We start from the raw sequence: 108,864 nt of genomic DNA on the forward strand, positions 1-108,864 counted from the left end.
CACCGCCATCCGTACCCCGTCGGGGTCGGCGAACCGGGCCGCCGCCACGGTGCCGAGACGTCGAGCGGGGTGCCGAGACGTCGAGCGGGGTGCCGGTGAACCACCGGCACCCCGCTCGACCTCGGGACGTCACGCCCGGGACTTGTCCTGCTTCCAGGAAAGTCGACCCGGCAGGTCGACCCGGTGTGCCTTGGCTCGGGAGTTCCAGGACCAGCGGCCGATCTTGATGCTCCAGGAAGAGAAACCGTTCTCGGTGAAGTTCAGGATGATCGGACCGTACTTCTTACGCCTGCGATACATGAGGCCCATCGTGGGCTCCCTTCATCACCGTTTCCTGCCGTGTCGACCGCGAACATGCCCGGACCGTCAATTCGCGAAACCTTGCCCAGGTCCGGGCTGGACCGTCCCACTGTCAGCGGGACTCCCAGGCGTCAGGAAGGGCGGTCAGCTTCCGCACGTGCGCGGGCAACCGGCCGGCGATGATCTCCGCGAGGCTGACCTCGTCGACCACCCGGCGCACCGCCGCGCGTACCGCCACCCACAGGCCGGGCAGGTTCTCGGCGGCACCGACGTACCGGGTCTCCTCGGGGCGCAGCCCGCGCACCCCCGCGAGTGGACCCTCCACCGCGCGCAGCACCGACCCGACGGTCACCTCCCGGGGCGGCCGGGCCAGGGCATAGCCGCCCTCGGCGCCCCGCTGGGCCCGGACGATGCCGGCCCGGCGCAGATCGGCGAGGATCGCCTCCAGGAACTTGCGCGGCATGTCCTGCTCCGCCGCGATGACCTGGGTGGACAGCAGGGCGGGGTACGCGACGGCCAGGCTCAGCGCCGCTCGTACCGCGTAGTCGCCGCGCGCGGAGATCTGCACCCCGTCATCATGCCCGGTCGACGTCGATCGGCCGCACGGCCGAGCGGGGCCGCACCACCGGGGCGGGTGCCGGCCGGTCCCGGGCGGCGCGGAAGGCCCCCGGGCTCACGCCGACCTCGCGGCTGAAGAACCGCCCGAAGTTGGTCGGCTCGGTGAAGCCGAGCTGGCGGCCGATCTGGGCGATCGGTTCGTCGGTCGCCGCGAGCAGCCGCCCCGCCTGCAACGCGACCCGCTCGTCGACGACCTGCTTCGCACTGCGCCCGGTCATCGCCAGGCAGGCCCGGGTGAGGGTACGCACCGAACAGCCCAGCCGGTCGGCGTAGTCCTCGACCCGGCGGGTGTGCCGGTAGGCGCGTTCCACCTCGCGGCACAGCCGGCGGAAGGTCTCCGCCTCGGGCCGGGCCGGCCCCGTCCGGTCGGTCGGCAGCAGCGCCAGGCGCAGCAGCAGCACCGCGAGCTGGTGCCGCAGCAGGCCCCGCGCGGCCGGGGTGCCCCGGTGCCGGTGCGCGTCCACGGACAGCTGGCTGACCTCGCTGATCACCGCGTCCTCGTCCTCCCCGGCGAGCTGCATCCAGGTGGGGACCGCGTCGAGGTCGACGTCGAGCCCGCCCAGCGCGGACGTGGTCCAGCGCACCACGGTCGCGTCGAACTGCGGGCCGGCGCACCGCAGCACCTGCCCCGACCGGACCCGCAGCAGCGTGCCCGGTCGGCAGCGCAGCACGCGGAAGTCGACCTCGGCGGTGCCGTGTCCGCCTGTGGTCAGCACCAGCATGTCCCGGTCCAGCAGGACCGGTCGGCGCCACCCGGGGACGGACGCCAGTTCACCGAGCGTGACCGTGTCGATCTCGGGTGGCACCGGGTCGATCTCGGGCGGCTCTGGGGCGGCGGATCCGGGTGGGGCCGGGGCAAGCTGACCGGAAGAGACCATCATCTTCGACCGTAGCCCGTGACCAGCCCGTCCGCATCCCGGCCATGCCCGTCCGCATCCCCGGTGCCGCCGGCGACCTGCGCCGGTACGGGGTGGCGGGCTTGTCGGGGTGCGGGCCGGCGGTTACGTTACCGATCGGTAGCGCCGTCCGGTCACGGCACGACCGCGGCCACCCGCCGCGCTTGCGGCCACCGTGACCGGTCGCGGCGGCACGCGACTGGCGATGGGATGGACATGACGGATCTGTTCTCGGTGCAAGGCAAGACGGTCCTGGTCACCGGAGGGTCCCGGGGTATCGGGCTGATGATCGCCCAGGGCTTCGTCCGGGCCGGCGCGCATGTGATCATCTCGTCCCGGAAGGCCGACGTGTGTGAACGGGTGGCCGGGGAACTGTCCGCCGAGGGGCGCTGCGAGGCGATCCCCGCCGACCTCGGCCACGACGCCGGCGCCGAAGGGCTCGCCGCCGCCGTCCGCGAGCGCGTCGAGAAACTGGACGTCCTGGTCAACAACGCCGGTGCCACGTGGGGCGCGCCGCTGGAGGAATACCCGGAGGCGGCGTTCGACAAGTTGTGGGCGGTCAACGTCAAGGCGGTGTTCCGGCTCACCACCGCACTGCTGCCCGCCCTGCGCGCCGCCGCCGGCCCCGAAGACCCCGCCCGTGTGATCAACATCGGCTCGATCGACGGGCTGCGGGTGCCCTTCATGGAGGTCTACGCGTACTCGGCGACGAAGGCGGCCGTGCACATGCTGACCCGCAGCCTCGCCCACCAGCTCGCCGGCGACCAGATCACCGTCAACGCGATCGCCCCGGGGCCGTTCGAGAGCAAGATGATGGCGTTCGCGCTCAACGACCCGGCCTCCCGGGCCGCCATCGAGGGGCAGGTGCCGCTGGGGCGCATCGGTCGGCCCGAGGACATGGCGGGCACCGCGATCTTCCTGTCGTCGCGCGCCGGGTCGTACCTGACCGGTGCGGTGATCCCGGTCGACGGGGGTATCACCACGCACGGCTGAGCACCGCCCTGCCGGTGAGGGCTGCCCGCGTACCCCCTGGTGCGTCGGAGCCGCGCGGACTCGGCAGATCCGCGCGGCCCCGGCGTTGCCGGACTCCGGTCTGTTCAGCGACCGGCCAACAACCGGTTCACCGCGGTGTCGACGTCCAGATGCTCGGCCTCGCGGCCACGCGGGACGACGACGTAGGTGCGGCGCAGGAAGCGCACCAGGACGCTGCGCGGCACCTCGAACAGGGCGTTGCCGTCGGGCGACGACAGCGCCAGGGCGACGAAGTCGCCACGCGGGGTGGCCCAGGGCCAGACCCGGACGTCCCCGATGCCGGCCGGCTCGTCGAGACCGGTGACCAGCAACTCCCGGGCGAAGGACCAGCTGACGGCCTCGCCCCCGGCGGATTCGGCGTGGAACAGGACATGGACCGCATACGGGTCAGCAGGGTCGTAGCGCAGACTGGCACGCACCGGCAAGGCGGTGGCGTCAGGTGCGACGAGCCTTAGCGACGTCTCGACCTCTACGGTCGTCGGTCGGATGACACTCATGGACGTTCTCCCCCCGGCACCGCTGCGGAACGCGCGTGTCCCGCTTTTCCCATACTCAGGTGCTACCTCTGGCTACGCTCCGCCATACGCTGACTTCACCCAGTGGAGGGAAGGGATTCGGAACTACCGCATGAATGTGAGAATTCATGTAGGATTTCCGGTTTTGCCCAGTGCCTCGGTGCCGCCCGGCATCGGGTGTGCTTCAGTCGTCGACTTACTCCGGTAACGTCCAGTCGGCCGTTGCAGTGACGGGCCGGGGAGACACTGGGGGGTGAAATGGTCACGAAGCGATCCTCATTGGATCCCAAGGCGAGGCCACGCCGGTCGAACGTCGCGGCACAAACGGCCGAAAAGCGGGGGTACGGGGTGCCGAACGAGCAACGCGGCGAACGTGGTCGAACCGGACGGCCGACCGGCCGACGGGGGAGTGGCCCGACAGTGAACGGCCCGACGGCCACCGAGGCCGAGCCGGGCAGTCTCGCCGTCGCCGACCGCCGTGAGCCGTCCCGTTGGCGGCAGCGCATCTCCACCACTCTCGCCCTGATCCGGGCCAACCCCACGGGGCGGGTCGCGTTGAAGGTCGTCGTCGCGGTCGTCGGCGCTCTCGTCGTGACCGTCGGCGTCGCCCTCATTCCGTTGCCCGGCCCCGGCTGGCTGCTCGTCATCGCCGGCCTCGGCGTGTGGGCCGTCGAGTTCCACTGGGCCAGGCGCCTGCTCGCCTTCACCCGTCGACACGTCCAGAGTTGGACGCAGTGGGTGAAGGAGCGGTCGCTTTCCGTGCGGTTAGTGCTCGGTGCGGTCGGCATGGTGTTCGTCAGCGTGGTGGTGTGGCTCTCGCTGAAGTACAGCCTCGGCATCGACCTGGTCGCACAGTTCCTGCGCTACCTGGCGACGACGTGATGCCGCCGGACTGATCGCCGGCCGGGGTGTGTCAGCCGTCGGGTCGCGGCCGGCCCGTTGTCCGATGGTCGACGCTCCGCTGTCGGCGGCACGCGGACCCGGATTTTTGGTCCGGTGCCGCGATCGGGTAGAGTCAGCGGCGCTGAGGGCGATTAGCTCAGCGGGAGAGCGCTTCGTTCACACCGAAGAGGTCACTGGTTCGATCCCAGTATCGCCCACGTAAAGAAACAGCAGTTGAAAGGCCGGTTGGGGGAGTCCCCGACCGGCCTTTCCACTAACCGCCGACGGAGATCATGAGTCGCCGGTGAGTCGCCGCGCACGGGCCGGTCCCAACGGCGTCACCCCGACATCCGCCAGCCGCGCCTGATAGCCGATCTCGAACCCCTGCTCGATACCGTCCTCCCGTGCCCTGCGCACCGCGGCGACGGCTGGGTCGGTCGCCGCGTCCACAGTGGTCGCCAGGATGCCCACCGTCGCACCCTGACTCGATGCCGACGCGTACATGTGGCCGGTCGCCCGGTGCGGTGGGGAGTAGGTGCGCGACGCCGAGCGGACGTGCGACTCCAGGAAGCTGGTCAGCTCCGCCAGCCTCCGGTTCGTCGCCGCCAGGTCCTCGCGCACCTGGTGCACCGTCACGCCCAAGTCCCGGTGCACACGCGCCTCGGCGCGGTCGGCTACGTGGCAGGTCGTCCAGCCGCAGCCGCCGATGCCGAGCGCTGCACCGAGGATGGCGTACAGGCCGTGGGGCAGGTCGATGTGGGTCGTGGAGTCGAACAGGCAGGCCACGCCCGCTCCGGTTGCGGCGATCGTGCCGATGATGATGAATACGGTCTGTGCGGCGCCGTTGCTGCCGGCCGGTTCTCTGTCCTCTTCGATGTCGCTGGTGGTCCCCCTGTGAACTGTCATCGTGGAAGTTTCACGGATGGGACGCGACGTGAGGCAATGGTGACTCGCCGCTATGCGCAGATAGTGAAACTTGAGTGAGCAACGGTTAACATGCCGTTCACCTTCCGGGCCTCCGAGCTGCCCGAACGGCCCATCAGGGTAGACGGAATGTCATGCGGTAGCGGTGCGCCGGATACAGGTCCATGAGCCCGTCCGGATGGATGACCACCAGCAGCGGCACACCCTCCGGCACCGCGTACACCCGACGCTCCTCCGGTGTCGGCTGCCGGGCCGACACCCACTCGCCCGGCTCCACCCACACCGTCTCCGGCTCCACCGGCACCCGCACCACCACACCCCGGCCCCGGACCGCCTCGGCCAGGCCCTCGCTGCGCAGCAGCTGCACCGCCGCGCGAGCGGTGACCAGGCTGACGCCGTACTCCTGGGACAGCTGCCGCTCCGACGGTAGCCGGTCGCCGGGCTTGAGCTGCTCAGACGTAATCCGGGCACGCAGGATCGCGGCCAGCTCGTTGCGGCCGACAGGGTCCTGCCCCGGGTACACCACGGGCGGAGGGTAGACAGCAATCTCGACCTGTCCGGACAGGTACCCGAGTACCTGTATCCGATGCTTTTCGTTGACCCTTGCGTTACCGTCCGAAGTGGCGGCCCGCCGGGGTAGAGGCCGGCAGGGCCGCCGCCCAGCCCTCTACCTGGGAGACGTCATGGAGCCGACCATCGGCGAGCACCTCGCCCGCATCCGCCGCCAGTCCACCCTCACGCAGGAGCAACTCGCCGACCGTGCTGGTGTGTCCGTGGAGACCGTCCGCAAGCTGGAGCAGGGGGAGCGCACGTCCGCCCGCATGTCCACGCTCAAGTCCCTTGCCGGCGCGCTCGGCGTGCCCACCACCGCGCTGATGGGCAACGCCGCCCAGGCCGTCGACCGGCGCGAGCCCGACGCCGCACCGATCGGCCTCGTCGGCGTCCGGCGTGCCCTCACTCCCGTCGCTGGTCTCGACGGACAGCCGGTCGCCGCCACCACCGCAGCCGAGCCGCCCACCGTCAACCGGGTGCGCCGCTCCGTGCTCGCCGCGAACACCATCTACCACGCCAACGACTACGCCGCCGCCATCACCCTCGTCCCCAGCCTGCTCGCCGACGCCCGCGCCCTCGTCGACGCCACCGACGGCGACGCGCAGCTGGCCGCATACGCCCTGGCCTCGCAGGCCCACCAGCTCGTCGGGCGGCTGCTGATCCAGCTGCGGCAGGTCGACCTCGCGCACGTCGCCATCACCCAGGCGCTCGATCACGCGCGCCGCAGCGGCGACCAGGTGGTGGGCGCTGCGGCCGTCGCACCGATGTGCTGGCTGCTGCTGCGTCAGGCCCGCTTCGCTGAGGCCGAGGCCCTGGCGGTGCGGACCGCCGAGCAGGTGGAGCCGCGGCTGTCCGCGGCGTCGCCGGCCGAGCTGGCCTCGTGGGGGTTCCTACTCATGAAGGCGGCCTCGGCGGCGGTGCGCGACGCCCGGCACGACGACGCCCGCGACATGCTGGACCTGGCGGCGGCCGGCGCGCACCGGCTCGGCGGCCGACCGAACCCCAACGCCGACGTCATGGGCAACGACTTCTCGACCGAGGGCGTGCACCTCATGCGGGTCGAGGCGGCGGTGATCGCCGGCCAGCCCGACCAGGCGCTCGCCCTGGCGCAGGAGGTGCACCGCTCGCCGCAGGTCACCCCGTCGTCGCGGCAGCGGCACCGCCTGGACGTGGCGTGGTCGCACGTAGAGCTGGGCCAGTACGCGGACGCGACCGGCGTGCTGCTGGAGTTGCGGGACCGGGCTCCGGCGTGGCTGCGGCAGCAGCGGTACGCACGGGAGATCGTGCGGTCCATCGCGGACGGCCGCCGGCGGGCGATGTCGTCGGAGCTGGCGGAGCTGGCCGCACTGGTGGGGTGCACCCCCTGACTGGTACGTAACGTACGACAGTCGCGACCGTCTGGTGATGGTGGTACGTGAGGTACCTGGGTACCTGACTTCACTCCCGCGACTCTGAGGTCAGGGCGTCGTCACTCGCCGCACACGGCGTGCGGCCGGGACGCCCCCCTTGGAGGGAGGCGACACCACCATGCGCACCATCCGTGCCGCGCTGCGCTGGCTCACCCGCCGGCCCGCGCCGCCTGTCCCGCCGGGCACCGCGCAGCGGATCCAGGACCGGGAGGCGACAGCCGCCAAGGCCCTGATACTCGCCCACGCCCGTGCCGCTGAGCACCGCTACGGCGGGACCGCGCGGTGAGCATCGACATCACGCCCGGCACCCGGGTGTCCGTGCGCCCTCACGAGTGGCAGCCCACCCCCGGCATAGAGGGGCAGACGTGCCACGACCTCAAGGTCGTGTCCGTGCACGACAACCCCGACGACTCCCGGTTCGCGTGGGTGCGCGCCCACGGCATCGACTGCTCGTGGCCCACCGCCGACTGCACCGCGCCGTGGTGCTGGGAAGTGCTGGTGTCCGTCGACGTCCTCGCCGCCGTCGCGGCCGGCACCCGATGATCCTGGCGCCCACCCCCGCCGAGACGCACGCCTGGTGGCGGACCCTGCGGGAGCACCGTCCCCGGGCCAGCCGGTCATGTCCACACTGCGGCACCCGACGCTGCCGGCCGTGGGTGGAGGCGTTCACCGAGCTGATCGCCCACGACCTGTACCACCTCGGACCACCCCCCACCGATGACCGGCCGCAACCCGTGGTCGGCGCACGAGAGGAGCAACCTGATGGAGCAGCGGACCTGGAAGCGGCCGATGCGGTGCGACAACTCCAGCCCCAACTGCGTGGAGGTGTCCGCCACGCCCGCCGGTGACCGCCTGGTGCGCGACAGCAAGAACCCGTCCGGGCCGGTGCTCGAGTTCACCGCAGACGAGTGGTCGGCGTTCGAGGGCTCGATCCGTGCGGGCCAGACGTTCTGACCCGTCGCCGCAGCACGTACCGAGGCCGGCTCCCAGGGTGGGGCCGGCCTCGGCCGCGAAGGCGTCGAAGTGCCTGGGCTGCGCGGACAACATCCTCGATCTGCCGCACCAGTGCGGTGGGGACCGGATCCCGGTGGAGGAGCTGGGCTGGTACTGCGACTGCCCGCAGCCGTTGTGCCGGCGTGCGCAGGCCGGCGAGTACCCGCCTGAGCGGACGGCGTACGCACGGAAGGGCAGGGTTGGCGGTAGCACATCTGCGGGTTGATCGGGTGGCTGTCCACAGGGGCGGGGTTGTCCACAGGGCCAGGTTCGGCGGGTTGCCGGGCCTGGCCTTCGTCGTGCACGGTGGACGGGTCGGCGCGGCCACTCTCCGGGCTGCCGGCCACACCCGCGCGGTGGTGGGGCGGCCCCGGTCAGCAGGCCACCGACGGTCCGGGCCCGGACCCCCCGATCTTGACTTGCGCCGCCCGCATTAGTGTCGTACGTTTACCCCCGTGAGCGAGGAAAGACGCCGACCGGGACGACCGGCCACCGGCCTCACCCCGCAGCTCAACGTCAGGGTGCTGAAGACCGTGCAGGATGCGGCCCGCGCCAAGGCAGAGCAGCGCGGCGAGAAGTTCGCCGACGTCGTCACCAGGCTGCTGAGGCAGTACACCGAGCAGCCGGACTGATTACCCACAACAGAAGACGGGCCCGGCAGGTGCGCCAACACCTGTGCTCCGGGCCCTTGATCAGGAAGTGAGTCCTGACCCGTGCACATCATCGCGCACGTGTGCCCTCGCACGCACACCACCCCGCACCGACGCCTCATCGCCGGCTACGTCGGCCCCGCCTCCGGCCTCCGCACCGCCATCCTCACCGGCACCGCCCTCGGCTCGGCCGCCGGCGCCCCGCTGATCACTGCCGGTGGTGCCCGATGAGCGACTTCTACCGCGAGCAGTACAACCTCTGGGCCGAGCTGGCCACCAACGCGGCCGGTGCCCGAGGCGGCATCGGGGCAGTCCTCGGAATGCTCGACAAGGGCCAGATCACGCCGGAGCAGGCCGTGGAACTCATCCGGGGCTCGATCGCCCAGTGGGAGACGGCCGACAAGGCGACCCAGGACAGCCACGCCGGTGGTGCCCGATGAGCCAGGCAGTCAAGGCCGCCATGCTGGCCACCCGGGGCCTCGGCAAGAACGAACGCGCCGTCGCCATCGCCATCGCCGCCCACACCAACACCGCCGGCGACGCCTGGCCGTCCGTGGCCACCATCGCCGAGTACGCCGACTGCTCCGAGCGCACCGCCCAGCGGGCCATCGCGAAGCTCATCACCCTCGGCCGGCTCGCCTGGCGGAAGGTCGCCGGCATCGCGACCCGCGTCTACCGGCTGATCGTCCCCACCGAGGGGGTGCCATCCACGGGCCCGGGGGTGACAAACGGAGGCACCGGGGTGTCAGAACCGGCCGCCGGGGGTGACAGCCAGGGTGACACCCGAAGTGGTGAAGAGGGTTTGAAGGGGAAGCGCGCTGGCGCGCGGGACTGGCGTCGCTGGATCCCGAAGAGCAAGCCCGGCACCGCCTGGGGCGAGCGCCGCGGTGCGGCCCTGCCTCCGCCGGCCGGCGGGGACCGGTGCACCCGACCCGGCCACGTCGGCCAGCCCGCCCACCGGTGCATCCCCTGCCGGGCCGAGGCGATCGGGGCCGTGCGATGAACCTGCTGCGCCGCCGGCCCACCGCCGAGGAGATCACCGCCGCCGCCCGCGCCGAGGACGAGCGCCGCCGCCTCGCCGTGGCGTTCGCCCGGGACCAGGCCGCCGCCGACCAGGCCGAGCAGCGCCGCGCCGAGAAACGCCGCCGCAAGGCCGCCGCGAAGGCCCGCGCCCGCCGCATCGCACGGCTGCGCCGCTGGGCCGAGGCCGCCCGCACCGTCGGGCCGCTGCTGCTCGTCAACACCGCCGCCGTCGGAGGGCAGACCGCCTACGCCTTCACCCGCACTCCCGAGAGCCTGCCGGCCCCCATCCGGCTCACCGTCGCGCTGATCTACGCCGCCACCGTCGAGTCGATCAGCCTCTACGTCAACTGGCACGCCCACGACGCCTTGATGAACGGCGCGACCGGCACGGCCGCCGAGATGCGCCGCCGCTCCTACGGCATCGCCGCCATCGTCGCCGCGATGAACTACAGCCACTTCGACGGCGAGAACTGGGAGCCCACCCCGTTCGCTGTCGGCTCCGGCATGGCGTCGCTGCTGTCCCCGTGGCTGTGGGGCCTACACACCCGCCGGCAGCAGCACGTGCAGCTACTGCGCAAGGATCTGGTCGACGAGACCGGCGCGGTGTTCGACCGGAAGCGGCGCAAGGCGTTCCCGATCCGGACGTGGAAGGCGGCGCGTTGGTCGATCGAGCACAACGAGCGTGATCCGCGCCGGGCGTGGGACGGCTACCACGCCGAGCGTGAGGCGCGTCGGGCCGGCTCAGCGCCGGCCGGTCGGCTCCGCGCCGCGTGGGCCGCTCTGCGCGGGCGCACCGCCGAGCCGGCCGCCGCTGAGCCGGCCCCGGTTGAGCCGGCGCACCGTGAGCCTGAGCCGCTGAGCCTCGACGACCCCGAGGTGCTCGCCGCCGCGAAGGCCCGCCTCGACGCTCGCGCCGCCCGCGAGCGGATCACGGCCGGCGCGGCCCGGTTCCGGATCGCCCACACCGATCCGGCCCGGCTGGTCGACCTTGAGGCGGGCGGGCTGTGGGACGTGGTCGACGCCACCGATGAGCCGGCTCACGTGCGCCGCGCCGTCGCCGCCCAGCAGGCCCGCCCGGTGACGGTCACCGCCGTGGTGCCGGACCCGGCCCCGGACGCGCCGGCTCAGCCGCCGGCCAGCCCGGAGCCGACCACCGTGAGCCGACCCGCGCCGCGCCGTGAGCCGGCCGACGACGCCCGGATCCGCGAGGCGTACGAGCGGCTCACCCGCGATCTGGGCCGTGAGCCGAAAGGCCCGGAGCTCGGCGCAGCAGCCGGAGTCAGCAAGGCCACCGCGAACCGCTGGAAGAAGAACCGGCGCACCGCGACTCAGTAAGTAGCCCCCGGGGCGCGGCTCACGCCTGGACAGCACGCCGCGCCCCGGGCCCCCACCTCAGAAAGGCAGGACCACCATGATGACGCACGACCCCGCGAGCCCCACCGGCCCGCGCCGATACTGGCTCAGGATCTACGACGGCCGGTACGAGGTACTGCACCACCGCCAACACCTCGTCACCCTCGACCTCGACGCGCCCGGCATCGACGGCATCCTCGACCAGCACCTCCAGCAGCTCACCCGCGCGGCCCTCGCCGACAACGAACCGATGGACGCCCCGCGTCTTGAGGTGTGCGACGTCGCCACCGGCGCGGTGGTCATCGACCGGGCGGGGATGTGACCATGCTGCTCGCACCCTCACCCTCACCCACGCCCTCACCCACGCCCGACCCGCACACCCCGGCGGCCGTCGAGTACCTCATGTCCCCGACGGCGGTGTGCATCGTGCTGCTCCTCGCCCTGGTCGTCGATTACATGAGCATCGGCCCGAACAGCATCCGCGACCGGATCGCGTTCCTGCTCGCCGTGTCGGCGGTCCGCGAGGGCTTCAACGAGTCGCCGCTCGACGAGTGGACGGTGGAGCGGCTGCGCGACATCATCCAGACACTGCTCGACGCCACCGGCGGAGCCCGCATCGCCGGCGCCAGCATCAACCTGCTCATCGGCGCGATGGTCGGTTTGCTGTGGATCTACGTGATCGGCTGCATGCTGCCGGTCAAGCTCGGCAAGCGGCTGGGCCGCTTCGCGACGATCCAGTTCCGGGCGTCGCCGCTGTACCGGCTCAACCTGCCGCTGTGGATCGCGGCGATCCTGCTCGGCCTGATGTCGGACCTGCCCGGCGGGGTCGTCGGCGACATCACCCGCACCCTCCTCGACATCGTGACCGCTCTGGTCGCGCCCCTGCCCGCCTGGCTGTTCGGAGACGCCTGATGACCACGACCATGAGCATGACCGTCGCTGCCGCCGAGACGTCCCGAGGGTGGGGTGGCCCTCTCGCCATCCTCGCCGCGCTCGTGGTGTTCGGGCTGATCGTCGGCACCGTCGAGTGGAGGAACAGCGGCCGGGACGCCCCCTCCCCCACGGGTAGTGGTGTGGCCGGTGTCGGTGTCAACCCGCAGGTCAGCGGCGGTGTCGACACCGATGACACCGACGCTGACACCGGCTGGTGGGGCAGCATCCGCACCGTCGGCGGCCGGCGGGTCCGCGTGGTCGACCACGACGTCGACGACGACCAGGACGACGACGACGACCAGGACGACGACGACGACCAGGACGACGACGAGGAGCAGCCCACGATGGAGGACGTCGTCGACCAGATGGAGGCCGCCGGCAAGAGCTACATGCAGGTGGTCCGGCACCTCCAGGACGAGTTTGGGGTGTCCGACTCGACCGCCAGGCGCGCGATCCGGAACGCCCGGGCGGCCCGGGAGGAGTAGCCCAGACACGCAGAAGCGCCCCCGCCCGGCCGTGAGGCCAGAGCGGGGGCGCTGTGTTGTCTGGTCGGTGCCGCCCGGGACGTCACCGGGAGCACCGCGCGAACGATCTTACCGGGCCGGTACGGCAGGCGAACGCGAGCCGACACCGTTGCCGGACACCGCCGGGGCCACCGCCACACCGGCCGCCGTCAGCCCGGCCAGCACCAGCACGATCCACTCCCCGGCGTCCAAGCCGCCCAGCACCGTGGTCGCCAGCGCCTGGAGCACCGCCAGGACCACCGCCACCGCCGTCTTGCCCCACCGGTACTGCGGCGCCAGCGGCACCAGGTACACGCCGATCGCCGTCGCCGCGGCGATGGCCACCTGCACCGTTTCCTCCGCGTCGACACGGTTGTCGCCGCCGAGCGCGGCGTACAGGGCCACGAGCACCGCACCAGCGATGGCGGCCAGCGCCTTGCCGTACTTCTCCATCAGGTCTCCTAGGGTTGAGTCATGGCTGGTCAGCCGCAGATGCGGGAAGCGGGGTGGCTGTACGGGGACGACCCGTACGTCCCGCTAGCTCATGTGCGGCTGGAAGAACGCATGGACGGCAGCGGGTGGGACATCTACCTCGCCGACCCGGCGTCCGGGCCCAGCCAGCACGTCCGCTACCCCGACGAGGCGGGGGCCCGCGCCGAGCTGGAGCGGCTATACGCCGCCGGCCGTGAGTACGGCACGTGGAAGATCGTCGGCCCGGAGGCCGGCTGACCGCTACGGGCGGCCGGCGGGCTCCCGGTCGTCGTGCTGGGCCCGGTGCAGCAGCACCGACCGCCACACCACCTGGCCGACCAGCAGCCCGAACACCAGCAGCGTGACCTGGTCGCGGCCCGGGTAGTCCGGCCACAGTCGCGCCGCCACGATCAGCCCGAGCAGCACCCCGAGGGTGCCGGTGAACTCCATCAGGTGCCGGCCGCCCGGGTTGTGTCGCCAGTCGCCGCCAGTGAGCCACTGGTATGCGGCCACGAAGTACAGGCAGGCCGCGAGGCCCAGGACGGCCAGCGCGGTGCCGACGTGACGGATCATCTCGACCCCCGCAGTGCTCGGTTGATCATCGGGCCGAAGTGGTTGCGGCGACGCAGCGCGTCGACGCGCTCGGTGACCTTGTCGACCGCTGCGTCGTCGGCGCGGGCGGCAGCCAGGGACCGGCGTGCCTGCTCCAGCTTGCCGCGCGCGTCGATGGTCTCCGGCGACGGCCGCCGACTGCGTCTACTCCACCACCGCATCGCCGCCCGCCTCCCTCGCCAGGGACTGGAGCACCTGCACCGACATGTCGCCCTGGCCGAGCAGCCGGCTGACCTGATCACCACGTACCCGAAGTTCGGCGTCACGAGTCTCCAGCGCAGCCTCCAGGAAGGCAATCCGCTCCGTCTTGTCCCGGATGCGGTCCTCCAGCACCGACCGGGGGATGAGCCGGCCGAGGAGGATCAGCACGACGACGAGGCTGAGCAGTCCGACGGGTCCACCCTGGGCGACGAGCGCGGCGAGGGGGGCATCCAGCACCGCCGCCTACACCTGGTGCGGGACGGCGGCGATGACCTCGCCGGTGATGGCGATCCGGGTCGGGGTCGCACCGGGCGGCCCGGCGGGCCCGGGCTCACCCTGCGGACCAGCCGGTCCGGCTGGACCCGCAGGCCCGGCCGGTCCAGCCGGGCCCTGCGGGCCGGGCTGACCGGAGGCGTGCCGCTTGGCCAGCAGCACCTGCAGCGTCACGTACGCCGCAGGGGTGTAGCTGTCGCCGGAGGTCACCTGGTTGCCGGCGGCGGCACGGGCCGCCGACAGCGCCGCCGCCGTCTGGTCTCCGTAGTGGCTGTCGATCGGGCCGGGCGAGTGGCCCAGCTCGGCGAGGAGTCGCTGGAGCGCCTCGACGGCTGGCCCTCGGTCGCCCTTCTTGCAGAACATGTCGTACCCCCCAGTGTCGGTGCCCGCGATCAGGGCGGCCACACGCGTGCGGAACGCGTCCATGTCCACCCCGTGCGGATCTGACTTGGTGCTGGTCTCGCCGGCGGGTGCCGGCCACGGCTGGTGCTCGCGGTGCGCGGCGACCCGGGACGCCGCCCAGCCCATGCGCCGGCAGATCGCCGCGACACCACGCTGGTAGGAGTCGAGCTGCACCCGGCTCCACGGCTCGCCGCGGTTGTCGTTGGCGGCCTCGACGCCGATCAAGTTGGTGTTGCCCAGGCCGCGCAGCGGGCCGGCCCAGCCGACCTTGGCGTGGTTGCAGCGGCCAGCCGCGATCACGTGCCACACTCCGGACCGGGACAGGTACAGCTGCGCGATCGGCGGCGGCGCGGACGTCGACCCGGTCAGCAGAACCCGGATCTCCCCAGCGTCGGTGCTGCTGCGGCTGCCGGCGGTGGCGTGGCAGATCAGACCCCTCGGCTCGAAGGTGGCCGAGCCGAGGGCACGCCAGCCGGCCACCTCGGCCACGGCCAGGCCGTCAGCGCGGAGCACATCGGCCAGCCATGTCAGTCGAGCCATGCTCATACCTCCGGTCGGGATCACGACTGGCCACGGACTTGACGGGCATCGACCCTCTACTGTCGACCCGAAATCCCCGTGACCTGGAAGGACACTCATGAAACGCGGCAGCATCGCGGCCCTCGTGGCCGGCCTGGCCGTCACCGCCGTCGCCGGCGGATTCGTCGGGGCGCGGCTGGCCGCTCCGGAGCCGGACCGGGGTGAGGTGGTGGTGCGTACCGTGTCCGACGAGGGCGTCGAGCAGACGGCCCCGGCCGAGCCGACGGTCACCGCGACGAGCATCCCGTTGCCCACCCGCACGCCGGCCGCCAAGCCCACCAGCGGGAGGACCACCGTGACCGAGCAGGACACCACCAGCAGCAGTGACGAGACTGAGCCGGTACCCACGCCGACGCGGCGGACCACGGGCACCGGCACCGCCGACATTCAGCCCGACCCGCTGCCTACGCCGTTCCCGCAGCTACGCCGCTGCTACGACGGCCAGGGTGCCGAGATTCCCTGCACCCGCTAGACCGCAAGCGCCGACTCCACGCCGACGACCGTCAGCACCCGGACCCCGATGCTGCCGCTGCCGGCAGTCCGGCGAGCTTGCATGGCCAGGGTGCGCAGCGACCCGAACGGGTAGATGCCCGGCGTCGGGGCTGGACCGATGGTGGCGTAGGTGTACTGCCCTGCCGTCACCGACAGCACATCGCCCACCTGCACGCCGTCCAGCGTCAGCCGTACCTCACCGGTGGTGGAGCCGTCATCGGCGCGCACCAGCAGGTAGGCGTGCAGTGCCGGATGCTGCACCGGCCACAGGCCCGATGCCAGGTCCACGAACGTCGACGAGGTGGTGGTGGCGGTGGGTACCGCCACTTCCCCCATCGGCACCGGGATGTACGGCCTGGCCAAGCCTCGTCCGGAGGCAACATCGTCGGTGACGATGTACTGACCGGCCAGGTCGTACAGAGCCACGAAGCCGGTATCGCCGCCCTCGCCAGTGCCATACGCCGCGAACGCCAAGGCCCCACCAGCCCGCCGCAGGACAACGCCCCGCTGGCCCGTGTCCGCGTTCAGCCCGAACCAGGCGATCGACCGGCCATCCTCATCGACCACCCGCAGGGCCCCGCCATCTTTGATGACGAGGCCGCCGCGCCCGATCGATGCGGATTCCAGTCGGCGGGCTGCGTTGAGCTGTTCGACCTGCTTTTCCAGCTCACGGAGCCGCCGCATGATGTCGCCGGACGAGACCGCGTTGTCGCCGATCACACCCACCGCTCAGCTCCCTCCTGGTGACCACAGGACCGGCCGCACCCGCCCGGCTTGCATGTCCAGCTCCCAGCCGATGACGCGCCCGGATCCGGTGGTGCCGTCGGGGTGGCGGTGGCCGCGCAGCTCCCAACCCACGTCGTCACCCAGCCGCCAGTCCACACCGAGGCGCGGGTAGGCGTCCCAGCGGGCATCGATCTGCCAGGTGAGCGCCCCATCCCGCCGTAGCGCCAGCTCAGCCACGGCGTGCGCGTCGAGGGTGTCGGTGTCGGTGATCGACGTGGAGGGGGTGTACCGGTACTCGTAGCGTGGCCAGCCGGCCAAGATGTCCACGGCCGGCGTCGACTCGGGCCGAGCATCACCCTCGCCGCTGCTGGTGGCGATGACGTGGTTGGCGCCGCGCCGATCCGAGTAGTCCTCGACCAGGGTGTAGCGGGCATCCGATGCGCCCTGCGACGACCAGCCGGACGTCCAGACCGGCGGCTTCGACGCCTCCGCGCCGATGCGGGTTCTCAGCCGCAGGATCTTGGATACGGCGGTGCGGGTGGAGTCGACCCAGTCGAGGTCAATCGTCCACTCCGGTCCACCCTCCACCGCCATCAACTCCCGCAACCGCGAGTACACGGTCGCATCAGCGTCGGACGTGTACGTGCGGTCCCGCAACACCCCGGTCAGCGGTGCGTCCACGGCCAGGCCGATGCCGTCGACCTGCGCGTCGGCGATGAGGCCGGCGGCGATGACCGCCTCATCCTCCTGGATCCACTCGTGCGCGCCCACGTACCGGCGGTCCAGGTACGCCTCAAGGGTGGCGCACGACAGGTCCAGCCGCCCATCGGTGCCGCCCCGCCGGCTGATTACCGCGCCGGCCCACTCGGGGACGTCGTTGACCACCGCGACGACCATCGTGACGCCCGGCTGGGTGGCCTCGACCGCGACCGCACCGATCGCGGCCGGGCCGCCGACCGGGATGGGGATGGACAGGGACGTGGTCGTGTAGGCGCCGAGGACGCGGGAGACGCGGCCGGTGACGTCGGGCAGCTCGGCGATGACCTGACCGGTGACGAGGTCGCAGCCCAGCCACCGCACCTGGTCGGCGATCGACGACGGGGTCTGCGGTGGGACCGGCTCCCCACCCGGGTCCGGTGGTGGCTCCGGCTCCGACCCGGTGAGGACGGTGAAGGTGTGCGCCCGCCAGCGCACCGAGTTGATGTAGCCGGCGCACGTCACATCGATCTGCGACCCGATGTCGGCGATCGTCACGAGGCCGTACTGACCGCGCGTCGCCGAGTAGCCGAGGTCGTAGAACTGGGACAAGTTCGACGGCGACGGGGTGGCGTCGACCGGCGCGACGAGGAACATGGGGAAGCCGCCCCACAGGTTCGACGCGCCGGTGTCGATGCCCATCGCGTGGGTGTCCGCGCCCAGCATCAGCATCCGGTCCAGCCACCCGTAGTCGCCGAACATCTCGACGAGTTCGGCCCGCTCGGTCGAGTAGCCGCCCCACGACTGCACGCCCTCGGCGGGGTGCTGCGCCCACCGGATCTGGTGCAGCACCACGAGCAGCTCGGCGTCAGAGTCGGCGAGCTGTCCGGCCAGCCAGTCCTTCTGCGCCTGGCCGAGCATCGTCTTGGAGGAGGTGTCGGGGTCACTGGCCGGGGAGCGGTAGTAGCGGGAGTCCGTGGCCACGAACAGCACCCGGCCGACCTGGAACGAGTGGTAGATCGCGCCGGACTCGGGCAGGTCGTAGTGCGGCACCCGCTCCCGATACACCTGCGCCGCGTTGCTCTTGTTGGCGTGGGTGGTGTCCCAGTCAGCGGGCCCACCGTCGTGGTCATCCCAGATGTAGACGAGCTGCCGGTTGCGGTACAACGACGCCTGGTTGGGTTGCAGCAGCACGTCGTCGTAGCCGCGCCGGTAGTTGGCGAGGCTCGCCCCGCCGGTGATGCCGTGGTTGCCGCTGCCCAAGTCGTAGTAGTGCATGTCGCCCAGGTGCGCGGTGAACAGCGGATCGTGGCCGTCCACGTTGGCGAACGCCGGGTGGTTGGACTGCTTGTTGCTGTTGAGGACCGCACCGACACCCGGACTCGCCGGACTCAGGCCCGCGTCACCGATCGCCGCGAACGTGATCGTTGCCGGCTCACCCAACGGCGGGTGGGTACGAACCCTGCCCGTCGGCGCGTCCGGCGCTCCGTCCAGTTCCAGCTGCCACCAATACTGCGTGCTGGCGGCCAGTCCCGTGGCGGCGATCGACACGACACCCTCAGCGGTGGGGACCGCCGGCCCGTAGTAGGCCGGCGACCCGAAACCTGCGTTGTCGGCGACGATCAGCCGCACCGACGACACACCCGACACCCGAGCCCGCACCCACGCCGACGAGGGGGTGACCGCACCCACCCAGGCGTTGATGACCGGCATGTCAGGCGATCCAGCGCGTGATGCTGACCCTGCGGTTGGACACGGTGCCCGTGCCGGCAGTCACCCTGTGCAACAGCTGCACGTTGTAGGCGGCGCCGGCCGTCAGCCCGGTCACGCGGGTGTGGTAGTCGCCCTGCGTCTCGCCGATACTGGTCGACGAGGTGGTGGGCTTGCGGTAGCGCACCGTCTCCGCGTCGGAGGCCGTTACGATCGGGTTGCCGGAGCCGACAACGTTACCGTCCCGCACCTGCATCCCCAGGAAGATCGTTTCATCGCCCGTGGCGGAGATGCGGACCAGCCCACCCCAGGTGATCAGCACCGCCCCCGACGCCGGGGCCACGAAAGACGTGCCGAATGACGTGCCGGTCTCAAAGCTGGTCGACGTGATCCCGGTAACGTTGCTGCCGGACCCGGCGTAGCCGAGCGCGTACGGCTCGAACGCTGCGGCGTACGCGGCAGCCGACGCCACCGCCACCCAAGCCGACCCGGACCAGCGGTACAGGGTGTCGTTGTCCCACCGGTCCGCGTACGCACCCTCATGCAGGCCGGTGGTGGGCAGGTCGCCGGACACCCGCACCGGCAGAATCCCACCCGTCGCCACGACGAACGGGGCGCTGTAGGTGAGCACCGGGTCACCGCCGCCGGTCGCCGGCACGTCGATGGTGCCCAGCCGGAACGTGCCGGCGGGGACGGACGGTTCCACCGGTGATCCGGCGGCCGTACCCGTCAGGTACACGGTGTCGGCGTCCCGCTCACCGGAACCGTCCTCGTCGTTGTCGCGCACCCGCAGCACCACGATGTCCTTGCGGGGCTGCGCGCTGGCGGCCGGCACCGTGTGCGTGTGCGACGGCAGCTGCACCAGGTACGGGCCCTGCGTCGTGGACGACGCCGGGTACGCGACCGCCTGGAGGTGCTGCACCGTCAGCGTCGTCCCCGACAGGGACAGGGCGTCCGCGCCCGCCGGATGCACACCGGAGCGGGCCCCGAACCGGTCGGACGTGCCAGCATGCGACAGGACCACGCCCTGGGCGCGACGCAGCTCCGCCGCGGTGTACGACGGTGAGCCCCCACTTTCGTTGATCCACAGCGGATCGGCTGCCATCACCACCACCCATCCCGCCACAGCACGGTGACCGTGCCGTCGCCCTCTTCCGCCGCGGCGAACCGCAGCGAGCTTGTCCCTGGTTGCAGCAGCGGGAAATCACCCACCGCCTGGCCGCGCCTACTGGCGGCCAGGTCGCCATTCAGCAGGACTGTGCGGGCCTGCGTGTCGATGTCCAGCCACTGCCCGTCCGGCACCGTCAGATCGATCCGCAGCGACGTGGTCACGTCGTCCGGGTCGGTGATGCTGATACGCGGCTGCACGACCGGCCCGTCGACCCGCAGCCTCAGCCCCACCTCGGCGGTGCCCGCGTTGGTCAGCTCGTCGATCCCGCCGGTCTGCGTCGCGCCGATGGTGAACGGCGCGGTGAACGGCAGGGTCAGCCCGCCCGTCCACGTCGGCAGCCCGACTGGCCCCACCTCGTGCTCGACCGAGCTGTAGATCATCGGGTCCAGGGCGACGAACGCGCACCGCACGAAGGCCCGGCCGAGGCCGAGCAGGTCGGTGCGCGGCTCGGCCATCCTCGGCCGCCCCCACAGCAGGTACTCCCGGCCGCCCAGGCGGAACGTCAGCGGCAAGTCGGTGTGCGACGCCCGAAACGCTGCCGCCAACTGGTGGCGGGCGTCGATCACCGCACCGACGTCGTTCGCGCCGACGTCGATCAGGACGGTCATCGGCACCACCCGTTCGGCCTGCCATTCCACCCCGGACCAGCCGCCGTGCGCCCACGCCCGCGCGCCGCCCTGGTCGGCGCGCACCGTGGTCGCGAACGGGTTGGTGTCGTCCATGACCCGGTAGACCGTGCCCGGCCCGAGGACCAGGTCCCGGAGCTGCCACTGCCTCTCGTCGAGCGCCATCACACCGCCCCATGCATGGCCAGCTCCTGCTCCACCTGCCGCAGGCTGAACCGGTCCGTCCACGCCTGCACCGTCATCGACTCGACGGTGACGCCGCCCCGGCCGCCGCCGGCACCGCCCGCCGCCGCCGAGGACCCGACCACCGCCAGGCGGGCGCCGGCGTTCGCTGCCTCCAGGGCGGCCCGGTTGCGGCGGGTTGCCTCCACCGTCGACACCCATTCGCCCCGGGTGCCCCAGAGCGGCACCGCGTCGTACCCGTGAGGGCCCACGATCTCCCCGCCGCCGGCGTACCGGTTACCGACCGGCCCGCCGAGAGCGTTGAACTCGCGCCGGCCACCCCTGGCGGTCTGCTGTTCAGTGATCAGCCGGGTCCGCACCTCGCGGGGGATCTGCCGCAGCCAGTCCACGTACGTGCGGATCTGCGACGTCGCCCCCGACAGGCCAGGCGTCTTGATGTGCGTCGCCGCCTGGGACGGGACGTCGTCATACGCCTTGGCGTAGTCGCGGACCTCGGACTTGGTCAGCCCGGCCTGCGTGGCCTGGCGGACGAACTGGTCACGCAGCTGCTTCGTCTTGGTGGCCAGCTCGTCTGTGGTCGCGCCGGTCTTGGCGTACTCGACGATCTGCTCCGTGTGCGCCTTGATCAGGCTCCGCACGTTGTCCCGGTTGGTCAGCGCCGCCTCGCTGTTGCCCTTGAGGCTGCCGCCGTTCTCCTTCGCCGCCTCGGTCATGCGCCTCATCGCCCGCACAGCCGCGTCCTCGGCCTCCTCCAAGCCGAACATGGTGTCGAGGGCCGCCTTGAGGGCCTTGTCCAGCTCGTCGACACCGGCCGTCAGATCCTCCGCCGCACCGGCGGTCAACCCGAGGCTGGTCGCCAGCTGCCGCGTTGCCGGGTCCAGATCATCGACGGTCTTGACCTGACCCTGCATCGACTCGGCCAGCTGGTCGTGCAGCTCGCGGGCATTGTCCAGGTCGCCGCCAAGCTCCCGCATCGCCTCCCGCACCGACGTGGCCGACTTCGTCTGGTCGTTCATCAGGTCCGACACCAGCGACCCGGTCACCTTGTGCTCGTCCAGCTTCGCGTTGACCCGGGCCACCGCGTCGGCCTCACCGAGGACCGCCTGCGTCAGATCCGCCGCCGAGATGCCCAGCTCTCGCGCCTGGTCGATCACGCCGCGCTTGGTCAGCTCGTTGGCCACCCACAGCGCCGTGTCGCGTGTGACCGCCCCCGACTGCTCGTCGAGGGTGTCGGTCAGCTCCCGTGCCCGCCCCCGCGCCTCCGCCTGCGTGAGCGCGAAGCTCGTCAGCAGCACGATCGCCCCACCGATCGCCAGCCCCCACGGCCCGGCGAGGAACGACCCGACCCGGCCCAGCGCGCTGTTCGCCGCCACGGCGGTCGCGGCCAGCCGGCCTTGCGACGCGGCGAGAGTGTCGATCGCGCCCTTGTACGCGGCGATCTGCGGTACCGCCAGCAGAGCCGCACCGCCCACCAGCAGCAGCGTCGCCGCGGTGGCCGCCAGGATGGCCAGGACCGCCTGGACCGGGCCGGGCAGGTCCGCCAGCAGCCCACCCAGGTTCCCGACCAGGTCAGCGGCCTCACCGACGGCCGGTAGGAAAACGTTGCCGATGTCGATCGCGAAGTCGTTGAGCTGGTTACGGGCGATCTGCATCCGCGACTCGACCGTCGCGTACCGCCGCTCCGCCTCCTCCAGCAAGGCGGTGTTCTCGTCCCAGCCCCGGTTGGCGATGCTCAGCGAGCGGGTCACCAGGTCCCCGGCGCCGGCGAGACGCAGCAGCGCATCACGGAGCAGGATCTCCGACATGCCCAGGTCGGCGAGCGTCTTGAACACGTCGCCGCCGGCGGCCTGCATCCTGCCCAGGCCCTGAATGAAGGCGGCGGTGGCGCCGGCCGCGTCTTCCCGGTACGCCTGCGCGTACTGCTCCGCCGACATGCCGGCCAGCTGCGCGAACGTCTCCAGCCGGTCACCGCCGGACCGGACGGACTCCTCGATGATGATGAACGCCCGGGAGATCGCGCTACCGCCCGCCTCGGCCATCACACCCACCGACGACAGGGCCGCGGCGTAGCCGAGCACGTCCGCCTCGGACATCCGCACGGTCTTGCCGGCGCCGGCGATCCGCAGCGACATGTCGACGATCTCTTGCTCGGTCGTCGCGCTGTTGTTGCCCAGCTCGACGATCGTGGCGCCCAGGCGGTCGACGTCGTCGGGCGCCGTCTGCATGATGTTCATCAGCCGGGCCAGCGCGAACGCTGCCTCTTCGCTGGTCAGGTTGGTGGCCACCCCCAGGTCGACCATGACCCGGGTGAAGTCGACGATGTCCTGACGGGCGATACCCAGCTGCCCGGCCGCCGCGGCGACACCCGCGATCTCCTCGTGGGTCTGCGGCAGGGTGCGGGCCAGCTGCCGCAGCTCGCCCTCCAGCTCGGCAAGCTGCTCTGGGCTGCCGTCGATGACCTTCGCAACGCCGGTCCACGCCGACTCCCAGCTGATGGCGGCCCGGGTGGCGATCACGAGCCCGGCCCCGATGGCGGCACCGGCCGCGAGGAACGTGGTGCCGACCTCGTCCATCGCGGCCTCGACGCGGGCCTGCTCCGCCTCCAGCCTGACCAGCTCCCGCTCCAACGCCCTCGCGCTGGCCTCCGCCGACTTGAAACCCTTCTCGAACTGGCGCGGGTCGGCGCTGAGCCTGTAGCTGAGATCCTTGTCCACGCAGCGGCCCCCCTCGGTCAGTCGCGGCGCTCCAGGCGCACGTACGTGCCGCCACCGAGCGGCTTGTCCTTGATCCGGTCCCGCTCGGCCTCCAGGACCTCGCAGCCCCGACAGCGGGCAACCGCCGCGGTGTACGCGTGCTGGTGGCCGCCGTGCTCCGCCGACCACTCGTCGGGCCTGGTGCCGCACGACCGGCACCGCGTCCGGTCCCGCACGTACTGCCAGATCGCCTTGTCCCGGTCGTCCTTCGACCAGGCCAGGAACGTCGAGTGCGGGATCTGGTAGGCGCGGCAGACGTCCAGCTCCAGCGCTAGCTGCGGGTCGTCGTCCAACCTTTTGGGAGCACCACCGGCTCCGCCGCGCGGCCGGTCAGGTTGATCGCCATGCACGCCGCCCACAGGCCGCGCACCTCGCCGGCCGACATCCGGGTGCCGAGCATGCTCGCCCAGTCGTCCGGCGACATGCCGGCGTCCGGAGCGGAGGCGGCCAGCAGCGCCGGCTGGAACGTCTCGACGTTCCAGGCTGGCCACGGCGGCACCGGATCACCCGCCGCCCGGGCCTTCTCCCGGGCCACCTTCGCCTCCGCCATCTGCGCCTCGGTCGGCGGATGCTCGGCGGTCAGCGTCTCCACCGTCACCGTGCCGGACAGCGGCAGCGCCCGCAGCACGATCGTCTCGTAGCAGCCGTCCAGCTCCGCCTGTGCGGCGTCGACCTCGGCCAGGGCCTCGTCGAGGCCCCGCTCGGCGAGCCGCGCCTGCCGGGCCGCCGCCGCCGCCCGCTCCAGCCGCTGGCGGGCCTGCTCGGCCCCGTCGACGTCGACGAGCAGCCGGTACGGCAACGTGGGGCGGGAGCGGCCCATCAGCCGCTCCCGCTGCCTGCTCTTGCCCACGATCAGGACGCCGGGCCCGGCACGACGACGTCCTCGGCCCAGTCGTTGATCGCGAAGTCCACCATGACGCGGGCGCCCTCGCTGCCGGCGACGTCCACTGACGGGGTCACCGCGCTGACCTCGACGGCGAACACCCGCATCGACTGGCCGGCGACGTCGCCGCCGTCGAGGATCACGATGTGCGTGCGGTCGCCGCGCTGGATGACCGTCCGCACGTCCTCGGTGTCCTGCGAGGCGTAGAAGCTGATCTGCGCGTCGCCGGGGTTGATGCGGCCGGAGATCCTGCCCGTCTTGCGGGTGCCCAGGTCCGGCACGGCAACCCGGTCGGTGGACACCTCCCACCCGGTCAGCGCGGCGATCTCCGGCGTCAGGTCCACCGACGTCTCGTGGTCGAGCTCGTCGCGCTCGGGCGCGGCCAGGTCGACGATGTCCGGCACCAGGTAGACGGCGGTGACCTCGGGACTGATGTAGCGCTGCGTCGTCGGCAGAGGCTGCGGGGCCATGTTCTCTCCTCAGTTGAATCCGTGGCGTCGGGCCGCAGCCTCGACCACCTTGACGATCTCCTCGCGGACCGCTGCCCGCTTGGCCTGGGCGGCCGGCTCCAGGAACGGCCTGGTCCGCTGCGCATACCAGCGGTCCCGGTTGCCGAAAAACGGGTGCCGGAAGACGTTGCTGCCGGTGATGCCCTCGTACGGGCGGGCGTGCGGCGCCTTCTTCCGGTTGACGGTGATGACCACGCCCTGGGCGCCGCGCCCGTACAGCACCTTGACCTTGATGGCGCGGGGGATCCGCGACGACCAGGAGGCGCGCCCGCGGGCATCCTGGGCGACCCGCTCACCGACCGCCTTGAGGGCCGGCCGCAGGTCACGGCGGACATCACGGGGGATCTGCCGCAGGTCGACCACCACCCGGCCGAACGCATCTCGACCAACAGCAGGCACGATCAGTCACCTCCTGGCGTCAGGTTGCTACCGTCCAGCGGATGACCGAGCCGACCGGACGCCGGATTCCCAACGCGCCGCTGGCCGCCGCCTGCCTGCTGTCCGGGCTGGCCGCTTTCCTGTCCTTCGTCTGCGGGGCAGAGGTGCTCGGCTGGATCCTCACCGTCGTCTGCGTCGCGACGGCGATCTGGTGGCTCAGCCCCGGTGACGCCAGGCGAGGGTGAACCTCACCTCACACACCCGACCCTCACCGGCCTGACGCACGTCGGCGGTCTGCGACACCGCCGACCGGACGATCCGCGCCGGCAGGCCCGGCTCGATCGCGCCACCGAAACGACGGTCGGACCGGACCAACTCCTGAATCGCGTCGATCAGGGCGTACGCCCCCCGGCGGGCGTCGGCAGTGGCTGTGCTGCCGCCGCAGCGGACCACGACGATGCACGGCACCTCGACGTCTTCGTACTCCTGCCGGGACAGCTCCGCGTACGAGACGACCACGCTGGTGTCCTCGTCCTCGGGCAGCACGCCGATCGCGATCATCCGGTCGGAGCGCTGAGTGGGCCAGCCGTCGGACACGGCCACGCTGGCCTCGCGGACCGGCTCCAGCAGGGGGATCTCCCGGGCGAGGTAGTCCAGGGCGGCCGGAATGCTGCTGCCCATCAGAGCACCACCGGCCCGCGCTGGTCCGGCTGGAGGCGCTGAATCACGGTGTTCGGTACGAAGAACCCCAGCCGCAGGTTGCCCTGGAGACTCGCCTCCAGGCCGCCGTTGCCGAAGTCGTCCCCGCCGCCACCGTCGAACGCCGAGTAGTTGCCGCCGGCCTGAGGACGCCAGTTGATCCGGATCAGCTCCAGCGTCGCGTCCACGATGTTGTGCGGCACCACCGACTTGCCCGCCACATACATGACCTCGACGTTGCGCAGCCCACACGGCCACACACCGGACCGGCGGGCCAGCAGACCCGACGGCGACCACGTGTAGTCCCCGGCGTCGACCGCCTGCCCGTCGACGAGCACCTCCGCCACCTCGAGAACGGGAGGCCGCTCCAGGATGATGTGCCGGCCGCCACCCGACGCCGTCTCCGTGACGGTGCGGCGGGCCACGATCCCGACCACGTCCTCCACCACCGCGCTGGCCGAGAGGATGAAGCCCCGCAGCTCCTCGTCATCGGTGGTGTCGGTCGCCGGGATGTTCAGGTGCCGCTTCGCGTCGGCCAGGCCCACGATCGCCGTCCACTCCGAGTCGACCACGTTGACCACGTCGGCGTACGCGGTGGCCGGGTCGGTCGTCGTCCACGACACGACATGCCGGCCCGGCGCGGTGGTGACGAAGTCGTGCTCCAGCAGCCCGGAGTCGTCCGACGGCAGCGTCACCCCCGGCGTGACCACCGTGCCGTCGGGCAGCTGGATCCGCAGCGTCGCCGTCGCCGGGTCGGCCGGGTCGCCGGCCGCGTCGCGGACGAGGTGCCGCAGCCGGACCGTCCCTCCCACGTCGACCATCAGCTCTGCCTCCTCAGCTCCCGGACCTGCCGGGCGTCCGCCCGCAGCCCGCCGCGCCGCCACCGCTGGTAGGCCCGGCGGTCCCGGTCGTACTGGGCGCGGCCGTTGACGCGCCGGTACTGCTCGTCGTCGACGCCTTTGCCGGCCACCGGATGCATGTGCTCGACGACGACGTCCGGCAGGTACCGGATGCAGCCGGCGGCGCGGCCCAGTTCCAGCACCGCGTTGTCGCAGTAGAGGTGCTCCACCGGTGCCGGCACCATGCGGCCCAGCGCCTGGACGATGTCGGCGGTCATCGCCCACTGCGTCGGTAGCCGTTCGCCCTGGTAGCCGTCGTCGCCGTAGACGATGCCGGTGCCCATCTGCCGCAGCTCGTCGACGTACCGCTTGGCCCAACCGGGAGTGCGCGGCAGGTGGTCGTCGCCGGCGAATCCCAGGGCGAGGTAGTCCGTTGCCAAGCCGACCGCTACCCGGTCAAGCTTGTGGACCATCGGCAGCCAGCGAACGATCGTCAGCATCAACGACTGGGCCGATGCCTGCCTCTCGTACGCCGCATGGTGGGGGTCGTCGCCGTCGATAGCGAACGCCAGCCGTGCGTGGGCGTACGCGTCGGTGGCCTCCCACGTCTCCACCAGCCGGGCAACCGACTCCGGGCGGCCACGCGACGGCACGATCACCAGCAGGTCAGCCACCAGACACCACCTCGTCAGGGTCGATACCGACATCCACCGCCAGCCGGCGGGCCGCATCCGCCAGGGCCGGCCGATGCACCGCCCACACCGGCTCGTGACGGACCCCCACCACCTGCCGCATCTCCTCGTGCCGGTTCAGCCGCTGCGGCACCGACCGGACCGCCTCACGGGCCGGACGACTACGGGCACCCGCCCACCGCAGCAGCCGGTACGCCTGCCGGGCGTCGAGGTCCTCGATGCGGACCACCCGCGCGGCGCGGGGCAGCGCCGCCCGGGTGAGGTGCAGCCACATCGACAGCGCCCGGTCCGCCGGCGTCGCCTCCTCGTACACCTGCGGCGCCCACTGGCGTAGCGGCCGGTGCGTCGGGTTGTCGACGTCGACTGTGAAGAACCCGATCTCCACCCACGACCGGACCACCGCCAGGGGATGCCGCACCAGCAGCACCACCGGGAGCGGCAGCGGAAGGTGCGGCACCGCCATCCACGACGAGTCCGCCCTGAGGCCGGCTGGCCAGATCGGTGGGCCGTCGGCGTTGTAGACCTGCTCGTGACCACACCGCACCCCGGCGGCCGTGAGCAGCGTCGCCAGGTACTTGGTGCCGCAGCGACCCGACCCGGTGACCACGAACCTCACGACGACGACTCCGGATGCCACGCGAAGTGCGGATGGTCGACGACCGGCCGGGAACCGACCGACTGGAGCCGCTCCGGGTGCTGCCACGCCGACCCGGCCGGCGAGTACAGGTAGTGGTAGAGCACCCGGGGGATGTACTCCTCGGTGCGTAGGTGCCGGCGTACCTGCGCCACCCACACCCGGTCCTCCGCCCAGCCCTTTCGCGTCTTGCGGAAGTCGCCCCGCAGGGCCAGGTCCCGGCGGATCGGATCCAGGTGCGTGACGTCGCGCAGCAGGCCCCGGACGCGGTCGCGGTGCCAGCGGCGGTGCCGCAGGCTGTGGTCGCACACCTCACGCAGCTCGCCGTCGACGTGGTAGGCCACGCGGAACCCGACGTGATGCGGCCGGCTGGCCAGCGCCGCCACGATCGCGTCGACGAAGTCCTCGACGACCAGGTCGTCGTCATCGACGAAGCTGACGTAGTCGGTGCCGGCGTCCAGCATCAGCGTCTGCCGGATGTCGGTCAGGCGGGGTGTGCCGTTGTTCCACCAGGCCAGCACCCGCACCCGACCCTCGTGCGGGTCGAGCTGCGGCAGCAGCACGTCCAGCAGCCGGCGGAACAGGTCGCCGCGTTGGCCGATGGTCGGGATCAGGATCGACCAGGTCGGCCCGTTGGTCACTCGTTGTCGCCAGCCGGCTCGACGCCCTGCTCCCGCAGCGTGGCGATGATCGCGTCACGGCCGAGGGCAGACCACGATTCCAGAGGAGACCTGGTCACCTCGGCCGCGTACTTCCGCCACGCATCCGCGCCTGACCCGGGCCCCGACATCGGCGGCCGCCCGCTGCCCTCCGGCGTCGGGATGGGAGCGCCGCGCAGCTCGCCCGGTGCCGCCGTGGCCTGCTCGATGCCGCTGCCGCCGGGTGCCCCGCCGCCAGCGCTGTCGAGGTCGTAGTGCACCCGCAGCGGCTGCCACATGCGCGGATTCCTCCCCACCAGCGGATGCCCAGCGCGGGCGATCGTCACCCCACGACGGATCGTGTGCCGCCGCCCCTCGTACATGATCACGCCCGACGTACGGGCCACCACCAGGTCGCTCACCGCGAACCCCCTCCAGGTAGACCCGGCCGGCACTCTCGGGGAGCGCCGGCCGGGAGCAGATCAGGATCAGGAACCGGCGACCGCGACCCGGAACGCATCCGGGACCAGGATCTTCGTGGTGTTGCGCCAGCGGGCGTAGATGCCCCGCTGACCCGTCGGCATCCGCCGCGACGCACCGAACACGTGCGGCACCAGCTCGACGTTCATGCCGACCCGGTCGACGATCAGGAACTCCTGGAAGTCGCCGAACACCAGGTACCGGCCCGTCGGGGTGGTCGACATCCGCGACGCCTCGTGCGTCGGGTAGCCGATCAGCTCCGACGGCTGGCCGGCCGCCAGGCGCACCCACAGGTCCGCGCCGTCGGTGTCACCGAACTGGCGGACCAGGTTGTAGATCGCCTTGTTGGCCAGCCAGCGGGCGTTGGCCCGCCAGCCCGGGTCGAGGCCGTCCTCGCCGGCCTCCATGTCGTACAGCGTGTCCGAGCTGAACGAACCGCCGTCGTCGACCTCGGAGCCGGCCGGCAGGCCCGCCACGATGCCCTCCGGGTTGTGCCCGCCGCCGGAGATCAGCTCGCCGTCGCCGTTGATGAAGCTGTCGGCCTCTTCGTTGTCCTTCGCCCGCTGGAACATCCTGGCCAGCTCCGTGCGCAGCCGCGGCCAGTCCTGGTCCAGGTCCATCGAGAACGGCACGAAGACGTGCACCGCCGACGGCCGCACGACCGGCTGGTCGAAGTCGGGGGCGTCGTCGGTGGCCTCCTGGACCTCCGGCGTACGAGTGGCCACGACACCGTCGGAGGTGAGGCCCTGCCACTCCTTGCCGACGATCCGCTCCACCCGCGAGATCTGCCGCAGCGGGTTGCTGCTGCCGCCGTCGGTCAGGATCACCGTCGGGTCCAGCTGGTACGGCACCGCGTACCCGCCGTCCGCGTCCGACCCGAGGGACAGGGCCCGCTGCTCCTCGCCGGTCAGGCCGTTCGTGTTCCGGGCGATCACCGCCTTACCGAACGCCCGCTCGTACACGGGCGACCCGGTGGCGATGATGCGGCGGGCCAGGGTGCCGCGCGAGTCGTCGACCGTGTCGAGCAGCTCCGTCGCCCGCTCCTGGCACCGGTCGCGCCGCTGGCCGGGGAACGCGCTGCGCTCGATGACGCGGCGGGCGTTGTCGTGCAGCCGGTCCCGGTACTCCTCGTCGGAGCGGGACGAGAACCTCGCCGCGGTCAGGTCGAAGATCTCGTCGTCGCCGCGCCGGCGGATGAAGTCCGGCGTGTCGACGACCGTGCGTTCCACACCGCGCTCGGCGGCAGCCAGCCGGCCCAGACGCTCCCGGCGGGCCCGCAGCTCGCGCACGGTCTCCGCGTGCTCGTCGCGCTCGGCGTTCAGGTCGTTCCACTCCTGCCGGGTGCTCTCCGGCATGAGGACGTTCGCGTACTCCTCGTCGATCTCCGCCAGGCGCTGGTCGATCTCCTTGATGCGCGCCTCGCGGTCCTCGATGCTGCGGATCTCCTCCGCCATCGTCATCTCCTGTCAGTGTCGGGGCGCGAGATACCAGCTGGCCTCTCGCAGTGGTCGGCCCGAGTGGCGCGCTACCGGCTCGGTGGAACGCTGCCGAGTGGCCGGAGCCGGCTCGACAGTGGTCTTGCTCTGCGGAGTGGCCTCGACGGCCGGCTCCGCAGTGGTCTCGGTGCCGCCCTCGGCGGGCGGCGGGGTGGCGGTGCGGGCGGCCAGCACCTCCAGCAGCTCCGGGAAGGTCCCGGCGATCTCCTCGGCCAGGGCGCGGCGGGCATCGGCGTCGAACACGCCCAGATGCCGCTTGATGCACCGGGCGTCGAGGCCGAACTGGGCGATCACGCCGCGCAGGGCCACCTGGTTGCGGTCGAACGGCGAGCCGGCCGGGGCCGACCGGACACCGACGCTGGTCTGCTCGTAGGCAGGGAACACGACCGGGCCCAGCTCGAACAGCTGCACCTCGGTGATCTCCCGGCGGATGGGGCCACGCTCGCCCGGATCCTCCAGCAGCGCCGACAGCTCGTCGTCGCGGATCTTCTTGCCGTCCCGGTCGACCCAGCGGTCCTGCATCACCCGGAACTTGAAGCTCATGCCGCGGATCGCGCCGACCGCGATGGCCTGCCGGATGTCCTCGACCCGCTCGGTGTCGAGCAGCCGGCCCCGCACGAACAGGCCCTCGTCGTCCTCGTACAGCTCGTCGATGGAGCCGATGGGCGCCGACCCGACGCGCTTGTCGTTGCCGTGGTCGAACTGCATGACCGGCTTGCGCTCCCGCAGCGTCTTGCGGAACGCGCCGCGCGCCACGGTCTCCTCGAAGGTGCCGGCGTAGGACTCGATGACGGTCGGCTGGTCGAACACCGCCGCGTAGCCCTCCAGCGTCCGCCCGTCCGAGGGCCCGCCGCCGTCGGGCTCGGCCGCCCGGAACTCAAAGAAGTGCGCCCGCACCTGCGAGCGCATCACCTGACGCGGATCCATCTCGGCCACCGTGGTCATGTCGCGCTACCTCCTTGCGGCGCCTCCCCGGCGCTGCCGTCACTGCCGGATGACCCGCCGTCGCCACCTTCGCCGGGGGTTTGGAGCTGGACGGAGACCCGGCCGGTGTGCACGAGCCGCGACCAGTCCGAGGTCTGCACCGCGGCGATCGCGCTCTGCGCCGTGAAGCCGTCGCGGACCAGCGCGGTGATGGTCAGCGCCTCGGTGCTCTGCACCTTGGCTGCGTCCTGGGCGTCCATGTGCAAGAACGGGATGCCCTTCGTGGCCACCCACAGGCTCGCGCCGTCATCCGGACGGTCGAGCAGCACCTCCAACGACGCCGCAGCCGACCCCCAGAGATGCTGGAGCGTGCCGTCGGACAGCCGCCGGCGGGCCGCCGTGAAGTTGCCGGCGTTGAGCGCGGAACCCTGGAGGCCCTCGGAGAAGCCGACCCAGCTCGGCGGCACGCCGGCGGCCGACGCGAGCCGGCTCTCCGCCTTGCCCTGGACCACCGCGAAGTCGAGCTGCTTCATGTCCGCGCCGACCGCCTTGGCGTCCGCACCGCCGCCCAGGTACAGCGTCTTGTACGCGTTCCACGCGCCCCGGTGCTCGGCCTCGAAGACCTCCTTGAAGTCCTTCACCGCCTGGACGCTGATCCCCGGGTCGAAGCGGACCACCATGTTCGGCGTGGCCGCATTCCTGAGGAACGCCCGCTTGTGGTCCGTCATCAGGTTGTCACCGGAGATGTCCCGGATCACCGGCGTCAACCACGACATGCCGAGGTAGACCGCGTCCGGGTCGGGCAGTGGCGCGTAGTGCGCCACCTCGTCGGGCAGCAGCACCGTCATCTGCCCGTTCGGCGGCCGGTACGCGTACCCGAGCAGCTCGACGTCCGCCGCCTCCTCCGGCCGCTCCGCGTCCTCCTCCGACCCGAGGATGATGTACATCCACTCCGGGCGCAGCCGCACCAGCCGCGACTGCCGATTGCGGCGCAGTCGGCGGGTGTACGAGTTGCCGGCGGTCGTGATGTCCAGCTCCATGCGCGCCAGCAGATCCGCCGTCGTCGCCCCCGGCCACGGCCGCTCCAGCACCCCCAGCTCCGGCGAGCCGAACAGGTCCGTCGGCGCACCCCGCTCGAAGCGCGTCCACTGGAAACGGCCCTGCGCGAACAACTGCATCCGCGCCTCGGTCAGCGCGAACACCGGCCCGTTCGACCGGGCCACCTGGCTGAGCGTCGCCCCGATCGCCTCTTCGTTCAGCGAGCCCATCGACGTCTGCAGAAGCGGGTACGAGGTGCCGCCGAACGAGAACATGTCCGCGAAGTCCTGCATCGACAGGCTGCTACGGCTCGACTGGGCGCCGTCCGGCACCCACAGACCACGCTGCTGCTCGTAGGAGGTCACTCAGCCGGCCCCCCTCTCGTCAGGTCAGCGCGAACGGCCTCGGTGCCGCGGTGTGGATCCGAACGGTGCCCAGCGCCCACACCGCCAGCGACGCGGCCACCAGCGGGCAGATGTCCGTCACGACGTCGCGGCGGTTGAACGCCCAACCGTCGCCCACGACCCGTTTCGTCGCGCCGGCCGCCGCGTTCGTCAGTGGCGTCTGCGCCAGGTGCCACAGGTCCGGCGGAGCGTCCCGGGTGCCGGTCACGCCGTCGTACAGGCTCGCGGCCGCCGCCACCAGGTCGCTGACGCCGGCGCGCAGCACCCGCAGCTTCGTGCCGTCGCCCAGCTCGGCGCCGTCCGCCGCGTCGGCGATCGCCTTGTCGCTGATCACGATGGCCAGCGGCTTGTGCCGCTCGGCCAGCGCCTTGAGTCGGTCGACGATCCACGCCGTGCCCGGCTGGTGGTCGATGACGTCGACGACCCGGCCGCCGGCGAGCCGGGGCCCGCACGCGGCGATCGCCGCCCACGTCCGGTCCGGGGTGACGTCGACGGCCAGGGCGAGCGGCTCGCCCATCACCGCCCGGGTGTCGAGCTGCGCCAGCCAGGAATCCTCGGTGATCAGCTGCCAGCGTGGGTTGCTGTCGTCGATCCGCCGTGGCCAGATGCCCAGCCGCTCCCGCGCCCAGCCCGCCAGGTCGGCCGCCGCCGCCCGCAGCTCACGCTCGATGCCCTCGACCGTCTGACCGGTGCCGTTGGACCGCTGGACCTCCAGCGACGGGTTCGTCGCAGCCCAGTTCGCGGGGTCGGCGAGGTCGATGCCGTCGAGGTTGTCGAGGTCGCCGGCCAGCCCGTAGTCGCGGTACCCGAGCGACGGGTCCTGCTTCCACGGCCCGTCCTCGCGGGTGCGGGGTGCAGCCGGATCGCCGCGGTGTCTCAGCGCGTACATCACGGCCGCGGTGCCGCCGGTGAGCGGCGGCGAGCTGGTGTAGACGATCTGCGAGTTCGGGATGGCCGACACCGTGTAGAGCAGCGCCGAGTGCTGGTCGACGGTCAGGGCGTACGCCTCGTCGATGATGTTGCAGTCTCCGCTGAATCCTCGGCCGGAGCCCTTCGATCGGGCGATGAAGCGGATCCGCGCGCCGGTGTCGAGGCGCTCGAAGCCCTCCTCGTTGTGGCTGCTGGTGATCTTGACGCGGATCCCGTCGACGTCCCACAGGTTCTCGTCGTCGCCGACCATCGCGCCCAGCGCCTTGATCAGCGCCTTCACCCGCCGGAACGCTTCCATGGCGGTCTTGAGCTCGTGCGCCGACCACATGATCAGCTCTTCGCCGAGCAGGAAGAACCCGGCCAACGCCCGGGCCTCCAGGATGCCGCCCTTGCCGTTCTGGCGGGTCACCCACTCGCAGAACTCGAAGCACGCCCACCGGCCGTCCGTGCGGGTGGCCAGCATCAGCGACACCGAGTCCTGCTGCCACTCGTCCAGCGGCCGGCCCGCCCGGGCCATCAGCTCAGCGGCTTCGGCCCCGAAGCTGTCGACGTACTCCGGGTGGGTCTCAACCCGCGGCCTGCGAGCGCCGCGCGGCTTCAATCCGAGCGGTGAGATCGGTGACGCCACGGGCACGACCGTCACCGCCCTTCCCCGCATCGGCCGCCGCCGGCCGCTGCCCGGTCGGCATTGGACGTCGGCCGCGGCCGAGCTGCTGGAGCATCCGCGTCAGCGCTGCCTGCTGCTGGCGCGACTCGGTGAGCACCTGGTCGACCACGAGCGTCACCGGGCCCTCGCCCTTGGCCTTGCGCAGCCGCGCCCACACCGCGTCGCGGCCGTCGAGGATCGCGTCCAGGCGGTCCAGGCGGTCCACCGTGCGGCACGCCTCCTCCAGCAGCACCTGGTCCCGCACCGTCATGCCGGGCAACTCCGCCACCGTCGCCGACCACAGCCGCGCCCCGCGCTTCCGCAGGCCAGTCGGCGCCGGCGGAAGGTCGGCACCCGTAACGTCCGGCGCGGTCTCCGGCACCTCGACCGGCGGCGGCACGCAGTCGTTGCGGCCTGGCAGGCACAGGCTGTGATCACCGGACTTGTGCGCCCGATGGCGGCGAACACGCTCCGCTACCGTCGGGTCCTTCACAGGGCCACCTCGCAAGATCAGCGTTACGGGGGGAGATCTGGCTGAGGCGGGGGCGGGTCAGGCCCCCCTCATGATCCGTCCGGGACCCCTCCCCCTGGTCACCCTCCGTCACCATCGCCGGGAGTGACGCTGCGTGGTTGTGGCTCGTCGTGCTCTGCGTAGCTGTGCGCCGAGCCTGCTGCCAGCTGCGCGGTTGCAGTGCGCGTGTGCCATGCGGCGTGGGCCGTGGTGGCCACCGAGGGCGCGGGGTTGGGCGTGGTCGAGGTCGAGGTCTTGTCCTTGCAGCATCGGCTGGCCGCAGTAGGGGCAGGGCTGACCCCACGCCTTGGGTAGCGCCTTGGCCCGTGCCTGCTGGTGCTCCCACCCGAGGCCCTGCTCGGTGGTGGTGCGCTGGATTGCGGTGACGGCACGTCGTGCGTGGGCTTCACGGTCGAGCCAGTCGCGTATGGCGGCGAGGTGTCGCTCGGGGTGGGGGCGGGTGCGTGCCCGGGCCAGGAGTGTCTGGGGGCCGGGGTGCAGGTGTACGTGGTGGGTGGCGCGGATCCGGTTGGCGAGGCGTGCGCGTTGCCGTGGGTCGGGCTGGCAGCGGATGACCCAGGCGGTGCCGGTGGTCATGGTGGCCACGGTGCGCAGGCGGCGGCCCATGGTGCGGGGGCCGAGCTGGTCCTGGTCGAGGATGAGGTCGCCGGGCTGTGCGCGTTGGGCGACGTAGGTGCTCTTGCCTGCGCAGGGTGGGCCGGTGACGAGGACGACGGTGCGGGTCACGCGCGCCTCCCGGGTGCGCGAACGGCCCGGGAGCGGGGTGCTCGACCGGGCCGTCGTCGGGTTTTGGGCAGCTTCTGTCCACGTCGGGTCAGTGGACAAATGATGCAGCGGCCATGATCTTCTCGTCAAGTCGGCGGGGGCGGCCGCGTCCGGACAGGTGCTTGGTGGCTTCGATGTCGGTCGCTTCGTCGAGGGGGTAGTAGACGTTGCGGCCTGCGCGGATGGCGGTTAGTGGCTTGGCTTCGCGGTCGGGGTCGGCCCATTTGCGGATCATGTCGGTGGTGACGTCTGGGCCGAGGTGGGCGGCGATCTGGAGGGCGGTGCCGTAGCGGCGGCCGTTGATGCGGATCACTCGTCTTCCTCCGGTCGTCGACGCCGCTGGCGTGGTGGGCGGGGCGTGTGGACGGGCTGTCCGGTGTCGTGTTCGTGGCTGCCGCAGAGGTCGATCACGTCGCCCTTGCTGCGGAGTGTTCCGTACAGCTCGCCGGGTTCGCGGACGATCCACGTCGTGTGCGGCGGCAATCCGCAGCCGGGGTAGGCGCAGACCGTCGGCACGTACCGGCCGGTGAGAGCGATTCGCGCGGCGGTTGGTGCTTCGCTGGGCTGGTCGGTCACGTATCGATCATCTCTCACGCGGCGGTGGTGAGGCTGGCGACGAGTGGGTGGTCTGGTCCCCAGACGTGCCGTACTCCGATGGTCCGGATGGGCATCTGGCATGGGCAGGTCGGGCCGAGGCACACGCAGTTGGTGGTGCACACGATGGTCCAGGTGTGGCGGCTGCCGAGGGTGTGGGCGGTGAGGGCTCGGCGGGCGCAGCGTGGGCACCGTACGCGGGGCAGGTCGACGCCGGCGGGGTCGAGGCCGAGGCGGTCGCGGATCTGCTGGTCGGCTTCGTCGAGCCACAGCGTGAGTTCGCGGCTGGTGGCTGGGCGCAGTATCGGGATGGCGGCGGTGAGGGCGGGGAGCGGGTCGCCGGTGATGGTGATGCTGAGCGCGGTGGTGAGCCAGGTGAGGGTGGCGGTGGTGCTGGCGGCGAGGCGTGCGAGCCGGCCGGCGCGGACCTCGGGTTCCAGCTGGTCGACGGCGGACCGTCCGGACGGGTCGCCGTGGCCGCCTTTGCCGGAGGGGCCGGGGATGGGCCGCCAGGCTTGGAGGCTGGCGGCGGCGGCGATGGTGCGGGCCTCCTGGCGGCGGTCGAGGTACTCGTCGTCGACGGCCTGGTCGAGGTGGCGTCGGGTGGTGGCGAGGGTGGTGGCGGCTCGGGTGGCGTGGAGGTGGTGGGGGTGCACGGGTGTCTCCCGGTTCAGGCGGTGTGGCGGTGGATCGGGATGACGGGTGCGAGGTGGTCGGGTGGTGGGCTGGGTGGTGCTCCTCGGCGGCAGAGGGGGCAGGCGGGGTGGCCGTCGGGTCGTCGGCCGGCGGCGAAGGCGCGGCCGTGGCTCGGGCAGCCGCGTGGCGTCGGCGGCGTTGGCGGTGGCGCGGTGGTCTCCTCGATGGCGGGATCGGGATCGGGTGCCGCGGTCGGCGCGTCCGGTCCGTGGCTCGACCCCTCGCCCTCGTCGGGAATCGGATCGGTGGCGTCGCTCGCGCGCGGACCTGTCACGGCCGTACGGAGATCTCCACGGTTTGCCAGGTCGTAGTTACCTACGTGGTCATTGGTAGGTGGCAGGGGCCTGTAGGGCCGCAGATTCGCCCTTGTGGCCCCCGCAGACGAGGATTCTGCGGCCCTTGTGGCCCCCGCAGACGTATCCGTGTTGTCCGAATCTGCGGCCCGTGAGGCCCCCGCAGACGGCGTTTCTGCGGCCTCTGTGGCCCCCGCAGATGTGCCGTTCTGCGGCCCGTCTGGCCCCCGCAGATCGGGGCGCGGAACATAGCGCCCGCGGACCTTGTCGCGGCACCGCTCGACCTCCAGGTGGTGCCGTCCGGGTGACCAGACGTCGATGTCTTCGCGGTCCATGAGGTCCTCGGGGATGACCAGCTGCCACTCGTCGGCGTCGCCACGGCGTTCCCCTTCGGCGACCAGGTGGAGCAGACCGGTGCGCACCAGCACGGCCACGGCGGCCTTGACGGTGCGGTAGTCCATCTCCAGGTCGACGGCGACCCGGGCGAGGCCGGGCCGGATGTCGCGGCCGGTCTTGTGGGTGGCGTAGCGGGCGAGGCGTTCGGCGACGGCGTGGACGCGTGCGCCGGACACGGACTTGCCGAGGGCCTTCTGGGTGCCGAAGCGGATGCGGCTGACCAGCTCGGTCCAGGTGTGGGCCGATGCGCCGCGGTCGCTGTAGGACTTCAACGGGGGCCTTCCGTTTGGTTCGGATGCGCGGGTGGCCCCGGCCTGCCGTGGTGGCGGGCCGGGGCCGGCCGGGTCAGCGGCTGCGGGTCCAGATGTCGGCCAGGTACGTCGCTGGCTGCTCGTGCTGGGTGGGCACCTGGCAGCCGTGCAGGCCGGTGAGGTGCCGCCGCTCGACGCGGGTGACGCGCTGGTCGACGAACGTGACGACGGGGATGCCTCGGCCGTTGGGGCAGGTGCAGCGGGGCGTGTGGCCGGCGACGGTGGCCGCCACGTCGCGGGTGAGGCCCTTGGGGCGGGTGCGGGCGGGGCCGTTGTGGATGGGGGTCACTGCTCTCCTTCGGTGCTGGGCTTGGTCTTGCGGAACTGGACAGGCTGGTTGCCGCTGCCGGTGCCGGCCTTGAGCTTTCGGCGCTGGTCGAATGTGGTGCCGCCCCAGATGCCGGCGAGGTGCTGCGCGGTCTGCGCCATCGCCCAGTCGCGGCAGGTGTCGAAGAGCGGGCAGCGGTTGCAGATGGCGCGGGCGCGGGGCACCTTCCACTGCTCGCCTTCTGCGGGGAAGAACAGGTTGGTGTCCTCGCCTCGGCAGGCGGGCGTCTCGGTGGCGGTGTCGAGCCAGCGCGGGTATTCGCCGACGTTCACCGGTCCGGTCTTGCTCATCGGCGACTCCGCTTGACGGTGGGGCCTCCGGCGGCGGCTTCGTGGCCGCACGTGCCGCAGGTGGTGGGGTACATGTGTCGGCCGCCGACGGTGTACGGCCGGCCGGGGCGGAGGCAGCCGCCGCAGGCCTTGCCGCTGCCGCTGGGCGCGGTGTGGCGGCAGGTGCCGACGTGGTGGCCTTGGACGCGGGCGTCTTCCCAGGAGGCGTGGTTGATGGCGCGGGATCCTGGAAGGCGGTAGCGGCGCCAGATGTCGGGGCCGTGGCGGGTGGGGATGAGCGGGGCCTGGTGGGTCACGGCTGGCTCCCGGGAGCTGCATCGAACAGGGTGGGCTGCGGCTCATCGTCGGCGCGTAGGCGATCGGTGGTCGCGATGCGGTTGTTGCCGCCGCTGACCGACATCCGCCGTGGGGCCTCGCTGGCCGGCGCGGTGAACAGCGCCATGACGGTGGTGTGGCAGTTGCAGGGACACAGCCACCGGCAGGCCCGTCCTGTGCGCCACACGGCCGTGCTGATGCCGCGGGCGGCGGCGACCAGGCCGCGGCTGTTGGTGATCCACGTTTCCGGGGACGGCTCGCCGTGGCGATGCCAGCCCTGGGTGCGCGGGCACTGCTCGTGGCTGCCCTTGCCGCAGTGGCCGCTGACGGAGCCGAGGCAGGGGCATGTCCGGTGCAGCCTGTCCTCGACCTCGCCGCGCAGGCTGGCTGGCAGGGCCGCGTCGCGGATCCAGTCGGCGACATCAGCGGGGATGGTCGCGGTCACGTCATACCTCGGGTGATCCAGGCCATCAGGGCGGTGCCGGCCACCGCGACGAGGCACACGGCCAGCAGGATGGCCACGGCTATCCACAACCCGACCGCGATCCGGCCGATCCGGTCGGCCTTCGTCCGCCACTGTTCGTGGCGGCGGCCGTGGTAGGCGTGGATCCGGCGGTGGTAGTCGTACGCCTGTCGGGCGGTGAGCTTCCAGTACGCGCAGTCGTCGCAGCAGGTGGCGCGGCCCGGGATGATGGCTGCGGTGGGCTGGGCCCGGTACGCCCAGTCGAGCACCTGCTCCTGCCACGGCTCGATGGGCATGCCGAGCTGGCGGGCGTAGCGGGCGACGTCGCGGCCGGTGACGGTCCGTCCGGGTGGGACGCCGTCGACGGACCGCCGCCACCACGACGGCGTCCCGGGCCGGCTGGTCGGGTAGGTGGCGAAACCGGGCCTGGTGGCGGCGACCCGGCGCAGCTGCTCGTCGGTCACGGCCGGGCCTGCTTGCTGTCGGGGTCGTTGCCGTCGAGCAGGTCGTAGATGCGGTCGGCGAGGCAGCGGGCGTGCCGCTGCCAGCAGTCGGGGCCGTGTTTGCCGGTGCGTTGGCGGGTGACCTGGCGGAGGGTGGCGCAGACGCGGGCGACCCGATCTGCGTTGGCGATCTCCAGGAGGCCCTTGAGGCGGTTGATGGCGGCGGCGGCTTTGCGCTGCTCCTCTTCGCGGGCGTAGGCGATGGAGTGCTGGTGGTAGTCGCGGGAGACGTACCGGCCGCCCGCGATGGCGTTTTCGAGGTCGGTGGGGACCTGGGGCACGTCCACGCCTCAGTCCTCCGCCGGGTCGAGGCGGTCGCCGATGGACAGCCGGTCGCCGAGGTCGTTGGCGGCGATCTCGTACCGGCCGGCGCGGAGACCGCTCGCATCGGCGGGCAACTGCTCGATGGCGAGGTCGTGCACGAGGCAGATCACGGCCGGGCCGGTCGGGGTGTGCACCGTGCAGGTGGTGGGGTGTGCGATCTCCCATGCGCCATCGTTGGCGACGGCCAGGACGTGGTGCGTCTCGCTGGTCGTCTCGTGCTGGGTGTTCGGGGTGGGCGCGGGAACGGTGCCCATCTGCCCGGTGGCCACCGCGTGCTCCAGCCGCCGTTGCACGTCGAGGGGCACGGGGTCGCGCCGGAAGTTGAGGGGCTGGCCGGTGAGGAACGCGTCGAGCAGGTGGTGGACGTAGGGCGGCGTGGGTGCGGCCGGCCCGGCCGCTTCGACCACCGCAGCGGCGTCGCGCAGCCAGAACGACTGCTCCTCCTCGCCCAGCTCGGACAGGCTGGGAGCGAGGGTTCGTAGCCGCACGAGAGCGTCAGCGCCGGCGCGGACCTGCGCGTCGGCGGTCGGCGGCTTGATCCGGCCGGCGCGGGCCAGGATGTCCAGGGCTGCGGTAGCGATCTCCCGCCAGCTGTCGCCGCTGAGGCGAGCATCTCGGACGACGCTGGTGACGAGCTTGACGTCGGCGTCGGTGTACGGAGTGTCGGTCATCGTCGGTTGGCCTTTCTGAGGAGGTCTGCGAGCAGACGCGCTCGCAGGGGTCGGGTACGCAGCCGGCGGATGACGTGCGGCCACGCGTACAGCAGGACGTGCCGCCGCACCCACGGATCGGTCATGGGTCACATCGCTCGGGGATGGCGGAGTGCAACAGGTCGAGGCGGCCGGCGATCGCCCCGACGGTCGGGCAGGGGCCCGCGCACAGCGGCTCCTCGCACCCCGTGCACCACGGGCACCGGCAGTGGCAGTGCTCTCGGTCGCGCTCCTCGGTCGTGAACCAGCCACGGCCCTCGCAGGACGGGCAGTCCGGATCGGGACGGCCCGTCGACGAGGGGTAGCTGGCGTGGACCGGCAGGACGGCCAGGACCACGCCGCGCAGCAGCTCGTCGGTGCCGGGCTGCTCCAGGCGCTCACGGATGGCGTGGACCGCGTGGTCGTGGCTGGCGATCAGCAGGCCCGTCACCTCCGCCTCCACTTCGCCGCGTCCTTGCACCTGACGAAGTGGGACAGCCGCAGGTCCTTCCGACCGAACGCCAGGTGCGGCTTGACGACCGACGCCACGATCTGGCCCTTGTCGTTGACGGACAGCGCCACGTTGCCCGCCGGGTCGGGCTCGGCGTCGACGGGCATGTCGCGGCCCCGGTCGGTGACTGTCCAGATGATCTGGGCCGGGCAGGAGCGGCACTGCTCCGTCGGGTACGTCGGGGTCATCGGCCCACCACCGGCCCGCTGTCGGCCGCAGTCACCGGCTCGATCGGCGGACGGCCGTACTGACCGATCAGCGTCGGCGCGACCGGTGGCGACCATCGCCGCTCGGTGAGCTGGAACCCGGTGGCCGGGCCCGATCCGGCCGGTGCCGCGCCGGCCGCCTCCCACAGAGTCAGGGCAGCCTGCTTGAGGGGCTCCAGCTCGCCGTCGTGGTCGACGATGATGTGCCGGCGTCCGTCGTTGATCTCGATACGGCTCACGGTTGGTCTTCCTCTTTCGGCAGGTCGGGTGAGGGTTGCCGTGCGACCACCGGGTGCCGCACGTCGTCGACGAAGCCGAAGCAGTGCCGGCACTGCGGCAGGCCCACCACCGGGGCGATCGGCGTGAACGGGTGCCACTCGAAGGTGCCGGCGAGGGCGCCCAGCGCCGGCAGCGGCAGGGCGGCGGCCCGCTCGCGCCGCTGCACACCACTGGTCGTGTACGTCCGGGGCGAGCGGACCCGGGGTGGCGCGTCGATGCTCATCTGTCTCCTCGGTGAGGGCGGGCGACGCCGCCGGCCCGGGTGGGCACGGCGGCGTCGCGGTCGCGGGTCGTGGTGGGGCGGCGCTCGTCGACGGGCGGCCCGAACCGCTCGCCGACGAGCTGCCGCAGCAGCCGGTCTGGGCGTTCGCTCATGACGGCCGCTCGGGTGGCCACAGCGGCGCGGCCTGGTCGGCCGCGTCCAGGCGCTCCTCGATGACGTCGCGCCACAGCCGGTCCAAGACCTCCACCTCGGCGTCGAACTCCTCGCCGTTGCGGGCCTGGAAGCCGTGGCTGACGGCCTCGGCCCAGGTGAGCGGGGCGGCCCAGAAGTCGCCGATCACCTGACCGAGGACGCAGCCGCACGAGTCGTCCATGTCCAGCTCGCGGAGGTTGACGAGGTCGTGCCAGCCGGGGTGGTGCTGGTCGAGCCAGGCGACGCCCCGACCCACGCGGATCGGCAGGTCGCCGGCGAGGTGGGTCGGGGCGGTCACGACGGGAGTTCGGACGGGCCAGGGAAGGCGACCGCCTCCCAGTCCTCCGTGGCCCAGGACGGCTGGCCGCTGCCGCTCGGGTCGGGGTCGTTGATCGCGGTCGCGGCTGCCAGCGCCAGCGTGGCGTGCACCTGCGCGGCCAGCAGCACCTCCAGCGATGGCGCGGTGTAGTCCCGCTCACCTGGGGGGATCGCCGCGTCGGTCAGCAGCTTCTCCGCTTCGCGGTAGTGCTCCGGCCCGGTCACAGCGGCTCACCCGACCCGGAGAATGCCGGCTGCCCGGCTGCCTTGCGTTCGGCCCGCCGCGCCATCAGTTCGTCGGCCGACTCCTCCGGCACCCCACCGCCGTTGCCGCCCTCTCCGCCGGGTGCGACGTCGAACAGCGTCGGCTCGGGCTCGATCGACTTGCCCGTCCGGTCCTCGTACTCCTGCGCCAGGATCTCCCGCACCCGATCCGCCAGCTCACCCTCCACCGGCTCGATGTGCACGATCTCCGCCGTCGGGATCTTCACGCCCTCGCTGATCTCGTCCGCGACCCGCTTCACCCCGTACCGGACCACCGCGTACCGGTCACCGCGCGGCTGGTCGACCAGCTGCTCCTCGATCCGGTTCAGCCCGTTCCACTCCCGGTTCGTCCCGGTGAGCTGGGCGCTGATCTTCACTGCCACGTCGCTTGTTCTCCTCGATGAGTTGGTCGGCCAGGGCGTCCGCCCTCGCCTTGTGGATCAGGGCGGCGTTGTGCCAGCGCACCGCCGCCCGCGTCGCCCGATCCCGGTCCGCCCGGGCCCGGGCCAGATCAGCGCGCAGCCGGCGCACCTCGCCGGCCGCCAGCCGCGCCAGCCAGCTACGCATCGGCCACCACCCGGCAGTCCGCCGGCCGCAGCGGCGACAGCTCCTGCACCGGCCGCGACGCCAGCCGGTCCCAGTCCCGGACCAGCCGGGCCGCGAGCCGCCGCCGGCCGCCGCACACCGCGACCATCCGAGACACCCGCCGCCGGCTCCACTTCCTCTCCAGGCGTGGCCGGGGCCAGCCGATCGCGATCGCAGCGAGGACCAGCCGGTCCGTGCGGTCGATGCGCGACACCTCGTCGTCGGGCAGCCGGTCAGCGGGGGTGATCACGGCACCTCCCGACGCACGACCAGCACGGTCACCGGGATCAGCGGATGCTCGTGCCGGAGCCCTGGCACCGTCGTGCGGAACCCGCACGCCTCGCACTGATCGGCGTCGTAGCGGACCAGCGCCCGATCCGGGTCACCCGGACCCATGTGGTCCAGCAGCCGGCCGACGTGCTCCTCCAGCTCGACGACACGCCCACGCGCCTCGTCCCGCTCGGCGGTCAGGGTCATCACCTGGTGGGCAAGGTGCTCCCGGCGGCGTTCCTGCCGGATGATGTCGAGCCGGCTGGCCAGCCGGTCCCGCTCGGCGGTCAGCTGGCGGATCTGCTCTTCGTCGGCGCGGCGCTGCTCCAGCTCGGCGTGGAGCCGGGCGGCCTCGGCCTGGGTGAGCACGATCGTGGGCTCGGGCTCGGCCGCCGGCTCAGGATCGACGTCGGCGGCCGGGGCGGGCGGGGTGGGGTCGTCGTCGACGGCGAGCTGCGCGTCGGTCGCGGCGACCTGGCGGGCGTGGGCGGCCTGCGCGGCCGGGCTGGCCACCACGACCGGCGGGGCCGGCTCGGGCTCGCCGACGGGCTCCGGCTCGGCCAGCACCTCGGCGAGCGTCGGGTGCGTGGCCCGGAGCACCGGCAGGTCGACGTCGCCCGGCTGGGCCGGCTCGACCCCGGCCACCTGCACGCCGGGGTCCGCATCGTCCGGCCGCACGTCGGCCACACCCGGCACCGGGCTGGCCGGGTCCGCCTCGACAACGCCGGCCGCCGGCACCACGGCGGGCGCGGCCGGGTCGGCCTGGTACTGACCGCACGCGCAGTCCAGCTCCCGGCAGCCGCCCCGGCCCCGCTTGTGCGACCACTGGCCGTGCGGACACCACCGGCACAGACCGGCGTCAGGCATCACCTCCGCCACCTCCGCGACGGCGCCGGCGCGGCCGGCGGGGCCGGCTCCTCGAGGGCCGCGCACGCGGCGTCCGTCAGGTGCAGCGGCAGGCCGTAGCCCAGGACGGCCAGCTCAGCGATCGCGAGGTTCAGCAGGACCTCGACGCGCTGCCACGGCATGTCCTCCAGTGCCAGGGCCACCGTCCCGCCGGCGCACGTGCCGGCGTGCTCGCAAGCCATCGCGTCGGTGTGGTGGCGGGCCGACTCGACCAGCTGCCGCAGCTCGGCCCGGTCCTGGTCGGTGGCGGCCGCGATGTGCGGCGGGATCGGCCCGGTCATACCGGCACCACCGGCCCGGCTTCGGTGGCCAGATCCGGCCAGCGGACGTTGCCGATCGCCCGCCGGTGGTGCGGGCTGTGCAGCGGCACCAGCTGCTGCCCGTACGCGGCCAGCGCCATCGTCAGCAACGCCACCGCGTCGGCCTGGTCGTGGCCGTCGACGTGCAGCAGCCGCCCGTACGTGGCGGTGACCGCCTCCAACACCTGCGTCTTGTTGGCGTTGCCCTTGCCGGTGGCCCAGGTCTTCACCTCGGGTGGGTGCACGTCGACGTAGGTGATGCCCTGGTGGTGCAGCCAGTGCTTGATCACGCCGTGCAGCTCGGCCAAGCGCAGCGTGGTGGCGCCCTTGCCGTCGAACAGGGGCAGCCACTCGATGACCACCAGGTGAGGTCGGCACTTCACGGCGGCGGCGACGTCGGCCAGGACGGCGTTGACCCGCTGGTGATCCATGTCCGTCGCGCCGTGCGCGGTGCGGGCGGTGTGGACGGTGCGGGCCAGCAGACCGGCCCGGCCGTGGTGATCGTGGGTCGCGGCCACGCCGGTAGCGGCCAAGGACAAATCCAGGGCGACGATCCGCAGCTCGGTCACGACGGCTCACCGCCCGGCACCGCCACGGTGATCGTGGGCCGCGGCGCAGACCGCACCAGGGCAGCCGTCTCCCGCACCGCATCGGCGAACTCGTCCCCGCCCGCCGAACAGGCGAGAGCGGCACAGACCCGGGCGTGCACGGCCTTCACCACGTGCTCACGGTCGGCGTCCAGCTCGACGATCTCGACCGCCGGATGCCAGCCCGTGATCACCACCGGACCCGCGTACGGCATGTGCCCCGCCCCGAGCGCCATCAGCAGCACCGAGCCGACGACGTTGTAGTCCAGGGCCTTGATGTGGCCGTCGTCGTCGACCCAGCCCATCAGCCCGGACGGCAGGTGGACCATCGCCCACCAGTTGCCGACGGCCTCACGGATCAGGTCGGAGGTGGGGGTGGCCGGGTGGTGGGTGAGGGTGCCGTCGACGTCGACGACCACGTAGCCGCTCACCGGTCCTCACCGCCCGCCGGGGGCTCCTGCTGGGCGATGAACCGCTCCAGGGCGTCGATTACCCGCGCCGCCTGCGACTTCGACAGCTGCGCCGTCGACTCCACCGGGCTGCCGACCACCTCGGCGATGTAGAGCAGCCCCTCGTCGCGGGTCGTGATGCCCGCCTCCCGCAGGCAGGCGTGCAGTTTCCGCGACTGCGCCTCCGAGATGCCGCCGGCCGCCGGCGCCTGCTCGCCGGGAAGCGCCGGGCCCGGCCGCGACGAACGCTGAGCGCGCTGCGCGGCCGGCCGGCCCTCGCCCGGTCCGGCCTGCTGGCGCGGCTGCTGGGCGCGCTGGGCGTACCGGCGCCCGGACGCGGCCTGCCCGTCGTCGTCCTCGTCCTCGGCAGCCACGCCGGTCAACGCCAGCAGCACGTACCGGCGGGCGTAGCTGATCGCCGAGCCCATCTGCTGCGGGTTCTCCGACAGCTTCAGCGGGTACCGGCCGCCCATCTTCTCGCCGGACGGCACGTGCAGCAGCTCGTACTGGAGCACGAACCTGTTGTCGTCGAGCAGGGTCGGCGCGGTGGTGTAGATGATGCCCAGCTCGTTGAGGCGGGCCAGCACCTGCTTGTTGACCTGCACCAGGTCGGCGTACTTCGTGCGCTGGTTGCCGACCTGCCCGTCACGGTTCTTCGTCAGCACCGGCGGGTCGACCTGGAACGCCGCCAGCGCCTCGGACAGGCTCTCGTGCTGCTCGCCCATCAGTACAACGCCATCTCGGTCGCGTCGGCCTCGGCCGCCGGGTCGACGTCGACGCGCAGCAGCTCGAAGCGGCCGGTGGTCGGCGGGATCACCGGCTCGCCCACCAGCTCCCTGGACGTGTCGACGAACCGGGCCACCTGCTGGATGTAGAGGAAGTCGCGGTACTGGTCCGGGCCGGCCAGCACCGGCCGCAGCTCGTAGCCGTTCGGGGTGACGTGCACGGCACCCGTCCACGCCACCTCCGGCATCTCGATGACTTCCTCGTCGCCGGACTCCGGGTCCTTCGCGATCAGGAACTCGGAGTACCGGTACGGGGCCAGCTGCACGGCGGTGTCGCCGAAGATGCCCGTGCGGGTGGTCTTGATGTCGATCAGCGACCGGACGAACCCGTCGGCGGTGCGCTCCAGGTCGTCGTACTCAGGCATGTCGGGGAACCGCAGGTCGGCGATGAGGTCGAGGGTGCCGACGTGGCGGTGCGTCTCGGAGTAGACGACGGCCTCGACGTGCACGGGGTCGACCTGGAACTCGTCGAGGAACTGCACGTACGAGCGGACGTAGCCTTCCAGCAGCGGGGGGATGGTGACCTGCTCACCGAGGACCAGGCGCTCGCCGAGCTTGTGGACCTGCCGGCCGCGGTTGGCGGCCTCGTCGCGGTTGGCGTACCGGCCGGACTTGAGGGCCTTGAGGCGGGCGGCCGGGCCCATGGCTGCGAGGGTGTCCCAGTTGTCGACGGCGTACTCGGCGGTGGCTTCGCCGGCCCAGTTGATGAGGGCGGGCTTGGGCAGGCCGTTGCCGGTGGTGGTGGTGACGCCCTGGACGCGGGCGTCGTTGGCGTCGGCGTCGACGTACCAGTGGTTGCGGCCGTTGCTCTTCTTGACGATCTTCATGGTCGGTGCTCGTTTCTTCTGGGAGCCGGCCGTGCCGGGTGTTGGGCAGGCAGCGGCCGCACGGCGGTCGGGGTGACCCGCCGTGCGGCTGCCGGGGTGGTGCTGCTGGTCATCGGCTGGCCGTCTCGATCTCGCTGACGTGCACGAGGTGGCCGCGCCCGGCGACCTTGCCGTACAGGACCTCGTTGTCGAGGGGCAGGCCGGCGAGCGCCGACCGCATCGCGTACGTGAGGGCGGCCGGGTTGCCGGTGGCGTCCATCCACGACCCGCCGGTGACGTTCTGCCACCAGTCCTCGACGCGGTACTCCTTGCCGGCCAGCCGGGCGTCGGATGCGGTGAGGCGGACGGTCTGCCCGGCGAGCGGGTGGCGGTCCCGGATCACCGGACACCCGCCATCCGGGCACGGGCCTGCTCGCCCAGCTCCCGCAGCCACCGCGCCGCGATGTCCTCCGCGCAGCCCCCGTACCGCGCGAGGGACTGCGCCACCACCGTGTCCGCGTACGCCGGCAGGTGCACCTGCGTGCCGGGCGGAGCCGGCGGCAGGATGTCCGCCGTGTACGTCGTTGTGGACCGCATCCGCAGCCGCAGCGCCGGACCGCCCGGCTCGGGCTGAACGGTGTCGGCCATGTAGTCGGACAGGTCGTGCTGGTCGGCGTCGGCCGGGGGACGGACCAGCAGCAGCAGGCCGACACCGAGGGCGATCGGGGACACGAGGGCGGCACCCTCGATCAGGTCACGGGTGATGCTCATCAGGGGCTCCAGGGGCGGCGGGGCCGGGGGCCGACGACGTGCGCCGGCCCCACAGCAGTCCGAAGGTGAGGGTGCTGCCGGCGAGCAGCACCGCCAGGTAGAAGAGGGCGACCTCGCCGGCCGTCATGCGGCACCACCCAGGAACGCGGCCACGTCCTGCCACCGCGACGACGCCTCGGTCAGCAGCTCACGATGCCGACGCTCTGCGGCCACTTGCACGGCGTACCGCTCGTCGTCCCGGATGCCTTCGACGTGCTGCCGGATCAAGCCGGCGAGGGTGGTGGGGTCCAGTGCGTCCAGCTCCCAGGACTGGCTACCGAACTTCGCCTTGTAGCCCCCGGAGCGGGAGTCGGTTTCCTTGGCCGGGTTGGGCGGCGGGTTGTACTGGCGCACCTGGTCGAAGTTGAGCGCGATCCGGCGGACCTCCAGGTTCGGCAGCCCGTCCGGTTCGGTGAGCGCGTCCTCGTCGTGCAAGGCCCACTCGCCGTGGTCCTCGCCGATGAACAGCTCCAGGCGGTCCCGGATGTCCCGGGTCATGTCGATGCCGGATGGGTCGTGGTCGCCGAGGTGCAGGACGGTGATGGCCTGGCCTCCGTCGAGGTATCTGCCGAGCCGGCGGCCCGCCCGCCACAGCTCGGACTGGCTCACGTATCCCCGACACGAGAAGTACGCGACGTCGAGCTGGGCGGCGATCTGGCCGACGATCCCGGCCAGTGCTTCCTTCTCCACCCAGACCTCGACGCGTCGAGGCTGGTCGGCCCACTTGTCGATCCCGAAGCTGTGCGCGGCGGACCGCATGATGTCGGCCGGGGTCTCCCAGTGGCTGTTCGCGGCGACGCTGCGGGTGCGGTCGACGATGTAGGACCAGTCGAGCAGGCCGGCCATGCGGGCCTTGTTGATGATGGAGCCGATGCGCTTGTAGGACTGGACGGTGTTGGGGATCCAGTCGCGGGCGACGAACTGGTAGTAGAGCTGCCGGAGCGTCAGGTCGAAGCCCTGGGTGGCGTACTCGGAGCAGATGGCCTCGGCACGCCGGATGTCGACGCGGGCGTCAGGGCCCGGCGTCCACGCCTCGTAGTGAATCTTCATGCGGCTGCACCGCCCCGGGTGGGCGCGGCGGGCACCCCCGCGCCCGCCGCGCCCGGCTTGGACCCCGACCGGTCCGAGAACTGATGAGGGGTGCCCGGATGGGCCGGCCCGGTCGGGGAACTCTGGGGCCGCCTCGGCGGGCGGCCGGTGATGGACAGACCGTCGACGCCGTCCGGCAGCGGCGGCGGCACCAGGTCGTCGTCCTCGTCGTCGGTACGGGAGTAGCCCAGGCCCATCGGGTCGGCGTCGACCACACCCAGCAACTCCCGCAACGCACGCTCCGCCTGGATCGCACCGGCGAGCCGGCGCACCTCCTGCTGCCAGAAGTTCCAGCCCGCGTACGCGCCGGCCAGCCGCTGGTTTACGCCCTTGACTCGGTCGGTGGCCAGGTCGTCCCAGTCGGACCGCTCGGCGAGGTCGTTCAGCTCGTCGTTGATCCGGTTCCACTTCGCGGACGCGAGGTTGGCCTGGTGGGTGGCGTTGCGGATCCTGCGCCACAGCTCGTCGAGGTAGGTCCGCTCATCGGGGGTCAGCGGGAAACGCATGGCCGGTCACTCCCCGGTCTTCGCGGGCTGCGCGAACGGGCAGCCGCATCCCTCGACGCGGCAGCCGAGGTGGTCCTCCACGTGCTGGCCGGTGGCGTGCCGGCAGGCCAGGCAGTCCGGGTCGTCGGCGAGCTCCGGGGCGGCCGGCGGCTGGTCGCCGCACGCGGGGCACGCCTCGGTCGGCTCCGTCGGCTGCTCGTGCCACGGATCCGCGCACAGGTCGTCGGCCGCCGGCTTCGGGGCGGTACGGCCCCAGAACTCCACCTTCAAGCGCGGGCCTCGGTCGTCGCTGCCCGGCGCGGTCCATGCGACGCCGATGTGCCCGTTGTTGCCGAACTGCCGGGTCGGCTGCGACAGGGCGGCGGCGATCCGCTCGACCTCCCCGTCGGCCACGTTGAAGCTGACGTCCCGGCCGTACGGCCGCAGCCGGGGCGCGACCGAATCGATCAGCGCCTGCAACGCGGCCAGGTCGGCGTGCAGCTCGTCACGTGCGGCCGTTTCGTGCACGGCGGCCAGTTCGGCGTCGGTGGCCAGCCGCACCTCCGCGCTCGCCGACCAGTTCAGCAGGAACGGCAGCCCGCCGCCGATCGGCGTGACGGTCAGCGCCACCATCGGCACCTCGTCCTGCGGGGCCACGTACGGCAGCACGTGCTCGACGCGGACCACGACGTCCTCGACGACGGCCGCGCCGACGCGGCGGAGGAAGTGCTGACCGGTGTGCAGCTCACCGGCGGTGGTGGTGGGGCGGGTAGTCTCGGTCATCGACCTGCTCCGTTCGTGAAGCGGATGAGTGGGTCATCGCGCGGGTCGCCTTGTCGGAGGCGCCCGCGTCTTGCGGTCCGAGTGGCCGGCCGGAGCCCTACGTCGCGGCCGGCCACCCGGTCAGGCCGGCCCGCCGGGTGTAGCGATCGCCGGCCCCGAGACGGAGGCGGGATCCCGACGGGCCGGAGGTTCGGTGCCATCCCGCCCGGGACCGGGCGGCGGCGGGGGAGTGGACGGGTGGGTCACGCGGCAGCCGCGCTCTCGCGCTGGGCGATGTACGCCTCGGCGGCCGACGTCCGGATCCGGATCCGGGCCTTCTTCGCGCCCGGCGCGGCCAGGTCCACGAACGGCAGGTCCTTCGCCCACAGCGCCCGGTAGACGGTCTGTTTGTCGACGCCCCACAGGGCGGCGACCTCGGTGACCTTGAGCAGCCGGTCCACGTCAGGCCGCCGCCGGCGGGACGACGACCGTGAACAGCTCGTCGAGGGTGGGGGGCTTGAGGCCGGCGGCGGTCAGGGTCTTCTCGTGGCGCTGCAGGGCGGCCACGGTCTGGGCCATGAAGACCTCACCGATGACGCCCTGGCGGGCTCGGCGGACGGTCCGTTCGGTAACCCCGGTCTCTGCCGCGATCTTGGCCGGGGAGTCGCAGCCGATGGCGGCGAACAGCTCGGTGTGACGCGCGACGTCCAGACGTATCCCAGCCGTGTCCGGCTTTACTGTGTCATGGATGTCCGTACTCATGAGGGTCAAGGTAGTAGGACATGCGCGTCATAGCAAGTGCCGGAACGGGGGAACTTGCCTCCGTGTTTGGGTGGTGGCGCAGGGTTGAACGTAGGACACGCATGTCCTTAGACTGTCATCCATGTCCACGCTCCAGGCACGCCGCAACCGGCGAACCGCAATCGCCCAGTCGCTGCGCGACCATCGCGCGTCCCAGAAACGGAGCCACCCGCAACCACCCCGACCACCCCTGCTGGTTGCATTCCGAGGCAGCCGCCTATCCCGCCCGGACACGCATGTCCGCTACGGTGACGGGGTGGCAGAGCGCACCGTCGACCGCGAGGCATGGGCCGCCGTCGTCACCCAGCTCATCCGCGACGAGGCCAACGGCAACACCAGCGCCTTCGCCAAGCTCGTCGGCGTCACCTACAAGACCGTCCGCCGCTGGCTCACCAAGACGACCGACGTCTCCGACGACAGCCTCCGCCAGGTCGCCCGCGCCCTGCACATCAAGCCTGCCGACCTGCTCGTCCGCGTCGGTCTCTACGACGCCGCCGAGATCGCCACCGCCAGCGCTACCCCCCAGATCGCCGCCGACGACCCGGCCATGCGCGTCATCCTCGAAGCCGACGTTCCGCCCCGCGTTCAGCAGCGCATGATTCAGCGCCTGCAGGAGCTACGCGCCCGCGACGCCGAACGGCACGTCGACGAGGTCCGCTGGTGGGTCAACCAGGCCAAGGGGATGTAGGGCGATGGCCTGGATTCGCCAGCTGCCCTCCGGACTGTGGGCAGCCACCGTCAGGCTGCCCAAGGGCAGCGACCCCGACCGCGTCACCGAGACGGACCGGCTCAAGGGCGCCGTCACCAAGTGGGCCGCCGACCTGGAAGCCGACATCCGCCGCGGCGACTGGATCGACCCGCGCGCCGGCAAGAAGACCGTGGGGGAGTGCTGGGAGAAGTGGGGTGCCACCGGCCGCCGGCTGGAACAGGCCAGCCGGCGGCGCGACGAGTCGCACTGGCGGGTGCACGTCGCCCCCCGCTGGGCGGGCACGCCCGTCGGGTCGATACTCAAACCCGACGTCACCGCGTGGGTCGTCGAGATGGAGAGCACCCACAAGCCCAGCTGCCGCAAGCGCGACACCTGCCGCGGCTGCAAGCCGCCCGTCGGCGCGGCCACCATCGAGGGCGCCGTCGGAGTGCTCCGCGCGGTCCTGGACCTGGCCGTCGAGGGCAAGCTGATCCGCGACAACCCGGCTCGCAACATCAAGAAGCCGAAGCGCCGCGCCCACGTCGACCGGATTCTCGACCCGGGGGAGGAGCGGCGGCTCGTCGACGCGCTCGACCGGATGTTCTTCGGCAGGGTGGACGCCGGCCTGTTCGTGGAGCTGATCGCCGACACCGGCATGCGCTGGGAGGAAGCGGCGGCGATCCCGCCGGAGATGATCGACACCCGCAAGCACCGCATCCACATTGCGTGGGTGATGGAGCGCGACGGCACCTGCCGGCCGTACGCGAAGAGCACCGCCGGGAACCGGACCGTGACCTACGGGGAGCAGCTGGTGAAGCGGATCGCCGCAGCGAAGCTCGCCGCGGTGGAGGTGACCGGGGTGTTCCCGAAGGGTGGGCCGACGCGGCTGGTGTTCACCAGCGAGAAAGGCGACGCGCTGCGGTACTCGAACTGGCACCGGCGGGTGTGGACGCCGGCGCTGCGGGGTCTGCCGGAGCGGCCGAAGGTGAAGGGCCACGCCTACCGGGCGGCGGTCGCCGGCGCCGAGCTGGCCGACCCGCAGCCGACACCGCACGATCTGCGTCACGGGTTCGGTACGCGGCTCGCCGACGAGGGTGTGCCGGTGCACGACATCATGGCGTTGATGGGGCACGAGGACCTGCGGTCGGCGCAGCGGTACCTGCACGCGGGGGAGGCCCGGTTCGAGCGGGCCCGCGACGCTCTCCGGCGGGCCCGGACAGCTTCCTCCTAACGCTGCTACCAGTTGCTCCCAAGTTAGGAGAACGCCCCGGCTCATGAGTCAGCGGTGAGTCACGATCATGAGATGCCATGTTGAAAGCGCGTAAAACTGCCTACGTCTCGTCGGGTGGTCCACCGAGGTCAGGGCCTGTTTCGGCAGGTCAGGGCCTTGGCCGGGCATTCATTCACACCGAAGAGGTCACTGGTTCGATCCCAGTATCGCCCACCATCGAAATAGCCAGAAGAGGCACCCTCGGGAAGAGGGTGCCTCTTGCTGATTCCATCGTCAGTTGTCGTTGGGCGTCAGCGGATCGTCAGCGAACGCGTCACGGATGCGTTGATCCCGTCCGTCCGACCGGTGGGTGTAGAGGTTCAGCGTTGTCGACGGCTTCTCGTGGCCCATCACCGCCTGGACGTCGTTGACCGGAACTCCCCGCGACACCAGCTCGGTCGCGTACGAGTGCCGCAGGTCGTGGAAACGCAGACCGCCCGAGGCCATCTTGGCGACGTGTGTGACCGCTTCCCGTTCGGTGGTGAACTCCGCCGACCACTCGACGCCCTCCGAGTCGACCCAGCGCCCCCGCCACTTGAAGTGGTCCAGCCGGTCCACGTTCCCGAGCAACCCGGCACGCACCAAGGACGGCCGCCATACGCGAGCCCGGAACAACGTCCGGCGCAGCGGACCATCGGACGAGTTGGTGAAGACCTCACCGCGAGGGCCGGCGGGGAAGACCTCACGATGGGCGGTCAGCAGCTCGGCGGCGAAGTCCGGCACCGGGACGGTACGCCGACCAGCGCGCGACTTCGGGTAGGGCTTCATGGTCACCGTGCCGGCTACCTCCACCGCGACCCGGACCACCTCGACGGTCTTCGCGGCCAGGTCGAGCGACTCCCAACGAAGCCCAGTGCACTCGCCCCACCGCAGACCGGTTCCGCCCGCCAGGGCGACCAGGGCGCGATACCGGTCGGGAACGGCCGGGAGAAGGTGAGCGACCAGATCCGCACGGGACAGGACGTGCCCGTCGGTGGCCTTCTTCCGCCGAGACGGCACCTTGACGCCCTCGCACGGATTCGTGCCGATGAGCCGATCACGAACGGCCGAGCGGAGAACAGCCGACAGCAGCCGGTAACACTCCGCGACGGTAGCCGGGGAACGGCGGGTGCCGAGGTCCGTGACCCAGTGCTGAACAGCGAGGTGATCGATGCGGGACAGCGGCACGTCCGACCAGCGCGGCAGAACGTGGGTCCGCAGGATCGACGCGTCTCGGGCACGAGTGGTCAGCTCGTCGTTGCGGGACTCCCGCCACCGTTGCGCGTACCTCCCGAACAGCAGGCGACCAGCGTGCGGGTCGACGTAGCCACCCCGACTGATCGCCGTTTCCGTCTCGGCCAGGAACGACGCAGCCTGCCTCCGGGTCGGGTCGGAAACGTCTTAATCGAGCGAAGGATAGTGATGCGCGATGGCCGCATCTGAGAGTGTGAACCCTGTTGACCTGCTGTGCGAGCAGATCGCGGACACGTCGCCGGATGTGTTGCAGGCGATGATCAGGACGTTCGCGCAGGCGGTGATGTCCGCCGAGGCGGACGCGATCTGCGGCGCCGGCTATGGGCAGCGCAGCGATGAGCGGGCGAACTCCCGCAATGGTTACCGGCAGCGGGAGTGGGACACCCGGGCCGGGACGATCGGCCTGGCAATCCCGAAGCTGTGGCAGGGCAGTTCCTTTCCGGACTGGTTGCTGACGCATCGGCGGCGGGCGGAGCAGGCCCTGGTGTCGGTCGTGGCGACGTCGTATCTCCTGGGGGTGTCGACGCGGCGGGTGGAGAAACTCGTCGAGCAGCTCGGGATCCGGCAGCTGTCGAAGTCGCAGGTGTCGGAGATGGCCGCCCACCTCGACGCGCAGGTCGAGGCGTTCCGCAACCGGCCCCTCGACTCAGGGCATTACACGTTCGTGTGGATGAACGCCCTGACGATGAAGGTCCGCGAAGCCGGCCGGACCGTCAACGTCCACGCGCTGATCGCTGTCGGGGTCAACGCCGACGGACAACGTGAAGTCCTCGGCCTCGACGTGGCCTCCGTTGAAGGCGGCGCCGGCTGGCTGGCGTTCCTGCGGTCGTTGACCGCCCGCGGCCTGTCCGGCGTCCGTCTGGTCATCTCCGACGCCCACGCCGGCCTCGTGGCCGCCATCGGCGCGGCCCTGCCCGGAGCATCGTGGCAGCGGTGCAGGACCCATTACCTGCGCAACCTGCTGACGAAGGTGCCGAAGTCGGCGCAGCCCTGGATCGCGACCCTGGTCCGCACGATCTTCGACCAGCCCGACGCCGACGCCGTCCGGGCCCAGTTCCCGCGTGTTGTGGCCACGATCGAGGCGAAGTTCCCGGCTGCGGCCGAGCACCTCGACGCCGCCCGCGACGACCTGCTCGCCTTCACCGGCTTCCCGAGTGAGATCTGGCGCCAGATCTGGTTGAACAACCCGCAGGAGCGCTTGAACAAGGAGATCCGCCGCCGCACCGACGTCGTCGGGATTCTCCCCAACCGACCAGCGATCATCCGCCTCGTCGGCGCCGTCCTGGCCGAGCAGACCGACGAATGGACCGAAGGCCGCCGCTACATGGGCCTGGAACTCCTCACCAAAGCCCGCATGGTCGCGATCAACACCGACCAACACGACACCGACCAGCCCGACCCCACCCCGATCGCCGCATGACATCAGACCGGATCACGCGATGGCCGTCTCTTACACCACTCGCGCGGACGCGCCCTCGTATCGCCTCGCTCAGGTTAGCGTGTGGTGTGGCCGATGGCGGAGTGGCGAAGCTGCGGGGGTTGGCGCGTAATCGGCGGGCGCCTCAGGATGTCCTCGTGCGGCTGGCACGTCACGCACGAGCGGCGCACGAGATGTCGTGGCGGCGTGGCATGTTGCTGGATCCGGTGGCTGTCGAGATCTTGGCGCATCGTGATCCATCCACAGTGCTGCACCTGCGTCGGAGTCGGGTCTCGTCGGCGGTTGTAAGGCGGATCGCGGCTGATTCCGATGCGCGCATCCGCGACGCTCACTTGGACTTCGTCCGCTCGATGATTGAACGGGCTGTCTCCTTGCCTATCGACGATCTCGAGGAGGCGCTCGGTCGGCCACGGGCGCTACTGGCTGCCGATCCGGATCCGGCTGTCCGTGCCGCCGTGGCTGACGCGTGGTGGGAGCGGCCCGCTGATGTCCATGTTGCGCTCTTGACCGACGCGGTACCGGCGGTTCGGGCGGCTGCGGTTCGCCGAGGGCACCCATCCGTGCCGATGGACCTGCAGCCAAGGTGTCTGGCCGATCCGGCCACTCGTGCACATGTCGCCCGCTATGCGCAGTTGACACCCGCACTTGGTATGGATTTAGCCATGGATCCGGACGAGGAGGTTCGCCAGGCCGCGGCGCGAAACCCCGCACTGCCAGCCGAGGCGGTCGCGCGGCTGGTGGCCGATGCCGATCCCGGGGTGCGGGGCAACATTGCGCAGCACCGGCTCGTTGATACGCAGACCCGCGACCGGCTCTACGCGCAGCTGACCGAGGAGTCGAAGGCCGGCAGTGTCGAGGCGCAAGTTGCGCTGGAGTGGAACTTTCTCGAGCCCGATTGGGTGTGCGAGGAGCCTCCGCCGGACCGCTTGGCGTACCTCGAGTCCCCGCACGTGGTGTTCCGCCGAGCCCTTGCCCGGAGCCGGGACCTACCACCGGAGGCATGGCAGCGGCTTGACGCCGACTGCGACTGGCGAGTACGCCGTTACGCGGCCATGCGCCCGGACGTACCCCCGGCGGTGCTGGAACGCCTCGTCCGCGAACACGGCGACGGTGGCCCGTTCCGCCCGGGAATGGTCGAGCATCCCAACTTCCCGCGCGAAGTGCTGCCCACCTTCACCGACGCCGAGGACGCCCGCGTTCGCCGGCTGGCCCTGCACGACACGAACCTGCCGCGGCCGTTACTCGCCCGCCTTACCGCCGACCCGGATGCGCACGTGCGCCGGGCTGCGGCGGAGCACCCGGGACTGGACGAAGAGCTGTTACAGGTCTTGCTCACCGATGGGGACGCTGACGTCGTCGCGAATGCGGCGGCGAGCGACGCGCTGCCGGTCGTGTGGATGTACCGGATCCTCGACGGAGCCGGCCTGTGACAGCGGGCGCAATGCACGTCACCCTGACTCAGGGCGGGCCGGTAGACCCGTTCGAGGTCAGCGATTAGCTCCGCGGTGACTCGGCGTCGGGCCTTGCCGACGGCGTCACGAGGCCGGATCGTGGCCAGGTTCCGACCTCCCGTGTGCGCGAAGACCAGATGCATCGATGACGGTGGAACAACGGGTGCGTGGCGCACTTACCAGAGTGGGGGATGGCGGGCGGCATGCGCTTTTCTAGCGTCGATTCGTCCGGGTGACGCCCGTGGGCTCGAGGAAGGGTTCGACATGTCCGAACCAATCACGTGCCTGGATATTTAGGACTGCACGGATGCTTTCGACCCTCCGGCAGTGCTGCGCGACCTGAGCGCAGAGCAGCCGCTGCCCAGGATGGTCTATCCCGACGGGCACGTCGGCTGGTTGGCGACGGGGCTCGACGCGGCCAAGGAGGTCCTGAGCAGCCCGGCTTTCAGTCACAACTTCCACTCGGCGCACTTTCCCGTCACCAAGAAGGGCCAACCCTTCCCGCCGATGCCGATCATCCCGGGCAGGTTGATCCACACGGACCCGCCCGAACACAAGCGCTATCGTGCCATGCTGGCCGGCGAGTTCACCACGCATCGGGTAGCGGTGCTCGGTGAGCGCATCGAGGTGGCAGCCGCGGAGCAGCTCACCGCGCTGCGCACGCTGGGCCCGCCCGCCGATCTCGTCGCGGTTACGTACAGCCGCTGTGCCGCCGGGTCTTCAACGATCTGCTCGGCGTGTCGGACTAGGGCGGGGCGATCCTCGCCCGACTGACCGAGACCTCCAACGACGACGCCGTTCCTGTCGAGGACGAACGTGCCGCGTCGAAGGATGCCTTCCTCTACCTGCGCGACTGCGTCGAGAAGGAGCGCGCTGACCCCGGCGACTCGATGATCGGCCGGCTGACGGCCGTGCCCGGGCTCACCGACCGGGAGATAACCAACATGCTCCGCGTCGTCATCGCGGCCGGCCTCACCACCTGCGAGGGGGCGCTGGCGGCCACCAGCCTGGCGCTCGCGCACCACCGGAAACAGCTGGACGCGTTTCTTGCCGCCTGCGCCGCGGGGACCGGCATGGACAACGCCGTCGAGGTTGGCGGCCACCTGATTCGTTCCGGTGACACCGTCACGAGATCCCTCCCGCCCGCTAACTGCGACGGGGCCCGCTTCCCGCACACCGACCTGCTCGACCTGAGCCGGGACCCCTCCGGGCATCTCGCGTTCGATTACGGCGTGCACATCTGTCTCGGGCAGCGCCTCTGCCCGTACCCTGCTGGCGATCGCACTGCGGACCCTGGTCACCGGCCTGCCAGGGGTGGCGCTGGACGTGCCCCTCGGTGAGGTTCGGTTGCGCACACGTACGCCGGTGTTCAGTCTCCACGACCTGCCCGTCAGGTAGTGAGCGACGGCTCGGCTGTCTGGCCGGGCTCGGCACCGCCGCGGTCCTGGTCCACCCCCGACTACCACGTCTTCGGCCCGGTCGGGGACCTCGTGCTGGTCCCCGCCCTGCTGGAGGACCTGAGGAGGCAGCTGAACCGGGCGTGACGACCCACGATACGGTGGGTCGTCATAGCCGTCCCTCTGAGGCAGTTTCATGGAAATCGGGCTGATCAGCCTCGCAGACCTCACCTCCGATCCGCGTGCGGGCTCGGTGGCACCCGACGAGGGGATCCGTCGCATCGTGCGGCTCGGGCAGCTCGCCGAGCAGGCCGGCCTCGACGTCTTCGCGGTCGGGGAGCACCACCACCCCAACTACGAGGTGTCCTCGCCCGCCGTGGTGCTGGCCGCTGTTGCCCGGGCCACCCGCCGCATCAGCCTCGCCAGCGCCACCACCCTGATCGGAGTCCTCGACCCGGTGCGGGTCTACGAGGGCCTCCCACCCTCGACGCGCTGTCCGGCGGCCGGGCCGAGATCACCGTCGGGCGCGGCGCGTTCCCCGAACCGTTCGACCTGTTCGGATACGACATGAACGACTACGACGACGTGTTCACCGACCATCTCGACCTGCTCCTGAAGATCACTCGGCAGTCCTCCGTCAGCTGGCAGGGTGCGCACCGGGCGCCGCTGCTCGGCTCCTGGGTCGGCCCCCGCGCGGTGCAGCGACCACTGCCCGTCTGGGTCGGTGCCGGCGGTAACCGCGGCAGCCTGGTGCGCGCTGGCTCGCTCGGGCTGCCCGTGGTCACGGCGGTCACACCGGGGTCCACGGTGCGGCTGGCCGAGAACCTCGATGCGTACCGCGGGACGGCGGCCTCGTACGGTCACGATCCGGCCGCGTTGCGGGTGGCGACCACGAGTCAGGCGTATGTCGTACCGGAGCCGGGCCAGGCCGAGGCGTTCTACCCGTACTGCGCGGAGTACCTCGACCTGCATTCGCGCGGGCGGATCATCCTCGACCGGGAGGGCTTCGACCGGCACGCCGCCGGTGCGGAGGCGTTGCTGGGCGGGGACCCGGCGCAGGTTGCCGAGAAGATGGCGGAACAACACCGGTTGCTGGGCCAGGATCGGCTGTTGCTGCAGGTCGACGCCGGTGGGCTGCCCTTCGAGGACGTCGCCCGCACCATCGAACTTCTCGGCCGCGACGTCGTGCCCGCGGTCCGCGCCGCCCTGACCACCGCCACCACGACGGGAGCCCCACGATGACCATCACAGACCCCGCCGGGGCCACCGTTCTGTCGCTGCGCGCCGCCGGCTGCGTCTTCGCCGAGGAAGAGGCTCACCTGCTGGTCGAGGCCGCCCGCACGCCGGAGGAACTCGCCGCCATGACCCGGCGGCGGGTGGATGGCGAGCCGCTGGAGGTCATCCTCGGCTGGGCCGACTTTTGTGGTCTGCGCATCGCCGTCGATCCCGGTGTGTTCGTGCCCCGCCAGCGCACCGCCTACCTGGTGGAGCAGGCCGTGGCCGTCACGTCTCCCGGCGCGTTGGTGGTCGACCTGTGCTGCGGTACGGGAGCGATCGGCGTCGCGGTCGCGTCCCGGGTGCCCGGCCTCCGGCTGCACGCTGCCGATGTCGAGCCCGCCGCCGTTCGGTGCGCACGCCGCAACGTCGAGCCGATCGGTGGTCAGGTCCACGAGGGCGACCTGTACGGCGCCCTGCCGGCCGAGTTGCGTGGCACCGTGGACGTCCTGACGGTCAACGCCCCGTACGTGCCCACCGACGAGGTCGCGATGATGCCACCCGAGGCACGCGAGCACGAACCCCGGGTGGCGTTGGACGGTGGCGCCGACGGCGTCGAGGTGCACCGCCGGGTCGCCGAGTACGCCGCGCGGTGGCTCGCGCCCGGCGGGCACCTGCTCATCGAGACCGGCGAGAGCCAGGCCGCCCTGACAGCCGCCGCGATGTCGGCCCACGGGTTGGAGGCGCACACCGCCACGTCCGACGAGTGGTACTGCACCGTCGCCATCGGGCGACGCCCACACGTCAGTCAACCCGGGGGATAGGGCACGACGCTCCCCGCCGTCACGTTCCTGACCAGACGGGTCAGGCGTCGGCATTGGAGGAGCACCTTGCCACATCCCGAACACCACGTACGCCAGATCCTCGCCACGTTGCACTCGGACCCCGGCAGCACTGCTCTCATCTCGCGCGGTGAGCCTGTGCATGCCGGAGTCCTCGCCTCCGCGGTGGAGACGGCGGCGCCGGTGATGCACCGGCACGGTATCGGGCCCGGCAGCCTCGTCGCCGTACTGACTGATCCCAACACCGCGGCCGACCTGCGGCTGCGCTGGGCGGCCAACCTGCTCGGCGCCACGGTGGTCCACATCCGTGGCGTCAACGCGGTCAACCCCGACGAGGAGTTGCCGCTCACCGTTCAGCGCGAGATCCTCACCTCGACCCGGCCGGCGATGCTGGCGGTCGACACGGCCAACGTGGAGCGGGCCCGCCAACTGTGTGAGCCACTCGCCGAGGCACCCCTCGTGGCCGTGCTCTGGGCTGCCGGGGACACGGTCGACCTCACCGCCGCCGACGCCCTCGACCCGGCCGCGGTGCGCGAAGGTGACATCGCCGTCGTGACGTTCACCAGTGGATCAACCGGCCGGGCCGAAGGGCGTGAGCTGGAGTTTCCGGGTCAAGAACGAGACGGCGCAGGCACAGGCGGCGCACGGTCAGAAGGTCACCCTGCTGATCACCGCACCGCTGACGCACTCCGGCGGATCGTCGGCCGACGACACCGTCGTCACCGGCGGCCTCGTCGTGCTGCATCATGGCTTCGACGCGGCGGCGGTACTGACAGTCATCGGTGAGCATAAGGTCAGCCGGCTGGTGCTGGGTTACCTGCTTCCCACCCGGACCGGGGCATGGGGCGGATCTCTTCGCCGCGACGCTGTTCAAGGTCCGGGTCGGTCGGCTTCGCGCCCGGTGGGTGCCCTGAGCAGCCGCTCCCGTAGGACAGACGGCGTGACTGGCGCCGGGTCGAGCGGTTGGCGGCGCCGGATGCACTGCCTCTGGTCCCGATGCCGTGAAGGTCATGTGGTGTCCTCTCCGAGGATTCCCGACACTGCGGCGCCTCATACCAGACAGTCGGGTACGGCGACAGCCCGTACGCTTCGAGATCGAGATAAGTCGATTGATGGGTGAAGGCATGACACGGGTGCGACGGTACGGGGCCAACGGGTCGGTTCGACGGCGAGTCATCGGCGTCGTGGTGGTGGTGGCACTGGTGATGGTCACACTCGTGGTCACGCCGGGTGGCGGGTCCGTCGCGACGGCCGCCGGCGGGGGGTTCGCCCCGCCGGCGATCGGGAAGTTCGACGTCATCTCCGGAGGTGTGACGGAGTATCGGAACCTGATTGATGCAATTCGCAGACAATCGTCATCTGACACCAGGTTGAACAGACCGGTGACTCCGCAGCCGAAGCCGGACAGCACCGACGCTCGGGGGTACTTCTCCGTCGAGTTGCAGGCATCCACGAACTGCGTCGTGGAGCTGGTCATCCGACGGTCCGACCTCTACCTGATGGGCTGGTACCGCACCAAGGGCAACACGTACTTCTCCTTCAAACCGGACAACGGTTTGAAGCTGTACGGGTTCGCGCGTGACAGCAAGACGACGCAGAAGAGCCTGGGAAAGTCGTACTCGTACCAGGACCTGGGGTATCCGGCGGAGAAGCGGGCGCAGCTGGATCTGGGCGGCGGAATGCTGAAGAACGCGTTGGAGAGCCTCTGCGAGGATCCGGCGGCGCTCGAGGCGTACTACAAGCACGCGGTCGTGATCATCGAGATGGCCCTGGAGGCCGCCCGGCTCCAGCCGCTCTACGAGCACCTCGTCCACCACTACGACGAGTACGCACCACCGGGTGCCGGTCTGGTCGAATTGCAGAACAACTGGGGTGCCCTGTCCGGACGGGCGTGGCAGGAACTCAACTCCAGCAACAACTCGGGGCTCCCGCCCCTGCGGGTCAGCGACGGCTATGTCTACACGGCGCTGACCGACATCCTGGCGGCTCTCATGGTGGTGCACCACCTCAACTGCGACCGGAACGCGTGGCGAACCACGACCGCCGTCAGCGCTGCGGACGACTGCTCGGTGGCCGGTGGACGGTTCCTGGTAACCGTGACGCAGGTGTCGTTCGAGAACCCCGGTGACGCCGGACCGGATCTCGAACCGTACGGGGTCATCGAGGTCCACAGTGACAAACACTGGCCGATGGTTGTCTGGGAGCAGGGCAACCAGGACATTCCCCACGTGAACAACGTGTTCCCCGACGCTCGACTGGTGGTCGACAGTGCGAGTGGGCCGATCTGTTTCGAAGCCACCGTCCGGGAATCCGACCAGACCAACGGCGACGACAACCTCACCTCCACCGTCAACTTCGCCTGCGGAACCGGCGGCACCATCACCTTCTCCGGGCCAGACGGCAACGTCTACCTCTACTACTCGGTCCAGCGGCTCGTGCGAGCATGCCTGTCCTGGATCGCCGTCCCGACCTGCGACGTCGCCGGCCGTGACTACCTCTACCACGTGACCACGATCTCCTTCGTCAACCCCGGGGAAGGCGGCGACCCGGAGCCCTACGGCATCGTCGGCGTCGACCCCGGACGCGCCGGCCCGTTCCGGGCCATCTGGGACCAGCCGCACTCCAGCCACGTGCCGACGGTGCCGGTGGGTTTCGTCGTGCCGGAGGTGCCGGCACCCACCCGGGTCAACGTGGACGCACGTCCCTGCTTCTACCTCGATGTGCAGGAACACGACAACAACCCGGACGACCGGCTCGCCCCGGTCGGCACTTTCTGCGGGGACGAACGGCACCTCGTCGCCACGCAGGACGACAACCAGGTCCAACTGGTCTACGACTTCTACGAGGTTCTGTCGGGCCCGTGACCGGCAGGTTACGCTGCCGCCACCGAATTGCGGACGACTCCCGTGGACGCGACCCGAAACCACGACCACCCACCCGGGCGCCCCACCCCGCCCCGGACGCGACCTCGCGTTCTGTCAGTTGGGCGGCGACGGTCAGACGGCGGCGAGGAAGGCCCGCACCCGCTCCATGAGCAGCGCGGACGCCTCGGGGTCGTATGCGTCGAGCGAGGAGTCGGCGAAGAGGTGCTGGTCGCCGGGGTAGACGAACAGCTCGGCGGCAGCCGTGGAGCCGGCGAGTTCGCGGGCGGCTGGCAGGTCCTCGTCGAAGAACTCGTCGCCCTCCTTGCCGTGGATCTGCACCGGCACGCTCTCGGGCCAGGTCTCTCCGAACTCCGCGACCGGGAGGCAGGACTCTATGAGGAGTGCCCCGCGGGCACCGGGTCGGGTCTGCGCGAGCCGCTGGGCGATCGTCACGCCGAAGGAGAATCCGGCGTAGACGAGCCCGGTGCCGAATTCGTCGGCCGCGGCGGCTCCGCGTTCCCGGATCGCGTCGAACCCCACCTTCCGGGCGAATCCGAATCCCTCCTCGATGCTGTCGAACGTGCGGCCGTCGAACAGGTCTGGCGTGTGCACGGTGTGCCCGACCTGTCGCAGGCTGTCGGCGAAGCTTCGGACCCCGTCGGTCAGGCCCTGGATGTGGTGGTAGAGCAGCACATGGGTCATGACAGTGAACCCCCGCGAACGATCGAAGTTTCTGGAACGTTCCGTGATGCTAGTCTGTGGTGCCATGGCAGACAACCCTCCGGACTACGAGCTGGCCGATCGGATCGCGCTGACCAGACCGGACCAGGTCAAGGCCATCGGCCATCCGCTCCGTACGACGATCCTGCAGCTCCTCCACGAGCGGGCCGCGACCGTGACCGAGTTGGCCGAGGCAGTGGAGCGCCCCAAGAGCACCGTCGCGCACCACGTGGACGTGCTCACCCGCAACGGCCTGCTCCAGGTGGTGCGTACGCGGAAGGTGCGGGCGATCGAGGAGCGCTTCTACGGGCGCACCGCGCGCCTGTTCCACGTGGCAGCGGAGCCGTCACCCGCTGGCGAACAGATGCCGGGCGACTTCAACGACTTCGAGGTGGCTGCACGCGAGTCCGCGAAGGCGTTCGAGCAGGGAAAGCTCTGGGGCTTCATCCGGCATGCGCGCATCTCCGAGGATCAGGCCTCCCAGTTCTGGGACCGGATGGCGAAACTGGTTGATGAGTTCGACCGGATGCCGAGGTCCGGCGAGACCATGTACGGGTTCGCCATCGGCATCTATCCCTCCGACCACCCGACCCTGCCGACGGCGCAGTGATGCACCCACCGGCCACCCACCGTGCTCAACCCGATGCCCTCGGAGGTCGTCGGCAGGGTCTTGCGAGTGGTCACACGATCGGACATGGTGCGGTGACTCCGCAGGTCGGTAGGGTCTCCGCGTGGATCTGGACGACATCGCCACCCGGCTCGGAGTTCCCGTCGAGGAGGTCGACCGCGTGCACCGGCTCGCCGGCGACCGGCCGTCGGCTCCGCTGCCCGCCAAGGCTGACGCGCCCGCGATCCTCGACCGGCTCGCGGTGCTGCCGGACGATGCCAACGAGATCATGGCGGGTCGGCCCGACGCCGATTCTCCGCTGTGGACCCCGGAGTTACGCTGGCTGCTCGATCGCGCTGGTCCGCGCCGATCTCGGAGGCCACGGCTGGCTGTCGCCCGGTCCTGCGCTACCGCGCGAACGTGGCCCCGCCTGGCGGCATCTCAAGGCCGGCCGCCACTGGCGCTGGCGACGCGGCCGCTTCCCCATCTAGCCGCACGGCGTGGAACGCCCGACGGCGTCGACGCGTACCGCCCGTAGGTCAAGAAGCGAGTCACCGCGCGGAGGCGATCCCTCGGACGTCAACTGTCGTCATGTTGACAACAGCAACCGTGCGCGGTCGGCCGCGCCCTGGCACGACCTCGCGTAATGGTTCCCGCCGGACCCGTCACGGCGGTGCGGGCCCTGGCGCGGGCGTGGGACAGTGCTGATCGTCGTTCGGACCGCTCGGGCGACGACCGTTTGCCGCGACGTCAGCAGAATCTGGGGATCAAAGCATGAGTACCGACTCGGGCTGGGGCGACTATCTGAGCACCGACACTCCGGTCGTGGACACGACCGTGGCTGACGCCGTCGACGCCTTCGACACGGCGGCGGTGCCGGAGACCCCCGCGGTGTTGCCGGAGCCGTCGGCGACCATCGTGGAGAACGAGATCAACGGCGCGGTCAGTGACCAGGACTGGTCGAACTGGCACACGGACAGCAGCGCCGACTGGGCCGCCTCCGCCCAGGACTGGGTCGACTACGCCCAGGAGAACGCTGCGGCCGGCAACACCGGGATCGCCGACGGTGCCATGGCGTTGGCGGCCGACCACGCGGCCATCGCCGAGAGTAACTACACGGTGGCCGGTGATTCTTCGGCCGCCGCCGTCGACCACCTGGAGACCGCCACCGCCGAGATCGACTGGGCCACCAGCGGCACCGACGCATACCAGACCACCACCGCCTACGACGCCGGAGGCGGCTTCGACACGACTGTGTCCAGCTTCGACAGCGATACCTCCTACGACAGTGGCACCTCCTTCGACGTAGCGGAATGAGCTGGGCCGACGCCGGTGGAACCGGCACCACACCGCCCGCCGTCGCGGCTGGGCTGGAGCCTGGCCGGCTGGCCGCGGGCACCGAGCGGCGGCTGGGTGCCGCACCGAGCGTGGCGCGACAGCAGCTGCTGCGCAGCGTCCGTGAACTCGCCTTCGAGCTGAAGACCGAGCAGTTCAGCCTCCTTGAGGCGGTCCGTGGCTCCCGTCTCGGGGGCGTCACCCTCTCGCAGACCCAGGTGCCGGTCACTCTGCGGATCACCTTCGAGGCCGACGGCCCGGGAGTACGGGTGGTTGTGCTGCTGGTCGATCGCTGGCCCGGCAGGACGGGACGAAACTGGGGCGTGACCTCGGTGTACGTCGGCCTCTTCGAGTCCGTGCTAAGTACGCTCGACGCCGTCCTCGGGCGGCTCGATCCGGCGGCTGCGACCTCGTTCGCACCGTGGTGGCGGCAGACCGGCCCGGGCGACGTGGCGGTGATGCAGCACGCCGCCGGTCTGGTCAACCGAGCGCAGGCCGCCCTCTCCCGGCACGCGGGGCGTCTGCTCGACGGCGGTGGGCAGGCGCAACGGCAGGCCGTTGTCACCCGTACCGGCGGCGCGACCTTCACCTTCGAGACGGCCGACGCCGTCGCCGAGGTGCCCGCCGAACTGGCCGACGGCATGCTGATGGTCGGCACGCTGATCGTCAGCCGGCCGGGCGGCATGCCGCCGAACCTCGTCGCGCAGGTGCAGTCGCTGGTCTTCCGGGTCGAGGAGCACCTGGCGGCCAACGCGGCCAACGCGGCCGGTGCGGCCGACCGAATCACCGTGGAGTCGTCGGACGTGCCCGCGGTTACCTTCCTGTACCAGCAGGCGCGGCTGCGCGGCGTACTGCCGGTGCGGACCCTGCGGACCTGCACCACCTGCCGGCTGGAGAAGGTCACCAATCCGGAGATGGAACGCCTGCAGGAGCGCACCCGGCGTACCCGGGACCTGGCCACCAGCATCAGCGGGTTGATCACGCCCTACGTGCTCGCCGGCCGGCTGGTGCAGCTCAACAGCAAGGGTCCGGACTTCGCCTGCCCCCGCTGTCAGGGCATGGACGCCGACGAGACGGTGGTGACCTACTGCCAGCGGTGCGGCGACCGACGTGCCGAAACCGCGCTGCGGACCTGCTCGAAGTGTCAGTTCGACTTTCGCACGCTGGTCGATGGGGGACAGCTCTGGCGGCCCCGAGCGGCGGCGTCGGTCTCCGCCCCGCAGGCCGCGGGGCACCTGCCACCCGGCGTGGCAGCGGCACCGCCGTTACCGCCCGCAGCACCGGCGCCGCCCGCACCACCGTTACCGCCCGCAGCACCGTTACCGCCCGCACCACCGGTACCCGGTGCGGCCCCACCCGCTGTGGCCGCACCGGCTGGGGCACCACCAGGTCCGGGTTGGTCCGGTGCGCAGCCTCCGCAGCCTCCGCCCTCGGGGCCGTCACGCCGCCCCCCAGCCGAGCGGCCACCGGGCTACCGGCCCGACCCGGAGGCGGAGCGGTGGCCCCGGCCACCGGGCTGTCCGCCCTGACCTGCTCGTCGCCGTCTGTACGCGAAGGTCGGGGCGCGCTGGCCGGGGCCGCCGCCTGCCACCCCGGCGGATGGCAGGGTGGTGTCATGGACAGGAAGCAGGTCGACGCCTGGATCGCGGCCTACGAGCAGGCATGGCGGACGCCGGGCACGGATGCGCTGGTCACGATCTTCACCGAGGACGCGAGCTACCGACAGGGACCGTACTGGACGCCTGTCGTCGGCCTGCCGGCCATCGCCCGGATGTGGGAGGAGCAGCGCGAGGGCCCCGACGAGGTGTTCCAGATGACCAGGGAGATCGTCGCGGTCGACGGTGACACCGCGGTGTCGCGCCACGAGGTCCGTTACGGCGATCCGGTCGACCAGGAGTACCGCGACCTGTGGGTCATGCGATTCGCCGACGACGGACGGTGCCGGTCGTTCGAGGAGTGGCCGTTCTGGCCGGGACAGCAGCCGGCCGACCCGCCGGACGGGGCGTGACCGGATTCGACCGGGAGCTCCACAGTGGTGCCGACCGGTAGCGGTCCGCAGGGTCGGAAGTCCGACTCGGGGTGCGTGAACTGCACCGGATCGAGGGCAGCGGATGCGGTATCGGATCGATTACCCTGAGCAAGGTGATGGTCGACCATGGCAGTGAGCCGTGGCCGGTCCGCATCCTCGGTCCACATCGGGCGGTGCTCGGCACCGGCATGGCGATCGACGAACGGCACGTGTTGACCTGCGCCCACGTCGTCGGTGCGGCTGGCGGGACCGAACCCCTCGACGGCGTGCCCACGTGGCCGGTCGGCGTCGACCTCGTCGGCCAACCGGGCGCTCCGACGGTGTCGGCCCGGGTCGTGCCGGACTGCTGGGTGCCACCCACCGAAGACGGGCGGGGAGACGTCGCGCTGCTTGAGTTGGCGGTGCCGTTGGCGCACGGTCCGTTCGCGCCGCTGCGGCGGGTGCGCCCCTGGGGTCGCCGCGTCCTGGTGCAGGGCTTCCCGGAGACGCTGGAACACGGCGCGTACGTCAGAGCGAGGCTCGCCGGGCCGTCCGGTGCGGGACGGGAACGGGTCCAGATGGATTCCCTCGCCACCGGTCCCCAGATCATCCAGGGTTTCAGCGGCGCAGCGGTGGTCGACGAGCTCACCGGTCACGTCGTCGGGATGGTGGTCAGCACCTACGGAGACGAGGCCGTCGCCGTCGGCCCGGCCGGCGGGCTGTCCTGGATGATCCCGGTCGAGGCGATCCTGAACCACCTCCCGTCGCTGCGCGACCGGGTGCCCGGCGAGCCATCGATCGACCTCGACTTCCTGGTGCCCGACCACTCTCCGGTCGACCTGTCGGTCGCCCGCCGGCTCGTGGCCTTCTTCGACCGTCAGCTACCCGCGAACGTGCTGGTCATGGTGACCGTCCACCCGGGGTCCGGCACCGCTGCGGCGGTGCGTCGCGTCGCTGTGCACTCCAGTCGCGAGTTCCGCCCCTCCACCGGCCCGGACGACGGCCCGGACGACGGTCCCGGCGCTCCGCCCGTGGGCAGCATCGACCTGGCCGTGGACGCGGCCGGCCGGAGCACGGGAGACATCACCCAGCGGATCGCCGACTGGGCGGGCGTGTTCGACGGCACCACCACCGGGCCGGCCGCCGGCCCGCCGCCGCGCGCTCTGATCATCAACAACATCGACGAGGCGGACGAGCCCGAGAAGTTGCTCTCCGAGGTGGTGCTGCCCCTGGTGGACCAGGCTCCCGCGCGGGACCTGCGGATGCTGCTGACCTTCCGCGGTGAGTCGGTCATGCTCCGCCTCGCCCTGCTGGCGAGCCGTGTCGCCAGTCTCCAGGGCACCGAGGCGGCGGCCCGCCTCGCGTACCAGGCGGTCGCCCCGCGGGTCGCCGGGGTGCCGCCGGTGCCGGACCGGGCGACCAGGCTGCGGGTACGGCTCACCGCGCTGCGCGCCGCGATCGCCGGCGACGCCGTGGACGACACGCTGGCCGACCGGCTGGCGTCCACCGAGCGGGCGACCGACCGGGCGTTGCGCGAGGCCGAGTCGGTCCGGCAACGGCTCGTCGCGTTGCACCGGAGCTGGTCCGACCTGCGGGGTCGGCTTGCCGGTTACCTGGCCATGGCGGTCCACCACGGGTTCTCGGAGGAACCCGCACTGAGCCCGATCCACCGGAAAGCGCACAAGCTGCTCCTCGACGGCCCGTGTGACCTGGTGATGGCCGAGGCGGCGGTGCGCCGCTACAGCGAGGCGGTCGTCGACCGGATCGAGGCCGAGCGACGAGGGGGTGACCGTTGAGACGCTGTACCCGGACGGTGGGCTGCACCGGCACCGTCGGCGGGGCCGGTTTCTGCGATCACTGTGGGCGGTTGCAGGCCGGGACGTCGGTCCCCGGCGGCGGGCCGCAGCGGCCGGCGGCGGCTTCGCGGGCGATGCTACGGGACAGTTGGACCGTGGCCGGTCTGGTCTCCCTGCCGGTGCTGACCTTCGCTCCGGACCGGGCGACGACGCACCTGCTGCGGGTGCCGGAGGAGGCACGCTTCTGCGGCCAGGGCCACCCGGTCGGCCGGAGCCGGGCCGGGCGTCCCGGTCTGGACGAGGGTTCCTGCCCGCGTTGCCGCACCCGGTTCAGCTTCCTGCCCGGCCTGCGTCCCGGCGATGTCGTCGCCGACCGCTACCAGGTGGTTCGCTGCCTGGCCCGGGGCGGTCAGGGCTGGATCTACCTGGCCAGGGACGGCCACCAGGACGACATCGAGGTCGCGTTGAAGGGCGTGCTGCACGCCAACGACGAGAAGGCTCTCGCGGCGGCCGTCCAGGAACGGCAGTTCCTCAACTCGCTCGACCATCCCAACATCGTCCGGAGCATCGACTTCGCCACCCACGACGACCCGGTCGCCGGTCCGACGGGCTACATCGTGATGGACTACCTCGACGGCATGTCGCTGCGCAGGTTGCTGACCGCCGCCAAGGACCCGGCCCAGCCGGACGTCTCGCTGCCGCTGGACCACATCCTCGCCTACGGCCACGAGATCCTGGCCGCGCTGGACTACCTGCACCGGCGAGGGCTGCTCTACACGGACATGAAACCCGACAACGTGATGCGCACCGCAGACCGGATCAAGGTGATCGACCTGGGTGGGGTCCGCCGCGACGACCGTGGCTTCGCCGGCCTCGTCGGCTCCCCGGACTTCCTGGTCAGCCTGGAGGAACTCCAGACCCAGGGGGCGAGCGCGCGCTCCGACCTCTTCGCCCTCGGCAAGACGCTGGCGGAGCTGTTCCGGCACCGTACCCCCGGACCGGACACCCCCGGCGCGGCGCACGACGCGCTGGGCGTCGAGTCGTTCCGGCGTCTCGTCGCCCGCGCCACCCACCTCGACTGGCACCGCCGGTTCGCCTCCGCCGGCGAGATGTCCGAACAGCTTCTGGGCGTGTTGCGGGAGATCCTCTCCGGTGGACCGGATCGGCAGCAGCCCGAGCCGGTCTCGCTCTTCCTGCCCTCCGCCCGGCTGCTCGACGCCGGCCTCGGGCTGGTCCCGCCGCTGCACACGTGGATCGCCGAGGAGGACCGCGCGGTGTGGGACGACGGTCGCCCCTCCGCCCGGCTGGTGGCGCTGGGTCTGCCGGTGCCGCGCCCCGACCCCGACGATCCGGCCGCCGGCGAACTCGGCACGGTCGAGGCGCCGGACCCGCAGAGCCTGCTCAACAAGCTCGCCACCGTGGTGCAGACGTCGGTGGAGGTCGAACTCAGCCGGTGCCGGGCCCACCTGGAACTGGCCGACCCCCGCTCGGCCGCCGCCGCGCTGGCCGCCGCCGCGAGGATCCTCGACGTGCGGGCGGACGCGGACTGGCGGCTCGCCTGGCACCGGGCGTTGCTCGCGCTCACCGGCGACCGGATCGACGAGGCCGCCCGCCAGTTCGATGCGGTCTACGCCGACATCCCGGGGGAGATCGCCCCGAAGCTCGCGCTCGGCTACTGCGCCGAACGCAACGGCGACGCGCCGGTCGCGGCCCGCTACTACGCCGCGGTTTGGCGGCGGGACGCGTTCCAGGCCGGTGCGGCCTTCGGCCTGGCCCGGCTGCGGTTGGGGGCGAACGACCGTGCGGGAGCCGTGGCCATCCTCGACGAGGTTCCGGCACTGTCCCGACACCACGACACCGCGCGGATCGCCGCGGTGCGGGTGCTCTCGTCCCGGTTGCCCGGTGGGCTGCCCACCGCGAGTGAGCTGAACCACGCCGTGCGTCGGCTGGCCACCCTGCACCTCGACGGCGGCGAGCGGCACGGCGAGGCCCGCGACCGGCTGACGGCGGCGATCCGGGAGGTGGCGCTCGACCTGGTCCGGTCCTCCGCCGACGCCGACGCCGCCGACCTGGCCCGGGGCCCGCTGTTCGGCGAGCCGCCGACCGAGCGCGGCGTCCGCGAACTGCTGGGCAGGTCGTACCGGGCCCTCGCCCAGCAGGCGCACCACGCCGAGGACCACAACGTGCTGATCGACCGGGCGAACGCGGTCCGGCCACGGACCCGATGGTGAACGACCGACCTGGAACGGAGCGCGGATCAGTGGACGTCGTGGAGTTCAGCCTGGAGGTCAACCAGAACAGGTACCTGCCGGCGGACGGGCGGGAGATGCACGCCGTCCGGTCGGTCACCGGCCGGCGGACCGCCGACGGGGACGGCCAGCCGTCCCGGCCGGGGCCGCCCCGGCTGGCCGAGGTCCTGGTGATCGACTGCTCCGGGTCGATGGCGGATCCGCCCACCAAGATCGCGGCGGCGGTCCGGGCCACCTCCGCGGCCATCGACGTGTTGCCCGACGGGGTCCGGTTCGCCGTGGTCGAGGGGACCGAGCGGGCCCGGGTGGTCTATCCCCCGGGAGCCGGGCTGGGGATCGCGTCGGCGGCCAGCCGGAAGCAGGCCAAGGCGGTGGTCGCCCGGCTCAGCGCCGGCGGTGGGACGGCCATGGGCAGCTGGCTGGCCGCGGCCCGGGATCTGCTGCCGGACGAGCCGTCGGCGATCTGCCACACGCTGCTGCTCACCGACGGCATCAACCAGCACGAGACCCCGCAGGAACTCGACCGCGTGCTCGGCACCTGCGTCGGTCGGTTCGTCTGCGACGCGCGGGGGATCGGCGACGGATGGCGTCCCCGGGACCTGGTCCGGATCGCCACCGCGCTCAGCGGCACCGCCGAGGCGGTGCGGCGGCCGGCCGAGTTGGAAGCCGGCTTCCGCGCTACCATCCGCGCCGCCCTGGCCAAGTTGCAACCCGACGTGCGGATCCGGGTGCGGACCGTACCGTACGGCCGGGTGGGCTTCTTCAAGCAGGTCAGACCCGCCATCATGGACCTGACCGATCACGCGGACCGGATCGACGACCGGACGGTCGAGTTCACCACCGGATCCTGGGGTGCGGAGCGCCGCGAGTTCCACCTCCGCCTGGACGTCACGCCGCCGGACGGCATCCTGGACGAGGACCGGCTGGCCGCACAGATCGACCTGGTGGTCGAGGGGAAGTCGCGGCCCGCCACCGCCGCCGTCCTGGTGAACTGGACCGAGGACCTGGTCAAGTCGGCACGACTCGACCCCGGTGTCTCCCAGGTGACGGGGCAGGAGGAGGTGCGACAGGCCATCAACGCCGGTTGTGACGCGTACGACCGGGGCGACCGGATCGAGGCCCACGCCCAGTGGACCCGGGCGGTCGAGCTGGCCACCAAGGCGAAGGACGAGGGGGCGCTGGAGCAGCTGCGCTACCTGGTGCAGATCGACCCCGGTGGCCTCGTCCGGTTGAAGCCGAACCTCAGCCGCACCGACGTGATCGTCAGCTCCGTCATGTCCAGCCGGACCTGGTTCGACGACCCGCCGCCCGTACCGCAGCAGCACCAGCCGACGGAGGCGGACCGACTCTGCGGGCAGTGCGGCTGGTCGTCGCCCCCGGACGCGGTCTACTGCGAGCAGTGCGGCGCCGAACTGGACGCCACCGGCGCGGCCGGACGGGTCGGGACGTGACCACGGTCGACACCTCCCGGCCGCCCTCGCGGCGGGTCAGCACGACCCGCCGTGACCTGTTGCGGCTGCGGACGACCCTGCTCGTGGCGACCGCCCTGGCCCTGGCCGGGTCCCTGGCGGTCTTCCTCGGTGTCGCCCGGACGGCCGACGCCGCCGCCGGCCGGTCGGTGCCGGCGGTTCTCGCCGTCCACGATGCGCAACAGGCGCTGCGCAGCGCCCACGCCGCGGCGGTGCGCAACCTCTCCGACGGCGGGTTGGTCCTGGGCGAGCCGGGGGTGGAGTACCAGCGCCAGATCGCCGGTGCCGGCCAGTATCTGACCCTGGTGGCGGAGAACAACGCAGCCGGCGACGCCGGCACCCGGGACATCCAGACGGTCGAGGCGCTCCTGGTCACCTACACCGGTCTGATCGGGCAGGCCGACGCACGGTACCGCGACGCCGGTCTGCGGGCGCTCGGGGCCGCCGCGTTACGGGACGCGGCGAGTCTGCTGGACGACATCCTGGAGCTGCTCGACGCCCTGCGGCACAAGCAGTTGGCCGTCCTGGACGCGCAGGTGGAGACCGGCTGGACGAACTGGTTCACCGCGCTCGCCTGGCTGCTGCCACTGGTGGCCCTCGGCGTGCTGCTGCTGGTGGCGCAGCGCTACCTGGCCCGCCGGTTCCGGCGGGTGGTGAACCTCCCGCTCCTGCTGGCGACGGTGGCGACGGTGGCGATGGTGGCGATGACCTCGCTGAGCCTGCGGTCGGGCGCGCAACTCGATGCGGTCCGGGAGGACCTCCAGGTTGTCGGCACCAGCCGGCAGGAGCAGCTCCACGAGGCACGTGTCGAGGCCGCCGGGCAGCTCGCCGCCGAGGTGCGCGAACAGTGCCCGAGGGCATGCGACACCGCGCTGGCGGCGATCGACGCCGAAGCCCGGCCCGTCCCGGCGGCCTCGCCGGCCCCGGCCGCCGACCCGGACGAGAAGGCGCGGGCCGACGCCGACGCGGAGGTCGACGTGGCGGCTCGCGCGGACAGCGCGGCCGACAGCCGCTCGGTGGAGTTCGTTCTGCCGCTGCTCGCGCTCGGCATCGCGGCCCTGGTGCTCGCGGGTCTTCAGCCCCGCCTGGCGGAATACGGATACCGGTCGACATGACTCTTCGCAGAGGTTCCGCACGAACGGCGCTGACCCTGGTCACGGCACTGCTGGCCGGCGCCGGACCGGTCGGGTGCTCCCGTGCGGAGCCGGCCGGGCCGGTGATCGTCTTCGGCTCCTGGACCGGTGACGAGGAGGCCGTCTTCCGCACGGTGCTCCACAGATTCGAGCTCAAGACCGGGATCCGCGCCGAGTATCAGGGGCACCGGGACGTCAGTCAGGTGCTGCAAGCGGGGATCGAGCGGCAGCGGCCACCTGACGTCGCGGTCGTGCCGCGCCTCAACGACCTGCAACGGTACGTCAACGAGGACACGCTACGCCCGCTGGACGGCATCGCCGGGCTGACCGACGACGCCGGTGCCGCCCCGCAGTTGATCCGGGTCGCCCCCCGGTCCGGGCCGGCCGGCGAGCCGGTCGGCCCGAAACAGGTGTACGCGGTCGCCATCGCCACCCACCTCAAGAGCGTGTTCTGGTACGACCCGGCCAGGCTGGCGGAACTCGGCCAGTCAGGCCCTCCGCTGACCTGGGAGGCGCTGGTCGCCCAGAGCCGGGCCATCGAGGCCCGTGGGCGGGTGGCGTGGTGTCTCGGACTGAGCTCACCGCCGGTCTCCGGTTGGCCGGGCACCGACTGGATCGAGGACATTCTGCTGCACCAGTGGGGGCAACAGGTCTACGAGCAGTGGACCCGGGGCGACCTGAAGTGGGACTCGCCGGAGGTGCAGCGTTCCTGGCGAGCCTGGGGTGAGCTGTTGGGACTGAGGTCGTCCCGGGACCTGGCGCGGACCGGCCTCTTCTCCACCTGGGTGGAGGCGGGGTCAGGGCTCTTCACCTCGCCGGCTGGTTGTCACCTGGACCATCAGGGCTCCTTCGCAATTCACAGCTACCGATCCCTGCCGGGCGTCGCCGCCCCGGGACGGTTCGACTTCTTCCCCACCCCGCCGGTCGGTTCGTCGGACACCTCGTCGCTTCAGGAGGTCTCCGACGACGTGGCCGCGATGTTCCGGGACAGCTCGCCGGCCCGGGAACTGATGGCGTACCTCGCCTCGCAGGAGGCGCAGGAGATCTGGCGCCGGTCCAGCGGAGGGCTGCACTTCAGCCGGCGGGGGCCCGCCGACGCCCCGTCCACCCCGGTCATCGACAAGGTCGCGGCCCGGCTCGGCACCGGCACGCTGTGCCGCGACGGGTCGGACCTGATGCCGGCGGCGATGGCCACGGCCTTCGAGCGGGCGGTGCTGGTCTACGTGCAACAGCCGGACCGCCTCGACGCCCTGCTCAAGGAGCTCGACGCGGTCAGCAGCGCGGTTCCCCGCGCCGAATGGATGGACCTGGGCTGCGATCGGGCGGCGCCGGTGACCCGACGACAAGGGACGTGACGGATGACCGAACTGCAGAGGTTCCCCCTCGAATCGGGTGGCTCGGTGGTGATCGAGGTGGACGGCAGGCGCGGTATGACGCCGGCGGCCAACGCGGGCAAGGTGGTCCGGGAGGCGCGGGCGACGTTCGACCGGGCACTGGAGGAGGTACGCGACGCCGCCTCCGTCGCGCTCGCCCAGTTCCAGGCGATGGCGCACCGGCCGGACGAGGTGGAGATCAAGTTCGGGGTGCAGTTGACCGCGGAGGCCGGCGCCGTGATCGCGCGTACCGGGGTCCAGGGCCAGTTCGAGGTCACGGTGCGCTGGCAGCGTTCCCCCCACCCGCCGTCGGCGGACACCCCGGGTTCTCCGGCCGGGTGAGCCTTCCGGCCACCGGACCACCGTCGGTCAGTGGTCCGGGCACGCAGGGTTAGCTGTGAGCGATAACAGGGCCGGATGGATGCCGGGGCGCCGGTCGCTCAGGCCGGATTCTCCGCGAGATCCCCACCTCCGCCAAGAGGTTGCGGTCGCGGGTGGGTGTCTGCGCGCGGCGGCCATCTCTTGACAGGTGTGAATGTTAACGCAAACATGACTGCGTCACATGTTCGCAACGTCACCGTCACGCTTTCCGCTCGCCTGCCCCCTTCCCGGCGGAGTGGGGCCGCAGGCCGCCCCTTCTGGAGGACACATGCCACCACCCCGTGCGTCCGATACCGCCACCCGTGCGACGGCCGGCCCCGAGTCTGTCGACCGTCGACCGGCCGGCACCCGGCCCGTCGACCGCATCCGCTGGTACCTGCTGCGGTCGACCCTGGCCGCGGTGCTGGTGCTGCTCGCCGTGGCGGCCGGCCTGCCGGCGGCCGGGCCCGCCCACGCCGCACCGGCCGTGAACTACACGAACCCGTTGGTCAACCAGCGGGCCGACCCGCACATCGTCAAGCACATCGACGGCTACTACTACATGACCGCGACGGTCCCGCAGTACGACCGGATCGTGCTGCGTCGCGCCACCACGCTGCAGGGCCTGTCGACGGCGGCCGAGAAGACGATCTGGTCCCGGCACACCACGGGGGAGATGGGCGCGCACATCTGGGCGCCCGAGATCCATTACATCAACAACCGGTGGTACATCTACTTCGCCGCGGGCCGGACGGACGACGTGTGGCGGATCCGGATGTACGTGCTGGAGAACGCCAGCGCGAACCCGCTGAACGGCTCGTGGACCGAACGCGGTCGGATCACGACGCCGTGGGACACCTTCAGCCTCGACGCCTCGACCTTCGTCGTCAACGGCGTCCGCTATCTGACCTGGGCCCAGCAGGAGCCCGGCATCTCCACCAACTCCAACGTCTACATCGCCCGGATGGGCGCCAACCCGTGGCAGATCACCGGCACGGTGACCCGGCTGGTCGTTCCGACGTACGACTGGGAGACCCGCGGCTACCGGGTGGCCGAAGGGCCGGCCGTGATCCAGCGCAACGGCCGGGTCTTCCTGACCTACTCGGCCAGCGCCACGGACGCCAACTACTGCCTCGGGCTGCTGACCGCCTCCGCCACCGCGAACCTGCTCGACCCCGCCGCCTGGAGCAAGAGCCCCACCCCGGTGTTCACCAGCAACGAGGCCACCGGCCAGTACGGTCCGGGCCACAACTCGTTCACCGTCTCCGAGGACGGGCAGAGCGACATCCTCGTCTACCACGACCGCAACTACCGGGACATCAGCGGTGACCCGCTCAACGATCCGAACCGGCGAACCAGGATCCAGAAGCTGTACTGGAACGCCGACGGCACCCCGAACTTCGGCATCCCGGTGCCGGACGGAGCCACGCCGGTCCGGCTGCGGTCACACGATCTGACCACGAGCTACGTCCGGCACTACGACTACCAGGCCCGGCTCGAGTCGAACGTGTCGAACCTGGCCGACTCGCAGTTCCGGATCGTCCCCGGTCTCGCCGGTGCCGGAACGGTGTCGCTGGAGTCGACCAACTTCCCCGGCTACTACCTGCGGCACCGGAACTACGTCCTGTATGTCGAGCGCGACGACGGCTCGGCCCTGTTCGACGGCGACGCGAGCTTCCACCGCCGGGCTGGCCTGGCCTCCGCTGCCGGGCTGTCGCTGGAGTCGCAGAACTTCCCCGGCCGGTACGTGCGCCACCGCGGCGGGCTGCTCCACCTGGAGTCGGTGAGTTCGACCGCCGAGCGGGCCTCCGCCACCTTCCACCTGGAGTGATCGGCCAGCCGTGTCGACCGGGGTGTCGCCGCCGGCGCCCGGTCTCGCAATCCGAGCCACACCCACCGACCTGATCAGGAGGAACGATGACCCTCACCACCACCGAAGGACCCCCCGACGGCAGGTCGATCCCGCCGGGTCCACGCAGGAGCTCGATCCTGGCCATGCTGACCGCGTTGGCAGTCATGGCCGGTGTCGCCTTGGTCGCGTCGTCCCCGGCGCAGGCGGCGACCATCGACACCGACGCCTACTACGTCCTGGTCAACCGGCACAGCGGAAAGGTCCTCGACGTACAGGACACCTCCACGGAGGACGGTGCCGCGATCCAGCAGTGGTCGCGTAACGACGGCGAGTGGCAACAGTTCCGGTTCGTGCCCTCCGGCGGCGGCTACTACCGCCTCCAGGCCCGGCACAGCGGCAAGGTCGTGGACCTGTGGGAGTGGAACACCGCCGACGGCGCCGAGTACCGCCAGTGGCCCGACCTCAACGCCACCAACCAGCAGTTCCAGGTACTCGACTCCGCCGGTGGCTACGTCCGGTTGATCAACCGGCACTCCGCCAAGGCCCTCGAGGTCTGGGAGTGGTCGACCGCCGACGGCGCCCGGATCAGCCAGTACGCCGATCTCGACGGCGCGAACCAGCAGTGGCAGCTGGTCCGCCTGGGCACCGGCGGTACGCCGCCACCCGGCACCGGGTGCGGCAGCGGCTCGTACCAGGCCGAGGCCGTGCTGAACGGGAGCACCTGGACGGCTCGTAACGGGTCGTCGACCGTGTACTCGGGATCGAGCATGCTGTCGGCCATGCAGGCGGCGGTGAACTCGCTGTCGGCGGGGCGGACGTCGAAGCAGCGGGTGGTGGTCCGTGGCTCCGGGTCGATGAGCGCCGGTTCCCGCCTGTCCCTGCCGTCGTACACGACGCTCGCGGTGTGCGGCACGATCAACGTGACCGGGTCGGGCTCGGGTGACTACGCGCCGGTGTACTCGCGGGGCACCACCGACGTGGAGGTGCAGAACCTGACGTTGACCGGGTCGCCGCTGTACGGGATCTTCATGCGCAACGTGAACAACCTGACCCTCGGGCAGATCGACATGCGGCTCTCCGGTGGCCTGGGGGTGCGCGTCGACAACCATGGCGGGGACCGGGCGGTGAAGGTGCGCAACGTGCGCATCGACAACGTCTACGTCTCGGGAACCGGTGCCCACGGGGTGGAGACCTACGGGGTGGACGGCCTGACGGTCGGTACGGTCACCGCGCGCAACACCGGCTATTCCGGGCTGCTGCTCAACGACACGATCAACGCCACGGTCGGCACGGTCGACGCGCAGGGTGCCGGAACCGGGACCGGGTACGCGGCGTTCCGGATGGCCAACCGCAACGGCAGGGTGGGCAACTCGTACCCGACCAACATCCGGGTCGGCAACGTGATCGCCTCCGGAGGCGCGCGGGGGATCTTCTGTGTCTCGGAGTCCGGTGGCGCGGTCATCGACCGGGTGACGATCTCCAACACGGGGAACAACGCCATCCTGGTGGAGAACTGCTACAACGTGACCATCGCCGGGGTGTCCGGCACGGTGACGGGCGGGGGTGAGGTGCGGATCGCCGCACGGTCGGAGTTCCCACTGTCCTCCGGCATCCGGTTCCAGAACCTGACCGTCACCAACACGAACATCACCCAGAGCCCCTGCGGTGGGGCGAACAACACGATCAGCAACGTGACGCGGGTCAACTCGTCGCTGAACTGGTGCTGAAACCGGCTCTCGCATCTCGCGCGGCCCACCGGCGGCTACCCCCGCCGGTGGGCCGTTCGCGTGTCCGGGTGATCGGGTCCGTCACACCGGGTAGCCGGAAGTGTGTCGAAGGTATCCGGAACGCGCCGCATGAAAACTTGATTCGTTCCAGAAGAGTCGGCTAGGTTCGTCGCATGACGGGCGACTTCGAGGCACAGCTACGGGCTGTCTCGTTGCGCGTGACCCGGCCCAGGTTGGCGGTGCTCGCGGCGCTTCGCGACCACCCGCACGTCGACACCGACACCGTGATCAGGCTGGTCCGGGCCGGCCATCCCACCGTCTCCCACCAGGCGATCTACGACGTGCTGCGGGCACTCACCGACGCCGGTCTGGTGCGGCGCATCCAGCCCGCCGGCGCGATCGCCCGGTACGAGTCCCGGGTGGGCGACAACCACCACCACATCGTCTGCCGCTCCTGCGGCGTGATCGCCGACGTGGACTGCGTCGTCGGCCGTGCCCCCTGTCTCACCGCCTCGGACGACCACGGGTTCGTGGTCGACGAGGCGGAGGTCGTCTACTGGGGCACCTGCCCCGACTGCGCGACCGAACGCACCACCCAGTGATCCAGGTCGGAAGGGAAGCACATTGAGCAACGCACCACAGGACAACGCGTCGTCCAGCGCCCAGGGCGTGGACAAGAAGGCGGCGGCCGGCTGCCCGGTCGCGCACGATTCCGTGACCGCGCACGGCAGTGAGAGCGAGAACCCGGCGATCGACTCGCCGACCGCGAAGACCGGCGGTCGTCCGCGTACCAACCGGGACTGGTGGCCCAACCAGCTCGACCTGTCGGTGCTGCACGCCCACTCGTCCAAGGGCAACCCCCTGGGGGAGAACTTCAGCTACGCCAAGGAGTTCACCAAGCTCGACGTCGAGGCGCTCAAGCAGGACATCACCCAGGTCCTCACCACCTCGCAGGACTGGTGGCCGGCCGACTTCGGCCACTACGGCGGCCTGATGATCCGGATGAGCTGGCACGCCGCCGGCACGTACCGCATCGAGGACGGTCGTGGCGGGGCTGGCGACGGTGGTCAGCGGTTCGCTCCGCTCAACAGCTGGCCGGACAACGCCAACCTCGACAAGGCCCGCCGGCTGCTGTGGCCGGTCAAGCAGAAGTACGGCCAGCAGATCTCGTGGGCCGACCTGCTCGTGCTGGCCGGCAACGTCGCCCTGGAGTCGATGGGGTTCAAGACGTTCGGCTTCGGCTTCGGTCGCGAGGACGTGTGGGAGCCCGAGGAGATCTTCTGGGGCCCGGAGGACACCTGGCTCGGCGACGAGCGCTACGCCTCCGAGAAGGAGATGACCGCTGGCGTCGGGGCGACCGAGATGGGTCTCATCTACGTCAACCCGGAGGGCCCCCGTGGCAACGCGGACCCGCTCGCGGCGGCGCACTTCATCCGGGAGACCTTCGCCCGGATGGCGATGAACGACGAGGAGACCGTCGCCCTCATCGCCGGTGGCCACACCTTCGGCAAGACCCACGGTGCCGGCATCGCCGACGACCACGTGGGCCCCGAGCCGGAGGCCGCCCCGCTGGAGTCGCAGGGCCTGGGCTGGCTGAGCACCCACGGCAGCGGCAAGGGCGCGGACACGATCACCAGCGGCCTCGAGGTGACGTGGACCGACCGGCCGACGCAGTGGAGCAACCGCTTCTTCGAGATCCTCTTCGGCTACGAGTGGGAGCTCACCACGAGCCCCGGCGGCGCGAAGCAGTGGGTCGCCAAGGACGCCGAGGCGATCATCCCGGACGCCTACGACCCGGCGAAGAAGCACAAGCCGACGATGCTCACGACCGACCTGTCGTTGCGCGTCGACCCGGCGTACGAGAAGATCTCGCGCCGCTTCCTGGAGAACCCGGACGAGTTCGCATTGGCGTTCGCCAAGGCCTGGTACAAGCTGCTGCACCGCGACATGGGTCCGGTCAGCCGCTTCCTCGGGCCGTGGGTCGCCGAACCTCAGCTGTGGCAGGACCCGGTGCCGGCCGTCGACCACGAACTCGTCGGTGACGCCGACATCGCCGCCCTCAAGGCGAAGGTGCTGGAGTCCGGCCTCACGACCGCCCAGCTGGTCTCCACCGCCTGGGCCTCCGCCGCGAGCTTCCGGTACACCGACAAGCGTGGCGGTGCCAACGGTGCCCGGATCCGTCTGGAGCCGCAGCGTAGCTGGGAGGTCAACCAGCCCGAGCAGCTCGCAACGGTGCTGGAGACCCTTGAGGGCATCCAGCGGGAGTTCAACGACGCCGGCGGCGCCAAGATCTCGCTCGCCGACCTGATCGTGCTGGCCGGCTCGGCCGCCGTCGAGAAGTCGGCGCGCGACGCGGGCGTCGAGGTGACCGTGCCGTTCCGCCCGGGCCGCACCGACGCCACCGCCGAGCAGACCGACGTCGAGTCCTTCCGGGTCCTCGAGCCGCGCGCCGACGGGTTCCGCAACTACCTGCGGGCCGGGGAGAAGACCCAGCCGGAGGTGCTGCTCGTCGACCGCGCCTACATGCTCAACCTGACCGCGCCCGAGATGACGGTCCTCGTCGGCGGCCTGCGGTCCCTCGGGGCCAATGTCGGCGGCGCGCGGCACGGCGTCCTCACCGACCGGCCCGGCGTGCTCACCAACGACTTCTTCGTCAACCTGCTCTCCCCGGGCACCCGGTGGAAGGTGTCGGAGTCCGAGGAGCACGTGTACGAGATCCGGGATCTGGCCACCGACGAGGTGAAGTGGACCGCCACCGCGGTCGACCTCGTCTTCGGTTCCAACTCCCAGCTGCGGGCCCTCTCGGAGGTCTACGCCAGCCAGGACGCGCGGGACAAGTTCGTCGCCGACTTCGTCGCGGCCTGGACCAAGGTCATGGAACTCGACCGGTTCGACCTCTCCTGATCCCACCCGGCGAGCCCCGGTCGATCCGCAGTGATCGACCGGGGCTCGCCCTTTGCTGAAGAGACGTCAGGCGCTGGTCGGGGCGACCAGTTGCTGGGTCGCTCGGGTCATCGCGACATGGCGGTCGACCGCTGGCTGGGCATCGAGCTCAGATCAGAAACGCATCCGTGTACGACGGCGAGATCGCTGCTGCGGATGGAGGTCGGCACGTTGGTGTCCGAAAGTACGGCCCGGATGACGGGCTCGGCTTCCGCCGCCGCGCGTCGGTCAGTTCCTGGGCTTCGCGCAGGACGATGTGCGCGAACGGACCGGTGAGCCGGTCCCGTGCGGTGCCGGGCAGCGCGGCCTCGTCCACGAGGACGTCCCGCAGGTGCTGCTGATACCGCACCGCGTCCCAGATCGCGTCGCGCGCCTCGCTGTGGGGTGTGCCGTGAACGGACCGCCGTCCCCGCCGAGGAGCGGCAGGTTGGCCCGGCGTGCCACCGTCCACAAGGCGACCGGTAGGCCTCTGACCTGCGGATTTGTGGTATAACAAGGATAGCTCTAAATCGATGTAAACGATTCTATTTCGGATTCGTTCCCCACAGTGCCCGGTCACCGGCCGGGCCCCGTGGCGCGCCGATCATGGCTCGTCGTCGCTTCCCCGTGCCCCGTGCCCCGTGCCTCACCCACCCCGAAAGGTAGGTTCGATGTCACCTTCGTCCCGTCTCCGCGCGCTGGTGGGATCGGCGCTCGCCGGCCTGTTGGTCGCGACGGTGCTCGCGGTGCCCGGCACCGCCACTGCCCGCGCCCCCGACCTGACCGCCCAACCCGTAGCCGCTGCCGTGCCGCAGGCCCCGGCCCGGCAGCTGGCGCCTCTCGACATCGACGACAGGGATGCCGCGCCGGCCAAGCTGCGCCGGCCATCCGCTCCCGCCGCGCCCAAGGCGGCCCGCAAGGGCACGAAGGCGGTGGTCACCTGGAAGGCGCCGAAGGCCAACGGTAGCCCGATCGACGGCTACGTGGTCACGCCCTACCGCAACGGCAAGAAGGCCAAGGCCAGGTCGGTCGACGCCGCGAAGACCAGCACCACGCTGAAGCTCCCGTCGGCGAAGGGCACCTGGACCTTCACGGTCGCGGCGCGCAACGCCGCCGGTGTCGGGCCGGCCAGCAAGCGCTCCGCCCCGCCGAAACTGCTCGCCCTACCCGGCGCGCCGAGCTTCATCGCGGCAACCGCCGACGTCACCACCGCGGTGGTCAGTTGGCGCCCGCCCATCTCCGACGGCGGCTCGCCGATCATCAACTACGTCATCTTTCCCTACATCGGCGCGGTGCAGCAGCCGTCGCAGACGGTGCCGGCCGCGCCGCTCACCGCCACCGTAGGTGGCCTCACCGCCGGTACCACGTACACCTTCAGGATCGCCGCGTTGACCGCCGAGGGGCTCGGGCCAGAGTCCGCGCCGTCGCATCCGGTCATCCCGAACGAGTCGCCGTGGGTGTTCTGGACCGGTGCCTCCGCCGCAGTCGGCGTGGCCTTCAGCCACCGTGTCTCCGTCTCTCGGGGCCGGGCCCCGTGGACGTTCTCGATCACCTACGGCGCCCTGCCGCCGGGACTGCTGCTCAACCCGAACACCGGCAACATCTCCGGCATCCCGACCGCGGCCGGCAGCTTCGCCTTCGTGGTCCGGGTGGTCGGCAGCACCGGAGAGATCGGCAGCCGGCTGATCACCATCCCGGTCACCCCGGCCCCGGACATCGTCATTCCGTCCGTCCCGCTGGGCGAGGTGGGTGCGCCCTATTCGCTGCGGCCCGTGGTGGTCGGTGGGGTCGCCCCGTACACCTGGTCGACCGCCGGTGGTTCGTTCCCGCCGGGGCTGAGCCTCAACCCGAACACCGGCGAGATCAGCGGCCGACCCACCACGGTCGGCACCTTCGGCTTCGACCTGCGGGTCACCGACAGCGCCGGACTCAGCGACGTCCAGCAGGTCCGTCTGGTGGTGCAACCGCAGACGGTGATCACGTTGACCGCCAGCGCCGCCGCGGTCAACTTCGACAGCCCGATCACCCTGACCGCCCAGTTCGGCCCCGGTGAGGCCGAGGGGACGGTGGCCATCTTCGACCGGCAGCGCACCGGGATCACCGCCAACCTCGGCACCGAGACCGTCAGGCTCAACCGGGCGACCTTCACCCTGAAGCTGCCCGCGTTCGGCCTCAACCAGCTGTTCGTGACGTACGACAGCACCAACACCAATGCCGTGGCCACCTCCAACACCGTGCCGGTGCAGGTGAACGGCCTACCCGGGCAGTTGCTCATCGACCAGTTCCGGCAGTCGGGCGTCGCCAACATCCCCGGCCAGTACGACCAGTACGTGGTGCTCTACAACAACACCTCGATCCCGATGCAGCTGCCCGGGATCAAGGTGGAGGCCCCCGGCGGTGTCGTGGTCGAGATCCCGGACACCGAGACCACCATCGGACCCCGGGTCGGCTACCTGATCGGCACCGCGAGATACAGCGTCGCCATCCCGGCCATCCCGCCGGACCTGCTGGTGCCCACCCTCGGGCCGGTGCCGAACACCGGTGGCACCGGCCTGCGGCTGCGGGTGCCCGATGCCGCCGGCACCGTCACCGACGCGGCCGGCAGCATAGCGGGTTACTTCACCGGCACTCCGCTGCCGGCGTTCAGCAGCCCGCCGACGGTCCCGAACGCCTGGGTGCGGCTGCGGGTCCGCGGCACGCCGCAGAACACCCCGGACAACCTGACCGACTTCCGGTTGGTGTCCACCGTCCTAGGGCCGATCAACGGGGTACCGTCCGCCCTCGGCTCACCGTCACCACTGCGCCAGGTCGGGCCGTTCGAGCAGAGCGCCCTCCTCCAGACCACCCTGCTCGACCCGAGCAAGGCCGTCAACGAGTCACCGAACCAGCAGGTCGTCGACGCCACACCAGCCAGCCCGAGACGGCTGATCATCCGGCGGGGCATCACCAACCGGGGCGTCACGCCGGCAACCCTGGTGCGGCTGCGCATCTCCACGCTCAGCCAACCCAACGGCGCGCCCAGGCCGGGCCTGCCGGACCCGCCCAACCCGGCGCAACTGCGGCTGGTCAACCCGGACACTCCGACCTCGACGTTCATCGTCGGCGGGCGGTCGGTGACGGTGCAGAACCTCCGGATGGACGCGCCGGCGCAGGACCCGCCGGGAGGTGGGCTCTCCACCACGCTGACCGTGTCGCTGCCGCTCGGGGGCCTGGCCCCTGGAAGTACCGTCTACGTCGCCCTCGCCTTCGAGGTGGACCAGGGCGGCAGGTTCTGGGTCGGCTGGGACGTCGAGGCCATCGGCGGCGGGCCGGTGCTCCCGCCGGGCGCGGTAGCCACGGCGGCCGTCACCGCCACCAAGGCCAAGGCGGCCAAGAAGGCCGACCAGCGGGCGGCGAAGAGCCGCAAGCTGACCAGCCTGCAGGGCGGCCTGCGCTGAGCCGCTGACCTGTCCGAGCAGGACCATGCGCCGGGTGGGGGGTCGCGCCCCCACCCGGCGCCGTCCGCGCACTCCTGCTGGCACGGCATCCACGACCTGCCGGAGCCGGCCAGCCGGCGTCGTCCGTTCGCCCCTGTACGGCGCGCTCCGCGCGCCCCTTCCCGCACGAGGGATGAAATGCCAGCACGATCCGCCTACGGGCTGCACATCCGGGGTCTCGACGAGGTCGCCGAACTGCCCACCGTCGCCCGGCCACCGGCAGGCAGCCACCCGGTGACCGTGCGCCAACGCCACGCCACACCGCCGCCACCGACACCGCTGGACGGCTACCGGCTCGTCCGGCGGCTCACCGACGGCCGCACCCTGGCACTGGAGCGGCGCAGTGGTGACGCCACGTTCTACGGACCAGCCCTCGCGGCCGACGTGCTCGCCCACCCGTACCTCGCTCCGGTCGCCGTCGTCGTCAACCGCTGGGCCGGGCGGGAGACCTTCCACGCCGGGGCGTTCGTCCACGCCGGCCGGGCCTGGGTGGTGCTCGGTGGCCGTACCGCCGGCAAGAGCACCCTGCTCGCGGCGCTCGCCGCCCGGGACGTGCCGGTGCTGGCCGACGACATCGTGGTCTGCGACGGTGGCGACGTGCTCGCCGGGCCGCGCTGCGTCGACCTGCGGGAACCGGTCCCCGGCCTCGGTTTGCCCACCCGGGCGGTCCGCGACGCCACCCGGCTGCGGGTCACCCTCCCCGCCGTCGCGCCCCGGCTGCCGCTCGGCGGCTGGATCTTCCTACGCTGGGGCGACGCGCCCGCGCTGACCCCGGTCGGCCCGGCCGACCTGCTGAGCCGCCTCGCCGCGCGGCGTTCCCTGCCCGAACTGCCCTCCGACCCGGCCGTGCTGCTCACGCTTGCCGGCAAGCCGGGTTACGACCTGACCCGCCCCCGGGACTGGGCAGCCCTCGACGCCACCCGCCGGCTACTCTGTGTCGCGCTCGCTCCTACCGGAGCCCGGCCGTGACCGTCGCCCCCGGTCTCGCCCTGCGTTGCCTCGCCCTCGACGACCTGGCCGTGTCCACCAGCGACCTGCTGCGCCGCCACGGCGTCGACAGCGTGCTGCTCAAGGGTGCCGGCCTGGCCCGCCGGCTCGGCACCGACCGGCTCTACGCCGACGTGGACCTGCTCGTCGCGCCGGCGACCATCGTCGCCGCACAGGTCGCCCTCCGTGCCGCCGGATACCGGCCGGCCCGGCCCCCCGACCTGTACGACATCGACGCCTCCTGGCACGAGCAACCCTGGACCACGCCCGGGCCGGCGTCGCTGACCGTGGACCTGCACCGCGGCTTCGCCGGGGTCGGTGACCACGACGAGCTGTGGCGATCGCTGCGCGCCGGAGCGCAGCACCTCGACCTGACCGGCGGGTGGGTGCTGGTGCCCGACGACGCCGGCACCGCCCTGCTTGCCGCCCTCCACGCCGCTCACCCCGGACGCGTCGGCAAACCCGCCCGGGACCTGGCCCGCGCGCTGGAAGTGCTGCCTCCGCACGCCTGGGAGGCTGCCGGTCGGCTCGCCACGGACTGCGACGCGGGGCCGGCGTTCACCGTCGGGCTCCGGGTGCTGCCGACCGGCGCGGCGGTCGCGACGCGGCTCGGTCTGTCGTCGACGCCCGGCCCGTCGTCCACGTGGCTCTCCGCCCACGGGGCCACTCCCACCGCGGTCACTCTGGCCCGGATGGCGGAAGTGTCCGGGTCACGTGACCGCCTCCGGCTTCTCGCCCGCCTGGTACTGCCGTCACCGGCATACCTGCGGCAGGGCTACGCAGGGGCGCGTCGCGGCCGGTGGGGCCTGCTGCGGGCGTACACCCAACGGGCCGGCCGGCACGTGCGGCAGCTGCCCCGGGCGCTGTCGGAGCTGCGGACCGCGCGGCGGCGGCACCATGACTGACCCCGTACGCGCCCTGCGCGCCCTGGCCCGGGTGACCCGCCGGCACGGGCCGCTCGGCCTTGCCCTGACGGTGTGGACGCTGCTGGCCTGCCGGCGGGTACGCCGCCAACTCGCCCGGGGCGGGCTGGACGCCGTACGCCTCCCCGCGCCCCCGCCCGGCGGCACCGACATCCTGGTCCGGGGCGCGCTGCGCCGGGGCGGCGGCAACTGCCTGGAGAGCGCACTGGTGCTCCAGCGCTGGTTCGCCCGGCGACGGGTGGCGCGGACCGTGGTGATCGGGGTCAGTGCGCCGGGCGACGGCTTCCACGCCCACGCCTGGCTCGACGGTGACCCGGACCCGCACCGGCACGAGCTGGCGGAGATTCTGCGTCGCCCCGTCCCGTCGTCCTGGTTGCCCTGACCTCGCCACCGACCGCGCTGCTGCCCCACCGTCGCCGCCGGCCCGATGGCGCTCCGCTGCGGCTGGTGTCAGAGGCGGTCGAGCAGGTCGGCGGCCTCCAGGTCGGCGAGGAAGGCTCGCACGTCGGCGTCGGCCCGCTCCCGCCCGACCGGGGCCTGCCCGGCCAGCACCTCCGTCAGTTCGGCGGCGGTGGCTCCGACCAGCAGGTGCGGCCACAGCAGCGCGGCCGAGCGGTCCAGCGCGAAGTAGACCGACTGCCGGGTGTCCAGCAGCACCGCCTCGTCGCCGGCCGCCCGCCAGGCCACCCGGTCGCTGCGGACCCGGTAGACGGGCGCGGTGTCGGTGTTCACTTCGGCACCTCCAGGGTGTCTTCTCGCGTCGGAGCCGGCCGGTCGGCCAGCCACACCTGCTGCACCAGCGCCGCCGTCCGCGGGTTGACCGGCCAGCCCGACCATTCACGGCGCAGCGCCGCCACGTCCACCAGCGAATCGTCGACCCCACCGCCGTCCCAGGCGTGCACCACCTCGCGGGTCGCCGCCCGGAAGAACACCTCGTCGAAGGTTGCCTTGCGGCGGGGCGCGACGATCAGCGGCGGCAGGGAGGCGTCGGTGATCGCGGCGAGAAGCTCCCGCCGCGACGGTGACCGAAGCCCGCCGTGGTGGGCGGTCAGCGCGGCGGCGAACCCGTCGTCCAGCAGCGGCGTCACCGCCAGCACGTCGTTGTCGGTGGCGACCGCGGCCAGGCTGGCCCGGGTCATCGTCAGGTCGCGGCGGCGCAGGTGCCAGGCGATCCGCCCGGCCAGGCGGCGCGGCTCGGCGCGCTGCTCGGCCCGGAACGCGCGCCGGGCCTGCCGCGCCACCTCCGGGCGCAGCCACGGGAACGGGGCCGGCTCCCGGTGCCGCAGGCGGGCCCGCAGCCGGCCCAGCCGGACCCGCACCGAGCTGGGACGCCGCCGCCAACCCGCCAGGATCTGGTCCCCGCCCACCCCGGTGAGCAGCGCACCGCCCCGGGCCAGCTCCACGATCGGCAGGTGCAGGTGCCGATTCGGCGGGTGCACCTGCCCGTACCGGGTCAGCAACCGGCGGGCGACGGGCCCGACCAGGTCCAGGTCGTCGCCGGCCTGGAGGATCTGCCACTGCCGGGCCAGACCCAGCTCGTCGACAACCCGGTGCTGCCACGGCGACTCCTCGGCGCGGGGTGCGTCGGTGAACCGCCAGGTGACCGGCACCGGGTCCGGCAATCCCTCCCGCCGCGCCACCCGGGCGGCGATCGCCAGCACCAGCGAGGAGTCCACCCCGCCGGAGAAGCTGACCAGGCAGGGCGGCCGGCGCAGCGCCGGCAGCACCGCCTGCTCCAGGGCGACCAGCGGCGCCGGTGCCGGGCCGGGCCGGGCGACCGGCGGGCGCGCGACGGGATCCAGGCCGAGCACGATGCCACACGCCACGTCGCGGTCGGTGGGGCGCATGGGTAAAGGGTCAGTCACGGGTCAGCACCCCTCTGCGTCGGGCGAACCACAACGCGCGGTCGAACATCCAGGCGGACACCGGCAGCAGTACGGCGGCGGTGCCGGCCAGCACCGTCGCCGCCCCGGCCCAGCCGCCCCCGGTGAGTGCCTGCCGCAGCCCGTCCAGCGCCACCCGGGTGGGCAGCACGGCGCACACCGGGTGCAGCACGTCGGGCAGCGCCGAGATCGGGAAGTAGGTGCCGGACAGGAACGACAGGGCCACCACGAGCAGCCGGGCCGCCGGGTCGCCGTGGCCGACCGCGACCGCGCATCCCATCAGCACCATCCCGAACGGCAGCGTGCACAGCGCCGCGAGGGCCAGCACGACCACCACCCCGAGCCAGTCGGCGTCGCCGACGTGCAGGCCGAAGAACCCGGCCAGCAGGGCCAGGTACACCCCGGCGCGCAGTAGCGCGAAGGCGAACGGGTACCCGACCAGCCCGAGCCCGAGCCCCCAGCCCGGCACCGGCTGTGCGGCCAGCAGTTCCAGCATCCCGTCCCGCTGCTCGGCCGTTACCCGGGCGACCACCTGAACTGTCGCGGCCTGGATCACCAGCAGGAAGACGATGCCCACCGCGACGAAGTCGAAATAGCTGGCCGAGCGGGCGAAGTCGACGGTCGGGGCCGGCATGAGCACCCGGGACACGAACAGGAAGACCAGCAGGTTGAGCAGCCCGAAGAGCAGGTCCAGCAGGAACGACAGCCGCAGCCCACGCCGCTCGGCCAGGTCCCGGCGCAGCAGGGCCAGCACCGCGCGCCCGCCGGCCCACCAAGGCCCCGGTGCACCACGGGCCGCGTCGGCTGTGCCGGGGACGTCGACCCGACCGGGCCCGCCGGGGTTTGCAGACCGTCTCGTCCGGCCGCCGGCCGGGCTCCCGGAGACCGGGGTGCCGCTGGCGGATGCGGCGTGCAGGTCACTGCTCATCGGCGTACCGGCATGGGCAGTGTCTGGTCGCACCGGGCTCGGTCGGATTCCAGGTGCGAGGCGAGCACGCAGGTCAGTCCGGGGCGGCGGTCCAGTGCGGCCCAGAACAGTGCCCGCGTTGCGGCGTCCAGGGACCGCCCGGGCTCGTCGAGCAGCAGCACCGGCGGGTCACCCAGCAGGGCGCGGGCGACGCTGATCCGGGCCCGCATCCCGGCGGAGCACCGCTGCGCGGGTGTACGGGCGTACTCGGAGATGGCTAGTTCGTCCTCGACTCGGGCGACGGCCGCCGCCGCTTGCCGGGTGGGTAGCCGCATCCGGGCCACCAGCATCAGGTTGTCGTGCCCGGAGAGGCGGCCGTAGAGGGTCTGCTCCGGGGCGAGAGCGACGCCGACCAGGCGGCGGGCCGCAGGTGTGCCGGCCGACTGCCCGGCGATGGTCGCCCGGCCGGTGCTCAGGGCGAGGGTGCCGGCCAGACAACGCAGCAGGGTCGTCTTGCCGGCACCATTGCCGCCGGCCAGCAGTAACCGGGTGCCGGGCGGGACCTCCAGGTCGAGCCCGGAGAAGACCGGGCGTCGTCCGAAGGCCCGTCCGGCACCGTCGAGTCGCAGCATGTCGGGGGCAGTGGTCGACGGGGAGGGTCAGATCGAGCCCTCGACACCGGACTGGCCGTCGGCGTCTGTGACGCCGGGGAAGCCACCCTTGGTCAGCTCGGCCAGCGTGCCGAGCCGCCGCAGCTGCGGCGGCTGGTAACCCTGCGGAACCTCGTGCGGCGGTGCAGGAAGAGGAGTAATATTCATTAAATACCCCATGGTTGATGGAAACGGATATACCGATGGTAACACCACCAGTGGGGACGTCCTACTCTCAGCCTTTCTCCGCGCCCTCGGCCGCGTCGCGGACGAAGTGCCGTTGGAAGATCACGAAGATGATCGCCACGGGAATGGTGGCGAGCAGCGCGGCACCGAGCTTCAGCGGGTACTGGGTGCCCTGGCCGAGCGAGCCGCTGACCAGGTCGGCGAGCCCGCGCGGCAGGGTGAACAGGTCCGGGTCCTGCACGGCGACCAGGCTGTGCGGGAACTCGTTCCAGGACCCCTGGAACGACAGGATCGTCAGGGTGATCAGCGCCGGCTTCGCCATCGGCAGCACCACCGACCAGAAAGTCCGGAAGATGCTCGCCCCGTCGACCCGGGCGGCCTCCTCGACGCTGACCGGGATCGACTCGAAGAACTGCTTCATGATGAACACCCCGGCGGCGTCGGCGAGCAGCGGAACAACCAGACCGGCGTAGCTGTCGTAGAGGCCGAGCTGGTTGAGGACCAGGAACTTGGGGATGAGCAGCACGACGCCGGGCACGGCCATGACCGCGATGATCGCGGTGAAGACCCCCGCCCGGCCCCGGAAGCGCAGCCGGGCGAGGGCGTAGCCGGCGAGGGAGTCGAGGAACACCCGCCCGATGGTGACCAGGACGGTGACCAGCAGCGAGTTGCCGAGCCACAGCGGAAAGGCGGTGCCGGCGAAGATGCGCTCGAAGCCGTCCAGGACGAGGGGATCCGGGACGGGGGAGAGCGGGTTGGCCGCGGCGTCCGGTTCGGTCTTGAGGGAGTTGCCGATCTGGATCACGAACGGGTAGAGGAACACCAGTCCGAAGAAGACCAGGGTGGCGTAGCCGAGGAACCGGCTGGTCAGGATGCGCAGTTCGGCACCGGCCCGCCGTCGTGGCGGCACCGGGTGCGGGGCCGTCATCGGGGGGATCCTTCCGCACGCCCGGGTCGACGGGCGGAGTCCGCGTCATCGAGGCCGGGCGGGCGGCGTCGCCACCGGCCCCGTCGCGGCGTCGGATCGTCCCGCTCGGCCACGATCCGGCGTTGGATCAGGGTGAACCCGATGATGATCAGGAACAGGACGAAGGAGATCGCCGCCCCGGAGCCGTAGTCGAAGTCGCGGAACGCGGTGCGGTACGACAGGTAGGCGGGGGTCAGGGTGGTCTTGGCGGGATCGCCCTGGCTCATCACGTACACCTGGTCGAAGACCTGCCAGGAGCCGATCAGGCCGAGGGTGAGCACGAGGAACGTGGTCGGCCTGATCAGCGGCAGGGTGACGTGTCGGAAACGCTGCCAGCGCGTGGCGCCGTCGAGGGTGCTCGCCTCGTCCAGCGTGGCGGGCACGTTCTGCAACGCGGCGAGGAACATCAGCATGAAGGTGCCGCTGGTGGTCCAGACCACCAGGGAGATGATGGAGACCATCGCGACGCTGGGCCCGGCGAGCCATTCCCACCAGCTCAGGCCGAACGGCCCGCCGCCGGTCAGGGCGGCGGGCGCGGCGTCGACACCGACTGCGCCGAGCAGGATGTGCAGGACGCCACGGGAGTCGGCGAACCACTGCGGTCCGGTTATGCCGAACAGGCCGAGCAGGGCGTTGACGGCGCCGGAGTTGGCGAACAGGAACAGGAACACCACGCTGATCGCCACCGAGCTGGTGACCGAGGGGAAGTAGAAGGCGGTGCGGAAGAACGCCTTCCCCCTGAGCATCCGGTTGTTGACGACCAGCGCGAGCCCCAGGGCGAGCAGGGTCTGCGCCGGAACGACGATCACCACGTAGTAGAGGTTGTTGCGCACGCTGGTCATGAAGTCCCGGCGGGCCAGCCCGTCCTCGGTGAACAGCCGGGTGTAGTTGTCGGCACCGACGAACGGCACGTCGCCGGTGAACGGGCTGCCCTGGCCGTTCCAGGCGGTGAGGCTGACCCACAGCGCCATCAGGATCGGCAGCAGCAGGAACAGGCCGAGGATGACGATGACGGGCGCGACGAACAGCCACCCGGCGACGGCCTCGTCACCCCGCACCCCGAGCCGGCCCCGGCGCGGGGTGCGGGGTGACGAGGTGGCCGGCGCGGTCCCGGTGTCGAGTGCCATGACCCTCTCCCTCGCTCCGGTGACTCAGCCGCCGAGCGCCGCCCGCGCGTTGCGGTCGAAGCTGTCCAGGATGGCCTTCGGGTCCGTGCTGGCCAGGCCCTGGAGTCCGGTGTCGAGTTCGGCCAGGACGCTGTCCATCCGGGGAGCGTTCACCGGACCCTGCGCGTACGCGGCGCCGTCGATGAACGGCCTGTCGGCAGGGAACTCGTTGGTGTAGCGGTCCCGCACGGACTGCCGTGACGGCATGACGCCGAAGGCCCTCGCGAACGTCAACTGCTGATCGCCCCTGGTCATCGCCTCGACGAATGCGACGGCCTGCTCCTTGTGCCGGGACTTGGCGGCGATGCCCCAGCACTGGGTGAAGGACAGCGTTCCCTTGCCGCTGGGCCCGGCCGGCAGCTCCACGATCCGGTACTTCACGGTCGGGAAGTCGTTCTGCAGGGCTCCCTTGATCCAGTTCCCCTCGATGGTCATCACGGCGGCACCCTTGCCGAAGGCCTCCCCGGACCAGCCGGCGTCGAGCTGCTTCGGGAAGCGGGCCAACCCTTCGGTGAGCAGCGACTTGACGTACGTCAGGGCGGCGACGTTCTCGGCGGTGCCGGCGGTGGGCTGACGGCCGTCGTCGCTGAGCAGCCAGCCGCCGTTCTGCACCAGGAACGCGCCGATCCGGTCCCGGGTGTCGCCGAGGGCGAGCGGCACCAACCCCGCGGCCTTGATCTTGCGGCTGGTGGCGGTGAGCTGGTCCCAGGTGGTGGGGATGTCGGCCTCGCCCAGCCCGGCCTTCGCCCACAGGTCGGTGTTGATCTGCAGGGCGAGGGTGGAGAAGTCCTTCGGGGCACAGTAGAACGTGCCGTCGTAGGTGAAGGTGGTGCGCAGGCTGTCGTAGAAGTCGGTGTGGTCGCTGATCCGGTCCCCGTACGGTTCGAGGGCGCCGACGCTGGCGTAGTCGGCGAAGCGGGCCGCGTCGACGTAGAACACGTCGGGTGGGGTACCGCCGGCGAGGGCCTGCCCGAGTTGCTGGGTGAGGTCCTGCGCCGGGGTGACCGTGGCCTGGTTGCCCGATGCCGTGGCCCACGCGGCGGCGGCGTCGCGGACGGCCTTCGTCTCGGCGTCGCCGGACGAGCCGATGAGGATCCGCAGGTCGGCGGGCCCGGTGTTCTGCGGTGCGTCGGCGGTGGGGTCGTCGAAGCCACTGCCGCAGGCGGTGAGCAGCGCGACGGCGGTGAGGCCGGCCGTCGCAGCCCGGACGAGGACGTGGGGTGCCATCTGATTCTCCTGGGGAAGGGGGACGGGGAGTCAGGCGGTGTGTCGCAGGACCAGGTCGGGGCGCAGCAGGAGGTTCCGGGGGGTGCGCTGCGGCCCGTCGAGGACGTCGGTGAGCAGGTCGACGCAGCGGGCGGCGGCCTCGCCGAGGGGCTGGCTGACGCTGGTCAGGCCGACCGCTGCGGCGACCGGGGTGTCGTCGAAACCGATCACCGGCACATGCGGATGCGCGCCGCTGTCCCGGGCGGCACGGTCGACGCCGCTGTCCCGGTCGACGCGGCTGTCCCGGGCGGCTTGGACGGCACCGAGGGCGAGGGAGTCACTGGCGCAGACCAGCGCGGTGGGCGGGGCGGGCCGGGCGAGCAGTTCCCGGGCCGTCCGCTCGCCCTGGGTGATGCCGTCGTCGGTCTCGGCGTCGAGCCCGGCGGGGTCGAGGTCGCTGGCGAGCAGGGTGCGTCGCCACCCGCTGCGCCGGTCGTCGCCCACCCCGGAGCCACGGGGCCAGCCGATGAACCCGATGCGGCGGTGACCGGCCCGCACGAGGTGTGCCGTGGCCTGCTCGGTGCCGGCGGCGCCGTCGACGTCGACCCAGCAGTGCGCGTCCGGGTCGTCCCACGGCCTGCCGAACGTGACGAAGGGGACCGCCCGGTGCGCGAGCCAGGCGGTGCGCGGGTCGCCGTGCTTGGTGCCGGTGAGCACGAACGCGTCGAGGTCGTAGGCGCTGAGCAGGTCCTCGTAGGTGGCGATCTCGCCATCGTCGTCGCCGGCCGTGTAGATCATGACCCGGTAGCCGGCCGCCTCGGCGGTCTCGGTGAGCCCGTGGAGGAACCGGTCGAGCACGGAGCCGTTGATGCCGTCGCGGGTGGGTTCGATCCGTACGGCGATCAGCCGGGAGCGGCCGGTACGCATCTGCCGGGCGGCCTGGTTGGCGCGGTAGCCGAGGGTGGTGATGGCCTCCAGCACCCGTTGCCGGGTCTCGGGACGCACGATGTGCGGGGCGTTGAGGACGTTGGACACGGTCTGTCTGCTGACCCGGGCGTGCCGGGCCACCGTCGCGATGGTGACCTTCCCAGCCATTCCTCACCTCTCGCACTCGCACTCTTGAACGATCCCATCGGAGTGGGGCAGGATTGGAACGTTCAAGTTGCTGAATTGTTTCGCACTCTGCACCCCCCGCCGAACGTCTGTCAAGGCACCGGCCCCCCACCCCAGCCCGAGGAGCCGACGTGACCGAACGCCTGCAACCCCTGCTGCACGACCTCGTGGGGCTGGTGCTCGCCCCGGCCAGTGTGCTGGGGGACGCGGCCGGACAGATCCGCCCGGTCGGCGTCCAGGGCGCCTTCCACGCCGACACCCGGGTGCTGTCCCGGGCCGAGTTGCGCGTCGACGACCATGAGCCGGAGGCGCTGACCCACGGCGCGGCCGGGCCGAACGGCGTACGGTTCGTCGGCCTCGCCCGCCGGCTGGGCGACCCGGGCCCCGATCCGAGCGTCCGCGTGGAGCGCACCCGTCATCTGCGATCCGACGGACTGTACGAGGAGATCCGCGTCGTCTCGACCGCGTCGGTCGCCGTCCGGGCCACCGTCGACCTGCACCTCGCCTGCGACCTCGCACCGATCGAGCGGGTGAAGTCAGGGGCGGCGACCACGCCCGTGCCGGCGCAGGCCGGTGCCGTCGACGAACTGGCGTGGTCCGGTGACGGCGTCGCCGTCGGGGTCGTCGCGCAGGACGCGGAGGTACGCCCCGACCCCGCGCGCCTGCGGTGGCGGATCGACCTGCCGCCGCGTGCCACGACCACCCTGCGCTGGCGGCTCACCGTTACCGACCCCCGTGCCGTGGTCACCCGGGCAGCGGCCGCGGCGACCTGGGCCGAACCGACCGTTCACGCCGACGACCGCCGGCTGACCCGGCTCCTGCACCGTGCCCTGGCCGATCTGACCGGGCTGCGCCTGGCCGACCCGGTCGATCCGCGTGACGTCTTCCTCGGCGCGGGCGTGCCGTGGTTCCTCACCCTCTTCGGTCGCGACAGTCTCTGGGCGGCCCGGATGATGCTGCCGCTGGGCACCGACCTCGCCGCCGGAACGCTCCGCACGCTGGCCCGCCGGCAGGGCGGGAAGACCGACCCGGTCACCGCAGAAGCGCCCGGCAAGATCCTGCACGAGCTGCGCCGGGACGGGTTCTCCCTGACCGACACCGGGCTGCGGCTGCCGCCGGCCTACTACGGCACCGTCGACGCCACCATGCTCTGGATCAACCTGCTGCACGACGCCTGGCGCTGGGGTCTGCCCGCCGATCAGGTCACGCCGCTGCTACCGCACCTGGAGGCCGCGCTCGGCTGGCTCGCCGAGCACGCCGACGCCGACGACGACGGCCTGGTCGAGTACGTCGACTCCACCGGCCACGGCCTGTCCAACCAGGGCTGGAAGGACTCCGGGGACGCGGTGCGCTTCCGCGACGGTCGCCTGGCCGCCGCGCCGATCGTGCTCGCCGAGGTGCAGGGCTACGCCCACGAGGCCGCGACGAACGGCGCCGCTCTGCTCGACGCGTTCGGCCGCCCCGGCGCCGACCGGTGGCGCGACTACGCCCGTCGGCTGGCCGATCGGTTCCGCGCCACGTTCTGGGTCGACGGGCCACACGGGCCCCAGCCAGCCCTGGCCCTCGACCGCGACAAGCACCCGGTCGACGCGCTGACCAGCAACATCGGTCACCTCCTCGGCACCGGCCTGCTCGACGCGGCGGAGGAGGGCCAGGTGGCCCGGCTGCTGGCCACGGACGCGCTGGCCGGCGGCTTCGGTCTGCGCACCATGTCCACCGACGACGCCGCGTTCAGCCCTCTGTCGTACCACTGTGGCTCGATCTGGGCCCACGACAGCGCCATCGTGCTCGCCGGCCTCGCCCGCGCGGGTTTCCATCCGCAGGCGCGCGGCCTCGCCGATGGTCTGCTTGCCGCCGCCGAGGCGTTCGACTACCGGCTGCCGGAGCTGTACGGCGGTGACGACCGGGCCCTGCTCGGCCGCCCAGTGCCGTATCCGGCCGCCTGCCGGCCCCAGGCGTGGTCGGCGGCTGCCGCCGTGCTGCTCCTGCAGGCGGCGACCGGCCTCTACCCGGACGTCCCGTCCGGCACCGTCCGCCTCGCCCCGCTGGCTGGCCCCGACCTGGGTGCGGTCTCCGCCCAGGGGCTGCGCGTGGCGGGCAGCCCGGTCACCGTGACGGTCGACTCGGCAGGAGCCGCCACCCTGACCGGCCTGCCCGGTGGTCTGCGCCTGGTCGCCGCGACGGTGCCCGCCGCACGGACCGGAGCCGAGTTGTCGCCGTCGGGTGCCGCAACGCCCGGCACGGACTGAGGCCACTGCCGATTGCTGCCGGGCCCGGAGAGGGCCGCAGCGCCACCGCCGTCACCCAGGTCGCCGCCACCCGCGTTCGCGGACGGCCCGCCACTGCACGCGGCGGCTACCGTAGCCGGAGATCTGCCACCTCGGGGAAGCCGTACCAGGACAGCCGGAAGGCCGAACCGGCCTCGGGCACCACCGGGAAGTCACCCCAGGAGGTGGCCTGCGCGCCGGGCGCGAGGAGGAAGGACTCCCCGGGCCGGTGTGTGGCGCACCAGCTGTTGTCGGGGCCCACGGACCGGCCGTCGGCCAGGGTGATCCGCGAGGAGGTGCGGTCGTCCTCCGCGGTGGGGCAGCTCAGCGGCCACGGCACCGCGGAGTCGTTGCGGTAGGTGACGTTCAGCCGCAACGATCCGCCTCTGACCTCGGCGTTCACGAGCGTCACCCGCATCGACGCCTGGTCGTACACCGGCCGGTCGAGGGGGTACGTGCGGGGCCGGTCGGGCTCCTGTGGTTCGGAGCCGGTGGCGTCGGAACCGGTGGTGTCGGGATCTGCGGCGTCGGGGTCGGCGGCGTCGGGATCGGCGGCGTCGGGATCGGCGTCGGAACCGGCCGGCCCGCCGTCGGCGCGGGTGGGGGAGTCGGTGGAGCGGGGGTCACCGGGGCCGGCGAGGTGGAAGCCGCCGACCGCCCCGACGATCGCCATGAGGGCCAGCACCGCGACGAAGGCCAGCGTGCCCAGGTGCCGTTTCTCCATCTGGCCTCCCGTGTCGTCAGGTGATGGCGCGACCGTAGCACCGCCGATCTCCCGGTCACGGGTCCCGTGATTCGCAACCGCGCTCCGGAACTGTGTCCGAGAGTTTCGGATGCGTCGGTCCCACCCGGCGGTGCCGGCGGGTCCCACGTCGGGCGGGTGGTCGGATGACCGTCCGGCACGACCGGGCTGGCGGGGAGGCAGGACGGACAAGATCGATAGTCGCCGATAGTTTCCGGAAGGTGTTGACACCCGAATGCCGGTCCGCGGATGCTGTCGCCATCGACATTCGTCGACTGATGTCGATCCGGGTGACCGCCACCACCGGCCCGGTCCTCCGGCCCCGGGACGACGGGCGGCCGAACCCGCCGGGCGGCACGAACCGCGCGGCGTGCCTCGCCCCGTCGCGTCGGGCCCGCAACCGGCCCACCGATCCTCACGAGGAGGAGACCCCATGACCGACGAACCCGTCCCGAGGCGTCGCGGGCGCGGCCGTCTCAGGCTGCTCACCGCCGTCGTCAGTGCCGTGGCACTGGTCGCCAGTTCGGTGCTGCTGCCCGGCACCGCCCACGCGGCCGTGACGTCGAACCAGACCGGAAACCACGGCGGCTACTTCTACTCGTTCTGGACCGACAGCGCCGGAACGGTCTCCATGGAGCTGGGCTCCGGCGGCAACTACAGCACCTCGTGGCGCAACACCGGCAACTTCGTCGCCGGCAAGGGCTGGAGCACCGGTGGCCGCCGCAGCGTGACCTACTCGGGCAGCTTCAACCCGTCCGGCAACGCGTACCTGACGCTCTACGGGTGGACGACCAACCCGCTCGTGGAGTACTACATCGTCGACAACTGGGGCACCTACCGGCCCACCGGCACGTACAAGGGGACGGTCACCAGCGACGGCGGCACGTACGACATCTACGAGACGACCCGCTACAACGCCCCGTCCATCATCGGCACCGCGACCTTCAAGCAGTTCTGGAGCGTACGCCAGGCCAGGCGCACGGGCGGCACCATCACCAGCGGCAACCACTTCGACGCCTGGGCCCGCAACGGCATGAACATGGGCAGCCACAACTACATGATCATGGCGACCGAGGGCTACCAGAGCAGCGGCAGTTCCAACATCACGGTGGGTAGCTCCGGTGGCGGCGGCGGTGGCGGTGGTGGCGGTGGCGGTGGTGGCTGCACCGCCACCCTGTCGGCGGGGCAGCAGTGGAGCGACCGGTACAACCTCAACGTCTCCGTGTCGGGCGCGAGCAACTGGACGGTGACGATGAACGTCCCGTCCCCCGCGAAGGTCCTCGCGACCTGGAACGTCAGCGCCAGCTACCCCAGCGCCCAGGTGCTGACCGCCAGCCCGAACGGCAACGGAAACAACTGGGGCCTGACCATCCAGCACAACGGCAACTACACCTGGCCGTCGGTCTCCTGCAGGACGGGCTGACCACACCGCGACGGTCGAGGACGGTCGACGCCCACCCCTTCCGCCGAGGGGTGGGCGTCCCGCCGGGGCGGTAGGTGTCCCGCCGAGGCGGTGGACGCGCCGGTCACCAGGGGCAGGGGGCGTAGTCCTTCAGGAAACAGCCGTACAGGTCCTCACCCTGTTCGCCGCGGACGATCGGGTCGTACACCCGGGCCGCGCCGTCGACCAGGTCCAGCGGGGCGTGGAAGCCGGCGTCCGCCAGTCGCATCTTCGTCGGGTGGGGTCGCTCGTCGGTGATCCAGCCGGTGTCCACGCTGGTCATCAGGATGCCGTCGGTCAGCATCTCCTGGGCGCTGGTGCGGGTCAGCATGTTCAGCGCGGCCTTGGCCATGTTGGTGTGCGGGTGCCCCGGCCCCTTGTAGCCGCGCGAGAACTGACCCTCCATCGCCGACACGTTCACCACGTACTTGCGCCGGGCCGGGGCCGCGGCCATCGCGGGTCGTAGCCGGCTGACCAGCACGAACGGCGCGGTCACGTTGCACAGCTGCACTTCGAGCAGCTCCACCGGGTCGACCTCGTGCACCCGCTGCACCCAACTGTTGACCGGGTCGAGATCGGGCACCAACCCGCCGGCGTCGATGGCGGTGGCCGCCGCGATCCGTTCGGGCGAGGCGGAGCCGGTGGTCAACGCCAGGGCGGTGAGCGCCTGCGGGGTGATCGGGGTTGCCTGGGACCCGATGGTCAGGCTGCCCGCCGCATCGCCCCGGCCGGCCGGGGCGGCGAATGTGATCATCTCCGGCAGCGGGCCGTCCGGCAGGGCCGCGGCCTCCGCGGCGACGAGATGGGCGTACGCCCCGGGCGTGCGGCGGACGGTCTGCGCCGCGTTGTTGATCAGGATGTCGAGTGGACCCTGTTCGCTGACCGAGTCGGCGAGGGCGATGACCTGGGCGGGATCGCGCAGGTCGATCCCGACGACGCGCAGGCGGTGCAACCAGTCCCCGCTGTCCGGCATGGCGGCGAACCGGCGGACCGCGTCGTGCGGAAACCGGGTGGTGACCGTGGTGTGCGCGCCGTCGCGCAGCAGCCGCAGCGCGATGTACATGCCGATCTTCGCCCGGCCGCCGGTGAGCAGGGCGCGCCGGCCGGTCAGGTCGGTGCGGGCGTCGCGGCGCTGCCGGTTGAGGGTGGCGCAGGGCGGGCAGAGCTGGTGGTAGAAGGCGTCCACCTCGTGGTAGCGCTGCTTGCAGACGTAACAGCCACGCGGCTTGTGCAGGAAGCCGGCCGTGGCGCCCTCGGTGGGGGAGGCGAGTGGGATGCCCTGGGTCTCGTCGTCGATCCGCCCGGGGGCGCCGGTGGCGGTTGCCTCCGTCACCGCGCGGTCGGCCGTCGCGATCAGATCCCGTCGCTCCTCGCGCCGCCGCTGCTTGATCATCTTGTAGAGCCGCGCGGTGGCCCGCTGCACCCGCACCACGTCGGGGTGGTCGTGCGGGAGGTCCTCCAGCGCCTCGAAGACACCGAGGCAGATCTCCAACCGGCCGCGGTCGATGCCCTGGTGACCGTTTTCGCTATCGTTGTCCGCCGTCATGCCGTCGCTGTCTCATCCCGTGTCCCGCGCCGGAGTTGCCCGGCCACCCCAAGTCCGACCCGGAACTGTACGCACCGCACGTCCCGCGGCGCATCCCGCGCCATACCCGCCCGCTCGGGGATTGTGAACGCGTTACCGGTTGGTAACGATGTCGTGCCATGGACTCCCCTCTCACCCTGGTCGGACTGCCCGTCGCCCTCGGCGTGATCATGCTCGGCCTGGGTCTCGGGCTGACCCTGGAAGACTTCCGTCGGGTGGCGCAGCATCCGAAGGCCGCCGTCATCGCGCTGGTGTGCCAGGTGCTGGTGCTGCCGGCGCTCTGCTTCGGCCTGGTGCTCGCCTTCGGCCTGCCGCCGGAGCTGGCCGTCGGCATGATGCTGCTGGCCGCCTCTCCCGGCGGCACCACCGCCAACCTCTTCAGCCACCTGTTCGGTGGGCACGTCGCCCTGAACATCACCCTGACCGCGATCAACTCGGTGCTCGCCGTGTTCACCCTGCCGGTCGTGGTCAACCTGGCGGCGGCGTACTTCCTGCCCGATGCGGGGAGCATCGGCCTGCAGTTCGACAAGGTGCTGCAGGTGTTCGCCATCGTGCTCGTCCCGGTCGCGATCGGCATGCTGGTCCGGGGGCGGGTGCCCCGGGTCGCCGAACGCCTCAACCGGCCGGTCCGGGTCCTGTCCGTCGTCGTGCTCGTCGCGGTGATCATCGGTACCGTGCTCAGCGAGCGGGAGAACATCGCCGACTACTTCGTCGCCGTCGGCCTGGCGGTGCTGGCGTTCAACGTGTTGAGTCTCGCGGTCGGCTACGGGGTGCCCCGGCTGGCCGGGGTCGACCGCCGCGCCGCGACGGCGACTGGGTTCGAGATCGGCATCCACAACAGCACCCTGGCCATCACGATCGCGCTCAGTCCGGCGCTGCTCGACAGCACCCGGATGGCGATTCCGGGGGCCGTCTACGGCATCGTCATGTTCTTCACCGCCGCCGCCTTCGGCTACCTGGTGACGCGCGTCGGCAACCGGTCGGCCACCGACTGAGAAGGTTCGTCGCCCACCCATCGCGCCACCCACCGGCCCGCGACCCCACCGCCGGCCCGCGCCCGGCCCGCCACCCCGCCCGGCCCGCCACCCCGCCCGGCCCGCCACCCCGCCGGGCCCGGTCGCCCGTCCGGCCCCCGTCCGACCTGACGTTGCGCGACCGTCATACCTAGAACTACTATGCATTGCAGTTCTAGGGATAGGGGGGTGGATGTACATCACCAAGGACCTCGTCGCGGCATCGGCGACGCCGCTGGTGCTCGGGATCCTCGCCGACGGCGAAAGCTACGGCTACGCGATTCTCAAACAGGTCAACGAGTTGTCCGGCGGGCAGCTGGAGTGGACCGACGGTCTGCTCTACCCGCTGTTGCACCGGCTGGAGCGGCTCGGTCACGTCGAAGCGACCTGGCAGACCCCGCCCGGGGGGCGCCGCCGCAAGTACTACCGCATCACCGACCAGGGCCGGGCCGAGCTCGCCGAGCAGCGCCGCCAGTGGGCCACGGTCGTCGACGCCCTGCGGGGCGTCTGGAACGCGACACAGTCCATCCGGCCGATCCCGGCGCCGGCATGGGAGGGATGACTCGATGACCACCGACAGCGACACCGACCTGGAGGCCCAGATCGCCGAGTGGCGGGCCTACATGCACCGCCGCCGGGAGCTGAGCCACACCGACGCCGAGGAGCTGGAAGACCACCTTCGCGGCCGCATCACCGAGTTCACCGAGGCGGGCCTGCGGGCCGACGAGGCCTTCCTCATCGCCGTCAAGCGCATGGGCACCCTCGACGAGCTGTCGCGGGAGTTCGCCCGCGAACACTCCGAGCGGCTGTGGAAGCAGCTCGTGCTACCCGGGGAGCCCGAGGCGCCCACCGCCCGCTCCCGTCGCGAGTTGCCGGTCATGGTGCTCTGCGCGGCCGTCGCGGCCCTCGCGATCAAGGTGCCGGGCCTGTTCGGTCTCCACCTGACCGACGAGAACGACGCCAGCTTCTACGCCCGCAACCTCAGCCTCTTCGCGCTTCCGGTGCTGGCCGCCTACTTCGCGTGGCAACGCCGGGTCGGCCCGCGCGTCATCGGGGTGCTGGCGGCGCTGTTCGTCCTCGGCGCGGTCGCCGTCAACGCGTACCCGTTGGACGACGACTCGCAGTCCATCGTGCTCACGGCGATCCACCTGCCGCTCGCACTGTGGCTGGTCGTCGGGATCGCCTACGCCGGCGGCGACTGGCGCTCGGACCGACGGCGGATGGACTTCATCCGGTTCACCGGGGAGTGGCTGATCTACTTCGTCCTCCTCGGATTGGGCGGAGGCGTTCTCACCGCCTTCACGCTGGGCACCTTCGAAGCCATCGGCCTCGACGCCGAGGGGTTCGTGCAACAGTGGCTGCTGCCGTGCGGCGCGATGGCCGGGATCGTCGTGGCGGCCTGGCTGGTGGAGGCCAAGCAGAGCGTCATCGAGAACATGGCACCGGTGCTGACCCGCGTGTTCACCCCGCTGTTCGCGGCCACCCTGCTGGCCTTCCTGGTCGCCTTCGTGTGGACCAACAACGGCATCGACGTCGAGCGGGACGTGCTCATCCTCTTCGACCTGCTGCTGGTCATCGTGCTCGGCCTGCTGCTGTACGCCATCTCCGCCCGCGACGTGGCGACCCGACCCGGTCTCTTCGACCGCGTGCAGCTCGCGCTCGTCGTCATCGCGCTGATCATCGACGTCATCGTGCTGTTGGCGATCACGGGCAGGATCACCGAGTTCGGCCTCAGCCCCAACAAGAGCGCGGCGCTGGGGGAGAACGTCATCCTGCTCGCCAACCTGGCCTGGTCGGCGTGGCTGTTCCTCGGCTTCGTCCGCGGCCGGATGCCCTTCGCCCGCCTGGAACGCTGGCAGACCCGCTACGTCACGGTGTACGCGGTCTGGGCCTGGACGGTCGTCCTCGTCTTCCCGCTCGTGTTCGACTTCGCCTGAGCCGCACCTTCCGGCCCGCTCACCCTGCTGTGGCAGTGTGGGCGGGCCGGGAGGCACGTCGGCGGCGTCCCCAGCCCCGGCCCGTGCACCCGTGCGCGCGGTAGGGCGGAACCGGGTCTCCGGTGTCAGCGACGGCCGCCGGGCCGGCGGGTCAGGGCCAACCCGAGACCGATCATGCCCACCCCGAGGAACAGGTGCAGCCAGTTGTCGGCGTCGTTGAGGGGTACGAAGTTGGCGGCACTGTCGTGGTCGACGACCAGGCCGTACAGCCAGAGCAGCAGATAGATCGCGCCGCCGCCGATCAGGAAGGCCCGGGCGCCGGAGACCGTCCGGGCCAGCGCGAGCCCGGCGACGCCGAAGGCGAGATGAACCAGGTTGTGCAGGATCGACACCTGGAACAGCCCGAGCAGTTCCGCCCCGGACTCGTGCCCCGCGAACTGCAGGTCGTCGTAGTTGGTGGTGATGCCCGGAACGAATCCGAGCGCGCCGATCAGGAGGAAGGCGATCCCGACGACCTGGGCGGCCGTGCGGACGGGATGCTTGCGTGCCGTCGTCGTGCCGGATCTGCCTGCCATCGTTCCTCCACCTTCATCTGGGCGGACTCGTCGTCCCATCTCACCAGGTCGTTTCTCACCAGGTCGTTTGGCTGCCCCCACCTACCCCGGCTGCGGCCGTCCATGCCGAGAAGCGGGAATGCGCGAGCCGAGCCGTGGGCGGCAGGGCAGCCGCCGTGGGGCGAGGGCCGCCGGTGGACGAGCCCGTGTCGCCACCGGACGCCTGTTCGCCGCCCGAGCGGGTACCGGTCCTGCGGCCGGCGTCGAACGGGGGTCTGGTATGGGCGGACGACACGCGATCGGATCGCTGCTGGGGGCGCTGCGCCGAACCGGTCCCGCCCCCGTCCCGGTCCCCGGCGGGCCGGTGCTCCACGCGGCCTCGGCGGACCTCCTGCTGCGCGTGCTCTGCCACGAACTCCGTACGCCCGTCAGCACGCTCACCTCGTTGACCCGGGCGCTCGCCGACGAGGCGCGGCCACTGGCCGGCGACGACCGGCGTGCCATCTCCGCCCTCGCCCGTGAGCAGGCGGAACACCTGCACGGCCTGCTCGCGGAGGTGGCGGTCAGCACCGGCGTCCTGGCCCTGGCGACCTGCTGGGAGGACCGTCTCGTCCCGCTGGCGGAGATCCTGCCGGCCGTCGCGACCCTCGTGCCCCCGGAGCGCCGACGGATCGAGGTGACCAGGAACGCCGGTCACTGCCGGGTCCCGCAACGCCGCACGCGGCAGGTGCTGACCAACCTGGTGGAGAACGCTCTACGACATGGCCCCGCGGCGGGAGCGGTGGGCATCGTCGCGACGCGACGCCGCTGCGGGCTCAGCATCACCGTCACCGACGAGGGACACGTCGACGACACCCTGCTGGAGGCGCTGGGTCGGTCCGTCCCGAGCGCCGGACTGTCCGGGCTGGGACTGTGGATCGTCCGTCAACTCCTCGCCGCCGACGGCGGTGCGGTGCGGCTGCACCGGCTGCGGCCCGGGGGAGTCGCGGTGGAGGTGGTGCTGCCGCACGCGCTGCCGGCGGGTTGACCCGGCGGGGCCGCCGGTTGGCCCGGATGGGTCACCGGTGCGGGAACGCCCTCGGTACCAGTTCACGGCCGAGGAGGACCACGTGTTCAGCCACATCAAGGACCTGCAGTTCGAGGCCAAGCCCGACGGGCCGGACGCCGCCTTCGCCCGTCGCCTCCAGGAGATCCTGGGCGGCAAGTGGGGCGAGATGACCGTCGCCAACCAGTACCTCTACCAGGGCTGGAACTGCCGGCTGCCCGGCAAGTACAAGGACCTTCTGCTCGACGTCGGCACCGAGGAGATGGGCCACGTCGAGATGATCGCCACCATGATCACCCGGCTGCTCGAGAACGCTCCGCTGTCGCTCCAGGAGGCCGCCGACGACAACCCGATGGTCGGCGCGGTCTACGGGGGGTCCAACCCGGCGCACCTCATCCACGGTGGTGGCGGGGCGATGCCGACCGACAGCAACGGCGTGCCGTGGAGCGGATCCTTCGTCACGGCCAGCGGCAACCTGATGGCCGACTTCCAGCTCAACGTGACCGCCGAGGCGCAGGGTCGGCTCCAGGTCGCGCGGTTGTTCAACATGACCGACGACCCGGGTGTCAAGCAGATGCTGCGCTTCCTGCTGGCCCGCGACACGATGCACCAGAACATGTGGATGGCGGCCATCGAGCAGCTCAAGGAGGACGGCCTGGAGGAAATGCCGGTGCCGGACGCCTTCCCCGACTCGAAGGAGTTCAACGACGAGTTCAGCTACACCTACCTCGACTTCTCGCCCGGTCAGGGTGCCGCCGAGGGGCGTTGGGCGTCGGGGCCGACCCCGGACGGCAAGGGCGAGTTCCGCTACGACCACAGTCCGCGCGCCCACGCCCCCGAACCGGTCCTGGCTCCGGGCGACCCCCGTCTCTACGGCACCAACCCGGGCCTGGCCGGCAGTGTCGTGAACAAGGTCAAGAGCAAGGTCACCTGACGCCCGTACGTCGGGCCGCCCGCCCGTCGCGGGCGGCCCGGCGGCACCACCCGCCCCAGGAGGTGTACCGTGACCGATCTCGTGCTGCGCCCGCTCGCGGACGCGTTCATGCAGGTGGGCGTCTACGTCGCCGTGATGG

Annotated in this window: 136 protein-coding genes and 1 tRNA gene (1 of these 137 running past the window's edge); 57 read left to right on the forward strand and 80 right to left on the reverse strand. The window is 71.7% G+C overall.

Annotation, left to right across the window (positions count from 1 at the left end; all coding sequences use genetic code 11):
• Nucleotides 1-129: 129 nt before the first annotated feature.
• From GA0070616_RS21255 to GA0070616_RS21265, 3 genes are all read right to left on the reverse strand, one after another.
• Nucleotides 130-309 carry a DUF4236 domain-containing protein gene (locus tag GA0070616_RS21255; RefSeq protein ID WP_091085977.1) on the reverse strand — a complete coding sequence of 60 codons (180 nt, stop codon included), beginning with the start codon at nt 307-309 and terminating at the stop codon, nt 130-132.
• 103 nt (nt 310-412) lie between these two features.
• Nucleotides 413-868, reverse strand: a complete 456-nt coding sequence (locus tag GA0070616_RS21260) for an RrF2 family transcriptional regulator (protein WP_091085978.1) — start codon at nt 866-868, stop codon at nt 413-415.
• A gap of 7 nt (nt 869-875) precedes the next feature.
• Complete coding sequence (locus tag GA0070616_RS21265; RefSeq protein WP_091085980.1) at nt 876-1,799, reverse strand: helix-turn-helix domain-containing protein; 924 nt, start codon at nt 1,797-1,799, stop codon at nt 876-878.
• Between the two features lie 231 nt (nt 1,800-2,030).
• Between GA0070616_RS21265 and GA0070616_RS21270 the strand changes: the two genes are divergently transcribed.
• Nucleotides 2,031-2,807, forward strand: coding sequence for a glucose 1-dehydrogenase (locus tag GA0070616_RS21270; RefSeq protein ID WP_091085985.1), 777 nt, complete (start codon nt 2,031-2,033; stop codon nt 2,805-2,807).
• A gap of 104 nt (nt 2,808-2,911) precedes the next feature.
• Here the strand turns inward: GA0070616_RS21270 and GA0070616_RS21275 are convergent, their stop codons facing one another.
• On the reverse strand, nt 2,912-3,343 hold the full coding sequence (locus tag GA0070616_RS21275; RefSeq protein WP_007457244.1) for an SsgA family sporulation/cell division regulator: 432 nt from the start codon (nt 3,341-3,343) through the stop codon (nt 2,912-2,914).
• Nucleotides 3,344-3,619: 276 nt separating this feature from the next.
• On the opposite strand from GA0070616_RS21275, the gene GA0070616_RS21280 reads away from it, so the two are divergent.
• The gene (locus GA0070616_RS21280) at nt 3,620-4,243 is read left to right on the forward strand and encodes a TIGR02611 family protein (RefSeq protein WP_091085988.1); all 624 of its coding nucleotides are present in this window, start codon (nt 3,620-3,622) and stop codon (nt 4,241-4,243) included.
• Nucleotides 4,244-4,389: 146 nt separating this feature from the next.
• Nucleotides 4,390-4,461 (forward strand) — tRNA-Val (locus tag GA0070616_RS21285).
• Between the two features lie 73 nt (nt 4,462-4,534).
• Here the strand turns inward: GA0070616_RS21285 and GA0070616_RS21290 are convergent.
• The gene (locus GA0070616_RS21290; RefSeq protein ID WP_091086021.1) at nt 4,535-5,149 is read right to left on the reverse strand and encodes a hypothetical protein; all 615 of its coding nucleotides are present in this window, start codon (nt 5,147-5,149) and stop codon (nt 4,535-4,537) included.
• Between the two features lie 133 nt (nt 5,150-5,282).
• A complete protein-coding gene (locus tag GA0070616_RS21295) occupies nt 5,283-5,693 on the reverse strand; it encodes a winged helix-turn-helix domain-containing protein (RefSeq protein WP_217628217.1) in 411 nt (136 codons plus the stop codon).
• A gap of 157 nt (nt 5,694-5,850) precedes the next feature.
• Here GA0070616_RS21295 and GA0070616_RS21300 point away from each other — a divergent pair, with 157 nt between their 5' ends.
• From GA0070616_RS21300 to GA0070616_RS21345, 12 genes are all read left to right on the forward strand, one after another.
• Nucleotides 5,851-7,086 carry a helix-turn-helix domain-containing protein gene (locus tag GA0070616_RS21300; protein ID WP_091086028.1) on the forward strand — a complete coding sequence of 412 codons (1,236 nt, stop codon included), beginning with the start codon at nt 5,851-5,853 and terminating at the stop codon, nt 7,084-7,086.
• A gap of 160 nt (nt 7,087-7,246) precedes the next feature.
• Complete coding sequence (locus tag GA0070616_RS28260) at nt 7,247-7,414, forward strand: hypothetical protein (protein ID WP_175440149.1); 168 nt, start codon at nt 7,247-7,249, stop codon at nt 7,412-7,414.
• Complete coding sequence (locus tag GA0070616_RS21305) at nt 7,411-7,671, forward strand: hypothetical protein (RefSeq protein WP_091086032.1); 261 nt, start codon at nt 7,411-7,413, stop codon at nt 7,669-7,671. The genes GA0070616_RS28260 and GA0070616_RS21305 overlap by 4 nt, the downstream gene beginning before the upstream one ends.
• Before the next feature lie 219 nt (nt 7,672-7,890).
• On the forward strand, nt 7,891-8,082 hold the full coding sequence (locus tag GA0070616_RS21315; protein WP_091086039.1) for a DUF397 domain-containing protein: 192 nt from the start codon (nt 7,891-7,893) through the stop codon (nt 8,080-8,082).
• A 494-nt stretch (nt 8,083-8,576) separates the two neighbouring features.
• A complete protein-coding gene (locus GA0070616_RS28265; RefSeq protein WP_175440150.1) occupies nt 8,577-8,753 on the forward strand; it encodes a hypothetical protein in 177 nt (58 codons plus the stop codon).
• A 99-nt stretch (nt 8,754-8,852) separates the two neighbouring features.
• Nucleotides 8,853-9,002 carry a hypothetical protein gene (locus tag GA0070616_RS28270; protein WP_175440151.1) on the forward strand — a complete coding sequence of 50 codons (150 nt, stop codon included), beginning with the start codon at nt 8,853-8,855 and terminating at the stop codon, nt 9,000-9,002.
• On the forward strand, nt 8,999-9,211 hold the full coding sequence (locus GA0070616_RS21320) for a hypothetical protein (RefSeq protein ID WP_091086043.1): 213 nt from the start codon (nt 8,999-9,001) through the stop codon (nt 9,209-9,211). Before GA0070616_RS28270 ends, GA0070616_RS21320 begins: the two co-directional genes overlap by 4 nt.
• Nucleotides 9,208-9,774, forward strand: a complete 567-nt coding sequence (locus GA0070616_RS21325) for a helix-turn-helix domain-containing protein (protein WP_091086048.1) — start codon at nt 9,208-9,210, stop codon at nt 9,772-9,774. The genes GA0070616_RS21320 and GA0070616_RS21325 overlap by 4 nt, the downstream gene beginning before the upstream one ends.
• The gene (locus GA0070616_RS21330; RefSeq protein WP_091086051.1) at nt 9,771-11,129 is read left to right on the forward strand and encodes a hypothetical protein; all 1,359 of its coding nucleotides are present in this window, start codon (nt 9,771-9,773) and stop codon (nt 11,127-11,129) included. Before GA0070616_RS21325 ends, GA0070616_RS21330 begins: the two co-directional genes overlap by 4 nt.
• Before the next feature lie 76 nt (nt 11,130-11,205).
• Nucleotides 11,206-11,469, forward strand: a complete 264-nt coding sequence (locus tag GA0070616_RS21335) for a hypothetical protein (protein WP_139128952.1) — start codon at nt 11,206-11,208, stop codon at nt 11,467-11,469.
• Nucleotides 11,470-11,471: 2 nt separating this feature from the next.
• Nucleotides 11,472-12,059: a hypothetical protein gene (locus GA0070616_RS21340; RefSeq protein ID WP_139128953.1), complete on the forward strand. Its 588-nt coding sequence runs from the start codon at nt 11,472-11,474 to the stop codon at nt 12,057-12,059.
• Nucleotides 12,059-12,565: a hypothetical protein gene (locus GA0070616_RS21345; protein ID WP_091086058.1), complete on the forward strand. Its 507-nt coding sequence runs from the start codon at nt 12,059-12,061 to the stop codon at nt 12,563-12,565. Before GA0070616_RS21340 ends, GA0070616_RS21345 begins: the two co-directional genes overlap by 1 nt.
• A gap of 108 nt (nt 12,566-12,673) precedes the next feature.
• Here GA0070616_RS21345 and GA0070616_RS21350 read toward each other — a convergent pair whose 3' ends face one another.
• A complete protein-coding gene (locus tag GA0070616_RS21350; protein WP_091086061.1) occupies nt 12,674-13,036 on the reverse strand; it encodes a hypothetical protein in 363 nt (120 codons plus the stop codon).
• Between the two features lie 21 nt (nt 13,037-13,057).
• Here GA0070616_RS21350 and GA0070616_RS21355 point away from each other — a divergent pair, with 21 nt between their 5' ends.
• Nucleotides 13,058-13,312: a hypothetical protein gene (locus tag GA0070616_RS21355; RefSeq protein WP_091086064.1), complete on the forward strand. Its 255-nt coding sequence runs from the start codon at nt 13,058-13,060 to the stop codon at nt 13,310-13,312.
• 3 nt (nt 13,313-13,315) lie between these two features.
• Here GA0070616_RS21355 and GA0070616_RS21360 read toward each other — a convergent pair whose 3' ends face one another.
• Genes GA0070616_RS21360 through GA0070616_RS21375 form a run of 4 tightly spaced genes read right to left on the reverse strand, consistent with a single transcriptional unit; the run spans nt 13,316 to nt 15,082 of the window.
• Nucleotides 13,316-13,627, reverse strand: a complete 312-nt coding sequence (locus GA0070616_RS21360) for a putative phage holin (protein WP_091086068.1) — start codon at nt 13,625-13,627, stop codon at nt 13,316-13,318.
• Complete coding sequence (locus GA0070616_RS21365; protein WP_091086071.1) at nt 13,624-13,827, reverse strand: DUF7620 family protein; 204 nt, start codon at nt 13,825-13,827, stop codon at nt 13,624-13,626. Before GA0070616_RS21365 ends, GA0070616_RS21360 begins: the two co-directional genes overlap by 4 nt.
• The gene (locus GA0070616_RS21370; RefSeq protein ID WP_091086075.1) at nt 13,811-14,104 is read right to left on the reverse strand and encodes a hypothetical protein; all 294 of its coding nucleotides are present in this window, start codon (nt 14,102-14,104) and stop codon (nt 13,811-13,813) included. Before GA0070616_RS21370 ends, GA0070616_RS21365 begins: the two co-directional genes overlap by 17 nt.
• Nucleotides 14,105-14,110: 6 nt before the next feature.
• Nucleotides 14,111-15,082, reverse strand: coding sequence for a peptidoglycan recognition protein family protein (locus tag GA0070616_RS21375; RefSeq protein ID WP_175440152.1), 972 nt, complete (start codon nt 15,080-15,082; stop codon nt 14,111-14,113).
• Nucleotides 15,083-15,179: 97 nt separating this feature from the next.
• Here GA0070616_RS21375 and GA0070616_RS28275 point away from each other — a divergent pair, with 97 nt between their 5' ends.
• Nucleotides 15,180-15,593 carry a hypothetical protein gene (locus tag GA0070616_RS28275; RefSeq protein ID WP_175440153.1) on the forward strand — a complete coding sequence of 138 codons (414 nt, stop codon included), beginning with the start codon at nt 15,180-15,182 and terminating at the stop codon, nt 15,591-15,593.
• On the opposite strand, the gene GA0070616_RS21380 is transcribed toward GA0070616_RS28275, so the two are convergent.
• The 9 genes from GA0070616_RS21380 to GA0070616_RS21420 are packed head-to-tail and all read right to left on the reverse strand — an operon-like array spanning nt 15,590 to nt 25,269.
• Nucleotides 15,590-16,339, reverse strand: coding sequence for a hypothetical protein (locus GA0070616_RS21380; protein WP_091086081.1), 750 nt, complete (start codon nt 16,337-16,339; stop codon nt 15,590-15,592). The genes GA0070616_RS28275 and GA0070616_RS21380 overlap by 4 nt on opposite strands.
• Nucleotides 16,340-16,342: 3 nt before the next feature.
• Nucleotides 16,343-18,748, reverse strand: coding sequence for an alkaline phosphatase D family protein (locus GA0070616_RS21385; RefSeq protein ID WP_091086084.1), 2,406 nt, complete (start codon nt 18,746-18,748; stop codon nt 16,343-16,345).
• A 1-nt stretch (nt 18,749) separates the two neighbouring features.
• Nucleotides 18,750-19,850, reverse strand: coding sequence for a hypothetical protein (locus GA0070616_RS21390; RefSeq protein WP_139128954.1), 1,101 nt, complete (start codon nt 19,848-19,850; stop codon nt 18,750-18,752).
• A complete protein-coding gene (locus tag GA0070616_RS21395) occupies nt 19,850-20,707 on the reverse strand; it encodes a phage distal tail protein (protein ID WP_091086091.1) in 858 nt (285 codons plus the stop codon). The genes GA0070616_RS21390 and GA0070616_RS21395 overlap by 1 nt, the downstream gene beginning before the upstream one ends.
• A complete protein-coding gene (locus GA0070616_RS21400; RefSeq protein WP_091086095.1) occupies nt 20,707-23,439 on the reverse strand; it encodes a phage tail tape measure protein in 2,733 nt (910 codons plus the stop codon). Before GA0070616_RS21400 ends, GA0070616_RS21395 begins: the two co-directional genes overlap by 1 nt.
• A 17-nt stretch (nt 23,440-23,456) precedes the next feature.
• Entirely contained in the window at nt 23,457-23,771 is a 315-nt protein-coding gene (locus GA0070616_RS21405) for a hypothetical protein (protein WP_091086099.1), read from the reverse strand.
• Nucleotides 23,750-24,328, reverse strand: coding sequence for a hypothetical protein (locus tag GA0070616_RS21410; RefSeq protein WP_091086102.1), 579 nt, complete (start codon nt 24,326-24,328; stop codon nt 23,750-23,752). Before GA0070616_RS21410 ends, GA0070616_RS21405 begins: the two co-directional genes overlap by 22 nt.
• Before the next feature lie 2 nt (nt 24,329-24,330).
• The gene (locus tag GA0070616_RS21415; protein WP_091086106.1) at nt 24,331-24,831 is read right to left on the reverse strand and encodes a phage tail tube protein; all 501 of its coding nucleotides are present in this window, start codon (nt 24,829-24,831) and stop codon (nt 24,331-24,333) included.
• Between the two features lie 9 nt (nt 24,832-24,840).
• Nucleotides 24,841-25,269 (reverse strand): HK97 gp10 family phage protein, encoded by a 429-nt coding sequence (locus GA0070616_RS21420; RefSeq protein WP_139128955.1) that lies wholly within the window; start codon nt 25,267-25,269, stop codon nt 24,841-24,843.
• Between the two features lie 41 nt (nt 25,270-25,310).
• Between GA0070616_RS21420 and GA0070616_RS21425 the strand changes: the two genes are divergently transcribed.
• On the forward strand, nt 25,311-25,493 hold the full coding sequence (locus GA0070616_RS21425; protein WP_091086112.1) for a hypothetical protein: 183 nt from the start codon (nt 25,311-25,313) through the stop codon (nt 25,491-25,493).
• Here the strand turns inward: GA0070616_RS21425 and GA0070616_RS21430 are convergent.
• The 45 genes from GA0070616_RS21430 to GA0070616_RS21635 all read right to left on the reverse strand — a co-directional run bounded on the left by GA0070616_RS21430 (nt 25,465) and on the right by GA0070616_RS21635 (nt 51,755).
• Nucleotides 25,465-25,929, reverse strand: coding sequence for a hypothetical protein (locus tag GA0070616_RS21430; protein WP_091086116.1), 465 nt, complete (start codon nt 25,927-25,929; stop codon nt 25,465-25,467). The two genes, GA0070616_RS21425 and GA0070616_RS21430, sit on opposite strands and share 29 nt — an antisense overlap.
• Complete coding sequence (locus tag GA0070616_RS21435; RefSeq protein WP_091086119.1) at nt 25,929-26,768, reverse strand: hypothetical protein; 840 nt, start codon at nt 26,766-26,768, stop codon at nt 25,929-25,931. The genes GA0070616_RS21430 and GA0070616_RS21435 overlap by 1 nt, the downstream gene beginning before the upstream one ends.
• Nucleotides 26,768-27,460, reverse strand: a complete 693-nt coding sequence (locus tag GA0070616_RS21440) for a hypothetical protein (RefSeq protein ID WP_091086124.1) — start codon at nt 27,458-27,460, stop codon at nt 26,768-26,770. The genes GA0070616_RS21435 and GA0070616_RS21440 overlap by 1 nt, the downstream gene beginning before the upstream one ends.
• A complete protein-coding gene (locus tag GA0070616_RS21445) occupies nt 27,453-28,094 on the reverse strand; it encodes a hypothetical protein (RefSeq protein ID WP_091086128.1) in 642 nt (213 codons plus the stop codon). Before GA0070616_RS21445 ends, GA0070616_RS21440 begins: the two co-directional genes overlap by 8 nt.
• The gene (locus GA0070616_RS21450) at nt 28,091-28,753 is read right to left on the reverse strand and encodes a hypothetical protein (RefSeq protein ID WP_091086131.1); all 663 of its coding nucleotides are present in this window, start codon (nt 28,751-28,753) and stop codon (nt 28,091-28,093) included. Before GA0070616_RS21450 ends, GA0070616_RS21445 begins: the two co-directional genes overlap by 4 nt.
• Entirely contained in the window at nt 28,750-29,172 is a 423-nt protein-coding gene (locus GA0070616_RS21455) for a hypothetical protein (RefSeq protein ID WP_139128956.1), read from the reverse strand. Before GA0070616_RS21455 ends, GA0070616_RS21450 begins: the two co-directional genes overlap by 4 nt.
• Before the next feature lie 66 nt (nt 29,173-29,238).
• Entirely contained in the window at nt 29,239-30,684 is a 1,446-nt protein-coding gene (locus GA0070616_RS21460; protein WP_175440154.1) for a phage major capsid protein, read from the reverse strand.
• Between the two features lie 12 nt (nt 30,685-30,696).
• Nucleotides 30,697-31,671, reverse strand: a complete 975-nt coding sequence (locus GA0070616_RS21465; protein ID WP_091086141.1) for an HK97 family phage prohead protease — start codon at nt 31,669-31,671, stop codon at nt 30,697-30,699.
• A complete protein-coding gene (locus GA0070616_RS21470; protein ID WP_091086145.1) occupies nt 31,668-33,053 on the reverse strand; it encodes a phage portal protein in 1,386 nt (461 codons plus the stop codon). Before GA0070616_RS21470 ends, GA0070616_RS21465 begins: the two co-directional genes overlap by 4 nt.
• A 19-nt stretch (nt 33,054-33,072) precedes the next feature.
• Nucleotides 33,073-34,650, reverse strand: coding sequence for a hypothetical protein (locus GA0070616_RS21475; RefSeq protein WP_217628218.1), 1,578 nt, complete (start codon nt 34,648-34,650; stop codon nt 33,073-33,075).
• Nucleotides 34,589-35,161, reverse strand: a complete 573-nt coding sequence (locus GA0070616_RS28940) for a hypothetical protein (RefSeq protein WP_245712852.1) — start codon at nt 35,159-35,161, stop codon at nt 34,589-34,591. Before GA0070616_RS28940 ends, GA0070616_RS21475 begins: the two co-directional genes overlap by 62 nt.
• Nucleotides 35,162-35,269: 108 nt before the next feature.
• On the reverse strand, nt 35,270-35,926 hold the full coding sequence (locus GA0070616_RS21485) for an HNH endonuclease (protein WP_091086150.1): 657 nt from the start codon (nt 35,924-35,926) through the stop codon (nt 35,270-35,272).
• An 88-nt stretch (nt 35,927-36,014) separates the two neighbouring features.
• Nucleotides 36,015-36,278 (reverse strand): hypothetical protein, encoded by a 264-nt coding sequence (locus tag GA0070616_RS21490; RefSeq protein ID WP_091086153.1) that lies wholly within the window; start codon nt 36,276-36,278, stop codon nt 36,015-36,017.
• Complete coding sequence (locus GA0070616_RS21495; protein WP_091086156.1) at nt 36,275-36,541, reverse strand: hypothetical protein; 267 nt, start codon at nt 36,539-36,541, stop codon at nt 36,275-36,277. The genes GA0070616_RS21490 and GA0070616_RS21495 overlap by 4 nt, the downstream gene beginning before the upstream one ends.
• Before the next feature lie 14 nt (nt 36,542-36,555).
• Nucleotides 36,556-37,215, reverse strand: coding sequence for a hypothetical protein (locus GA0070616_RS21500; RefSeq protein WP_091086160.1), 660 nt, complete (start codon nt 37,213-37,215; stop codon nt 36,556-36,558).
• Nucleotides 37,216-37,229: 14 nt separating this feature from the next.
• Nucleotides 37,230-38,216, reverse strand: a complete 987-nt coding sequence (locus GA0070616_RS21505; protein WP_091086163.1) for a hypothetical protein — start codon at nt 38,214-38,216, stop codon at nt 37,230-37,232.
• Nucleotides 38,217-38,289: 73 nt separating this feature from the next.
• Nucleotides 38,290-38,544 (reverse strand): hypothetical protein, encoded by a 255-nt coding sequence (locus tag GA0070616_RS21510; RefSeq protein WP_091086166.1) that lies wholly within the window; start codon nt 38,542-38,544, stop codon nt 38,290-38,292.
• Nucleotides 38,541-38,873, reverse strand: coding sequence for a WhiB family transcriptional regulator (locus GA0070616_RS28280; RefSeq protein ID WP_175440155.1), 333 nt, complete (start codon nt 38,871-38,873; stop codon nt 38,541-38,543). Before GA0070616_RS28280 ends, GA0070616_RS21510 begins: the two co-directional genes overlap by 4 nt.
• Nucleotides 38,874-39,165: 292 nt before the next feature.
• On the reverse strand, nt 39,166-39,633 hold the full coding sequence (locus tag GA0070616_RS28285) for a DUF6248 family natural product biosynthesis protein (protein WP_175440156.1): 468 nt from the start codon (nt 39,631-39,633) through the stop codon (nt 39,166-39,168).
• On the reverse strand, nt 39,630-40,115 hold the full coding sequence (locus tag GA0070616_RS21520; RefSeq protein WP_091086169.1) for a hypothetical protein: 486 nt from the start codon (nt 40,113-40,115) through the stop codon (nt 39,630-39,632). Before GA0070616_RS21520 ends, GA0070616_RS28285 begins: the two co-directional genes overlap by 4 nt.
• Complete coding sequence (locus tag GA0070616_RS21525) at nt 40,112-40,441, reverse strand: hypothetical protein (protein WP_091086172.1); 330 nt, start codon at nt 40,439-40,441, stop codon at nt 40,112-40,114. Before GA0070616_RS21525 ends, GA0070616_RS21520 begins: the two co-directional genes overlap by 4 nt.
• A gap of 3 nt (nt 40,442-40,444) precedes the next feature.
• On the reverse strand, nt 40,445-41,149 hold the full coding sequence (locus GA0070616_RS21530; protein WP_091086175.1) for a hypothetical protein: 705 nt from the start codon (nt 41,147-41,149) through the stop codon (nt 40,445-40,447).
• Between the two features lie 121 nt (nt 41,150-41,270).
• Complete coding sequence (locus GA0070616_RS21535) at nt 41,271-41,618, reverse strand: hypothetical protein (protein WP_139128958.1); 348 nt, start codon at nt 41,616-41,618, stop codon at nt 41,271-41,273.
• Nucleotides 41,615-41,866 carry a hypothetical protein gene (locus tag GA0070616_RS21540; protein WP_091086181.1) on the reverse strand — a complete coding sequence of 84 codons (252 nt, stop codon included), beginning with the start codon at nt 41,864-41,866 and terminating at the stop codon, nt 41,615-41,617. Before GA0070616_RS21540 ends, GA0070616_RS21535 begins: the two co-directional genes overlap by 4 nt.
• On the reverse strand, nt 41,863-42,123 hold the full coding sequence (locus tag GA0070616_RS21545; RefSeq protein WP_091086185.1) for a hypothetical protein: 261 nt from the start codon (nt 42,121-42,123) through the stop codon (nt 41,863-41,865). The genes GA0070616_RS21540 and GA0070616_RS21545 overlap by 4 nt, the downstream gene beginning before the upstream one ends.
• The gene (locus GA0070616_RS21550) at nt 42,120-42,386 is read right to left on the reverse strand and encodes a hypothetical protein (RefSeq protein WP_091086190.1); all 267 of its coding nucleotides are present in this window, start codon (nt 42,384-42,386) and stop codon (nt 42,120-42,122) included. Before GA0070616_RS21550 ends, GA0070616_RS21545 begins: the two co-directional genes overlap by 4 nt.
• Nucleotides 42,383-42,538, reverse strand: coding sequence for a hypothetical protein (locus tag GA0070616_RS28290; RefSeq protein WP_175440157.1), 156 nt, complete (start codon nt 42,536-42,538; stop codon nt 42,383-42,385). The genes GA0070616_RS21550 and GA0070616_RS28290 overlap by 4 nt, the downstream gene beginning before the upstream one ends.
• Nucleotides 42,535-42,876 (reverse strand): hypothetical protein, encoded by a 342-nt coding sequence (locus tag GA0070616_RS21555; protein WP_091086193.1) that lies wholly within the window; start codon nt 42,874-42,876, stop codon nt 42,535-42,537. Before GA0070616_RS21555 ends, GA0070616_RS28290 begins: the two co-directional genes overlap by 4 nt.
• Complete coding sequence (locus tag GA0070616_RS21560; RefSeq protein ID WP_091086196.1) at nt 42,873-43,121, reverse strand: hypothetical protein; 249 nt, start codon at nt 43,119-43,121, stop codon at nt 42,873-42,875. Before GA0070616_RS21560 ends, GA0070616_RS21555 begins: the two co-directional genes overlap by 4 nt.
• Nucleotides 43,118-43,543, reverse strand: coding sequence for a hypothetical protein (locus GA0070616_RS21565; RefSeq protein WP_139128959.1), 426 nt, complete (start codon nt 43,541-43,543; stop codon nt 43,118-43,120). Before GA0070616_RS21565 ends, GA0070616_RS21560 begins: the two co-directional genes overlap by 4 nt.
• A 176-nt stretch (nt 43,544-43,719) precedes the next feature.
• Nucleotides 43,720-43,995 (reverse strand): hypothetical protein, encoded by a 276-nt coding sequence (locus GA0070616_RS21570; RefSeq protein ID WP_091086202.1) that lies wholly within the window; start codon nt 43,993-43,995, stop codon nt 43,720-43,722.
• Nucleotides 43,992-44,882, reverse strand: a complete 891-nt coding sequence (locus GA0070616_RS21575; protein ID WP_139128960.1) for a coiled-coil domain-containing protein — start codon at nt 44,880-44,882, stop codon at nt 43,992-43,994. The genes GA0070616_RS21570 and GA0070616_RS21575 overlap by 4 nt, the downstream gene beginning before the upstream one ends.
• Entirely contained in the window at nt 44,882-45,202 is a 321-nt protein-coding gene (locus GA0070616_RS21580) for a hypothetical protein (RefSeq protein WP_091086209.1), read from the reverse strand. The genes GA0070616_RS21575 and GA0070616_RS21580 overlap by 1 nt, the downstream gene beginning before the upstream one ends.
• Nucleotides 45,199-45,789: a crossover junction endodeoxyribonuclease RuvC gene (locus tag GA0070616_RS21585; RefSeq protein ID WP_091086213.1), complete on the reverse strand. Its 591-nt coding sequence runs from the start codon at nt 45,787-45,789 to the stop codon at nt 45,199-45,201. The genes GA0070616_RS21580 and GA0070616_RS21585 overlap by 4 nt, the downstream gene beginning before the upstream one ends.
• Complete coding sequence (locus tag GA0070616_RS21590) at nt 45,786-46,238, reverse strand: DUF3846 domain-containing protein (protein WP_091086217.1); 453 nt, start codon at nt 46,236-46,238, stop codon at nt 45,786-45,788. Before GA0070616_RS21590 ends, GA0070616_RS21585 begins: the two co-directional genes overlap by 4 nt.
• Complete coding sequence (locus tag GA0070616_RS21595; protein ID WP_091086220.1) at nt 46,235-46,981, reverse strand: ERF family protein; 747 nt, start codon at nt 46,979-46,981, stop codon at nt 46,235-46,237. Before GA0070616_RS21595 ends, GA0070616_RS21590 begins: the two co-directional genes overlap by 4 nt.
• Entirely contained in the window at nt 46,981-47,868 is an 888-nt protein-coding gene (locus tag GA0070616_RS21600; RefSeq protein ID WP_091086224.1) for a hypothetical protein, read from the reverse strand. Before GA0070616_RS21600 ends, GA0070616_RS21595 begins: the two co-directional genes overlap by 1 nt.
• A 109-nt stretch (nt 47,869-47,977) precedes the next feature.
• Nucleotides 47,978-48,250 (reverse strand): hypothetical protein, encoded by a 273-nt coding sequence (locus GA0070616_RS21605; protein WP_091086227.1) that lies wholly within the window; start codon nt 48,248-48,250, stop codon nt 47,978-47,980.
• The gene (locus GA0070616_RS21610; protein ID WP_091086231.1) at nt 48,247-48,618 is read right to left on the reverse strand and encodes a hypothetical protein; all 372 of its coding nucleotides are present in this window, start codon (nt 48,616-48,618) and stop codon (nt 48,247-48,249) included. Before GA0070616_RS21610 ends, GA0070616_RS21605 begins: the two co-directional genes overlap by 4 nt.
• On the reverse strand, nt 48,602-48,745 hold the full coding sequence (locus GA0070616_RS28295) for a hypothetical protein (RefSeq protein ID WP_175440159.1): 144 nt from the start codon (nt 48,743-48,745) through the stop codon (nt 48,602-48,604). Before GA0070616_RS28295 ends, GA0070616_RS21610 begins: the two co-directional genes overlap by 17 nt.
• Entirely contained in the window at nt 48,742-49,707 is a 966-nt protein-coding gene (locus GA0070616_RS21615) for a hypothetical protein (protein ID WP_091086234.1), read from the reverse strand. The genes GA0070616_RS28295 and GA0070616_RS21615 overlap by 4 nt, the downstream gene beginning before the upstream one ends.
• Nucleotides 49,704-50,252 (reverse strand): hypothetical protein, encoded by a 549-nt coding sequence (locus GA0070616_RS21620; protein ID WP_091086238.1) that lies wholly within the window; start codon nt 50,250-50,252, stop codon nt 49,704-49,706. The genes GA0070616_RS21615 and GA0070616_RS21620 overlap by 4 nt, the downstream gene beginning before the upstream one ends.
• Nucleotides 50,253-50,258: 6 nt before the next feature.
• A complete protein-coding gene (locus tag GA0070616_RS21625; RefSeq protein ID WP_091086241.1) occupies nt 50,259-51,014 on the reverse strand; it encodes a hypothetical protein in 756 nt (251 codons plus the stop codon).
• A gap of 242 nt (nt 51,015-51,256) precedes the next feature.
• A complete protein-coding gene (locus GA0070616_RS21630) occupies nt 51,257-51,454 on the reverse strand; it encodes a helix-turn-helix domain-containing protein (RefSeq protein ID WP_091086245.1) in 198 nt (65 codons plus the stop codon).
• A 1-nt stretch (nt 51,455) separates the two neighbouring features.
• Nucleotides 51,456-51,755, reverse strand: a complete 300-nt coding sequence (locus GA0070616_RS21635) for a hypothetical protein (RefSeq protein ID WP_091086248.1) — start codon at nt 51,753-51,755, stop codon at nt 51,456-51,458.
• 295 nt (nt 51,756-52,050) lie between these two features.
• Here GA0070616_RS21635 and GA0070616_RS21640 point away from each other — a divergent pair, with 295 nt between their 5' ends.
• Nucleotides 52,051-52,482, forward strand: coding sequence for a helix-turn-helix domain-containing protein (locus GA0070616_RS21640; protein ID WP_091086252.1), 432 nt, complete (start codon nt 52,051-52,053; stop codon nt 52,480-52,482).
• A gap of 4 nt (nt 52,483-52,486) precedes the next feature.
• Complete coding sequence (locus GA0070616_RS27740) at nt 52,487-53,713, forward strand: tyrosine-type recombinase/integrase (RefSeq protein WP_139128962.1); 1,227 nt, start codon at nt 52,487-52,489, stop codon at nt 53,711-53,713.
• A 273-nt stretch (nt 53,714-53,986) separates the two neighbouring features.
• Here GA0070616_RS27740 and GA0070616_RS21650 read toward each other — a convergent pair whose 3' ends face one another.
• Nucleotides 53,987-54,751, reverse strand: a complete 765-nt coding sequence (locus GA0070616_RS21650; RefSeq protein ID WP_245712853.1) for a tyrosine-type recombinase/integrase — start codon at nt 54,749-54,751, stop codon at nt 53,987-53,989.
• A gap of 409 nt (nt 54,752-55,160) precedes the next feature.
• Between GA0070616_RS21650 and GA0070616_RS21655 the strand changes: the two genes are divergently transcribed.
• From GA0070616_RS21655 to GA0070616_RS21695, 10 genes are all read left to right on the forward strand, one after another.
• Nucleotides 55,161-56,405: an IS256 family transposase gene (locus GA0070616_RS21655; protein ID WP_091086262.1), complete on the forward strand. Its 1,245-nt coding sequence runs from the start codon at nt 55,161-55,163 to the stop codon at nt 56,403-56,405.
• A 155-nt stretch (nt 56,406-56,560) separates the two neighbouring features.
• The gene (locus GA0070616_RS21660) at nt 56,561-57,853 is read left to right on the forward strand and encodes a hypothetical protein (protein ID WP_245712854.1); all 1,293 of its coding nucleotides are present in this window, start codon (nt 56,561-56,563) and stop codon (nt 57,851-57,853) included.
• Between the two features lie 348 nt (nt 57,854-58,201).
• The gene (locus GA0070616_RS21665; RefSeq protein ID WP_091086270.1) at nt 58,202-58,648 is read left to right on the forward strand and encodes a cytochrome P450 family protein; all 447 of its coding nucleotides are present in this window, start codon (nt 58,202-58,204) and stop codon (nt 58,646-58,648) included.
• Between the two features lie 116 nt (nt 58,649-58,764).
• The gene (locus GA0070616_RS21670) at nt 58,765-59,214 is read left to right on the forward strand and encodes a cytochrome P450 family protein (protein ID WP_091086273.1); all 450 of its coding nucleotides are present in this window, start codon (nt 58,765-58,767) and stop codon (nt 59,212-59,214) included.
• Nucleotides 59,215-59,271: 57 nt separating this feature from the next.
• Nucleotides 59,272-59,418, forward strand: a complete 147-nt coding sequence (locus tag GA0070616_RS28300) for a hypothetical protein (protein WP_175440160.1) — start codon at nt 59,272-59,274, stop codon at nt 59,416-59,418.
• A gap of 49 nt (nt 59,419-59,467) precedes the next feature.
• Nucleotides 59,468-59,842 carry an LLM class flavin-dependent oxidoreductase gene (locus tag GA0070616_RS29215; protein ID WP_091086277.1) on the forward strand — a complete coding sequence of 125 codons (375 nt, stop codon included), beginning with the start codon at nt 59,468-59,470 and terminating at the stop codon, nt 59,840-59,842.
• Nucleotides 59,785-60,513, forward strand: a complete 729-nt coding sequence (locus tag GA0070616_RS21680; RefSeq protein ID WP_281188616.1) for an LLM class flavin-dependent oxidoreductase — start codon at nt 59,785-59,787, stop codon at nt 60,511-60,513. The genes GA0070616_RS29215 and GA0070616_RS21680 overlap by 58 nt, the downstream gene beginning before the upstream one ends.
• Complete coding sequence (locus tag GA0070616_RS21685; protein WP_091086281.1) at nt 60,510-61,310, forward strand: putative protein N(5)-glutamine methyltransferase; 801 nt, start codon at nt 60,510-60,512, stop codon at nt 61,308-61,310. Before GA0070616_RS21680 ends, GA0070616_RS21685 begins: the two co-directional genes overlap by 4 nt.
• 66 nt (nt 61,311-61,376) lie before the next feature.
• Complete coding sequence (locus GA0070616_RS21690) at nt 61,377-62,114, forward strand: AMP-binding protein (RefSeq protein WP_175440161.1); 738 nt, start codon at nt 61,377-61,379, stop codon at nt 62,112-62,114.
• Between the two features lie 419 nt (nt 62,115-62,533).
• Nucleotides 62,534-64,192, forward strand: a complete 1,659-nt coding sequence (locus tag GA0070616_RS21695; protein WP_245713009.1) for a ribosome-inactivating family protein — start codon at nt 62,534-62,536, stop codon at nt 64,190-64,192.
• Nucleotides 64,193-64,324: 132 nt separating this feature from the next.
• On the opposite strand, the gene GA0070616_RS21700 is transcribed toward GA0070616_RS21695, so the two are convergent.
• Nucleotides 64,325-64,894 (reverse strand): dienelactone hydrolase family protein, encoded by a 570-nt coding sequence (locus GA0070616_RS21700; RefSeq protein WP_091086293.1) that lies wholly within the window; start codon nt 64,892-64,894, stop codon nt 64,325-64,327.
• A 64-nt stretch (nt 64,895-64,958) separates the two neighbouring features.
• Here GA0070616_RS21700 and GA0070616_RS21705 point away from each other — a divergent pair, with 64 nt between their 5' ends.
• The 15 genes from GA0070616_RS21705 to katG all read left to right on the forward strand — a co-directional run bounded on the left by GA0070616_RS21705 (nt 64,959) and on the right by katG (nt 83,725).
• Nucleotides 64,959-65,522 (forward strand): ArsR/SmtB family transcription factor, encoded by a 564-nt coding sequence (locus tag GA0070616_RS21705; protein WP_091086298.1) that lies wholly within the window; start codon nt 64,959-64,961, stop codon nt 65,520-65,522.
• A gap of 121 nt (nt 65,523-65,643) precedes the next feature.
• Nucleotides 65,644-66,057, forward strand: coding sequence for a hypothetical protein (locus tag GA0070616_RS21710; protein ID WP_245712855.1), 414 nt, complete (start codon nt 65,644-65,646; stop codon nt 66,055-66,057).
• A gap of 236 nt (nt 66,058-66,293) precedes the next feature.
• On the forward strand, nt 66,294-66,836 hold the full coding sequence (locus GA0070616_RS21715; RefSeq protein ID WP_091086303.1) for a hypothetical protein: 543 nt from the start codon (nt 66,294-66,296) through the stop codon (nt 66,834-66,836).
• Complete coding sequence (locus tag GA0070616_RS21720; protein ID WP_091086307.1) at nt 66,833-68,383, forward strand: hypothetical protein; 1,551 nt, start codon at nt 66,833-66,835, stop codon at nt 68,381-68,383. Before GA0070616_RS21715 ends, GA0070616_RS21720 begins: the two co-directional genes overlap by 4 nt.
• 86 nt (nt 68,384-68,469) lie before the next feature.
• Nucleotides 68,470-68,862, forward strand: a complete 393-nt coding sequence (locus tag GA0070616_RS21725) for a YybH family protein (protein WP_091091346.1) — start codon at nt 68,470-68,472, stop codon at nt 68,860-68,862.
• A gap of 137 nt (nt 68,863-68,999) precedes the next feature.
• Nucleotides 69,000-70,658: a S1 family peptidase gene (locus GA0070616_RS21730; RefSeq protein ID WP_245713010.1), complete on the forward strand. Its 1,659-nt coding sequence runs from the start codon at nt 69,000-69,002 to the stop codon at nt 70,656-70,658.
• A gap of 155 nt (nt 70,659-70,813) precedes the next feature.
• Entirely contained in the window at nt 70,814-72,889 is a 2,076-nt protein-coding gene (locus GA0070616_RS21735) for a serine/threonine-protein kinase (protein WP_217628219.1), read from the forward strand.
• Nucleotides 72,890-72,918: 29 nt separating this feature from the next.
• On the forward strand, nt 72,919-74,358 hold the full coding sequence (locus tag GA0070616_RS21740; protein WP_175440163.1) for a VWA domain-containing protein: 1,440 nt from the start codon (nt 72,919-72,921) through the stop codon (nt 74,356-74,358).
• Nucleotides 74,355-75,491, forward strand: coding sequence for a hypothetical protein (locus GA0070616_RS28305; protein WP_091086320.1), 1,137 nt, complete (start codon nt 74,355-74,357; stop codon nt 75,489-75,491). Before GA0070616_RS21740 ends, GA0070616_RS28305 begins: the two co-directional genes overlap by 4 nt.
• Nucleotides 75,488-76,864: an ABC transporter substrate-binding protein gene (locus tag GA0070616_RS21750; RefSeq protein WP_091086323.1), complete on the forward strand. Its 1,377-nt coding sequence runs from the start codon at nt 75,488-75,490 to the stop codon at nt 76,862-76,864. The genes GA0070616_RS28305 and GA0070616_RS21750 overlap by 4 nt, the downstream gene beginning before the upstream one ends.
• A gap of 3 nt (nt 76,865-76,867) precedes the next feature.
• Nucleotides 76,868-77,224: a CU044_2847 family protein gene (locus GA0070616_RS21755; protein ID WP_091086327.1), complete on the forward strand. Its 357-nt coding sequence runs from the start codon at nt 76,868-76,870 to the stop codon at nt 77,222-77,224.
• 307 nt (nt 77,225-77,531) lie between these two features.
• Nucleotides 77,532-79,073: a family 43 glycosylhydrolase gene (locus GA0070616_RS21760; protein ID WP_091086331.1), complete on the forward strand. Its 1,542-nt coding sequence runs from the start codon at nt 77,532-77,534 to the stop codon at nt 79,071-79,073.
• A gap of 86 nt (nt 79,074-79,159) precedes the next feature.
• Nucleotides 79,160-80,821, forward strand: coding sequence for an RICIN domain-containing protein (locus tag GA0070616_RS21765; RefSeq protein ID WP_091086334.1), 1,662 nt, complete (start codon nt 79,160-79,162; stop codon nt 80,819-80,821).
• 173 nt (nt 80,822-80,994) lie between these two features.
• The gene (locus GA0070616_RS21770) at nt 80,995-81,423 is read left to right on the forward strand and encodes a Fur family transcriptional regulator (RefSeq protein ID WP_091086336.1); all 429 of its coding nucleotides are present in this window, start codon (nt 80,995-80,997) and stop codon (nt 81,421-81,423) included.
• A 22-nt stretch (nt 81,424-81,445) separates the two neighbouring features.
• Nucleotides 81,446-83,725, forward strand: a complete 2,280-nt coding sequence (gene katG / locus GA0070616_RS21775) for a catalase/peroxidase HPI (RefSeq protein WP_091086340.1) — start codon at nt 81,446-81,448, stop codon at nt 83,723-83,725.
• A gap of 148 nt (nt 83,726-83,873) precedes the next feature.
• On the opposite strand, the gene GA0070616_RS21780 is transcribed toward katG, so the two are convergent.
• Entirely contained in the window at nt 83,874-84,080 is a 207-nt protein-coding gene (locus GA0070616_RS21780; protein WP_175440164.1) for a hypothetical protein, read from the reverse strand.
• 334 nt (nt 84,081-84,414) lie between these two features.
• Between GA0070616_RS21780 and GA0070616_RS21785 the strand changes: the two genes are divergently transcribed.
• From GA0070616_RS21785 to GA0070616_RS21795, 4 genes are all read left to right on the forward strand, one after another.
• Nucleotides 84,415-87,180 carry a fibronectin type III domain-containing protein gene (locus tag GA0070616_RS21785; RefSeq protein ID WP_091086344.1) on the forward strand — a complete coding sequence of 922 codons (2,766 nt, stop codon included), beginning with the start codon at nt 84,415-84,417 and terminating at the stop codon, nt 87,178-87,180.
• A gap of 177 nt (nt 87,181-87,357) precedes the next feature.
• Nucleotides 87,358-88,188 carry a hypothetical protein gene (locus GA0070616_RS28310; RefSeq protein WP_175440165.1) on the forward strand — a complete coding sequence of 277 codons (831 nt, stop codon included), beginning with the start codon at nt 87,358-87,360 and terminating at the stop codon, nt 88,186-88,188.
• Complete coding sequence (locus GA0070616_RS21790) at nt 88,185-89,111, forward strand: nucleotidyltransferase family protein (protein WP_175440166.1); 927 nt, start codon at nt 88,185-88,187, stop codon at nt 89,109-89,111. The genes GA0070616_RS28310 and GA0070616_RS21790 overlap by 4 nt, the downstream gene beginning before the upstream one ends.
• Complete coding sequence (locus GA0070616_RS21795) at nt 89,104-89,511, forward strand: lasso peptide biosynthesis protein (protein ID WP_091086357.1); 408 nt, start codon at nt 89,104-89,106, stop codon at nt 89,509-89,511. The genes GA0070616_RS21790 and GA0070616_RS21795 overlap by 8 nt, the downstream gene beginning before the upstream one ends.
• A 68-nt stretch (nt 89,512-89,579) precedes the next feature.
• Here GA0070616_RS21795 and GA0070616_RS21800 read toward each other — a convergent pair whose 3' ends face one another.
• The 9 genes from GA0070616_RS21800 to GA0070616_RS21835 form a co-directional block, all read right to left on the reverse strand.
• Nucleotides 89,580-89,861: a PqqD family protein gene (locus tag GA0070616_RS21800; RefSeq protein WP_175440167.1), complete on the reverse strand. Its 282-nt coding sequence runs from the start codon at nt 89,859-89,861 to the stop codon at nt 89,580-89,582.
• Nucleotides 89,858-90,976, reverse strand: coding sequence for an asparagine synthase-related protein (locus tag GA0070616_RS21805; protein ID WP_091086363.1), 1,119 nt, complete (start codon nt 90,974-90,976; stop codon nt 89,858-89,860). The genes GA0070616_RS21800 and GA0070616_RS21805 overlap by 4 nt, the downstream gene beginning before the upstream one ends.
• A 10-nt stretch (nt 90,977-90,986) precedes the next feature.
• Nucleotides 90,987-91,940 (reverse strand): ABC transporter permease, encoded by a 954-nt coding sequence (locus tag GA0070616_RS21810; RefSeq protein ID WP_091086366.1) that lies wholly within the window; start codon nt 91,938-91,940, stop codon nt 90,987-90,989.
• On the reverse strand, nt 91,937-92,551 hold the full coding sequence (locus GA0070616_RS21815; RefSeq protein ID WP_091086368.1) for an ATP-binding cassette domain-containing protein: 615 nt from the start codon (nt 92,549-92,551) through the stop codon (nt 91,937-91,939). Before GA0070616_RS21815 ends, GA0070616_RS21810 begins: the two co-directional genes overlap by 4 nt.
• A gap of 27 nt (nt 92,552-92,578) precedes the next feature.
• The gene (locus GA0070616_RS27750; protein WP_175440168.1) at nt 92,579-92,737 is read right to left on the reverse strand and encodes a lasso RiPP family leader peptide-containing protein; all 159 of its coding nucleotides are present in this window, start codon (nt 92,735-92,737) and stop codon (nt 92,579-92,581) included.
• 67 nt (nt 92,738-92,804) lie between these two features.
• Nucleotides 92,805-93,683, reverse strand: coding sequence for a carbohydrate ABC transporter permease (locus GA0070616_RS21820; RefSeq protein WP_091086370.1), 879 nt, complete (start codon nt 93,681-93,683; stop codon nt 92,805-92,807).
• Nucleotides 93,680-94,849, reverse strand: coding sequence for a carbohydrate ABC transporter permease (locus GA0070616_RS21825; RefSeq protein WP_091086374.1), 1,170 nt, complete (start codon nt 94,847-94,849; stop codon nt 93,680-93,682). The genes GA0070616_RS21820 and GA0070616_RS21825 overlap by 4 nt, the downstream gene beginning before the upstream one ends.
• Nucleotides 94,850-94,873: 24 nt before the next feature.
• Entirely contained in the window at nt 94,874-96,115 is a 1,242-nt protein-coding gene (locus tag GA0070616_RS21830) for a sugar ABC transporter substrate-binding protein (RefSeq protein ID WP_091086378.1), read from the reverse strand.
• A gap of 30 nt (nt 96,116-96,145) precedes the next feature.
• Entirely contained in the window at nt 96,146-97,189 is a 1,044-nt protein-coding gene (locus GA0070616_RS21835; RefSeq protein WP_091086383.1) for a LacI family DNA-binding transcriptional regulator, read from the reverse strand.
• Between the two features lie 149 nt (nt 97,190-97,338).
• Here GA0070616_RS21835 and GA0070616_RS21840 point away from each other — a divergent pair, with 149 nt between their 5' ends.
• Nucleotides 97,339-99,456, forward strand: a complete 2,118-nt coding sequence (locus GA0070616_RS21840; RefSeq protein WP_175440169.1) for an amylo-alpha-1,6-glucosidase — start codon at nt 97,339-97,341, stop codon at nt 99,454-99,456.
• 106 nt (nt 99,457-99,562) lie between these two features.
• Here GA0070616_RS21840 and GA0070616_RS21845 read toward each other — a convergent pair whose 3' ends face one another.
• Nucleotides 99,563-100,198, reverse strand: coding sequence for a hypothetical protein (locus GA0070616_RS21845; RefSeq protein ID WP_091086389.1), 636 nt, complete (start codon nt 100,196-100,198; stop codon nt 99,563-99,565).
• A 451-nt stretch (nt 100,199-100,649) separates the two neighbouring features.
• Between GA0070616_RS21845 and GA0070616_RS21850 the strand changes: the two genes are divergently transcribed.
• Nucleotides 100,650-101,639, forward strand: coding sequence for a glycoside hydrolase family 11 protein (locus GA0070616_RS21850; RefSeq protein ID WP_091086392.1), 990 nt, complete (start codon nt 100,650-100,652; stop codon nt 101,637-101,639).
• A gap of 103 nt (nt 101,640-101,742) precedes the next feature.
• Here the strand turns inward: GA0070616_RS21850 and GA0070616_RS21855 are convergent, their stop codons facing one another.
• Nucleotides 101,743-103,203, reverse strand: a complete 1,461-nt coding sequence (locus GA0070616_RS21855) for an SDR family NAD(P)-dependent oxidoreductase (RefSeq protein ID WP_091086396.1) — start codon at nt 103,201-103,203, stop codon at nt 101,743-101,745.
• 158 nt (nt 103,204-103,361) lie between these two features.
• Between GA0070616_RS21855 and GA0070616_RS21860 the strand changes: the two genes are divergently transcribed.
• The 3 genes from GA0070616_RS21860 to GA0070616_RS21870 all read left to right on the forward strand — a co-directional run bounded on the left by GA0070616_RS21860 (nt 103,362) and on the right by GA0070616_RS21870 (nt 106,192).
• A complete protein-coding gene (locus tag GA0070616_RS21860) occupies nt 103,362-104,237 on the forward strand; it encodes a bile acid:sodium symporter family protein (protein WP_091086399.1) in 876 nt (291 codons plus the stop codon).
• A 211-nt stretch (nt 104,238-104,448) separates the two neighbouring features.
• Nucleotides 104,449-104,817 carry a PadR family transcriptional regulator gene (locus GA0070616_RS21865; protein ID WP_091086401.1) on the forward strand — a complete coding sequence of 123 codons (369 nt, stop codon included), beginning with the start codon at nt 104,449-104,451 and terminating at the stop codon, nt 104,815-104,817.
• Between the two features lie 4 nt (nt 104,818-104,821).
• Nucleotides 104,822-106,192, forward strand: a complete 1,371-nt coding sequence (locus GA0070616_RS21870; RefSeq protein ID WP_091086403.1) for a permease prefix domain 1-containing protein — start codon at nt 104,822-104,824, stop codon at nt 106,190-106,192.
• A gap of 125 nt (nt 106,193-106,317) precedes the next feature.
• On the opposite strand, the gene GA0070616_RS21875 is transcribed toward GA0070616_RS21870, so the two are convergent.
• The gene (locus GA0070616_RS21875; RefSeq protein ID WP_091086407.1) at nt 106,318-106,767 is read right to left on the reverse strand and encodes a DUF4383 domain-containing protein; all 450 of its coding nucleotides are present in this window, start codon (nt 106,765-106,767) and stop codon (nt 106,318-106,320) included.
• Between the two features lie 259 nt (nt 106,768-107,026).
• On the opposite strand from GA0070616_RS21875, the gene GA0070616_RS21880 reads away from it, so the two are divergent.
• The 3 genes from GA0070616_RS21880 to GA0070616_RS21890 all read left to right on the forward strand — a co-directional run.
• Complete coding sequence (locus tag GA0070616_RS21880) at nt 107,027-107,773, forward strand: sensor histidine kinase (protein ID WP_175440170.1); 747 nt, start codon at nt 107,027-107,029, stop codon at nt 107,771-107,773.
• An 82-nt stretch (nt 107,774-107,855) separates the two neighbouring features.
• Nucleotides 107,856-108,725 carry a manganese catalase gene (locus tag GA0070616_RS21885; protein WP_091091350.1) on the forward strand — a complete coding sequence of 290 codons (870 nt, stop codon included), beginning with the start codon at nt 107,856-107,858 and terminating at the stop codon, nt 108,723-108,725.
• A 69-nt stretch (nt 108,726-108,794) separates the two neighbouring features.
• Nucleotides 108,795-108,864, forward strand: partial view of a putative manganese transporter gene (locus GA0070616_RS21890; RefSeq protein WP_091086414.1) — the 5' end (the start) only. The gene runs 1,118 nt beyond the window's last position; 70 of the gene's 1,188 nt are visible here — the first part of the coding sequence; its start codon is at nt 108,795-108,797; its stop codon lies beyond the right edge, outside the window.

The sequence above is a fragment of the Micromonospora nigra genome, from assembly GCF_900091585.1.
Classification (GTDB): Bacteria; Actinomycetota; Actinomycetes; order Mycobacteriales; family Micromonosporaceae; genus Micromonospora; species Micromonospora nigra.

Coding starts and splice junctions, on each gene's coding strand:
- GA0070616_RS21255 (WP_091085977.1), bottom strand. CDS start 309: ATGGGCCTCATGTATCGCAGGCGTAAGAAGTACGGTCCGATCATCCTG.
- GA0070616_RS21345 (WP_091086058.1), top strand. CDS start 12,059: ATGACCACGACCATGAGCATGACCGTCGCTGCCGCCGAGACGTCCCGA.
- GA0070616_RS21670 (WP_091086273.1), top strand. CDS start 58,765: ATGATCGGCCGGCTGACGGCCGTGCCCGGGCTCACCGACCGGGAGATA.
- GA0070616_RS28275 (WP_175440153.1), top strand. CDS start 15,180: ATGAAACGCGGCAGCATCGCGGCCCTCGTGGCCGGCCTGGCCGTCACC.
- GA0070616_RS21825 (WP_091086374.1), bottom strand. CDS start 94,849: ATGGCACTCGACACCGGGACCGCGCCGGCCACCTCGTCACCCCGCACC.
- GA0070616_RS21300 (WP_091086028.1), top strand. CDS start 5,851: ATGGAGCCGACCATCGGCGAGCACCTCGCCCGCATCCGCCGCCAGTCC.
- GA0070616_RS21595 (WP_091086220.1), bottom strand. CDS start 46,981: ATGGGCGAGCAGCACGAGAGCCTGTCCGAGGCGCTGGCGGCGTTCCAG.
- GA0070616_RS28280 (WP_175440155.1), bottom strand. CDS start 38,873: ATGAGCAAGACCGGACCGGTGAACGTCGGCGAATACCCGCGCTGGCTC.
- GA0070616_RS21600 (WP_091086224.1), bottom strand. CDS start 47,868: ATGAAGATCGTCAAGAAGAGCAACGGCCGCAACCACTGGTACGTCGAC.
- GA0070616_RS21755 (WP_091086327.1), top strand. CDS start 76,868: ATGACCGAACTGCAGAGGTTCCCCCTCGAATCGGGTGGCTCGGTGGTG.
- GA0070616_RS21320 (WP_091086043.1), top strand. CDS start 8,999: ATGAGCGACTTCTACCGCGAGCAGTACAACCTCTGGGCCGAGCTGGCC.
- GA0070616_RS21325 (WP_091086048.1), top strand. CDS start 9,208: ATGAGCCAGGCAGTCAAGGCCGCCATGCTGGCCACCCGGGGCCTCGGC.
- GA0070616_RS21435 (WP_091086119.1), bottom strand. CDS start 26,768: ATGGTCGACGTGGGAGGGACGGTCCGGCTGCGGCACCTCGTCCGCGAC.
- GA0070616_RS21290 (WP_091086021.1), bottom strand. CDS start 5,149: ATGACAGTTCACAGGGGGACCACCAGCGACATCGAAGAGGACAGAGAA.
- GA0070616_RS21655 (WP_091086262.1), top strand. CDS start 55,161: ATGGCCGCATCTGAGAGTGTGAACCCTGTTGACCTGCTGTGCGAGCAG.
- GA0070616_RS21850 (WP_091086392.1), top strand. CDS start 100,650: ATGACCGACGAACCCGTCCCGAGGCGTCGCGGGCGCGGCCGTCTCAGG.
- GA0070616_RS21685 (WP_091086281.1), top strand. CDS start 60,510: ATGACCATCACAGACCCCGCCGGGGCCACCGTTCTGTCGCTGCGCGCC.
- GA0070616_RS21880 (WP_175440170.1), top strand. CDS start 107,027: ATGGGCGGACGACACGCGATCGGATCGCTGCTGGGGGCGCTGCGCCGA.
- GA0070616_RS21635 (WP_091086248.1), bottom strand. CDS start 51,755: ATGAGTACGGACATCCATGACACAGTAAAGCCGGACACGGCTGGGATA.
- GA0070616_RS27750 (WP_175440168.1), bottom strand. CDS start 92,737: ATGAATATTACTCCTCTTCCTGCACCGCCGCACGAGGTTCCGCAGGGT.
- GA0070616_RS21330 (WP_091086051.1), top strand. CDS start 9,771: ATGAACCTGCTGCGCCGCCGGCCCACCGCCGAGGAGATCACCGCCGCC.
- GA0070616_RS21315 (WP_091086039.1), top strand. CDS start 7,891: ATGGAGCAGCGGACCTGGAAGCGGCCGATGCGGTGCGACAACTCCAGC.
- GA0070616_RS21860 (WP_091086399.1), top strand. CDS start 103,362: ATGGACTCCCCTCTCACCCTGGTCGGACTGCCCGTCGCCCTCGGCGTG.
- GA0070616_RS21390 (WP_139128954.1), bottom strand. CDS start 19,850: ATGGCAGCCGATCCGCTGTGGATCAACGAAAGTGGGGGCTCACCGTCG.
- GA0070616_RS21465 (WP_091086141.1), bottom strand. CDS start 31,671: ATGACCACGGTGGCCGAGATGGATCCGCGTCAGGTGATGCGCTCGCAG.
- GA0070616_RS21275 (WP_007457244.1), bottom strand. CDS start 3,343: ATGAGTGTCATCCGACCGACGACCGTAGAGGTCGAGACGTCGCTAAGG.
- GA0070616_RS29215 (WP_091086277.1), top strand. CDS start 59,468: ATGGAAATCGGGCTGATCAGCCTCGCAGACCTCACCTCCGATCCGCGT.
- GA0070616_RS21280 (WP_091085988.1), top strand. CDS start 3,620: ATGGTCACGAAGCGATCCTCATTGGATCCCAAGGCGAGGCCACGCCGG.
- GA0070616_RS21575 (WP_139128960.1), bottom strand. CDS start 44,882: ATGCCTGACGCCGGTCTGTGCCGGTGGTGTCCGCACGGCCAGTGGTCG.
- GA0070616_RS21715 (WP_091086303.1), top strand. CDS start 66,294: ATGAGTACCGACTCGGGCTGGGGCGACTATCTGAGCACCGACACTCCG.
- GA0070616_RS21770 (WP_091086336.1), top strand. CDS start 80,995: ATGACGGGCGACTTCGAGGCACAGCTACGGGCTGTCTCGTTGCGCGTG.
- GA0070616_RS21730 (WP_245713010.1), top strand. CDS start 69,000: ATGGTCGACCATGGCAGTGAGCCGTGGCCGGTCCGCATCCTCGGTCCA.
- GA0070616_RS21270 (WP_091085985.1), top strand. CDS start 2,031: ATGACGGATCTGTTCTCGGTGCAAGGCAAGACGGTCCTGGTCACCGGA.
- GA0070616_RS21725 (WP_091091346.1), top strand. CDS start 68,470: ATGGACAGGAAGCAGGTCGACGCCTGGATCGCGGCCTACGAGCAGGCA.
- GA0070616_RS21375 (WP_175440152.1), bottom strand. CDS start 15,082: ATGGCTCGACTGACATGGCTGGCCGATGTGCTCCGCGCTGACGGCCTG.
- GA0070616_RS21385 (WP_091086084.1), bottom strand. CDS start 18,748: ATGCCGGTCATCAACGCCTGGGTGGGTGCGGTCACCCCCTCGTCGGCG.
- GA0070616_RS21720 (WP_091086307.1), top strand. CDS start 66,833: ATGAGCTGGGCCGACGCCGGTGGAACCGGCACCACACCGCCCGCCGTC.
- GA0070616_RS21360 (WP_091086068.1), bottom strand. CDS start 13,627: ATGATCCGTCACGTCGGCACCGCGCTGGCCGTCCTGGGCCTCGCGGCC.
- GA0070616_RS21810 (WP_091086366.1), bottom strand. CDS start 91,940: ATGAGCAGTGACCTGCACGCCGCATCCGCCAGCGGCACCCCGGTCTCC.
- GA0070616_RS21760 (WP_091086331.1), top strand. CDS start 77,532: ATGCCACCACCCCGTGCGTCCGATACCGCCACCCGTGCGACGGCCGGC.
- GA0070616_RS21615 (WP_091086234.1), bottom strand. CDS start 49,707: ATGAAGATTCACTACGAGGCGTGGACGCCGGGCCCTGACGCCCGCGTC.
- GA0070616_RS21805 (WP_091086363.1), bottom strand. CDS start 90,976: ATGCGCCCCACCGACCGCGACGTGGCGTGTGGCATCGTGCTCGGCCTG.
- GA0070616_RS21815 (WP_091086368.1), bottom strand. CDS start 92,551: ATGCTGCGACTCGACGGTGCCGGACGGGCCTTCGGACGACGCCCGGTC.
- GA0070616_RS21830 (WP_091086378.1), bottom strand. CDS start 96,115: ATGGCACCCCACGTCCTCGTCCGGGCTGCGACGGCCGGCCTCACCGCC.
- GA0070616_RS21625 (WP_091086241.1), bottom strand. CDS start 51,014: ATGACCGAGACTACCCGCCCCACCACCACCGCCGGTGAGCTGCACACC.
- GA0070616_RS21610 (WP_091086231.1), bottom strand. CDS start 48,618: ATGAGCATCACCCGTGACCTGATCGAGGGTGCCGCCCTCGTGTCCCCG.
- GA0070616_RS27740 (WP_139128962.1), top strand. CDS start 52,487: ATGGCCTGGATTCGCCAGCTGCCCTCCGGACTGTGGGCAGCCACCGTC.
- GA0070616_RS28295 (WP_175440159.1), bottom strand. CDS start 48,745: ATGACGGCCGGCGAGGTCGCCCTCTTCTACCTGGCGGTGCTGCTCGCC.
- GA0070616_RS21540 (WP_091086181.1), bottom strand. CDS start 41,866: ATGACCCCGACGTACCCGACGGAGCAGTGCCGCTCCTGCCCGGCCCAG.
- GA0070616_RS21835 (WP_091086383.1), bottom strand. CDS start 97,189: ATGGCTGGGAAGGTCACCATCGCGACGGTGGCCCGGCACGCCCGGGTC.
- GA0070616_RS21700 (WP_091086293.1), bottom strand. CDS start 64,894: ATGACCCATGTGCTGCTCTACCACCACATCCAGGGCCTGACCGACGGG.
- GA0070616_RS21870 (WP_091086403.1), top strand. CDS start 104,822: ATGACCACCGACAGCGACACCGACCTGGAGGCCCAGATCGCCGAGTGG.
- GA0070616_RS21265 (WP_091085980.1), bottom strand. CDS start 1,799: ATGATGGTCTCTTCCGGTCAGCTTGCCCCGGCCCCACCCGGATCCGCC.
- GA0070616_RS21550 (WP_091086190.1), bottom strand. CDS start 42,386: ATGAGCATCGACGCGCCACCCCGGGTCCGCTCGCCCCGGACGTACACG.
- GA0070616_RS21795 (WP_091086357.1), top strand. CDS start 89,104: ATGACTGACCCCGTACGCGCCCTGCGCGCCCTGGCCCGGGTGACCCGC.
- GA0070616_RS28260 (WP_175440149.1), top strand. CDS start 7,247: ATGCGCACCATCCGTGCCGCGCTGCGCTGGCTCACCCGCCGGCCCGCG.
- GA0070616_RS28290 (WP_175440157.1), bottom strand. CDS start 42,538: ATGAGCGAACGCCCAGACCGGCTGCTGCGGCAGCTCGTCGGCGAGCGG.
- GA0070616_RS21820 (WP_091086370.1), bottom strand. CDS start 93,683: ATGACGGCCCCGCACCCGGTGCCGCCACGACGGCGGGCCGGTGCCGAA.
- GA0070616_RS21350 (WP_091086061.1), bottom strand. CDS start 13,036: ATGGAGAAGTACGGCAAGGCGCTGGCCGCCATCGCTGGTGCGGTGCTC.
- GA0070616_RS21395 (WP_091086091.1), bottom strand. CDS start 20,707: ATGGCGCTCGACGAGAGGCAGTGGCAGCTCCGGGACCTGGTCCTCGGG.
- GA0070616_RS21355 (WP_091086064.1), top strand. CDS start 13,058: ATGGCTGGTCAGCCGCAGATGCGGGAAGCGGGGTGGCTGTACGGGGAC.
- GA0070616_RS21430 (WP_091086116.1), bottom strand. CDS start 25,929: ATGGGCAGCAGCATTCCGGCCGCCCTGGACTACCTCGCCCGGGAGATC.
- GA0070616_RS21750 (WP_091086323.1), top strand. CDS start 75,488: ATGACTCTTCGCAGAGGTTCCGCACGAACGGCGCTGACCCTGGTCACG.
- GA0070616_RS21855 (WP_091086396.1), bottom strand. CDS start 103,203: ATGACGGCGGACAACGATAGCGAAAACGGTCACCAGGGCATCGACCGC.
- GA0070616_RS21415 (WP_091086106.1), bottom strand. CDS start 24,831: ATGGCCCCGCAGCCTCTGCCGACGACGCAGCGCTACATCAGTCCCGAG.
- GA0070616_RS21785 (WP_091086344.1), top strand. CDS start 84,415: ATGTCACCTTCGTCCCGTCTCCGCGCGCTGGTGGGATCGGCGCTCGCC.
- GA0070616_RS21335 (WP_139128952.1), top strand. CDS start 11,206: ATGATGACGCACGACCCCGCGAGCCCCACCGGCCCGCGCCGATACTGG.
- GA0070616_RS21845 (WP_091086389.1), bottom strand. CDS start 100,198: ATGGAGAAACGGCACCTGGGCACGCTGGCCTTCGTCGCGGTGCTGGCC.
- GA0070616_RS21340 (WP_139128953.1), top strand. CDS start 11,472: ATGCTGCTCGCACCCTCACCCTCACCCACGCCCTCACCCACGCCCGAC.
- GA0070616_RS21875 (WP_091086407.1), bottom strand. CDS start 106,767: ATGGCAGGCAGATCCGGCACGACGACGGCACGCAAGCATCCCGTCCGC.
- GA0070616_RS21765 (WP_091086334.1), top strand. CDS start 79,160: ATGACCCTCACCACCACCGAAGGACCCCCCGACGGCAGGTCGATCCCG.
- GA0070616_RS21425 (WP_091086112.1), top strand. CDS start 25,311: ATGACCGAGCCGACCGGACGCCGGATTCCCAACGCGCCGCTGGCCGCC.
- GA0070616_RS21705 (WP_091086298.1), top strand. CDS start 64,959: ATGGCAGACAACCCTCCGGACTACGAGCTGGCCGATCGGATCGCGCTG.
- GA0070616_RS21460 (WP_175440154.1), bottom strand. CDS start 30,684: ATGGCGGAGGAGATCCGCAGCATCGAGGACCGCGAGGCGCGCATCAAG.
- GA0070616_RS21530 (WP_091086175.1), bottom strand. CDS start 41,149: ATGACCGACACTCCGTACACCGACGCCGACGTCAAGCTCGTCACCAGC.
- GA0070616_RS21865 (WP_091086401.1), top strand. CDS start 104,449: ATGTACATCACCAAGGACCTCGTCGCGGCATCGGCGACGCCGCTGGTG.
- GA0070616_RS21365 (WP_091086071.1), bottom strand. CDS start 13,827: ATGCGGTGGTGGAGTAGACGCAGTCGGCGGCCGTCGCCGGAGACCATC.
- GA0070616_RS28310 (WP_175440165.1), top strand. CDS start 87,358: ATGCCAGCACGATCCGCCTACGGGCTGCACATCCGGGGTCTCGACGAG.
- GA0070616_RS21580 (WP_091086209.1), bottom strand. CDS start 45,202: ATGACCGGGCCGATCCCGCCGCACATCGCGGCCGCCACCGACCAGGAC.
- GA0070616_RS21620 (WP_091086238.1), bottom strand. CDS start 50,252: ATGCGTTTCCCGCTGACCCCCGATGAGCGGACCTACCTCGACGAGCTG.
- GA0070616_RS21695 (WP_245713009.1), top strand. CDS start 62,534: ATGGTCACACTCGTGGTCACGCCGGGTGGCGGGTCCGTCGCGACGGCC.